A 115343-nucleotide genomic window follows, 5' to 3' on the forward strand; every position below is an offset into this window, starting at 1 on the left:
GGGTAATCAATTATAGATATGGCACGTATTGGTTTCCTATTTTTAATCGCTTTATGCATCTATTTGGCCTTTGATCAGCCGGTTTTTGCCCAACCTATAGACGTTGTTTTGCAGGATACCGTGAAAAAGAAAAACGGAAAAGATACACTTCGATTGGACACGGCTCAGATCATTCGTAAAAACCTTTTGGCCAAAGACATGCTGGACCAAAAAAAAGAAGAATATAAATCTATCTATTTTTGGGGCGATACCAAGAATATGGTCACATTGCCACATCAAGGAGGGATCGCGGTTAACCTTAACAAACTTTATAACAAATTTAGCCGAAAAGGCCGGCATGCGAGAAAGCTCCAACGCAAGTTCGAAAAAGAGTATCAGCAGGATTTAATTCGTGAGGAGTGGTACGTCTTGACTAAAGAATACAGTAAGTTGTCGGGAGATTCGTTGAATAAATTTAGGATATACTATGAGCCTTCTTTAACGTGGCTTTATGATCATGATCGATATGAAAAGATCGCTTATGTACATAAGTGCTTAAAATATTACCTGGATTCTGTAGACATTATCCATAGGCGACTTCAACTGCCTATGGGTAATGCTAAACTTTGATTACATCGGTACGTATACCAAATATTTTGTTTCAAAGAAATCTTCCTTAAAGTAGCCTGAAAGTGGATGTAATTCAGCCTTTAATTTCGACTCTTTAATTTCTTCACTTAAGTCACCGCCTTTCAGATAAAGGATTCCATTAGGAATTCCATTTTTGTCGTTTTTTGCGAATTTATTTCGGATCCAAGGGGCAAACTCTCCAAGTCTGGTGACTGCCCGTGAGATGACAAAATCATATTTGTCGTCCAATTGTTCGGCCCGAATATGATCAGCTTCCACGTTTTTAAGTCCTAACCCAGCTGCAACTTCACGTACGACCTTGATTTTTTTTCCAATAGAGTCCACTAAGTGAAACTTGACTTCTGGAAAGAGGATCGCCATGGGGATGCCCGGAAATCCACCGCCCGTACCGACATCTAAAATCTGTGTTCCCGGAGCGAGCTCCTGAACGAACTTGGCGATACCCAATGAATGTAGTACGTGATGAAGATATAGACTATCAATGTCCTTACGTGAAATTACATTGATCTGGCTATTCCAAAAAGTATAGAGGTCAGCAAGCTTGGCAAACTGTTCCTTTTGTATATCCGTTAATTTCGGAAAATAGGAGTAGATGATATCGACTGTAGGATTCAAAATGTCTTGTTTTAAGGGTGAATTATTTCCAGCTTATTTTTTTCTTTTTTCGGCTGAACAAACCATTGATGCAAATATAGAAATAGTAGATGAAGTCTACCAGAGGAAGCCACCAAATCAGTTCTTTCACTTCGAGTTTCTTATAGATAGCCATAAAAATTGCCCATTGTGAGCATAGTCTTAGTAAATAAGCGGCAAGAGGAACGTACCAAAATGCAGGAAAAGCAATAGCGACAGCAATCAGGGTAACATAAAATAATACTGCCGATACCAGTTGTGTCCCCAACATGCGTTGGTGATGTCTTTTATAGATGGTGGAGGCACCTGAGTGCCTTGCTTTTTGTTTATAATAGCTTTTCCAGGTTGCTTTGGGGGCGGAGTATACTATAGTAGCTGGAGCAAGGACAATATTGACGTTTGTAGGCGTTGCATTTTGATTGACAAAAAGATCATCATCGCCAGATTTGATGTGCATATGTGCCGCAAATCCTTTGTTGCGAAAGAAGAGCTCCTTCTTGTAGGCCATATTTCGGCCAACACCCATATAGGCATCCCCTTTGAGCGCATAGGATAGGTAACTCATAGCAGTGTGGCTCGTTTCGAAGCGGATCAGGATGTTTAATAAGCTTTTCTTCTTAAAATAAGGCGAATAGCCCAATACAATTTCGGTCTCTGGTTTGAAGGCTGAACCAACCCCTTTCAGCCATTGATCAGATTGAGGAGCACAATCCGCATCGGTAAATACCAAGGTCTGATATTTCGAAGCTTTGATTCCCATGCTTACGGCGAATTTTTTGCCATGCTTCAATCGGATATGCTCTTTGATATCCACAATTTTTAAATGGGCATATCGCTCGTCAAATTCTTGCAATATCCAAGGCGTTTCGTCGGTGGAAAAATCATTGACGACTATGACTTCGAAATTGGGATAATCTTGTTCAAGGATACTGGGTAAGAATTCGCGGAGATTATCCTGCTCATTGTGTGCACAGATAATGACAGATACTGGCGGAAGATCGGTCCCTTCTTGGTAAGAATCAATTTGATACCTGCTCAATTTGCTGTAAACAAATAAGATGTAATATAATTGTACCAATAGGAAAAGACCTAATATCCCAAATACGATATATGGAAGATTGGCCAAAAATACATGTAGGTCAAGCATAGCCAACAAAGATAAGCGCATTCATAATCTTTTTATAAAGGAAAATAATAATTTATTCCTGAAACATCCTGTTTGCAAATCTTTTTATAGTATTTTTGCAACATATTTTAGGAAAAGATGGCATAGACGGAAGCGGAACCTTATTTCCGTTTTGAAAATTAATTTTGCCATATTAATGGGAAAACAAAAAAAGAAGTCCATCTCCTAAAACGGAAATTAGTCTCAGAGGAAAATATTAATGAAATTTACGCTACAAGCACAAGATACACTATCAAAAGCACGTGCGGGTGTTGTCGAAACTGCACACGGTCCCATTCAAACTCCTATCTTTATGCCTGTAGGCACCGCTGGCACGGTGAAAGCCATTCATCAGCATGAGTTGAAAAATGATATTGAAGCACAGATTATTTTAGGTAATACGTATCATCTTTATTTGCGTCCAGGATTGGACGTATTAAATAAAGCTGGTGGATTGCATAAGTTTAACGGGTGGGATCGCCCTATTTTGACCGATTCTGGCGGTTATCAAGTATACTCATTGACGGAAGTGCGTAAGATTAAAGAGGAGGGTGTTACTTTTCGATCTCATATCGATGGATCAAAACATCTTTTTACGCCAGAGAATGTGATGGATACGCAGCGTATCATCGGTGCGGATATCATCATGGCGTTCGATGAGTGTACACCTTATCCATGTGATTATGGTTATGCACGCCGTTCGTTGGATATGACTCACCGTTGGTTGAAGCGATGTGTAGATCGTTTTGATAGCACAGATCCACGCTATGGATATGATCAGACCTTATTCCCTATTGTACAGGGCTCAGTTTATAAAGACTTAAGAATAAAATCAGCAGAAACAATAGCATCTTTTAATCGGGATGGAAATGCAATTGGCGGATTATCTGTAGGTGAACCGGCAGAGGAAATGTACGCGATGACTGAAGTTGTTTGTGATATTTTGCCGAAAGAAAAACCACGTTATCTGATGGGGGTAGGCACTCCCGTGAATATCTTGGAGAATATTGCGCTAGGTGTTGATATGTTTGATTGTGTTATGCCAACGCGAAATGCGCGAAATGGTATGCTTTTTACACAAAATGGGATCATTAACATCAAGAATGAAAAGTGGAAGGATGATTTTTCGCCTATCGAAGTGGAAAGTGACTTACATGCAGATCAATTCTATTCCAAAGCATATTTACGACATCTGATAAAATCACAAGAAATTTTAGGAGCACAAATTGCTTCATTACATAATTTACATTTTTATCTTTGGTTAGTCAATCAAGCAAGACAGAAAATTATAGACGGTACATTCTATGATTGGAAAAATAAAATGGTGAAAATTTTGGATCAACGTTTGTAATAGAATCACATAAAAAAATAAAATATAGATAAAGTATGTGCGCTTTGGGCTTGCAGAAGTAACGTCTCAAATCTCATATCTTAATACTCAAATCTAAAAATATGCTTTCGTTAATCGATCGTTACATCATCAAAAAATATCTGACAACATTTGTGTTCACCATGGCCATATTCACGGTTGTTATGGTGGTCTTTGATGTGTCTGAAAGATTGGATGACTTTCTGAAATATAAAGCACCTTTGAATAAGATTATCTTTGAGTATTATGCTGGATTTATCCCGTTTTATCTTAATTTCCTTTGTCCGCTGATTAATTTTATTGCAGTTATCTTTTTTACCTCGAAAATGGCAGATCAGACCGAGATTGTTCCGATATTAAGCGCGGGATACAGTTTCAATCGTCTACTACGCCCTTATATGATATCGGCAACATTAATTTTTGCCGTTTCCTTGGTATTCAATATATTCATTATCCCCCATACCAATAAGATGAAGGTGGATTTTGAAAACATCTACGTTAAGCCATTGAAAGACAATTCTCGCATATCGACACATATGCAGTTGGACAAAAATAGCTATGTGTATATTGATAACTTTGATAATAGTACCAAAACCGGCTATGGTTTTGTATTGGAAATTTTCAAGGGCGATACATTGAAGGAAAAAATGATGGCAGACCGTATTACCTGGGATTCGGTTGCGACGAAATGGAAAATTGAAGGGTACACCAATCGTATTATTAATGGTCTACATGAACGAATGGATAAGGGGACAGTCAAAGATACAACATTGGATATGAAACCCTCGGATTTCGAACTACGGGACAATATGTTTACTGCAATGGATACCCGTGAACTAAACATTCGGATCCATAAAGAGAAAACAAGAGGAACGGGTGTGATCAATGACCTGCTGCTTGAGAAATATAAACGCTATGTTTATCCGTTCTCCGCCTTTGTTTTGACGCTCATGGGAGTCGCGCTGTCATCGAAGAAGGTTAGAGGAGGGATCGGTTTAAGTCTGGGGATCGGAATCGGCTTAAGTTTTACCTATATTGTTTTTATTCAATTTGCTAATATGTTTTCGCTGAAAGGAGGATTGCCGCCAATAATTGCGGTATTGATTCCAAATGTAACCTTCTTTTTAGTTGCAATTTACTTAACGATAAAGGCCCCAAAATAATTTCTTTTATATCATCACTGGCTTAAGCATCACGAAGAAAGGGAAAAATAGTGCTGCTTATGATGATTTTCATCGCCATTACAAAATAAATTATATTCTATTGAATATGTCTAAAATTCATTTAAATCGGAATATTTTAATTCTGCATTTAACAATCCTTATTTGGGGATTTACGGGGATACTAGGTAGTCTAATCTCTGTTTCGGCCATTCATCTGGTTTGGTATCGCGTAGCCATTGCATCTGTTTCCTTGCTGGTTTATTTTCTGTTGACCAAACAAACAATATTGGTTTCTAAAAAGCAGTTTCTTCAGTTTTTTATGGTGGGAGCCGTTGTTGGATTACACTGGGTTTTATTTTTTTACTCCATAAAGGTATCTACTGTTTCAGTAACATTGGTCACATTGTCATCGGTTACACTGTTCACGGCAATCCTGGAGCCTATAATAAATAAAAAACGTATAGCACTATTGGATATTGTTGTTGGTCTGGTGATTATCATTGGGATTTATACTATATTTTCCTTTGAAACACATTATTTAGTCGGTCTATTGGCTGGTCTGGGCTGTGCTTTCTGCGCGAGTATATTTTCCATTGCCAATGCAAGAATGGTTAAAAAATCAAGTCCAACGTTGATTACATTTTATGAAATGTTGGGGGCATGTTTTTGGATCAGCATACTGATGCTGTTTACTGGGGATTTCAATGCGGAGATGAAATTGGGGCAAGAGGATCTAATTTATCTCTTATTGCTAGGGGTAGTCTGTACGGCAGTAGCCTATGTCATGGGCGTAGCGGTGATGAAGGAATTGTCTGCTTTTACTGTTGCGTTAACGACCAACTTGGAACCTGTCTATGGAATACTTTTGGCGATGTTGATCTTTGGACAGAAGGAAACCATGAGCGGTGGATTTTATCTCGGTGCATGTATCGTTCTCGGTGCAGTGTTTACCTATCCTTATGTAAAAACGAAATTGGAGAAAAGGCAGAAAGATCTGATCATCCGAAAATTACATTAAAGATTACTGGGCTGTCCGTCTTTTTGGACAGCCCAGTAATCTTTTGTCGTACACGCTCATGTTCCTGACAACGGCTGGCTTTTGATTGTTCAACATATCAAAAATCCAATTGTCGGGCAAATTAAAAGGCAAATTCACCTACCAGAACATTTCTTTCCTGATCCCTATTAAGGTAGATCGTCGTGAGTTTCCGTTCCTGTCTCCCCGTACTATAATAGGTGTAAATTTCTGCCAGAACAGCAGCGGGACCAGCCAGGGTCAAGGAACTATCGTTGTAGAAATCAACTTCTATTTTATATTTTCCTTTCAGCGCTTTCTTTAATAAAAACTGTTCTGGACCATAGCCTCCAGTAAAGTCGTTGCTAAGGCGACCTCCAATTGCTGTTTTAGGATTGCTGTAGAAGCATTTTTCTCCGTTTGGATCAGTTACCCAAAGATCAATATCTGTATTTTGGGAGTTCCAGTTGATGACTACACGCATATCAACCGGTAAATCGGCAATAAGCTTCTTCTCCACAGAAATTTGAGCAGTTTCTCTTTGTTGAAATGTGATTAGATTATTGAGTTCCATGACAAGGATTTCTTCAATACCATCATCCCGATCGGCTGCCTCAGGTGAATAGCTTTGTGTCAAAATACCATAGAGTTGCTCAATGGCTTCTTTGTACCGGCCTTCGTCCTGTAATACCAGGGCGTAATCGCGATGGCTCTGTGGATCCATCGGTCGCCATTGTAATATTTTAGCGGCTATATATAGGGCATGGTCGACATCTCCCCATTCCCTGAGTTTGTAAGAAATAGTTTTGTAAAGATCTGTATTTTCAATTTGTAGATCCGCCATTGCGCTCAGGATAAGTAGTGCTTTCTGTTTATCTCCTCTTTTGAAAAAGAAGTTGGCGACATCAAAATAGAAAGTCGGTGTGCCCAGGTATTGATCACGGAGCTGGAGATAACTTTTGTAAGGATCTTTGGATTGATTAAGCTCATGTAGATAGGACTGGTCTTCTTTAATTTCGGGAATATTGATTTTTCCAGTTGTACGCCTGTGCGTATTCGTCACTTGTATTCCTGCTACGTGTCCTTCCAGTGCCTGATAGGCACTTACTGTGACGGCTTCCATAAGTTCATCTTTACTAACCGCAGCCTCCTGAGCGCTGGCTTCTGCGTTAGCTGCTCTTGAATTGGCGGACGCAGACACGCTGTTATTGTTAGCACCCTCTGCTGATTTGGATTCCACAACCGGGAATGTGGCCACTGGGCTTGCCGAAGAACGAGAAGGCATTGGGGGAGCAACAATGGTTTCGGAGGGCTCGTCTGCCGTAGCCATGGAATCTATCGTCCGACGCGACCGCTCCCGTTGTGGATATTTTCCTTTTTGCTGAAAGTCGGTATTCCACCAGGATCGCAGCTCTTCGCTGATATTTTGGGCCTGAGATAATAGATCCGCCACACGTTCTTCTTTTTCTATACGTTCTTCTTTTTTGAGCCGGTTGAATTCGGGGAGTAATTCTGCCGGCGGCGTAATTGCATAGCGTATATAATCTTCCACATTTTCCAGTACAATTAAACTTGTGTTTCTTGTAACAACACCAAACTGCCTGCCGATTGCTTCAATCTCCTCACGATGGTCTTCGTATTGGGTATCCAATGCTGCTATTTTCTTCTGGACCCAGATTTGCTGCAGATCGATTTCCCCATCGTCTGACTTTAAAGGAACTTTGATTTCTTTAATTGCTCCTGTTCCATTACCTACTAAAAGTGTGATTTCTTGTGACAGCTTGTCTTTACCAATTCCTGAAATAGAAAAATAAGACTGAATAGTTGTCCCCTTTTCGGGATAGATTTCTGTAAAAGCATGCTGTTCTTTTATGCCCAAAAAGAGCAGCTCAATTGTATTTAATGTAGTATAGGCTTGATCGATGGTTGTATTGGTCAAATTGATCATTTTTCCAAAATGTGTTTGGGCAATTTGTTTGAGGTTGGCATAATCTGAACTGGCTGAGGATGTAATACAATAGGTGGGCTTATCAAGCGCAATTTTGCCTTGACCAAATGTTGAGAGTCCATCACTGAAAAAGAGATAATTCGCACCATGCAGTATTCCGCTTTTGACTTGGCTATAATCGGTTCCTCCATCATAGACTGTCTGTTTCAGCTGATTTTTTAACTCTTCCCAGTTTCCCTGATTGATTTGAAATGTACGGGCTTTGCTGAAATGGATATCTAAATAGCCCAGATCAACTGTTACATTTTGATTTGTGTTGAAAAATTGATCCAAGAGGCTGAGTTCTTTTTCTAAATCTCTATTTTTAGCACTTAGGGAACGGTCCCAAATAATAGAAATGCTGTTGCCCCATTTTTTTTGTGTCTGTTTAGGGATCTCCAATTTTGCATTGGCGAGAAAATAAAAGCTGCTATCGCGATTGACTTGCTTTAGGCCAGCAACCGAATTTTGATTTAGAGGGAGTTTAATAGCAAGATTCCGTTGGACTTTAAATTGTTGTTTATGGAGTGCAGCGGCATAGTTGTGATTTTGTTCGGAAAATGCCAATGAACCATCGGGCTGCTCCGTAAAAATAGGTTTTTTATTGCCTTGATAGACATTGATGTCCAATTCAAGGTTCTCTATAATGGTGTTATAGGCCAAAGGAAGATAATAATATAGCGTCTGATCAAATTCTGGGGTCAGGTTTTCGGAATAGCTAATCTGAACTGTACGCCGTCCTTTTGCAGGTAAGGAATAGATGCGGGTACGGAAATTGTTTCCCTCAACTTTTTCGAGTAAGCCGGGATCTACCCGTCGTGTTTCTATACTTTCAAAAACTTCGGTGCCTTTGTTTTTATCCACAGGGACCGCCTGGCGTAGCTTGCCGTTAATATCCAAGGCATAGCCACTAACGGAAACACCTTCAGCCATGGGGAAGGTAAGTTCGCCTTCGAGATCTCGATGTGTCGTGTTTTCGAAAATCATGGTCATTGTTGTCTTGGCAATATTTCCAAAAATGCTTACATCGACTTTTAGGTTGACGAGCTTCGCGGCGTCGGCGCGGTGCTCATTTTTTATTTTCAAGCTAGGCACTTCCCGGGTGGGCTTTATTTGAGACTTCGTATCTATATTGGAAAATACTAATAAGACGAAGAGGGCTAATACTATCTTTTTCATCGTTTTAAGTTTGTTTATTCAGTAGTCAATTGTTCCTTCCAGACTTCGATGCAGTTAGGTGGTTTCAACTGTGATGAAGGTATCAGCAACAATTTATCGGTCACTATTTTGTTTATTTTCCTAGTGATGCAATGAAAAAACAAATTCCATAAAGGCCGTCTATTTTTATTTTCGATTTGTCTTTGCCCAACATCACCAATTCGTGGGATGGTATGGAAACTGGAAGGTATTTTACTCCTAATACTTGCCAGATTGCAATAATAATATCACAAAAAACTGTGTTTATTCGTGCTAGGGGTACGTTTTTGGGCTGAGGTTTCGCTGGCCCAAATTTAAGGGAAAGGAAATTCCCTTAAGGAGTTCTTCAATTCCCTCGAGGGAAATAGCGTATCCAGTGCAGCAGAGTAAATTTTCTTTGGAAAATTTTGCGTCCCCGCAAAGGAAAAATTTTCGATGATGGGCGTGGATATAGGCTTTAATCCGACCTAAACGCAGGATATCCTCCTATAACAAAAGCACCTAAGGTGCTTTTGTTATAGGAGGATTATTATTTGTAATTATGCCTGGTGCGTAGCCAAGAAATCTTTACTTTCAAGTTCGGAATATCCCATAAGGTATTCGTCTACTTTTCGTGCGCACTCACGACCTTCTGAAATCGCCCACACGACCAATGATTGCCCCTTACGGCAGTCGCCTGCTGAAAAGATATTTTCCACTGAAGTTTGGTAATCTTTGTCGTTTGCCAAGATATTTCCTTTTTCATCCACACGCACACCTAGCTGCTCCAATAATCTTTGCTCGGTATGTTTGTACCCGATAGCCAATAAAACAAGGTCGGCAGGAATTTCCCGGATTTCGGATTCGCCCAGTCTTGTACGGCGACCAAATTCATCGACTTCGTATTGAACTTCTTTAATTTTTACCGCTTTGACATGGCCATTTTCGTCGTGAACAAACTCTTGTGTTTCCGTTGCCCAAAGACGTTCACAACCCTCTTCCTGCGAAGAGGAAGTTCCGAATGTCATTTTGTCCATCGGCCAGGGATTGTTTTTTAAACGTTCTTTTGCAGGAGTCGGTTTACGCGCAATCTGTGTTATACTCTTAGCCCGGTGACGGTTGGAAGTACCGATGCAATCTGAACCTGTATCACCGTCGCCGATAACGACCACATGTTTATCTGTAGCCAAAATGCGCTCCTCATCGATACTGATACCGTTTACTTCTTTGTTCTGCTGTTTCAAAAAGTCCATGGCAAAGTGTATCCCTTTGGCTTCGTGTCCTGGTAATTGCATATGCCATGGCACGGTAGATCCAGTAGCCAGTACAACAGCATCATAGGCTTTTAACTCGTAAAAACTTATGTCTTTTCCCACCTCGGTATCAACCCGGAACTCAATTCCTGATTCTTTCATTAAATTGATACGGCGATCGATAACAGACTTTTCCAGTTTGAAATCTGGAATACCATAACGGAGCAGGCCGCCAACCTGATCGTCGCGTTCAAAAACAGTGACATCATGACCCGCTTTATTCAATTGCGCTGCGGCAGCAAGTCCGGCAGGACCAGAACCGACGATAGCAATACGCTTACCTGTTTTTAAATAACTCTTATGGGCTTTAACATAGCCTTTTTTGAATGCAATCTCAATGATATGCTTCTCGATTTCTTCGATTGTGATCGGCGTACTATGGATACCCAGTACACAAGCAGATTCGCAAGGTGCAGGACATATCCTTCCTGTAAATTCCGGAAAGTTATTGGTTGAGGTGAGGATCTGATAAGCCTCTTCCCATTTTCCGTCGTATACGGCATCATTGAATTCAGGAATGACATTGCCCAGCGGGCAGCCTGAATGACAAAATGGAATACCGCAATCCATACAGCGTGCGGCCTGTTTGTTCAGCTCATTCTCAGAATATCCTTTATTAAATTCCTTGAAGTGCTGTACACGGCCTTCAACAGCTTCTTTTGTTGGAAGCACGCGCTCAAATTCTTTAAAACCTGTAATTTTTCCCATGATCTGTGCTTCCTATTTTATGCTTCAACTAATTTTTGACGAATGACATTTTTGTATTCTCTAGGGAATACTTTAATAAATTTATTTTTCTCCCGAGCCCAGTTTTGTAAGATGAAATCTGCTCTACGGCTATTGGTCAGTAAGACGTGACGTTTCAATAAGGCAATAATTGCCGTTTCATCTTCACTTTCCAATGGATCCAGATCCACCATCTCCTGGTTGCAGTTTTCGCGGAAGTCATCGTTGATGTCGTAAATCCAGGCGATACCACCGCTCATCCCAGCAGCAAAATTACGACCTGTTGCGCCAAGGATCAGCGCACGGCCACCGGTCATATATTCACAACCGTGGTCGCCTACTCCCTCGACTACAGCAGTAGCTCCAGAGTTACGGACAGCGAAACGCTCTCCTGCTTGTCCATTAACAAATAGGTGCCCAGATGTAGCTCCGAACAGCGCTACGTTGCCGATGATGATATTGTCTTCAGGTACCAGACCGCTTTCCGTTACCGGGTAAATGGCCAACTGCGCACCTGACAAGCCTTTACCAACATAATCATTGGCTTCGCCCTGCAATTCAAAAGATAGTCCTTTTGTCGAAAAGGCACCGAAGCTCTGACCTGCGGATCCCTCAAATTTGAAATTGATGGTGTTATCGGGCAAGCCCTCAGATCCATAAAGCTTAGAAATCTCATTGGAGAGCATGGTCCCGATGGTACGGTCTGTATTTTTTACTTTGAAGGTCCCAAATACCGGAGTCTTGCTTTCTAAAGCTAATTTGGACTGTTTCAATAGTCCCCAGTCCAAAATCATGCCCATACCATGATCCTGTTCCTCGGTATTGTATAATGATTGTCCTGGTTCATTGCGTTCAACATGAAGGATATCGGTAAAATCGATTTTCTTCGCTTTCCAATGGTCGATATTTTCACGTTTTTTCAAGAACTGCGCGCGACCTACCATCTCGTTGATGGTACGGAATCCAAGGTATGCCATGGTCTCGCGAACTTCCTCGGCAAGGAAGGTGAATAGATTGACAATATCTTCCGGTTTTCCCGAAAAGAGTTTACGCAACTCTGGATCCTGTGTTGCTACACCAACCGGACATGTATTTAAATGACACTTGCGCATCATAATGCAGCCGCCGGCAACGAGAGCAGCTGTGGAAACACCCCATTCTTCGGCGCCTAATAATGTAGCAATGACAATGTCCCTGCCTGTTTTTACCTGACCATCGGCCTGTAAGACCACACGGCTCCGTAACTTGTTTTTCACAAGCGTTTGATGTGCCTCGGCAAGACCGAGTTCCCAAGGTAAGCCAGCATGTTTGATTGAACTGATCGGTGAAGCACCTGTTCCGCCGTCAAAACCTGCGATGAGGATAACGTCAGCATGAGCTTTGGCTACACCTGCGGCGATTGTTCCTACGCCGGCTTTAGATACCAATTTTACGTTGATTCTTGCTTGGCGGTTGGCATTCTTTAAATCGAAGATCAACTGCGCCAAATCTTCAATGGAGTAAATATCGTGATGCGGTGGTGGTGAAATCAGACCGACACCAGGAGTGGAGTGTCTGGTTTTTGCGATCCAGGCATCCACTTTAGGGCCCGGTAATTGACCACCTTCACCCGGTTTGGCACCCTGAGCCATTTTGATCTGTAACTCATCGGCCTGCGTCAGGTAATTGGATGTCACACCAAAACGTGCGGAAGCGACTTGCTTGATCGCTGAACGCATGGAGTCTCCATTTGGAAGCGGTTGGTAACGCAATTCATCTTCGCCACCTTCACCGGTGTTTGATTTTGCGCCGATGCGGTTCATGGCAATGGCAAGGGTACTATGCGCTTCGTGAGAGATCGAACCAAAGGACATCGCCCCGGTAGCGAAGCGTTTTAAAATCTCACTTGCAGGCTCAACTTGCTCCAATGGAATGGAATTGCGGTGTTTGGCAAAATCCAATAGTCCACGAAGGGTAAACATATGTTCTTTCTGTGCGTTGATCTTGGTCGCATACTTTTTATACGTGGCATAATCTCCGGTCCGGCATGCTTGCTGCAATAAGTGAATGGTATCAGGATTCCACAAGTGACCTTCGCCACGGCGTTTCCATTGATAGATACCACCTTCCGGCAATAGGTTCTGTGGTGTACGACTTTTTTCAAATCCACGCCAGTGTTTAGATAAGGCCTCTTTAGCCAGATCATCCAGCGTCATACCACCGATACGGGATACTGCGCCACAGAAGAATTTATCAACAACAGACTTGTCGATACCAAGTACCTCAAAAATCTGTGCTCCGTGATAGGATTGCAACGTTGAAATCCCCATTTTGGAGAAAATTTTCAACAAACCATTGTTGACGGCTTTCACGTAGTTTTTGGAAAGTTCAGGCCAAGTAAGTTCAGTATCCAAGGTGTTTTGTTCCTTCATGGTACGGATACTTGCCAGCGCCATGTAAGGATTTATCGCTGTAGCACCAAAAGCTAATAGACATGCAAAGTGGTGTACCTCCCAAGCATCACCAGCTTCGACAACAAGGCCTACTGCACCACGGTTCCCTGTTTTGATCAGATGGTGGTGTACCGCTGATACGGAGAGCAGTGAGGGGATAGCCGCATGTTTGGAATCTATGGCCCGATCCGAAAGTATCAATACCTGGAAACCATCACGTACAGCGTCATCGGCATATCTGCATAGACGTTCTAAACCTGCTTCGAGTGAGCCCGGCTTTCCGTCCGAACGGAAATAGGACTGAATGGTTTTTGCCTGAAACAATCCGGTATCAATAGAACGCAACTTCTCAAGTTCTTTGGATGTTAAGATCGGATGTGGCAAGGTTACGCAGTGACAGAATTTTTTGTCCTCGATCAGGATATTTCCGGCATTACCGATAAAGGTTGCTAAACTCATGACCAAACGCTCTCGAATTGGATCGATTGGCGGGTTGGTTACTTGTGCAAAGAACTGTTTAAAGTAACTTGAGATATGTTGTGGCTGATCGGAAAGAATTGCTAATGGAACATCCGAACCCATAGAACCAGTTGGTTCGTACCCGGTCAATGCCATTGGTGTCAGGATTGTTTCGAGATCTTCCCGTGAAAAGCCGAATGTCTTTTGGTATTTGAAAACAGATTCTTTGGAAAGATAGGTATAGGTGACGCGAGGTTCTTCCAGTTCTTCTAACTTGATTTTATAGTTGTCCAACCAATCGCTATAAGGTTGTTGGTTGATCAATTGATCTTTTACCTCGTTGTCCGTCAAGATACGGCCTTGCTCCATATCGACGAGGAATATCTTGCCTGCTTGTTGGCGGCCTTTTTTAATAATGGTGGATTCTTCGATTGGAAGTGCTCCGGCTTCAGAAGCGACAACAACACGATCATCCGAAGTTACAGCATAGCGCAATGGCCGCAGACCATTGCGATCCAGTGTGGCACCGATATGTTTACCATCGGTAAAACAAAGTGCTGCCGGACCATCCCAAGGTTCCATTAAGGTTGCATGATATTCGTAGAATGCACGTTTCAGTGGATCCATTTGGGTGTTGCCATCCCAAGCTTCTGGTACCAACATTAACATGACGTGGGTCAGACTACGGCCACTGTGTAAAAGCAGTTCGGCGACATTATCGAGACAAGCTGAATCCGATTGGCCACGATCAACGACAGGAAGCAGAATTTCCATTTCCTCTTCGGTGAAATAAGGCGATGAAAGTGCGCGCATTCCGGCATAAAACCAATTGAGGTTACCCGTTAGGGTGTTGATCTCACCGTTGTGCGCCAACATGCGGAAAGGTTGTGCAAGTGACCACGACGGAAAAGTATTGGTTGAAAAACGCGAGTGAACTAATCCAAACGCTGATACAACACGAGGGTCGCGAAGATCCAGATAATATGTGCCGACTTGGTAAGTTGTTAATTGACCTTTGTAAATGATTGTTTTGCAAGAAAGCGATGCAAAGTAAAGTGGGAGAGGGTATTCTTGTTGTTGTTTAACTTTTTGAATGATCAGGCGACGTAGAACAAAAAGCTTGCGTTCAAATTCTTCAGTGTTTGAAACTCCGTCCGGTCTGCTAACAAAAAATTGGACAATTTCAGGTTCGGCACTGAGCGCTGTTGGTCCAATACCTTCACGATTGACTGGTACTGGACGGTAGCCAAGGAATTTCATACCCCTTTCGGCTGCCGCTTCCTCAATCAAATCTCGGCATATTTTGTTCATGGCTTCCTCTTTAGGAAGAAAAACCATTCCTGTTCCATAATAACCAGGTTCCTCCAACTGTATTCCTAAATTGATACATTCTTCCCATAAAAATTCATGTGGTAGCTGAATCATGATACCGGCTCCGTCTCCGCTTTCGGGGTCACAGCCGCAGGCGCCACGATGCTCCATGTTCTCCAACATGGTCAAAGCGTCCTTTACTTGTGCGTGTGATTTATTCCCTTTGATATGGGCGACAAAGCCTACTCCACAGGCGTCATGCTCAAAATTAGGGTCGTAAAGGCCCTCCGTTTTCGGTCTTTGTTGAATCATCTTTCCTTTTCAAATATTATACATTGCTAATATAGGAATAAAAATGATAAAAATTATAAATATTTTAATAAAAATGTATTTGTTTTGATTTTATCATTTCTTTTTATCTGTTTTATTATGGATATCGCATTTATTGTTTAAAGGTATTGTTATGCTTTTCTATACGCTAAAAATGCATCATTTGGCGATAAAATTTTGCTAGATATAGAAAAACGATCGTGGGATTACAATAATATATATAAATTAGGCAAGGTATTGCACAGCGTTGTGTTACATCTAAGACTTAACTGAAAACAAGATGAAAATTACTGAAATAGAAATCTACCGACTAAGTATACCGATGGAGCCATTTGTTATAGCAACTGGAACCATGGATTATGCTCAAAATACGTTTATCCGCATCCATACGGATGCTGCGATCTATGGCGTGGGGGAATGCTCTGCATTCCCCATGATCGTTGGGGAAACACAGGATACTTGTTTGGTATTAGCACGTGATTTTGCCAAGATCTGGAAGGAAAAAGATCCTTTGGCAATGGAAGAACGCCTAGCAGAACTGGATCTATATATCGCTGGTAATAAGACGATCAAATCTGCCTTTGATATGGCTCTGCATGATTTGGCCGCGAAACATGCTGGTTTACCTCTTTATCAATTTTTAAAAGGAACCAAAAGAGAGATAACCACGGATATAACACTAGGGATCGCTTCTCCGGAAGAGATGGTGTTGAAGGCAAAACGTTTGCAGGATGAGGGGGCAGTTATGTTGAAGGTCAAACTGGGAAAGGATCCAAAAACCGATGTGGCACGTATTCGAGCGATTCGTAAAACTGTGGGATTTGAGATGCCTATCCGAATCGATGCGAATCAAGGGTGGTCGTATGAAGAGGCTGTAATTGCTTTGCAGGGTCTAGAGCCTTTTAAAATCCAATTTTGTGAACAGCCTATGCGGACATGGCACGATGAATTGTTGCCCCAACTACGTACAGAAACGATCGTACCCATTATGGCGGATGAGTCAGTTTATTCTCATCATGATGCCGAAAGACTTTGCAAAGCGGATGCCTGTGATTATATCAATATTAAGTTTTCGAAATCGGGCGGTATTCAGGAAGCCTTGAAAATCAATAAGGTCGCAGCTGAGTACGGCATTAACTGTATGATTGGTGGAATGCTGGAATCTCGCTTGGCGCTGGCCGCTAAAGTCCATTTTGCTTATGCAGCCCCAAATGTCAAATTTTTTGATCTAGATACCTGTATGGTTGGCCACTTGCAAGATCCTGTTGTTGGAGGAATTCAATATGACGGATATAAAATTAATATTTCGGACGAACCAGGTATCGGTGCAGATATCGACCAGGCATTTTTAAATGACTGTGAAAAGTGGGTTATTTAACCTTAGTGCAAGCGTATGAATAGTATGAACTGGGGCATCGGTGGTCAGGAGATTGCCGTCCTTATTGTTATTGTGATTTTTTTGGTAGCTGCCTATTTCTTCTTCTCCAAGCTTTTGAAGAAGTAAATTGCCTATTTTTTTACATTTGTTAAAAAATAAGCAGTCAATGGCTGTTTTGGTGGGAGAGGAAGCCTAAAATAGATAATATTCAGTACCTTTGCGATACTTATTATTTTATAAAAGTTAGAAAATATCATGAGTACTCAAAAAGGACCTATTTCTCAATTTATTGAGCATAATTACCGTCACTTTAACGCAGCGGCATTAGTAGATGCTGCAAAAGGTTACGAGGAACATCTTTTGGATGGTGGAAAAATGTTGATCTCCCTTGGAGGTGCAATGTCAACTGCCGAATTGGGTGTTTCTTTGGCAGAAATGATCCGTCAAGATAAAGTACACTTTATTTCTTGTACTGGGGCTAATTTGGAAGAAGATGTGATGAACCTCGTTGCTCACTCCCATTACAAAAGAATCCCGAATTATAGAGATTTGACAGCGGAACAAGAAAGAGAATTATTGGATAACCACTATAACCGTGTAACAGATACTTGTATTCCAGAAGAAGAAGCTTTCCGTCGTTTGCAGAAACATCTTGAAGATGTATGGCATGCCGCTGAAGCGAAAGGTGAGCGTTACTTGCCACATGAATTCCTATATCAGGTCGTTAATTCTGGTGTATTGGAGCAATACTATGAAATAGATCCAAAAGATTCATGGATTGTTGCTGCTGCTGAGAAAAATTTGCCTATTGTATGTCCGGGATGGGAAGATTCGACTACAGGTAATATCTTCGCTTCGAATGTGATTAAAGGTAAGTTAAAAGCGAGCACTGTTAAATCAGGTATTGAATACATGATTTATTTGACTGAATGGTACCGAAATAATTCGGCTGGTAAAGGTGTGGGTTTCTTCCAGATTGCTGGTGGTATTTCAGGTGATTTCCCAATCTGTGTCGTTCCGATGATGTATCAGGATTTAGAATGGGAAGAAGTACCTTTCTGGGCTTATTTCTGTCAAATTTCTGATTCAACGACTTCTTATGGTTCTTACTCTGGAGCGGTTCCAAATGAAAAAATCACTTGGGGTAAATTGGATATTGACACGCCTAAATTTATCGTAGAATCTGACGCGACAATCGTAGCGCCTTTGATTTTCTCTTATATCTTAGGACATTAATCTTTTCGACATAAAGCGGAGTGAGGAACAAAGAATTTGGCTCAGGCAAGTTCTTTATTCCTCACTCCTTTTCTTTTACTTTTTTCTTGTTTATCTTTATTTCCTACTATTCCTTTTTGAACGATGAGCAATTTAACAACAGACAATCCGGTAGCCCTTCAAGCCTTGATGAATGAAACGATTTTTACCAATGGATTTGACTTTCAGGGCGAGCTGGAGGTTGTATCCAAAGCGAGGGATACGGAATATATCGCTGTTGGAATTCCTTCAGATGATCTTTCTGCTAAACCCGCTGTTACAAACAAAAGCAATGAATCGAGCCCCATTGGCAGTGAAGAAAGGAATAATGGTCTTATCAATGAACTTGAAGTATTAGGCGGAGAATTTATTTATCAGGGTAATAAAGATCAAGGAGTACTTTTTATCTTGCGCTATGAACAATATCCTTATTTTTCTCCAGCAGCAGGTGAAGCATTTGAAAAAACGATTGGTGCTTTAAAGTTAACGAAGGAAACTGTGGCGGTGGTTAATTTAGCCAATGCACATAATCCAAACGATTTTAAGCGGATTATGGCTTTTTTTCAACCTACAAAGATTATCTTATTGGGTGTGGAGCCTGCCTCGTTAATGCTTCCTTCAATCGAACATAATTCGTATATGAAAGGGCGTATTGCAACGGTATTCAATACCTTCAGCTTTGAAGAGATGTTTGCGGATACCAATAAAAAGAAGCTCTTTTGGAACGAATTTAAAACATTTATAGCTTCTTAATTTCAAAAAAGCTATAGAGCCAATCAGTATGCTTGCCATCTTTCTAAATAAGATTTTTTACTTTTGGCCAAATAAAATTTGAAGACGATGTTAGAACTTGTATTTGCAACGAATAATGCCCATAAATTGAACGAAGTCCAAGCAATCGTAGGGGACGCTTTTATTATCAAAAGTTTGAACGATATTGATTGCCAAGATGATATTCCTGAAACAGGTATTACATTTGAAGAAAACGCCCAGCAAAAAACAGACTATTTGGTCAACAAATATGGCCTTTATTGTTTTGGTGATGATTCAGGATTGGAGATAGATGCTTTAAATGGTGAACCGGGCGTTTATTCGGCACGTTATTCGGGTTCTAGGGATATGGAAAAGAATATTGATCTTGTGCTGGAAAAATTAGGCGATAATCCAAACCGTACGGCTAGATTCAAAACCGTTATTTCTTTATACCTGAATGAACAACAGCATTTTTTTGAAGGAAGTATCGAAGGCCAAATCATTAAAGAGCGTAGGGGAGCGGATGGATTTGGTTATGACCCGATTTTTATCCCTGATGGCTACAACACAACTTTTGCTGAGATGAGCGCCCAAGAAAAAAACGCGATCAGTCATCGTGCGATTGCTGTCGGCAAACTTGCGGCTTATCTAAAAACAAAATAATGCTTAGATGCGGTTATAGTTGATAGACTGGACTATTTTGCCTCTTTCTTTTTGGACGTTTGGGTACTATCTGGTGCTGCTACTGCCGACGGTTTTAAATTCGTTGAATCCCGTTTTTCAGCTGTTTTATCGGTTGTTGGCCCAATGTCTTTTTTTACTTGCGGCTTAACCGTTGTTGCTTCGGAGGCTGTTGCTTTAGGCGTACTGCTTGTTTTATCCAAAACAGCTTTAGCTCCGGCTTTCGTGTTATCTCCTTTCTTTTCCTGGCCCTGCATATCCCCTTTAGGTTTGGATTTCATTTTTCCATTTTCCTCCGTTTCCTTTTCTGTCGGAGTGGTAAAAGATGACTTAGAAAGGTCACGTTTTCTATTTAATAGATCCTCTTTTGATTTAGGCCGGTCTTCGGGGCGCCATGTAAAGTTCGGCAGAAACTCTTTATCTGCGGTAACTTCTGCAATAGGATAGACCTTACCATCGACTTTTCGGATGGAAACGTATTCTTTGAGTTTATTGTCCTCCATTAGAATTTTAAAACGGCTGCTCCGGTCATGTACCAATTCTGTCGTTACATTTGTTTTCTCATCAATATTATAGAAGATGTTTTCAGCATTACCATCCACAAAGAGGCGTTCCATCCGGTTATTGGTAAAGAAACTGGTAATTTTTCGGCCTTTGATCTGATTGAATTTTAATGAATCACTGGTAGCGTTGACCATAAATGCATTTCCGACTAAAAGGGAATTGTCCAGTTTTTGATTTTTGACCTGCAAGAAGATCGTATCGCCGGATATCTGCGAATTCTCAGCCCACATCATCGGTTTTCCCATCAACCTAAACATCGAGTCCTGCATCCCATAATACATGGAATCGGCAACCGCCTGCAGGTCGGATTTGAATAATCGGGCATTATAGTAGGCTTTTAGAATTCTTGTTTTTGCCGTATCTCGGGGCAAAGAATCGCTTTTTCCTTCCTGTGCATTTTTTAATGCAGCGCCCATAATCTGATCTGATTCCCCGCCTTTCGGGATGATTGCTTTTTTGCGTAACACGCTATCGGCTTTCAGGTTTTTTTCAATCTCAATCCGATTTTGATCACCTACGATCACCGGTTGTTTCTTCACAATATTCTGCCTCTTAGTGATGGCGGTATCTGCTGATTTTTTGATTTCATTGCCAAGGGCGGGTTGCTTGATTTCCTTCTTATGCAGGCTGTCTAAACCTTTTTTTAAGCTATCAGCTGCTTGAGGTAAATTATTGGTTGAATCTATATCGGTGGACGTAGAATCTGTATCACCATAATCGACCTCATTGTCTTCTTCAATGGCTCCCCCTTCTCGGTCTAATTTAAAATCCCGTGCGATATAATCTCGCCGGAAGATCATCTGTGAGAATAGGGTATCGGCAGTCATAAAAACAGAGTCCATCTCGGAATTTTCTTTTAATTTCTCATCCTTGCCGATGACATTTTTATTTTCCGCTACGGTCTTCTTAGGATCCTTATCGGTAACAACCTCTGCATTGTTATTTTTTTCCTTGTCTTTCTGTTCTTCTTTTTCAGCTTTCTTTAATTCCTTTGCTTCTTTTTTTAGTTCCTTCTCAGACTTTTTCTGTACGGGTGAGAACGAGGAGACCGAATCTTTTTTGGTTGAATCCTTTTTTACCACTGAAACTACCAAGGGTTTGTCTGTCATCGTGATGGATTCATTTTTTCCATTATAGAGTCCATATCCACCATATGCATAAAATTTATCAAGGGTGTCCACGAAGACAACATTTTTGACGGCTTTACCGATGCCGACCTGTCTGTCATAAAAAAGACTGTCTCCTTTTAGGAATTTGGTGCCTTCTGTATAAAGATTGTTCTTTGAAAAATAGGCTTGGCCGGTGGCCATATGATATCGGCCTTTTTCCGTATACAGATTTTCGCCCTTATTTCCCTTCATATTTGTAGGGCCGTAAAAATCAGTTATTCGGGTGTTGCCATTGTATTTCATTGAGTCTGTATAGACTTTGACGTTGGTTGACCGAACGACAACTTTTTGGTTAAAATAAGATTCGCCGGTATTTTCGAAATAGGTTGCGCGCTGGCTGGTGATCGTGTCGCTCCCCGAGAGGATACGTCCGCCGCTATAGTAATTCCCAATTTTACTGCGCATATTATAAACAAGATGGTCGGTGGTCAATATTGACCCACTGGTACTGACCATACGCACTGCTCCGGTTAATGTCGCTAATTGCATCGCTGCTTCATAATGCAGCTTATTGGAAAATATCTGTGTGCCATCGGGTTGGGTGATGATTACATTTCCATAGGCTTCAAAAAATTGTCGACCCAATTTATCATTATGTAAATATCCACTGTCAGACGATAAAGTCGAGCCAACGTGCTCATAGACCGGACGGTAAAAAACAACGTTACCGTTCTTTCCAGTAATAATATGCGACGAAGAAAGTAACTTTAATTCGTCCTGTTTCTGCGCTTGGACCGTCAAGCCAGTTAAAATAAATACAATCAGGGTAAAAATGTATTGTCTCACAAGGGCAAAAATATGGATTTTAATTGCTACTTTATTGGATTTCACAAATTTTAAGATGTGAATTTATCATTCAGACAAATATACCGTAACTTTGTTTATATGAATGTGCTGGAAAGATTAAAGGGATATATTGAAAAGGAGCATTTGATGATGCCTCATGATAAAATATTGCTTACAGTGAGTGGGGGAAAAGATTCGATGCTGATGGCACATTTATTTGCGAAAGCCGGCTTTAGGATCGCCATTGCGCATTGTAACTTTCAGTTGCGTGGTGAGGACTCCGAACTGGACGAAGCTTTGGTCCGAAAATTTGCTGCTGATAATGGGATTCCAATATTTGTCAACCAGTTTGATACCAAGACCTATGCGAAGGAAAATCAAATTTCCATTCAGATGGCCGCACGCGAACTTCGTTATCGTTGGTTCGAACAACTTCGTGCGGAACTTCAGTTTGACCGAATTGCTGTCGCTCAACACCTAAATGATCACATCGAAACCGTGCTGTTAAATCTTTCACGTGGAACTGGTCTGCAAGGGCTTCAAGGTATCTTGCCTGTAAGAGATCGCATCATTCGGCCGCTTTTATTTCTTAAAGCGAGTGAAATTGAATATTATGTCCAGGAATATGCCATTGCTTATCGGGATGATCAATCTAACTTTTCGACAAAGTATGCGCGGAATAAGATAAGAATAGATATAATTCCGCATTTTAAAAAGCTACAACCGGATTTTGAACAGATTTTTGAACAGAATATTACACACTTTAAGGAATCTTATCAATTGCTACAACAATTTGTTGAACCGATCCGGAATAAACTTTTCCGGTCAACGGGCGAGGGTTGGGTAGTGCGCAAAGAGGATTTGGAAGAACATTTGAACAATTTGCCTTTATTGTACGAGCTGTTTTCCGGTTTTAATTTTTCTAAAGCTGTGCTAAGTGATTTACAGCAAGCTTGGGGACGGGAATCAGGGCGTATCTTCCAATCGGATTGCTATCATATGCTTTTGGATAGAAATGAACTTTTTATCAAAGAAAAGGAATTTATATCATCGGACGAGGCGATCATTACCTCTGAAACATCGACGGTGGAGTGGAAACAATATTGTTTCCATGCAGGAGTTTCTACAGAACTTACGATTACCAATAGCAGGGAGATTGCAAAATTCGATTATCATCTCCTCATCTTTCCATTGACGATTCGCTCATGGAAGATCGGAGATAGCTTCTACCCATTGGGTATGGATGGGCGGAAAAAGCTAAGCGATTTTTTTATCAATAAAAAAATCAGTTTGTTCGAAAAGGAAAATATTCCTATCGTGGTGAATGGAAATGGTGATATTCTTTGGTTAGCCAATTATCGCATGGATAATCGCTATAAGATTACCGGCAATACAAAAAAAGTCCTTACTTTAGTCTGTAAAAGTGATTAAGGCGGAAGTCTACTATCTTAATACTAGAAAAGAAATGAAAGAAGGTGTATTCTATTCAGAAAATCAATATTTAGGACGTGATCGTGTTTGGATAAGCGTGCGGTTGGTACTTGTGCTATTCTGCTTTACAGCATTTTATCTTAATTTGGATCATTTGATTTCCAGTCAATTGTTTTTCATTGTCGGAGTAGGGATTATTATAACATCAATTGTAATGATGTATATGGTCTTATTTCGTATTGAAGTATTTCAAGACCATATACTGATCAGCGGTCTTTGGTCTACCCGAGTTGTAAAAATAGATTTAGCTTCCATTTCGAAGGTTGAAAAAGCACCTTATAGTACATTCTTTTTTAATAATCCGGTCTATAACTTACATACCAAAGGAAAGATCAAGTTTTTTGCAGGAGGTAAAAATGCTGTATTTCTAACAGACAAAGATGGATTGACTTATGTGCTGGGAACACAGCGGCAAGAAGAACTATACCGTACAATCATGGAGACAAAGGCTAAATTGGGAAAGTCTTAAAATTTGTTAATAATTTCTTATCTGACAATTTAAAGACAACAGTTTATGGAGTTATTGGTTAAATTTGAGATAATAGCAACGAATTAACTATGGCATTTTTAAAATTTATACTTATTACATTTGCTGTTTATTTTGTAGTAAGGTTCTTATTCAAATTACTTTTACCGTTTGCGATGCGCAAAGCAGCTGAAAAGCTGATGAAAAAAGCGCAAGAACAAGGGGGAACATATAGCAGCCAAGGACAAGGTAATACCTTTTATTACGAATTTACCGGTAAAGGGCAACAAGAAAATAAAAGAGCTCAACCAGAAGGTAAAATCCAGGTCGATTATATTCCACCGAAGGAAACCCCAGACCGTAAAGGGGCACAAACAGCGGGTGAGTTTGTCGATTTTGAGGAAATAAAATAACTTTTTGGCAGTCAAATAGCGTATCTTTGTGCTATGTGGCTTAAGCAACTTTCTGTTTTAAATTTTAAGAATTACTCGGAATCTTCTTTGGAATTTCTTCCTGACGTAAATGCTTTTACAGGGAATAATGGTGTTGGCAAAACCAATCTTTTGGATGCGATCCACTACTTATCGCTTTGTAAGAGCTATTTTAATCCTATTGATTCACAACATATCAAATCAGGTAATGATTGGTTCATGGTACAGGGGGAGTTTGATAAAGAATCGAATAGTGATGTTATTTCCTGTAGCCTAAAAAAAAATCAGAAAAAGCAGTTTAAAAAGAACAAAAAGGATTATCCGCGATTGGCCGATCATATTGGACTTTTCCCTTTGGTGATGATTTCACCTAATGACAGCATAATCGTCACGGATGGTAGTGAAGAACGTCGAAAGTTTGTGGATAATGTTATTTCACAAACGGATAATAAGTATCTAGATACCCTAATTATCTATAACAAGTTCCTGACCCAACGGAACAGTCTGCTAAAACAGGCTCGCCAAACCAGTGTATTGGATCTGGGCCTAATTGAAATTCTTAACTTTCAACTCGAGGAAGTCGGTAACATAATCTTCGCCAAAAGAAGATCATTTATGGAAGAGTTTCAGCCCGAATTTGATCGACATTATCAATTTTTGACCGAAGATGCGGAGTCTGTGCAGTTACAGTATGAATCTCCCTTAATGTCGGATTCATTCTTGAATATTCTGGAGAAGAACCTCGAGCGCGACCGTATCTTGGAACGCACGAGTCAGGGAATCCATAAAGATGATCTGATATTTACCATTCATGGTGGAATGCCACTGAAGAAGTTTGGTTCTCAGGGGCAGCAGAAATCTTTTCTTATTGCGCTGAAACTTGCTCAATATTCCTATTTGCAGCAAAAAAAAGGATTTAAACCCTTACTTCTACTGGATGATATCTTCGATAAACTGGACGATCGTCGTACGCATAAATTAATGCAGATGGTCTCTGATGATGATTTTGGACAGATTTTTCTAACGGATACGGACTCAAAAAGAATTCAGCGAATCTTTGACGAAATCAATCGCCCTGTTCGTATATTTGGTATCGAAGGAGGACAAGTGAATGTATAAGAAGCAACCAACGAAAAAGAGCCTGGAATTTATTCGGTCAAGTGATGATATGACCATTAAGCAGGGGGTAGAACGTCTCCTCGAAGCGTATAAGCTACGTCGAAAATTTGATGAGACCTCGATCGCTTCGGTATGGCCCCAATTGATTGGCAAGGCAATTGCCAACCGAACACAACAGCTTTATGTGCGTGACAAAAAATTGTTTGTACGTGTAGAATCTGCAGTCATTAAAAATGAACTGGCATTAATGCGTCGACAGATCCTTGGAAGGGTAAATGAATATGTTGGACACGTCATCATTGAAGAAGTCGTGATCTTGTAACGCGCTTTCCTAAGTATGTTTAACCAATTGCTTGAAAACCTATTTCCTCTTCCCGAAACTTCTCTGGCAAAAACTGTTTGCAAGTTTCGAACAAGTTGAATTCAAGCGGGGTAACTATCTCATCAAAGCCGGAGATTACTCGTCCAATTTATTTGTTATTGAGTCTGGTTTAATCCGTCAATACGGCTGGAGTAGAAAAGGTGAATTTACACAATGGATTGGTACGGCTAATCATTTCGTAACAGACCTCGCTTCTTTTATTTCGACATTCCTTCTACATGGAGTTTTCAATGTATCAGTAATTGTTATATGTACCGATTATCCAAATCAGATTACAAAAAGATGGAAGATGAGGTCGTTGAGTGGAACAAATTTAAATACCACTCCAATATATTGCTTCGGCCTTGGGGATGAGTCCCGAAACGCTCAGTCGTATCCGCGCTAAAATAAGTTCTTGATAAAAGTCAAGAGCAATCTCTCACTTATCCTAGTTTTGTTTTATATCCATTAGCAAGTCACGTCGGAATGGTTGTGTAGTGTGCCTGCGCTTGTATCATACGGCATTCAACACAAGAAGGAGGGATTACTAGTGGAATCGCCAATCTGTTGGATGTAAATATCCGGGCTATTAAATGGCAGAATAGAGCCCGATCGCGGAATGTGGCAATAAAAAAACGTGTAGAAATTGGACATAACTTTCAACATTAAGATGTGAATTTGGAAGGGTTATACACATCGATTTTTAATCTATTGATATGTTTGGAGGTGTTATAAACATTTTTATGTTGATAACACCGTAGTTTTACACATTTTAGGTTGATTTTTAGATTTGTCTTATTATGTTATTCACATTTTAATGTTAGTAAACGTTATGTTGTTCACATTTATAGTGTACTGGTAGGTAAAGGTATTCCACTTATTAACATTTTTGATGTTAATAAGTGGCTGTTATTGTTAATAAATTGAAATTGTGGTTCCGAAAAGTCAATCTTATGCACAGTTTATCAACAATCAATTGGGGCTGATATTTGTTAATAAAATGTTTGTTGATGGATTAGGTCGTCATTTGGGACGTAGGACTATTATAGGTATTGCGCTAGATCCCCTTTTCCTTCACGAATGACCTCAAAAGTTCCCTCTGTCAGATCTACTACAGTCGAAGCAACATTATCTCCGTAACCGCCGTCAATAACTGCATCGACTAGATCCTGATATTTTTCATAGATCAATTCGGGATCAGTTGAGTATTCGATAATTTCGTCTTCATCGTGAATGGAAGTTGTCACAATTGGATTACCCAATTGTTTGACAATTTCCCGAACAATGTTATTGTCCGGCACGCGGATACCCACAGTTTTTTTCTTCGAGCTTAGTAATTTAGGAACTTTGGTGGTGGCATTAAAGATGAAAGTAAATGGTCCTGGCAATGCTTTCTTAAGGACACGAAACACGGCGGTGTCAAAAGATTTTGTGTACTGGGAAATGTCAGTCAGGTCATAGCAGATAAAGGATAGATTGGCTTTATCCGGTTTTAAACCTCTTATTTCACAGACTCGTTCAATTGCTTTTTGCTGTGTTATATCACAACCAATACCATAGACGGTATCTGTAGGGTAAATGATTACGCCGCCACGTCGAAGGACGTCCACGGCCTGTGCGATGGCTTTTGGATTGGGATTATCGTTATATATCTTGATAAGCATATTGAGTAGTATATTTATTATTGCATATGAAAATCATAGCTTTTAACCTAGGAACCCCCGAACGGGGCACTTACCATCTTTAGGGTTCAAAACTATTATTCAGATACGTATCTTTCTAAAAGAACAACAGCCAAAATATTTTGTTTTGGCTGTTGTTCTTTATATTAAAATTCTGCGTTTTTCGGAGTGCGGGGGAACGGTATTACATCGCGGATATTGGTCATTCCGGTAGTGAACAAGACCAAGCGCTCAAAACCTACACCAAATCCCGAATGTGGTACAGTACCAAAACGGCGGGTATCCAAGAACCATTCCATTTCTTCAGCTGGTATGCCTACTTCTGCCATGCGCGCCAATAGGCGATCCAGATTCTCCTCACGTTGTGAGCCGCCGACCATCTCGCCAATACCCGGGAAAAGTATATCCATGGCACGTACCGTATTACGCCCCTGAGCATCAGGCTCGTTCTGTTTCATGTAGAAAGACTTGATCTCTCTTGGGTAATCGGTTAAGATAACAGGTTTCTTGAAGTGTTTCTCGACCAAATAACGTTCGTGCTCAGATTGTAAATCAGCTCCCCAATCATCAATTAAATACTTAAATTGTTTCTTTTGATTTGGCTTACTGCGTTTTAGTATTTCAACAGCGTCTGTATAAGTTACACGCTCGAAATTATTCGCTAAGACGAAGTTTAACTTTTCAACCAAATTTAACTCAGAACGTTCTGCTGCAGGTTTTGATTTCTCTTCTTCCAACAGACGGTTTTTCAAAAACTCGATTTCCTCAGGACAAGTTTCCAAAGCGTATTTTATCACGTATTTCAACAAGGCTTCAGCGAGGTCCATATTGTCTTCTAGCTCATAGAAAGCCATTTCTGGTTCAATCATCCAGAATTCAGCTAAGTGACGAGTTGTATTTGAGTTTTCAGCCCTAAATGTTGGTCCAAAAGTGTAGATGTTTCCAAAGGCCATTGCGCCTAGTTCGCCTTCTAATTGGCCAGATACAGTAAGATTTGTCGATTTTCCAAAGAAATCCTCTTTAAAATCAATTTCCCCGTTTTCTTTACGCGGTGGATTGTTTAGATCCAGCGTAGTCACCTGAAACATTTCGCCGGCACCTTCTGCATCGGAACCTGTGATAATCGGTGTATGCATGTACACGAAATCATTTTCCTGGAAAAATTTATGTACGGCAAACGATAAGGCATTACGTACTTTGAATACGGCATTGAATGTCCCGGTACGGAAACGCAAGTGTGCAATTTCACGTAAAAATTCTAAGCTGTGCTTCTTTGGTTGTAAAGGATATTTTTCGGGATCTGAATCCCCTATAATATTTACCTCAGTTGCTTTAACTTCTACTTTTTGTCCCTTACCCAATGATTCTATCAATTGACCTTTTACACGTACTGCTGCTCCGGTAGTGATACGCTTTAGGATGTCTTCAGGTGTATTTTCAAAATCGACTACTGCTTGAATATTATTGATTGACGAACCGTCATTAATTGCTATAAATTGATTGTTACGGAAAGTTCTTACCCAACCTTTAACAACGACCTCTTTGCCAAATTCTGTGGCATTCAATAGTTCCTTTATTCTTGTGTGTTCCATCTTAATTTTTGGAGAATGACTTGTAAAAGATGCTTTGTTAAAAAAGCAATACAAAAATAAGCTATTCTGTTGGTTTATTGGGTATAAATGTTGATTTAATTCGCTGAATGAAGGATCAATCAGCTTTTAAACTTAATTTTTCAGCACTCATATTTAGGTCAGATCCAAGAAGAGCCAACTGTCTTTAGGGCAAAAAAAAGCGGATCAACTCAGTTGATCCGCTTTTAAGCTTTATGAGGATTGAAGGAATTATCCTTTCAATACTTTGGTTACTAATTCAGCAGCTTCTTTCAATAAGATCGCAGAATAAACTTGCAGACCTGACTCATCGATTAATTTTTTCGCTTCTTCGGCATTTGTACCTTGAAGACGTACGATGATAGGAACAGGAATATTACCAATTTCACTGTAAGCATCAATTACACCTTGTGCTACACGGTCACAACGAACAATACCACCAAAGATATTGATCAAAATAGCTTTTACATTCGGATCTTTCAAAATGATATTGAAACCAGCTTTTACTGTTTCAGCATTTGCGGTACCACCAACATCTAAGAAGTTTGCAGGCTCTCCACCAGCTAATTTAATGATATCCATTGTCGCCATTGCTAGACCGGCACCATTCACCATACAACCTACGTTACCATCAAGTTTAACATAGTTAAGGTTTGATTCGCCAGCTTCAACTTCCGTAGGATCTTCTTCGGTTACATCGCGCATAGCAGCGTAATCTGGATGACGGTATAAAGCGTTCTCATCAAGATTTACTTTAGCGTCAACGGCTAAAATCTTGTCGTCAGAAGTTTTTAATACTGGATTGATCTCGAACATAGAAGAATCAGTAGAATCATATGCTTTGTAAAGTGCAGCAACAAATTTTACCATTTCTTTGTGTGCAGCACCAGAAAGACCTAGATTGAAAGCAATTTTACGTGCTTGGAATCCTTGTATACCTACTTTTGGATCGATTTCTTCTTTGAAAATCAAGTGCGGTGTTTTTTCTGCAACTTCTTCAATGTCCATACCACCTTCTGTAGAGTACATCACGATGTTACGTCCTGTAGCACGGTCCAATAAGACAGACATGTAGAATTCTTTTGTTTCGCTTTCACCTGGATAGTAAACGTCTTGAGCGACCAAAACTTTGTTTACTTTTTTACCTTCAGGTCCAGTTTGAGGCGTTACTAATTGCATACCAATGATGTCAGTTGCTCTTTGTTTGACTTCATCTAAGTTCTTAGCTAACTTGACACCACCACCTTTACCACGGCCACCAGCGTGAATTTGAGCTTTGACAACAACCCAGTCGGAATTGTAGTCTTCTTTCATTTTTTTAGCCGCTTCCACAGCTTGCTCTGGAGTATCTGCTACGATACCTTCCTGTACGCGCACACCAAAGCTCTTTAGTATTTGTTTTCCTTGATATTCGTGAATGTTCATTTGCAAAAATATTTGGCGTAAAAATATGTTTTTTTAAGGGATAAGACAAGGGATAAATTGCTCTTTTGTCTATTTTTTGACATTTGTGAAAAATAAAATGGCTGAAATAGAGAAATAACTGCTTATTTATTCAAAGGTGTGATATCGTAAATTTATTTATCTTTGCCCTATGATGTTACAAGCCAAAGGAATTCACAAAGCTTATGGGACGTTGCCCATCTTAAAAGGCGTTGACATAACTGTGGAAAAAGGTGAAATTGTGAGTATTGTCGGCGCCTCGGGCGCCGGTAAAAGTACACTTTTACATATCATTGGAACATTGGACAAACCCGATCAAGGTTCGATATTTATTGATGGTGTTGATATCCACAAGCTGAGCGCTAAAAAGTTGAGTGCTTTTCGAAATGAACATATTGGTTTCGTTTTCCAGTTCCATCACTTGTTGCCTGAATTTACGGCATTGGAAAACGTATGTATCCCTGCATTTATCCATGGGCAGGGGCGGGCTGAAGCGGAGACGAAAGCAAAGGAATTATTGGAATTACTTGGAGTCTCTCATCGTATTGACCACAAACCTGCTGAGATGTCAGGGGGGGAGCAACAACGTGTTTCTGTTGCCCGAGCCCTAATGAATGATCCTTCTATCATTTTGGCAGATGAGCCTTCTGGAAATTTGGATTCAGAAAATGCGGCAGCCTTACATCAGCTGTTTTTTGATCTTAGAACTAAATTTCAACAAACATTTATCATTGTAACTCATAATGAAGAATTGGCCCGTATTTCGGACCGGACAATTCATATGCGGGATGGATTGGTTGTATAATCATGATCGAAGTCAACAAAGTTCATTGAGCGGGCGAATCATTAAGGGCTCTTTGCCTATGAATAACATATTATTTTGATGAAGAAAATATTAATAACCTTCGGAACTAGACCACTAGCGATGCGTATTGCTAAAAAACTTGCAGGTAATTTTGAGGTTTTGTACGCTAGTTCGGAAGAGATTCCGGAGTTACTTTTAAAATCGGGGAATTATGTATCTATCCCCAATGGATTGCTACCTACCTTTGCACACGAGGTACTCAAATTGAGCTTGGACCAACAAGTGGACTATGTGCTGCCTTTGGGTGGCTTTGAACTGGAAGCGTTGGCCGAAGCGAAAGTGTTATTTGATGAGTATCAGATAGCTGTGCTTGTTCCGGATAAAGATATTCTTGACTCTTTTCCTGTCATTGAAAATCCTCCTGCTGACCTTCCCTATGTTTTGCTTTCAAAAGGCAATGATTTATTAGGAGATGATGTACATGAGCGTACATTGGACGGACTCATGATCAAGTCGGATTCTGAAGAGGATTTTGCTTTGGTCTGTGTGTCGAAATAAAATAAGCCTACGCACTTTGCAGCGCGTTGGGCATAGCCTGTGCAATGTATTTTTAATTTAAAAGATCTATTGTGATGATGTTTCCAGAAGAAAAAAAAGTGTATGTCTTTGAATTGGATGATGTTCTTTTTCCAAAAAAAGACTACTTGCTCCAAGTTTATTATCTCTTTGCCAACTTTATTGAATTTACAGAGACATTTCCGCCGCAAAGCGATTTGGTCAACTTCATGAAAAACCATTTGGAAAATCAGGGGGAGGAGTCTTTATTTGAACATGCACAAGCAGTGTTTGGATTTGATATGAAGTATAAAGAGCATTTTGAGCGATTGCATGTGAATGCTGTATTGCCCCTGAAGTTGCATCTTTTTGACCATATCGAGAAACTATTTTCGCAATTAGATACAGCAAATAAATACATCTGTGTCCTGACAAAGGGGAATCCGCTGGAACAATTGAACAAAGTAAAGTTTATGGAGTGGGGAGAGTTTAGCAATCGCATAAAAATTTATTTTCATGACGAACTAGCTTTTCGACAAATCGATCCTATTTCGTTTCTAGCCGAGGAATTTGCGGTAGAGACCACAGCGATTCAATTTGTGGACTAAATTTACAGTGACTATCTTTGTACGATCTACCAACAAGGTTTTGTGAATCTGAATATATAGTGAACAAACATTGTTGAAAAAAAATTATGATTGGGGATATAAAAGCCCTATTTTTATATAAAGCCCTTGGATTTATGAATAAAGTGAACAAGCCTGCCACGATTAAGGAAATTGCCAAGAAGCTGAAAATCAGCCCTTCCACGGTGTCAAGAGCATTGAATGATCATCCAAGTATTGGATTGGTAACAACGATGCGTGTCAAAAAAATGGCCGAAGAATTAAATTACGAACCCAACCAAACAGCGATTTTTTTTAAACAACGCAAGACATTTACCATTGCTGTTATCCTACCCAGTCTATCGGAACCATTCTTTTCCTTCGCGATCAGTGAGATAGAAAATGTCGCTTCGGCACAGCAATACACTGTTTTAATGGGGCAGTCATTGGATGATCCAGATCGGGAAGAACGGATTTTGAAAACATTTAAAAACCATCGCGTAGATGGCATCTTGATGTCAATCGGGAAGAAGACTACAAATTTAGAGTTTATAGAAAAATTGGAGTCGTCGGGAATACCGGTTGTCTTTTTTGATTGTGTTCCTAGTTTGCCTAATATCAATAAAGTCCAAAGCGATTTATCGACAGGAATGAATGAGGCTGTCGATGCTTTTGTCGCCCGTGGGCACAAGGTAATTGCTTTAGTCAATGGACCAAGGACTTTGCCTGCAAGTGAGGACAGAAAAATAGCCTATTTGTCTGCGATGAAAAGAAATGGCATGGATATTCTAGATAAAAATATTATTGAAACCGATCTGAGCACAGAAGGAAATGAAAGAGCGATGGAAAGTATTTTTGCTATGTCCGAACGTCCTTCAGCTATTATTTCTTTTAATGACTTTGTTACGCTGGATTTGATGAAAGCGGCGCGGAATAAGGGACTGGTTTTAAATCAGGATATCTTTTTCATTAGTTATGCGAATTATCCTCTTTGGCAGTATATGGAAAATCCACCGATGGGACGTATAGAACAGTTTCCGGGTATGCAGGCGCGTAAGGCAGCCGAAATTTTATTTGAACGGATTGAGAATTCGGAAATAGCAGATCAACAAATTGTCTTTAAATCTAGATTGGTGATGTAGTTTATTCGAAATAAAAAAAGAAGGGCAAATCATTTGATTTGCCCTTCTTTTTTATGGTTGCTAAGCAATTTTATAAGTGAATGACTTCACCATACGCATCAGCACATGCTTCCATGATTGCCTCACTCATCGTTGGGTGCGGATGGATTGTTTTGATCATCTCATGTCCTGTTGTTTCCAATTTACGGGCAACAACAACTTCAGCAATCATTTCAGTAACATTCGCTCCAATCAGATGAGCCCCTAGGAATTCACCATATTTCGCATCGAAGATCACTTTTACAAAGCCATCTTTTGCGCCAGCAGCAGAAGCTTTTCCTGAAGCTGAGAATGGGAATTTACCTACTTTAACTTCATAGCCAGCCTCTTTTGCTGCTTTTTCAGTATAACCTACCGAAGCAATCTCTGGAGAACAATAAGTACATCCCGGGATATTGTTGTAATCAATAGGTTCTACGTGAAGACCTTTGATTTTTTCGACACAGGTAATACCCTCTGCTGAAGCAACGTGAGCCAAAGCTTGGCCCTTTACGATATCACCGATAGCATAAACACCTTCAATATTTGTTTTGTAGAAATCGTCAACTACAACACGGCCACGGTCAGTTTTTACACCAACTTCTTCCAAACCGATATTTTCGATGTTAGGAGCAATACCTACAGCAGACAATACAACCTCTGCTTCGATTACTTCAATACCTTTTTCAGTTTTGATGGAAACCTTGCTCAATTCTCCAGCAGTGTCAACGGATTGAACCTCTGATTTGGTAAGAATATTGATTCCTTGTTTCTTTAAGCTTTTTTCCAGTTGTTTTGAAATTTCTTCATCTTCAACAGGAACAATTCTATCCATAAATTCAACGATAGTCACTTTTGTTCCAATTGCGTTATAGAAATAGGCAAATTCAACACCGATAGCTCCCGAACCGACAACAACTAATGATTTTGGTTGCTTAGGTAATGTCATCGCTTGGCGGTAGCCAATGATCTTTTTGCCATCTTGCGGCAAGTTAGGTAATTCACGTGAACGTGCACCCGTTGCAAGGATGGTGTGTTTAGCGGCATATTCTTTGGTAGAACCGTCAGCACCTTTCACATCAATCTTGCCACCTTTTTTAATTTTTGCAGTTCCATTGATGACATCAATTTTATTCTTTTTCATCAAGAACTGGATACCTTTACTCATGCCATCAGCTACGCCGCGACTTCTTTTGACGATAGCTTCGAAATCAGCCTCACCACCTTGAACATTGATGCCGTAATCCGTGGCATGATTTAAATATTCAAATACTTGAGCACTTTTTAATAATGCTTTTGTAGGGATACAGCCCCAGTTTAGACAAATTCCGCCTAATGATTCGCGTTCAATAATCGCTGTTTTGAACCCTAACTGAGCGGCTCTAATGGCAGCAACATACCCGCCTGGACCACTACCGATTACAATGATGTCGTAATTCATATAAATAAATATTCTGTAGTTGAGTGTTATAGCTTCAAATACCAAGGTATTGAACCTTATATTCATTCAAAAGTACGTATTTTTTCTGATGAATATGAACTATTTATTGTAAAATTGGCGGTTTTTGATAAAACAATGTCATTGTATATAGCCTAATGTCACGTGTCGGTAAAAGGACGAAAAATAATGGGGCAACCGTGTTTAGAGTGTTATTTTTGATGTTCACAATACACAGTTTATCATTATGTTAAGAATATTTAGACAAATTGCGCTGTGGGAGGCTATTTCCACAATCTGCTTGTTTTTTATTGCAATGCCCCTGAAATATTTTGCCGGAATACCCGAGGCAGTGAAGATTGCTGGATCCATTCATGGCTTTTTTGTCGTTATATTTGTCGTGATGCTCATCATGTCTACTGTCGAATATAAATGGCCTATTCTGAAAGCGATAAAGTATTTTTTAGCGTCCTTGATTCCCATCCTTGGATTTTGGGTAGAATTAGATTTAAAGAAGGAAATCGAAGGAAAAAGACAGAAATCTTAATCATTTGGATTTGAGATATTAATATTGAGATCTTAAAATCGTTAGGCTTAGGGGGGTACGAAGTTAGAATACAGCAAAAGTGCCCGATAATTTGTGTGCGTAAATTTCCGGGTAGCGGTTTATAAAAATATGCTTCAATAAAACTAGGAACAGGTGAGATGGTTAATCATCTCTTCCTGTTTTCTCGATTCCCATGTAAGCATAGGTTATGCTATCTTTTCCATGTGGGACGGGGTTTCCATCCTCATCTAAATTGACAAATACCAGTTTGTCGATGGATAGGATTGTTTTCTTTGAGATTTTATTTCGGACCTCACAACGCATTGTCAATGATGTTCTTCCAAAATTAGTTGCCTCTATACCTAATTCTAAAATATCTCCCTGTTTGGCAGAATTTACAAAATTAATTTCAGATATAAACTTGGTAACGACCTTTGGGTTGCCCAATTGTACAATCGCATAAATGACAGCTTCTTCATCTATCCAACGCAAAAGTGTCCCGCCGAATAATGTTCCGTTCGGATTAAGATCTTCGGGTTTGACCCATTTTCTTGTGTAAAAATTCATTTTATATAGGTAGTTATGACAAAGGGGAAAAGTTTCCTTTTCCCCTTTGGTGTATGCTATTTAACGCTTAAGCGTGTATTGCTCTATTTGCAGTTGCTGCTAATGCAGCTTCTCTAATAGCTTCAGTATAGGTTGGGTGAGCATGGCAAATACGTGCGATATCTTCTGCAGAAGCACGGTATTCCATAGCGACTGTAGCTTCGCCGATCATGTCTGCTGCACGCGGACCGATCATATGCACGCCTAATACTTCATCTGTTGTTGCGTCAGCCAATACTTTTACGAAACCATCTGTATCACCTGAGGCTTTCGCACGGCCAGAAGCTTTAAATGAGAATGATCCAGCTTTATATTTTACGCCAGCCTCTTTAAGTTGCTCTTCTGTTTTTCCAACGGAAGCCACTTCAGGCCACGTGTACACAACACCAGGAATTAAATTGTAGTCGATGTGCGGTTTCTGCCCAGCAATATATTCAGCGACATACACTCCTTCATCTTCGGCTTTGTGTGCTAACATTGCACCAGTGATCACATCACCAATCGCAAATACACCTTGAACCGGAGTTTCTAAGTGAGCGTTTACTGGTATTTTTTTTCCTCTTTCTTCTAACGTGATACCGATATTCTCCAAGCCTAAACCTTCAGAATAAGCTGTGCGCCCTACAGCAACGATACAATAATCGCCGTCCAATGTAATTTCTTGCCCCTTTGGATCTTCTGCTGTAACTTTTACGGTTTTGCCTTTTGAGGTTGCCCCCGTTACTTTATGGCCTAAATAGAACTCCATGCCCAGTGATTTTTTCAAAACACGTTGCAGTTCTTTTCCTAAGCCACCATCCATCGTTCCAATGATAGATTTTGCAAACTCAACAACAGAAACTTTTGAGCCTAAACGGGCATATACCGAGCCTAGTTCTAGGCCAATGACACCACCACCGATAACAATAAGGTGTTTAGGGATCTCTTTTAAGTTAAGGGCTTCAGTGGAAGTGATGATTCTTTTTTTGTCAACAGGTAAGAATGGTAAAGAAGTCGGTTTTGACCCTGTTGCAATAATTACATTTTTAGCAGTAATTTGTTCTGTTGAACCATCTGCTTTTGTTATTTTGATCGTGTTTTTGTCTACGAATGAACCAACACCTTGGAAACTGTCTATTTTATTTTTCTTAAATAAGAAAGTAATACCGGCAGTATTTTGAGCAATGACATCGTCTTTACGAGCAATCATCTTTGCCATATCTACCTTTAGATCCTTTAAACTAATGCCAAAGGCATCAAAATTATGAGCAGCATTATGGTAATGCTCCGATGAATCTAAAAGCGCTTTTGAAGGAATACATCCAACGTTAAGACAAGTACCACCAAATGTGCTATATTTTTCAATAACAGCTGTTTTTAATCCTAATTGGGCGCAACGGATAGCTCCAACATATCCGCCTGGACCACTTCCGATTACAATTACGTCGTATTGCATTGATTACGTTTTAATTTTTAGTAGTACAAATTTAGTGATTATTAATGGGATAGGAAATCAAAACTTACGATTTATACCCGAATAGGTTTACTTTACATTTTTTTGATAAATGGAGCAGACCTTACTACTTAAAAATCCAATTTCGATAATTTATATGAGCAAACCTCGGTTTGGAAAGATGGCATCTGCGAAAACAAATGCTATAACGGTTTAAACTATGGAGAATTAGTCGAAGAGTTAAAGGGGCGCAGCACGGAGCCTTGAAGGTATATTCTTTAAGTCGAGATGAGAGTAATATTAAAGCAAAAAGGATATCCAAATCTATCGATATCCTTTTGCTTTAATATTATTATTCTGCAACGATTTTCCCTTGCATTACACCATAGTGTCCAGGAAAACTACAGATGAAAGGGTATACTCCTTTTTCAAGTGTAAATGTAATTTTATCTGTTTCACCAGGACCTAATAATTTTGTATGGGAAACGATAGAAGACAATGCTGATTTTGGAATGTACTCGTCAGCTGCCGCTGCTGCTGCCTCAGCTCCGAAAGTTGGAAGATCTACACCCGGCTTAAGGATAACAACATTATGTCCCATAGATTCTTTCGGCATGGTACCCGCATTTTTGAAAGATAATTCCACAGGTTCGCCAGCTTTAACACGGAATAAGTCCTTGTCAAATTTCATCTGATCATTACCCTCTAAAGATAAGCTGTTGGAAATAGCTACATTTTCAATTCCAGGTACTGTTTCTGTTGCTTGGTTTTCTGTTGAAGCTGTCGATTCGGTACTAGCTGATTTGCCAGACTTATCGCTGTTTCCGCCACAAGATGCAATTGACAAGGCAACTGCAACTGCTGGTATCATAAAAAGTTTTTTCATTATTACGTTTTTGTTAATTCTTTAAAATTAATGATTTCATTGGTAAATAGAAACAATCATTTCAATTTTGACAATAAAGCTTCAATTGTTTTATATAATTTGATAGGATCAAATGGTTTTCCGACAACTTCGTTGGCGCCTGCATCCAGCGCCTCTTGTTGCTCCGCTTTTAATACCGAAGCGGAGATGGAGATGATGGGCATATTCGCAATGGTCGCATTAGGATGGCGGCGTATTTCTTTAATTGCTTCAAAACCACTCATGAGTGGCATATGTGCGTCCATAAATACCAAATCTATTTTTTTTCTATTTATCTCTTCCAAGGCGAGCTGCCCATTTGTTGCCAGAGTAATCTCACAGTTCCAACTTTTGAGAATATTAGCGAGCATAAAACTGTTTAGTTCGTTATCTTCAGCAATAAGGATCATTGGCGAATTAAATTTCGGTAACTCGGTATAAAGCACTTGTGTTTCTTTTTGTACGGGTTTATCTTCTATTTTGTCAAAGACGCATTCAAAAGAAAATGTACTTCCTTTACCATATTGGCTTGACGCGAAAACTTTTCCATTAAGAAGGGCAGCAATACGTTTTACAATGGCTAAGCCCAGTCCAGTACCGCCAAATTTTTTTGTGATGCTGTCTTCCCCTTGCTCAAAGGCAATGAATATTTTTTCCAGGGCATCTTCTGCTACGCCAATGCCCGTGTCAATGACTTGAAATCGTAAACCAATATGCTGATCACTTTCTGTCAAAAGCTGAATTTTTAGAACGACCGAACCTGCCGCAGTAAACTTGAAACTGTTCGAAATAAAGTTGGTCAGAATCTGTTTTAAGCGAAGTGGATCAGTCAGAAAATAACTGTTTATCCGCTCATCCACATCAATATAAAAATTTAATCCTTTATAGTTCGCCTTATCAATAAACAAATTATTCAGATCATCGGTAATGTCATGTACCGAAGTGGATTCCATGATAAGTTTCATCATGCCAGAGTCGACCTTGGAGAGGTCTAATATGTCATTGATAATTGTAAGTAGGTTTTGAGAGGCCGAATCTAGTTTATTGATCCAGCTTTCCTGTTCAAGGGTAAGCTGTGAATTTTTTAGCATTTGGGTGATGCCCATAATACCATTGATAGGTGTTCGAATCTCGTGGCTCATATTGGCCAAGAATGTTTCTTTTGATTTTCTGGCCAGCTCAGCTTCTTCTTTTGCTTTAAGAATTGCTTGTTTCGATTCCTCCAATGCGATATTTTTCTCTTTAATTTCCTGCTGTATCAAAAGTTGCTGAACGAAAGATTTGACTTTTGCGATCGTCGCTTCCGGATTGAGAGGTTTATACAAATAATCTACTGCTCCACTGTTAAGTCCTTGGATAAGGTACTTATCTTCTTTTGATATTGCAGTGACCATAATTGGAATAATGTGATTCGTTTTTGGATTTTTTTTCAAAAAGGTGACAAATTCGAATCCGTTAATTTCGGGCATCTGTACATCAACTAAGGCAAGATCAATTTCTTCCTTCCAGCAGATTTTTAATGCTTCATTGGGATCTGTACTGCTAATTATATTTACATATTCGATATCCTCCAGCAATGCTGTGAGACTGATAATATTTTCAATTTTATCATCGACGATTAATATGTTAATCTTCTTCATTATCTCAAATCTAAATACAACCTTAGGTTAATTGTATGATGTAATCTTTTATTTCGGCTATGCTTAGGATCTTATCTTGTGCATTGAGGTCTATAGCGGACTGTGGCATAATCGGAACTTCAGCATCAAGTGGGTCTTGCACGTAGGTTTTTCCGCCGTATTTTTTGATCATTAACAATCCCTGCGCACCGTCATGATTGGCTCCCGAAAACAAAATAGCGGCGCAGTTTTCTTTATAGACTTCGGCAGCAGATTCAAAAGTCACATCAATAGATGGCCTTGAATATTGGACTGGCTCCGAGATATCCAATGAAAAACTATAATCAGGCTCAATAAGTAAATGATAGCCTGCTGGAGCAAAATAGATTGTCCCATCTTCTATCGTTTCTTTGTCGTCAGCTGTTTTAACTTTTTGAAGTAACGCTTTTGATAATGTATCTTCTATACTTGATGCATACTTTGGATTTCTGTGTACGATGACGATAATCGGTCGTTGAATCGGACGCTCCAATGCCTTTATGATATTTAAAATAACACTGAAGCCGCCAGCGGACCCACCTAATAAAAGAATTTTCCGTTCCATCTTAACCTAACCGATTTTTTGATAAATGTTGTGTTTTTTGTTTACAACTTTAAATTTTCCTGCGTTTTTATAGTTCACTAAAGACTCTTTTGAACCCAAACATAAAAAACCAAGGTGGCAAAGCGAATCGTAAAATAAGTCCAAGACTTTCTCCTGAAGGTTTGTATCAAAATAAATCAATACATTACGGCATGTGATCATTTGAAATTCATTAAATGCCTGATCCGAAACCAAGCTGTGCTGCGTAAAAAGAATATTTTGCTTGAGACTATTATTTATCGTAGCAGCATTGTACATGGCTGTATAATACTCGGACAAAGAACTTTTGGGATCTGTTTTAATAAAGTTCTCGGAGTATTCCTTCACCTTTATTAACGAGTAGATTCCCCTTTTGGCTTTTTCCAATACTTTTGTATTGATATCAGTTCCGTATATAAACGCACGCTGATATAGACCAGCCTCTTTTAGTAGAATTGCCAGGGAATAAACTTCTTCTCCGGTGGAGCATCCAGCGCTCCATAACTTAATATGGGGATAGGTGGCCAGATAGGGAAACACATCTGTTTTTACCGCTTTGTAAAATTCTGGATCTCTAAACATTTCAGTCACATTGACTGTTATTTCCTGTAAAAAATAAGTGATGAAACCCGGTTGATTAATCAATTTGGATTTTAATTCCACCAGGTCCAACTTGTTGAGTTCCATAATTCTCGTGACACGTCGCTTTAGTGAGGATCTTGTATATCCGGATACATCGTAGCCATGGAGATTTTTGACAACATCAATAATTCCTTCCAACTCTTCAAAAGTGATCATTACTGCTACTTTAGTACTTAACTCAACCATACACGCATTAAGGATATCAATTTATCCACATCAACTGGTTTACTAATATAATCATTTGCGCCTACGGCGATTGTCTTTTCACGATCGCCTTTCATTGCCTTTGCTGTAACAGCGATAATGGGTAGATTCGCGAATTTTTTATTCTCCCTTATTTTTTCGATGGCTTCATAGCCATCCATTACAGGCATCATAATGTCCATTAAAACAAGATCAATATGCTCATTACGTGCTAAGATATCCAATGCCTCCTGACCGTTATTGGCAATCTCAATCTTCATATCATAGCTTTCGAATGCAGTACTTAAAGCAAATATATTGCGCATATCATCGTCTGCAAGCAATACAGTCTTGGCTGCCAAATTGTTCTCGGCAAGCACAGATGAATTGTTATTATAAGAATGATATTCTACCTTGTTACTTCGGATTTTATTTAAGAATAAATTGACTTCGTCAATTAATCTATTGTTGGATTTGGCTGATTTTAATACCATGGCTTGACTGTGGTGCAAAATTTCTGAAGTCTGCTCAGGGCTTAGCTCCATGGCGGTGTTAATGATAATCGGCAGATCTTTAAATTGACCATTTGATTTGATCTCGTTGAGGAGTTCTATACCGGATTTATCTGGTAAATTAAGATCCATAATAATGCAATCAAATATTTGTTCCTGAAACAAAAGGTCGAGCGCTTGTTGTGCATTGAATGCCTGAAATATTTGAATATCCTGTTCTTCAAGAGATTGCTTGATAAAATCACTTTGAATTTCCTGGTCTTCAACCAATAGAATTTTCTTGATTGGATGGCTTGTTGAAGCTTTAATTTTTAGAAAAGTTTCAGCTAAGGATTCTTCAGAGACCGGTTTTGAGATAAAACCGATGGCACCAGCGGATATCGGCTCATCGTGGAGAAATGTTCCTGCTGACATCATGTGTACAGGTATATCTTTTGTCGAATCGCCTTTTTTGAGGTTGCGAAGAACTTCCCAGCCATCCATTTTAGGCAACATAATATCTAATATAATAGCAACTGGTAGCAAATTTTGTGCTTTATCCAGGCCATCTTGACCATCGTAGCTTATATGGACATCGTATCCGTTTTGGATTGCATAATCTTTTAGGATACCAGCAAAAATGAAATCGTCTTCGATGATTAATAACTTATTGTTTTTACTCTTTTTAGCTGTATGATCCTTTTCGATTGTTATATTTTCTAATTGTGGATCGGATGTTACACTATTATTTTCGATGATGGGTAATTCTGAGATTTTACCTTCAGCTTCCTCTTCTAATGGTAAATTGAAAATAAACGTGCTGCCTTCGTTGACTTTACTGGTTAGTGTTATTCTTCCCTTCAAGAGACTTGCTATTTCACGGCATATGGATAGACCAAGTCCTGTACCACCATATTTGCGGCTTGTCGATCCATCTTCTTGCTTAAATGCATCAAAGATAAGTTCCTGTTTTTCCGGAGCGATTCCTATCCCATTGTCCTTAACCGTAAAGTATAAATGCTTATTCTCGACATTGATCATGAGCGATACTGTACCATCTTCGCCTGTAAATTTAAAAGCATTCGACAATAGGTTTTTCAGAACCTGTTGAATGCGATGCTCGTCACCAATAAATTCCTTTGGAGTATCGCTACCGATTTCCACATTAAATCTGATGCTTTTTGATGCAGCAGTATCATGGAAAAAATCACTGATGTAATCCACCAGATCATTTGTGTTGATGTGTTCTTTTAAAACTTCGACTTTTCCAGATTCTATTTTTGCCAAATCCAGCAATTCGTTGATCAAATAGAGCAAATCTGACCCTGCACTATGGATGACGGAGGCATATTTTATCTGATCCTCATTTAGATTTTTCTTTTTGTTGTCCTGTAATAATTTGGCAAGTATAAGAATGCTGTTAAGTGGAGTCCGCAATTCATGACTCATATTTGCCATGAATTCAGATTTGTACCTGCTTGATAATTCAACTTCCTCTATTTTCTGGGCGATCGCCAGCTTTGCTTTCTCTAAATCTTCATTTTGAGCAAAGAGTAATTGTGCTTTTTCATCCAGTTCATTATTTGTTTGGATGAGTTCTTCCTGTTGTACGCGTAATTCTTCCTCTGAAGCTTCCAGTAGATGAGTTTTATGGATTAATTCCTCGTTGGTGGTTCTTAGTTCCTCTTGTTGCGCCTCCAACTCTTCGGTTTGTTGTTGAAGTTCTTCATAGAGATCGGTAAGCTTGCCATGGGTTTGTGCAACTTTGAGAATGATGGCGATATTGTCTTTTACTTTATCCAAGAAATTGAATCGTAGCTGATCCTCTTTTTCATTCACGATCGGGCAGCAGATTTCCATTAGACCAACGCAATGATTTTCATAAGTAAATGGAATGATATAGATCTCTGTTTTGATCCTATTGGATAGCGAAGTCTCTAAAATAAGATGGGAGTGATCGATATCCCTGATTTTGACTACTGCATGTTTGTTTGCTACTTCTCCTAAAATACCCTCTTTTTCCTTAAAGTTCTTTTTTATCTGTTGGGCAGGGGCAATGCCTAGCTTATGGCATAATTGATATTCCTGGTAATTATCGTCAAAAATATAGATTGTTCCCCCCAGAGCTTTCGTCATTTTGGTGATCGCATTTAAACTGATTTCCGCTATCTTTTTGTCATTGTAATCGCCACGTAACTGTTCATCAATTTGATTGATGGCATTTAGGATCCAGTTATCATTATTAGTTTGATCCTGTAAGAGTTGAAGGCGGTTATTTGATTCTCTTTGGCCTTTAACGGTTGCTCTTAGCACTTTGGAAATACTGGAGAATTTTGCTAGGATATAGAAAAAACCGCTTAAGCCAATCGCAATGAAAAGGTAAGTGATATTTTGTGCCAGTTGAAGATTGTTCCTTGATTTTTCTAGTAAGCTAGCTCTTTGGTCGAGCAGCGCTCTGGATAAGATATCGATCTGATTTAAGATGGATGTTTTCTGTTCCTGGATGTATGGTGGTAGTGTGCCAATGTTAACCTTCGCATAGGCGATATCTTTTGCAAAATCATAGAAAAGCGCGATTTCTTTACGAAGCTTTTCAATGGCATTTGACGAAACGATGTAGTGATCATCCGTTCTACGAATGGATCTCAGTAACTCATCTGTTTGCTTTAGTTCGCGTTGATAGGGAATAAATTGGGTAGGATCTTTTTTTATGAAATAATGAAGTTTAACATCATTGACTGCATCGATGTTTGATCTAATTTCATTAATCACATTAAATCTATTTTCAGCTACCTGAACGATATTACGCTCATTATCTAGGATATGGTGTAAAGAGATAAAGAAGTATAGGGCGGAAATAAAAATAAGCGAAAAAGAAATTATCACTCCTATGGTAATTTGTTTTCTATAGTTTTTTTGTTCCATGTAAGAATGAGTTTAATAAATTTTGGTCGCCCAACTATCGTTCATTTTTCTGTCGCTAGTTTCCTGATGTTATCTGGAGAAAAAAGATAGATGTAAAATAACAAAAAAACTTGCTATTCTTAAAATAGTCAAAAATTCAAAAAAAACAAAACCCTGATGATGGGCACCAGGGTTTGTTACTAACCAATTATAAACCTAAATTATGAAAAGACTTTTTAAAGGCGACCAACCTAATTTAGTTGCCGTGTTTTTTGCTTTGAAAAACTATATTGATTGTTTTTGTAATCTTGCGTTGCTTTCAATGAATTGTCATTTTGAATAGCGCTGTTAGTGTTTTTCATAGCGAGATAACCTTTAATTATCTTCTACAAAGATACAGTAAATAACAGGTTCCGTCCAAATGTTTTTTATATTAAGTTGCCGATACAACTATGTTGTGACAAATAAATGATATTTTGGCTTATTTGAATAATTTCATGGCGAAATTAGTGCTAAGATAAGGTGCAACAATGTAATCGTATATTCAGTGGAAATGCCTTATTTTTACAAAAATATATATCGATGGTACTGACTGAATTTAAAACGATAAAAGGATTTGTGTTGGATGTGGATGGCGTATTGACAGATGGAACTGTTCAAGTGAATGAAGCTGGAGAACAGCTGCGAACTTTTAATATCAAGGATGGGTACGCCATGCAATTGGCGATAAAAAAAGGTTATCTGATTTTTGTCATAACTGGGGGGGCATCCCTAGGAGTGGAGCGCCGTCTGCAGGGGTTAGGCATCAAAGAAATTCACTCGCGTGTCGTAGATAAACTTTCAAAACTGACAGCTTTGGCTAAAGACTATAATTTAGGACTTAATCAATTAATGTATATTGGTGATGATATTCCTGATTTTAGTTGTATGCGCGCTGTAGGTTTGGCTGTGTCTCCGGCGGATGCGGTGGAGGAAATCAAGAAGATATCGCACTACGTATCGGGTTTTGATGGTGGAAAAGGGGTTGTACGGGAACTGATTGAAAAAGTACTCAAAGTGCAAGGTAATTGGTATGTGGATGAATCAATAAAGAGTATGTAATGATGTTAGAAAATTTAAAGGACAAAACAATTATTTTAGGTTCTCAATCTCCTAGACGGAAACAGCTTTTATCAGGACTGGGTATCGAGTTTGAAGTGGAAGTACGGGAAACTGAGGAGTATGTTGATCCGAGTCTTTCAGCGAGTGAAGCAGTACGGCAGATTGCACTGCAAAAAGTGAAGGCTTTTGCAGATAAAGTAGATGGCTTGGTGATCTGCGCTGATACCGTTGTTGTGTCCGCCGCGGGTGAAATTTTAGGGAAACCGAAGACTGCGGCAGAAGCCACGCAAACATTGGCAGCCTTATCTGGAAACAAACATGTGGTCATTACCGCGGTAGCGATACGTTGGGAAGGTGTCGTGCATTCCTTTGTCGAAACGACAACAGTGTATTTTCATGTATTGGAGCAAGAAGAAATCGACTATTACGTTTCGAAGTTTTCACCGCTCGACAAAGCTGGATCCTATGGCATCCAAGAATGGATTGGCTTAATTGGTATCGAGAAGATCGAAGGAGATTACAATAATGTCGTGGGACTTCCGACGGCGCGGTTATACCAAGCATTGAAAAGCTTAACATAAAACAGCGGCTATGCCGCTGTTTTATGTTAAGCTCATACTATTTTATGAAATAACGAACGCCCGTATAAAACATACGTCCTGTTAAAGGGCCCCATAACATGGAAGTATCAAAGTAATTTCCGAAAGGCTGATCTGCTGCAAGGATGGGTGTTTTCTGAAAATAATTGGACAGGTTTTCACCACCGACATAAACGGTAAAGTTTTTGTCTTTTCCAAAAGTTTTGCTGATCTGTGCGTTCATCGTTGCATATGTTTTTGATTCGGTCGGCATCTGATATTCAACAGGATTATCTATTGTCGAAGGGATGCGTTTTGGTCCGACTACATTCAAGGTATAATCTAAGCTCCATCCACCGTGATGGTTATACGCTAGATTGACGAAACCGCGATGTTTTGCCAACAAAGGCTTGGTTTTTCTACCACTTTCAAAGTCAGTCTGAACATCCAATAGGCGGTAGGCCAATCGTGTTTCAAAGTGTGGTGCCGGCATAAAGCGAAATTCCGTCTGCAAACTATTGGAAAATGATTTTCCCGTTAGGTTGTAAAAACTGATTTCCCTTGGGTTTTCGTAGTCGACCACCACCTGGTTGGAAAAGTTATTATGAAAAAATTCAACGGAAGCGGAGGCTTCTCTTCCAAAGATACGCATCGTTTGATCTACTGCAACTCCTGTGTTCCAGGATATCTCTGGTTGCAGACCATATGCTTTAGCGTAAATATCCTGGGACTGAATGATCAGCCTTCTGCTACTAGCCAGAACTGCTGTATTTTCGGCAAAGATATTGGCTGTGCGCTGGCCCCTGCCTGAACTTGCACGGAACGTTGTGCCGGCGATAGGCGCATAGCGTAAATTCAGCCGCGGCGTTGTAAACCATCCATACAATGAATTATAGTCTTGACGTAGCCCTAAGACAGCATCAAATTTTTCGGATGGGCTGAACGTGTATTCAGCAAATGCACCGGAAACAACCTCTTTACGTTTGAAGTTCTGATCTGTTAAGTACCACTCATCGTAATTATCGTAATTGATGGAGGCACCTACACGATATTTATGTGCGACAGTACCTATAATGTCCTGAAACAATAGATTCGCATAACCATTTTGTTGCTCGGAATTGTAGTTTTTTAGACCAAAATAACTTTTTTGATTATAGTTGGATCCAGCGAGCTGTAGACCGATGCTTCGGTGTTTATTTTCTGGAAATACATAGCCGATTTTAGCAAAACCTTCAACACGCTCGATGTCGAATCCAAGGCCATAACGATTTGTGGTCCCTTTATCTGTCTTCTTATCAAAATCTATCTGTCCGCCCGTGCGGTCATCATTTAGATACTTGATGCCAAATTGCACCATTAAGCCTTTACCATTCTCATATAACCAACGGTTTACACCTGAAAAAAGATTACCAACAGGGACATCCCTAAATCCATTGTGACTAAAGTTCATGGATTTATTGTACATAAAATTGTCATGTAATAACAGGGATGTTGACCAATGTTGACCTATTTTTTGTGAAAGATTTAGATTTACGTCGGTACGTCCCATGTTATTGGCATAGGCATTGAAAAATAATCTTTCAGAATTTTGTGGTTTTTTCAGTTCGACATTGATCTGACCAGCCATACTTTCATATCCATTAGCTACAGAACCTACTCCTTTAGCAATTTGGATAGATTCGATCCAGGTGCCAGCAATGGAATTTAATCCTAAGGGGGATGCTAAGCCACGTGGGCCCGGTAAGTTTTCGACCGTTAATTGGGTATATATACCACTTAGCCCCAGCATTTGAATCTGTTTGCTACCAGTCACGGCATCAGCGCTGATCACATCCACTGAAGCATTGGTTTCAAAGCTTTCACTGAGGTCACAACAGGCAGCTTTAAATAATTCCTTTCCTGTAAGAACTTCCAGTCGAGCAGGAGTCATACGATCAATATAGGTGGATTGACGTGTTCCTTTGACTTCGACTTCCATCAGTACATTTCCCTTTGCCGTAATCATAACGACTTCATGTAGGTCTTTAATCGTGATCGTATCGGATTTCATGCCGACATAACTGACAACCAATTTGTCAAAACCTTCTTTGTGTTCCAACTTAAACACACCATTCTCATTACTTCTGGCATTTCTGCTGGGTAAGTTAGCCCAATGTAAATTAGCACCAACGATAGGTTTTAGATCTCCTTTTTCATTCTCTTCGACAACGACACCTGTGATAGTATGGGAATGACCATCGTGTCCAGCCTCAATAGGGGCTACTTTCTTTTCGGGCGCTTTTCCGTTTTCCAATCGCGGGTACATACAGCATTCATGGAGTTTTGCATAGGATTCTTCACTCGCGATTAAGTTCTCAACATCATGCCCAACTTGGGCAATACTCTTTTTGATGGTCTCCAATTCAACTTTTTGAGTATTGTATTTAAGATGTAGTAAATTATCGCTTGCATTCCATACAGCGCTTTCTACACCCGGTAATTTCGCAGCGGTCTCAATCCGCTTTTTACACATTGCACAATTACCGGCAACAGTCAGTGTTCGGGTGCTATCACTTTGTGCTTGCACAATGGCGAGGGAAAATAACAATAAAAGGGTTGTTGTATATATTTTTTTTAAAATTTGATTCATAGTTTTTTTGATTATGTACGGCCTGAAAAAAACGCGCATAGCATGTAAAGTCGAAGAGAAATCATCGACAATTATTTTGATTAAAAATCAAAAAAGAAAAGAATCAAATTCTGAAACTCTGATTTAGAATAAATACAGCGGGACTGTACCTTTTTATTACGGTGTTCTGATTAGCACTTAATTTCGATAGGTTGTCCTCATCGGTAGGAAATTGATAATAATTATATATCCAATGCAGTGTAACAATTGCCGGAGAGAAACTATTGAAATTAAGGGTTTGTGATAATCGATTAAATTCATCTACTTTTTGAGCGGCAATAACGACATCTTTACAACTGCCTTCTTGATGACAGTGATTTTGCTGCTTTTTATCCGACTTAGCACATAGTGGACAATGAGCCGTTTGATTTTGGCTCAATGAAATACTTTGCGCCTCACCTTGGCAAAAATGAAAATGTAAAGTTGCACCACTTGCCGTAAGCAAATAAAAAAATAAGCCGATAAACAATGCAATTTTCCTCATCACAACAAAAGTAGAGAAAATTTGTAATTTTTTCTTGTAATATTTTGGATAAATGTTATAACTTGTACATCAGAAAGAATAACCAAAAATTACCGTTATGATGTGTCTATTATTTATTAACTCCATTAGTTTATATTTATTAGCTGTTTTTTTAATAGTTGGTGCAGTTTTACTGTATAAAGTTTTTTACCATGTTATCCGTCGCATAGAGGAATAATACAGATAGTATAAGCGTTCTTTAATTATCGGCTCAATAGTGGATCACTTTTTCCACTATTTCCGGTTTCTATACGGCCCGCATACTGTTCCTCAAATATGTTGTAATCTTTACAGCTCACACGGAAATCGTACCAAAAGCTTTGTTTGGAAAGATCGAATTGAATTATCGCTGACGCTCCGGGTTCGAGTTGGATTTCCTTCCTATCTCTGCCATAGCTGATGTCCTCAAGTAGGAGACGATGGCTTTTACTATCGTTATTTGTACATGTGAAAGTGAGGCGTCCTGTAAATGACTGTTGATCGTTACTTTTTTCGTAAGTGCAGTGGATTTTAATTTTGGGGTGTTGTGCATCACCTTTAAACATACGATAGAATCCATTGGGGCCATATACCTCAAGTTGAAACTGCCCCTTGTCAAATGCATCGATCGACCAATTGTCAAAGATTCGGTCCCCTGAAGATACCGCGTAGTTACGGGAAGTGCCGACCTCCCCCTTATAAGGCGTGCCATGGTACACCGTAAAAGGTGAGCCTGCAGAACGTGTGCCGAACATTTTATTCCCCGCTTCAAATGTCAGTTGATATGTTCCATTTGATCCGTATTCTCCATGCACATAAAGCTCGTAGGGAAGAATGCAGGAGTCACGAAGCCCTTGTTCTTGTTTCGGGAAATAAGGCGAACGGCTAGGGTTCTTTTCAATCTGCTCAATCTCCTCAGCTGTCAATGCTTTGAATCCCATTGGAAGTCCTTTAAATTGTGCTTGATGGATCTCTTTAATAAAAGACTGACGGTTCAACACCAACGGGTTGTTGATCAACTCCCCACGATAAGGCCTAAAAGTTGAAGTGAGATCCCCGCAGACTGTACGTCGCCAGCTACTTATATTGGTTTCTTTAACTTCCTTTTTGATTTTATGGCTAATGAATTTCTCTAAAAACTGTAAGCTCGATGTATGGTCAAATACCTGTGAATTTACCCATCCGCCCCTTGTCCAAGGTGAGGCTATGATCAAAGGAACACGATAGCCTAGGCCGATATTGCTTTCTCTTCCACTTTCCGGGTAATACTGTTCGTCGCGACGCACAAATTCCAATTTAGGGTCTATATCTGAAGATACTTTTCCGCTATTTGATTCGTAAGGATTGGGCGCTGTAAAAGGAGCGAAGTGATCGAAATAACCATCATTCTCATCATAAGTAAGTATAAAGATTGTTTTTTTCCAGATTTCTGGATTTTGAGTTAAGATATCCATAATCTCACTTACATACCAAGCGCCGAACCAAGGGGAATCGGGATGATCGGAGAAAAGTTGAGGTGGTGCAAGCCAAGATACTGTGGGAAGTTTACCTTCGGCAACATCTTTTCTGAATTGATACAGGACATCGCCTTTAGGGATCTGTAGCTCGCGTTGATTATCCCCCTCCTGGTATTGCATGGTCTCGAGTTTCATGTAATCGGGCTGAGCACTGTTATTGACAAAAGCACGGCGATGGATATCTTTTGTCAGTTCATCGAGTTTCTCGAAGTTCTCAGCGGTATAGTGTTGCAGCTCCTCGCGTACATGTGCATAGTCCTTACGCAACTTTTCAAGCGTATCTTTAGCAGGTGTAGCGGCTATTTTTTGTTCGAGTTCTTCTTTTTTACTTGTGAGAAGCTCCCTATATCGTGGACTGTATTTGACCTGATATTGCGGAAAGTATTCCATGGGATTGCACCCAAAGTTTGCTAACCAGCTATTGGCTTCACCACTGTAGCCAGCACTGCTCGAAGAAATCTCATTTTGGTATATTTTCCAATCTACGCCCAGCTCTGAAAGACGTTCGGGGAAGGTTTTCCAGTTCGCTTTGCCGCTAAATTCTGAATCACCATTCCATACTAAAGCTTTTCCGTTTAAGTTTTCCCGAATATTAGCTGTCCAAAAATAGAGTCTGTTGGGATTGGTGCCGGTGATACTTGAACAAAAATGTTGATCACAGATGGTAAAAGAATCCGCGAACGAATAGTAGAAAGGAATATCTTCACGTGTGTAATGTCCCATGGTCAGTGGAAGGTCTGCAAACTCTTTAAATCCGGAGTGCTTGACATCTAACCATCTATTCATCTTTCCGTTATTTCGGGCATCGGTCTGATCAGTCCAATTATGGGGGAGACAGCCCATCCATGTAATTCTCGAATCTTTGATATCTAATCGGAAAGGAGCGTATGTTGCTCCGTTTTTTTGCGTCTGCAACCATACTTTGTGTTTGTTCGGTTGACGGATCGCTCTCGGATCGTTGAACCCCCGTACACCACGTAGCGTACCAAAAGCGTGATCAAAAGACCTGTTTTCCTGCATCAGTAAAACTATATGTTCGGCATCGTAAAAGGTGCTGCCCATAGCAGGGTTGATAGCCATTGCTTTTGCAATCGCGGATGACATAACCTGAGAAAGTGATGCTCCACCAGCAAGCATGGCTGCTTTTTTCAAAAAATCTCTTCTTGTATCCATACGTTAGTTTATTCGGTTAGTGCTATGTCGAAATGTATGTTTTTTCAAATATTGGTTTTTACGGCCTAATTATAAAATAGCAAGCGCTCAGTGAAAGAATTGTTACCTTCGACTGAACGCTTGTTTACTTCATTACATAGACGCTTACCCTTTTATTGATTGTATAAAATCAGGGATTTCATCCATATAATCTTTTTCTCCTAGTCTTCTTACGAATGCACTGCCGATGATTGCGCCTGCAGTATATTGACTTGCTTTTTGGAAGGCTTCTTTATTTGATATTCCAAACCCGACGATCAACGGGTTTTTCAATTGGAGATCATGAATCCGTTTAAAATACGCATTCGTATCTTCGCCTACATCCAGTGTTTTGCCCGTTGTGGCATTGGAGGATAATAAGTAGATAAAGCTATTGGAAAGACTATCAATTTTTCTGATTCGTTCAGTGGAAGTCTGTGGTGTAACGATAAAGATATTCGCGATACCATTCTTTTCAAAAGTTTCCTGATAGAGGTCCTCATATTCATACATGGGTAGGTCAGGAATAATGACTCCGTCCACACCTACATTTTTACATTCTTCACAAAATTTCTCAACCCCGAATTGGATCACTGGGTTGACATAGCCCATCAGGAAGACCGGGATCCGAACATGCTGACGCAGTTCGCGCAACTGTTCAAATAATTTTTTGACAGTCATACCGTTGGCCAGGGCAACTTCCGAACTGTGTTGGATAACAGGTCCGTCCGCGACAGGATCAGAGTACGGAAAACCAATCTCCAGAAAGTCTGCACCGGCTTCCTCCAACTTTTTAGCGATGCGGATTGTACTATCCAGTTCGGGATATCCCGCTGTAAAATATATCGATAGAAGGGGATTCCCTCCTTTTTTTTCAATGGTATTCATGCTTTAAAAATCAAAGTATTTCATATAGTTATCGAGATCCTTATCACCGCGTCCTGATAAACAAACCACCACGGTTTCATCACCTTTGAAAGGAATTTTGCCCAAATAAGCGAGTGCATGTGAACTTTCGATCGCAGGAATAATACCTTCCAGTCTAGTGAGTTCCAATCCTGCCTGCATAGCTTCATCATCTGTTATACTGACGTATTTTCCTCTTCCAGATTTAAACAGCCAAGCATGCTGCGGTCCGATGCCCGGATAATCAAGTCCGGCAGAGATTGAATAAGGTTCAATCACCTGACCATCTTCAGTTTGCATCAATATGGACCGGCTTCCGTGCAATACGCCTTCTTTTCCCAAGGCAGTGGTTGCTGCAGATTCACCCGAATCAACACCATGTCCAGCTGCCTCTACAGCATATAACTGAACATTTTCATCTTCGAGGAAATGATAGAACATCCCTGCAGCATTGGATCCGCCACCAACGCAGGCGAGTACAATATCGGGGTGTTCGCTACCAGTTTTTGCGAATAACTGTTTTTTCGTCTCTTCGGAAATAATTGACTGAAAACGGGCAACCATATCGGGATAAGGATGTGGACCGACGACGGATCCAATGATATAATGCGTATCTACCGGATTATTGATCCAATCCCGCAACGCTTCATTTGTTGCATCTTTGAGTGTCTTCGAACCAGATGTCGCTGCAATAACCTCGGCGCCCATCATTTTCATTCTTGCGACATTGGGTGCCTGGCGCTGAATATCAATCTCGCCCATGTAGACAGCGCATTGTATCCCTTTTAAGGCACAGACGGTTGCAGTAGCAACCCCGTGTTGTCCAGCACCTGTTTCTGCAATGATGCGTTTTTTTCCGAGACGCTCAGCCAAAAGGATCTGACCGATGGTATTGTTGATCTTATGTGCGCCTGTATGATTGAGATCCTCACGCTTGAGATAGATCGTTGTACCATATTTTTCTGAAAGCCGCTTGGCATGATACAAAGGAGAAGGGCGCCCGACGTAATCGCTTAACAGCTGGTTAAATTCCTCCTGAAAGCTTTTCTCTTCAATTATTTTGAGATATTCTTCACGTAGCTCTTTTACATTGGGATAGAGCATTTCTGGGATATAGGCACCACCAAATGGACCATAATATCCTTTTTCATTGACTTGATATATACTCATTTTTTAATACTATTTATACTGTGGCTCAAAAGATTGATATCTTTTAACCCTGGTTCTATTTCAAATTTTGAATTGAGATCCAAGGCATATAACCTGGGATCATCAGCTTGTAATGCTGCGCTAATATTATTCTCATCTAAACCGCCGCTTAGAAAATAAGGGTATTCAAGCTTATATTGGTGGAGTAAGGACCAGTCAAATTGTGTACCGGTACCACCGTAGGAATTACTTTTGGTGTCAAATAAAAAATAGTCAACTGCTCCTCCATAAGCATTCAATACGGTCCAGTCAAAATGTTGGTCTATACCGAAAGCTTTGATCAAGATCACTTGTCCGCGTAGCTTCAGTTCTTCACAAAATTGAGGGCTTTCATCTCCATGTAGTTGCACTGCATTTAAGTTGAACTTGTCTATTTTGTCACAGATTTCGGCAAGGTCTGCATTGACAAAAACACCAACTTTTATGAGACCTTTGAGCCCCTTAATATATTCCTGATTGGCATCGCCGACAAAGCGTTTAGATTTTTTATAAAATATAAAGCCAATATAGTCAACAGCAAGTGAGGTCAGCCCAACGATATTGTCGGGATGTTTCATGCCGCAAACTTTTATCTTGATCACCATCTTATTATTTTATTATTTTTTTGAAACTTTCGAGCGCCTTACCAGTCATCAGTGATTCTTCGGCTTCATAGAAACAATCGCCAAAAGATTTTTCGGGATGAAAAGTTTTAATAGCAAATGCAGCATTAGTCAGGACAACGTTGTTCTGTATATCTGTACCTGTATTATTCAAAATGGATAAGAATGTCTGCGCTGCTTCGGCAACGCTGTCACCACCAGCTAATTCCTGTGGAAGGACAGGAGTGAAGCCTAACTCCTCCATATTATAATAGTTTTCCCCCTGATTGTTGATAACCTTGAAATCTCCGGTCATGGATATTTCGTCATAACCATCCAGTGCATGGATAATAGAATATTGTTTGTTTGTATTTTGGTATAAATAGCCGTAGAGCCGTGCAAGTTCCAAGCTGAATACACCGACAGATTGAAACCTCGGATTGGCCGGATTTGTTAATGGTCCCAACATATTAAAGAATGTCTTTACCCCCAATGCGCGACGTATGGGAGCAACAGTTTTCATGGCTGGGTGAAATAATGGTGCATGAAGAAAGCAGATATTGGCCTGGTCTAGCTGGCGCTGTAATTCGGTTTTGTCATTACTAAATTGATAACCCAAATACTCCATAACATTTGAGGAACCACAGCTCGATGACACCCCTATATTGCCATGCTTGGCCACCTGATAACCTGCGCCAGCTGTCACGAAAGAAGCAATTGTAGAGATGTTAAACGTGTTTTTGCCATCACCGCCAGTGCCACATAAGTCGATTAAGTCATAACCATCAAAATCCAGCTTGAGGCATAGATCGTACATAGCATCCCGAAACCCGCCAAGTTCTTCTACCCGTATACTTCGCATGCCATAAGCTGTCATAAAAGCAGCGATTTGATGACTGTCATATTTACCTTTGGCAATGTTCATCAAAATCTCATAAGCCTCTTGCCGCGAAAAAGTCTTGTATTCAAATAAATGAGCTAAAATTTCTTTCATAATATTTTTAAATAAAAAAGGCTTACCTTATTCAGGCAAGCCCATCATATCTTGATGTATATATCAAATAATGCAATAGGAGTTTGCCACAACGTTATTCGTTGTGCCACCACCAAGCTTTATTTAATATAGTTGTTATCATTTCCATTTTTATTAATACAAATATGGTTGATAGAATTTTAAAATGCAAGTCTTTTTGTTGAAAAATTTTTAAAAAATCTTCTAGTACGTCATACAGCTTACAAGCAGATCCACAAGACAGTCATAAATAATCCAAATTTATTGCACTTTGTCTATAGCTCAATCGACTGAACGTTTCCAGGTTGGCCTGAATATCTTGGTTACTAGTCGGATAAACAAAGAATAAAGACGAAAACAACTAATAGAACACAAAATGTGCTTTATTATTCCCTTTAGAAACCAGGGTAAAGGAAGCTATTTTTTTATCCCGAATAACCGCAGCAAATACAAACCGTTTGAGATACCTTACGAAATACACCTGTTGCGGATCAATTCCCTCCAGGTCGATATCGTAGGTTTCCTTCCGGCCGGCTTCAACGAAGTTGATGTATTCTAATTTGTTGATATCCTTGCTTTGTACATTGATACGGATTTCGTCTATGCTGGCCAAAAGGTACTCCTGTTGGTCTTCATCGAGGTTTTTAGCTGTTACGATATCCTGACTTAAAATAATGTCGGTCGCTAAATCGGCATCATTAAGACGCTGTACGAATTTTTTTAATACAGCAACAGGTTCTTTCGCAGCTAAGCTTTCCTGAGCAGACAGGGAAGTGGCTAGCATACAGCTTATGAACGTTAATAACAATACCTTTACTTTTATCTTCATAAGCTTAAGACTGAACTTCATAACGATAGATTAATTTCATGAAATAAAAAACGCCTTTCATCAAAAGGCGTTTTTTATCTGCTAATATTCATCTTCATTGAAGAAGAAATCATCTTTTGTCGGATAATCGGGCCAAATTTCTTCAATATTTTCATATGGCTCACCATCATCCTCAAGAGATTGTAAGTTTTCAATCACCTCAACTGGTGCACCCGAACGAATAGCATAATCGATTAATTCATCTTTTGTTGCTGGCCACGGTGCATCTTCTAGATGCGAAGCTAATTCTAATGTCCAATACATATAAAAACAATTTAAGTTCTCTATTTTCGCAAAACTATCATTTAATTTAACTTAAACAAGTAAATCAATTGTTATTTTTGTGTCAATAATATAAGTGTCTGATTTATAATGAAATAATATTTTTAAATATTCTCAAAGTCACTCCCTTTTTCATTTAGGGCACTTAGCCGTGGCGACACGGATTTGATATCAGCATTCGGATAATCGTTTTCAATCAGGCCATCGCGCATGCGTACAATACGATGGGCATGGAGTGCGATATCTTCTTCGTGTGTGACCAAAATGATGGTGTTTCCCTTGGAGTGAATCTCTTCGAGTAGACCCATGATTTCAATGGAGGTTTTTGTATCCAGATTTCCCGTTGGCTCATCGGCCAATATAATGGACGGATCATTGATTAATGCCCTGGCAACAGCCACCCGTTGCCGTTGTCCACCTGACAGTTCATTGGGTCTGTGATCCATGCGGTGTCCCAGTCCAACACTTTCTAATGCACTGGTCGCTTTTTCCTCGCGTTTAGCCTTATTATATCCGGCATAGATCAGCGGTAAGGCCACGTTCTCCAATGCCGTACTTTTAGGGAGTAAATTGAAAGTTTGAAATACAAAGCCGATCTCTTTATTTCTCACTTCAGCAAGCTCATCCTCAGACATGTCACTTACATTAATCCCATTAAGGATGTATTCACCCCTACTGGGGGTATCCAGGCAACCCAAAATGTTCATTAATGTGGATTTACCGGATCCCGAAGGTCCCATAAGCGCTACAAATTCTCCTTTGTGAATATTGAGTGTAACCGAACTGAGGGCATGGATTGTCTCCGAGCCTATTTGGTATTCGCGTGCAATATCCTTGATTTCGATTAATATCTTTCCTGACATATTTTTTGGACGTTCTCTGGATGATGAAAATACGATTTATTCTTCATAATCCAATAGGAATGCATTTTGTCGTAGACGATTTTCTCTAACTCTTCCGCATTGGTGTTATCAAAGTTTTTTGTTTCAATGGGTGCAAAAACATGAACTTTGACAATTCCTGGATGAGATCCTCTTTTTGCACCATCATCGAAAAAGATATCCCATGCGTTCTCAATAATAATAGGAACTACAGGTACATCATTTTGGACAGCAATACGGAAAGCTCCAGACTTAAAGCTGTGTATCTGAGGAGGAAATCCGTCATCGATTTTTCCTTCCGGAAAAATGACGACACTGCGACCATTTTGGACAAGCTCGTTGGCCCGTTGAAAAGCCTTAAATGAAGACACTTTACTTCTCCGTGTGACAGGAATGTCTATGGTCTTGAAAAATATACGGGTTACGGGGTTTTTAAGAAGAGAGGCCTTCCCTATAAATGAAAACGGGACAGGACATAGGTAGGTTAGCGCCGTGATATCAAGCACTGAAGTATGATTGGGACAGAGTACCATCGGTTTGTTCCAATTCATTTTCGATTCATACGTGACCTTAAAAAATACACCCGCCAGCGCTGATCCACCAATCGATACCCAACGCCTCATACGTGCGATTCGAGCATAGTTTTTTTCTGGATGCAAAGCCAAGAAATAGATATAGGGGAATAATACAAGGAAAACAAGTAGAACGCTAATAAAATACCAATAACGATGGAGTTTTTTGAGCAATGGAACCATACAATTCAACTAATTTTGACCTAAAGTAAAAAAAGAAAATGGATAATTAATTATCCATTTTCTTTTTTAGTCTATTGTAAATCCATATTTCTGGTAAATCTGTTTGGCTTTCGGAGAGTCCATAAATTTCAGGAAATCATCTGCGGCCTGGGAATGTGGGGCATTTTTTAGTTTTGCGGCTACGTAAGTTGCAGTAGTATTTTGTACGTCAGGAATGGCAATACTTTCTACCGGATGACCAATGAGTTTCTGATAAACGACCTCAGATGTCCATACCGGAGCTACGTCAGCTTGACGATAAAGGATACGCATTGGACTTTCGCGGTGATGTATTTTTGTTAAATAGGTACTTCCATCCTTTACCTTGTCTACCATAATTTTTTCGACTAGTTGATCGCCGCCTGCTTTTTTATAAGAAGCCTTAATCTGCTCTCCTATTCCTTCCCATTGTGGGTTGGGCATGCTAATACGCACATTGGCTTTTCCTAGGTCATTCAAGGTTTTAATATTTGCTGGGTTTCCCTGGGGTATCATTAAACAGATATTGTTGTAACAATAGGTTTGGGTATGGCTGAAATAATCGGCCATTTCATTGATGGCCCGCTTGCTGGCTGTGTAGATGTCTGGTTTATGTGTTATGCGTAAATTACCGATCGTAATGGAACCGCCTTTAATCTGTTTTGCCAGAATTCCCGGCGGTAATGTTTCTACAAAAATACGTTCATATTGGGGATATTCCTTTTTAAAAGAAGCCAGTAAATCATCTACGACCATAAACTGATTGCCAGCAAAGAAAACGGTTAGCTGCGGATTTTCAATATCGCCATAAAGATCTGGAATATTGTCTATCCCCGGAACTGTAAAATTCAATGCTGACGCCGGTGGATTGTTCCAAGGGGGATCAAAACGATGATCCTGTGCTTTAGTTTTGGGGCCTGCAAAGCATGTCATAATCAGACTCAGGGTTATTAATTTTCTCATCATGTTATGGTTTAACAATGACCCAACCTTCGTTTGCCCTTAAGATCAATTCGCCATTTCCGCTGGGAACATAGCCGATAAAATCAAATAATTCTTCTTTTGCAATATGCTTCTCTTCTAATGTATTTAAGCATTGGGCAACAATAACCCCTTTTTCGATGAGACCCTGCAATGGTTTTTCATACTGGCTGTTCTTCTTTAGATATGCTTCGGTACCACCTGAAAAAGCGACCAGTTCAATTTGAAGATGCCCCTTCAACCGCGGATCTTTCAGAACATTGTTGATATTGCGAATGGCTTTCTCAATAATTTTTGGCTCATTGCTATCCAATTGGTAGATTGCTTTATACACTTTTTTCTTAGCAACAGCTCCTGTATATTGTTGATTGTAGCGTAGTAATTTGCTGCTTTGAGCTTTCGCTTGAATCGTTATCATCGCGAATAGCATACAAGCAATTGTCAATTGTTTTTTCATCATATTAAAAATTATAGGGTCCATGTTTATGTTGTTCCGTACTAACGTTGTCTGCATATGGGGGATAGGGACTATCCTTTGGCTTCTTTGCTAAATTTGGGTAATCAAGTTCTTTATTTGCTTTTTTTGGACGGTCGAAAGAGTTGATGTAGGCGGCAACATCATAGGCTTCATCGTCACTGAGTTGTGGCGCTTCATAACTTGCACCCAAGGGCATATTTGCTTTGATAAAACGTGTGGCGGTAAGCAACCGGGCCATGCCGGCTCCATCGTTGTAGCTATCTTTTCCCCAAAGTGGAGGATATAAATATCCCCTGCCGGCAAGCTGTAGCATACCCTGTCCATCTTTTCCATGGCAGTTGGTGCATTTGCCTTCAAATACCAACTTACCGTGTTTCAGGTCTGCTGCACGATTTGGTATGTCCATTTTGACAAAACCCTGTCCGGCTAACCGTCCTTTATTAAGTGTATTGATACTGATGTTTTTTATATAAGTTACAATCGCACGCATTTCTTTACTGTTTTCGGGTATAGCGCGACCGTTCATACTTCGTTCAAAACAGCCATTAATACGTTCTTCCAGCGATTCCACTTTGTTTTCCCTTCCGATATATATCGGGAAAACATTGGTGAGCCCAACATATGGGGCAGCAAAAGCCTTTGTCCCACCATTGAGATGACAACTGGTACAGGCTAATTTATTTCCAATTTTTAGTTCTCCATCGTAAAAATAGTCATACGTATTTTTGATCAGTTTCTCGCCATAACCAGCCATTTCACCTTCAGGATTGTCTTCGAAAGAAACTGCTTTGAACTGTGATACATGTGTTATCAGTGAATCATTGGTTACAGCGGACGAATCTTTCCATTTATCATTGTTTTCGTGCTTAAGTGGGAATACGCAGAGTGTCGTACAAGTGATAAACAATGCGATAATGATCCAACTGAGCGCCTTTAGATAATTTGTTAGTTTTTTGTATTCCATGACTCTAATTCGTTTGGACAAATCTACCAGCCTATTGACTGGGATTAAAACGAAGATTCTTTATGAGATATAACTAAATGTTATATCTTGAAATTTTGTCTTAGGCAGAACTGTAGGAATTGGTTGGGCGTGCCGGTAAGGCCTCCATAAAGATGAGTGAAATAAAAATAGCGCTCAATGCATAAATGTGGGATATCGACGATAGATAATTGATTCTGTAATACCTCCCGCTGTATCGTATGAATGGAAAGGAAGGCGAAGCTATGACGACGGGCCAGATAGCCCTTAATACTCTCGGTCGATGGCAGTATCATTTCGATCTGGATTTCAGATAAACTAACACCTCGGTCTTTTAACGCGTTTTCAATAATGGTACGCGTACCCGATCCCTGCTCACGAAGCACTAGGGGTAAACGCGTTATATCCGAAAGGATAGGTGATTTTAATTGCTTAAGTAAGGGGTTATCGCTATTGGTGACCAAGACAAGTTCGTCTTTCATAAAAGGGATATATTTTAAAGCCCGGTTGTCCGTTGAGCCTTCCGTGATCCCGAGATCTAATGTTTTGTCAATAAGCTGTTCTTCAATGCTTCGGCTATTGGATTGAAAAGACTGGATGCGGTTATTGGGGTATTGAGTTAGAAAATCTGCCAAAAGCGTCGGAAGTACATATTGCGATATGGTCGTACTGGCACCCAAAATAAGATTTCCCTTTCGTCCTGCTTGAAGTTGCTGTATTTCCTGCCCTGCTTGATTATAGAGATTGATAATCTGTTGGGCATATTTATAAAGAATTTGTCCTGATTCCGTTAGTTCAAGGTTATTACCTTTTCTCTCAAAAAGAGGAACCCCGAGTTTTTTTTCGAGTTCCTGGATATTTTTACTGACCGCGGGCTGTGAGATAAACAGTGCCGAAGCAGTCTTGGTAAAATTAAGATGCTGAGCTGCAGTATAAAATACGATAAGACGAAAATCGAAATCCATAAAAAGATAAAGGGTTATTTCTAAAATTTAAAAATAACCCTTTATCTAATGAAAAACTAAATTATTTACTTAGTTCTGCGTAATATTTATGAAATAAAGGAATTGTTGAGATACCCATCAGATAATTCGCGATGCCATATTTTTCGTTTGGAGAGTGCAGGTTGTCGCTGTCTAATCCAAATCCCAGCAGCACTGTCTTAAGCCCTAAGACTTCTTCAAATAAAGCAACAATTGGAATAGATCCTCCGCCACGGGTAGGGATTGGTTTAACACCGAATGCATCGTGTAATGCTTTCTCAGCAGCTTTATAGGCAACGCTATCTGTTGGTGTAACTACAGGCTCACCGCCGTGATGTGGTTTTACTTGAACCTTAACATAATCGGGTGCAATACCTTCAAAATGTTTTTTGAATAGCTCCGTTATACGTTCTGAATTTTGGTTAGGTACAAGACGCATCGAAATTTTTGCATGTGCTTTAGAAGGTAGCACAGTTTTGGCACCTTCACCGATATATCCACCCCAGATACCGTTAACCTCTAGGGTAGGACGGATTCCAGTACGTTCTAATGTTGTATATCCCTTTTCTCCCCATATGTTTTGAATACCTAGATCTGCTTTGTATTCTTCAATGTCAAAAGGAGCTTCATTCAACGCCTTACGTTCTTCAGCCGACAATTCAATGACATCGTCATAAAATCCAGGGATTGCGATATGATTATTTTCATCGTGCAGGGAAGCGATGAGTTTCGCAAGAATCGTAGCTGGGTTTGCAACAGCTCCACCATATACACCTGAGTGCAGATCCCGGTTTGGTCCAGTAACTTCAACCTCCACATAAGAAAGTCCACGAAGGCCTGTCTCCAAAGAAGGTTGTGCCATACTGATCATAGAAGTATCTGAAATCACGATCACATCGGCTTTAAGTCTTGCCGTATTTTCCTTGACAAAAGTACCTAAGTTGACAGAGCCAACTTCCTCTTCACCCTCGATCATGAATTTGATGTTACATGCCAAAGCATTGTTTTGCATCATATATTCGAAAGCTTTCACATGCATATAGAACTGTCCCTTGTCATCAGCAGAGCCGCGGGCATATATTTTACCATCGCGGATAGTCGGTTCAAAAGGAGGGGTTTCCCATAATTCATAGGGATCAGCTGGCTGGACGTCGTAGTGACCATAAGTCAATACAGTAGGCAATGAAGGGTCAATGATTTTTTCACCATAAACAATTGGATTACCAGCAGTGGCACAAACTTCTACGTTGTCGGCCCCTGCATCACGCAGTTTTTGAGCGACAAATTCAGCTGTCTTCTGTACGTCGCCCTTAAATTTAGGATCAGCACTAACCGAAGGTAAACGCAATAAATCAAACAACTCATCTAAAAAACGTTGCTTGTTTGCTTCTACATATTCTTTAATGTTTTGCATATTGTTTGTATTTGAAACAAATTTACACAAATCGGTACATTTAACTCAATTTGTTGTAACCTTTTCAGAACTGACAGTGACTAATGTTAAAATTAAATCAAATATTATGGAAAAAGAGTCAATGGCAGCAATTATGGGTGTGGGATTATTCACCTGTATCACCCTTTGTGTTTATTTTATCATGCGTTACCGCAGTACCGCAATCAATATCCCTGTAGAGGATCGAAAGAAGCAGCCTTCAGATTGGCAGAAACCAGGTATTTTAGTGTTAGGAATAGGTCTTGGACTTCTTATTGTTGGCCTGATACAAAATTATGTAAATGCCGATCTGCCTGATTCATTAGCTGTTGCGATTTTGATCATAGCTGCCGGTGTGTCAATGATTATAGCCAATAAACTCGATAAAAAATACGACATTTAGCCCTTCAATGGATGAAATTTATATTCGAAAAGTACTGTCCGGAGATGTTGAGTCGTATCGGTATTTTATAAAAACGTATCAGGATATGGCTTTTTCTGTTGCGCTTTCTATCGTTAAGCAGGAGCATTTGGCCGAAGATGTTGTTCAAGAGGCTTTTATTAAATGCTATCAATCCTTAACCTCTTTCAAAGGCAAATCAAAATTTAGTACCTGGTTTTATCGTATCGTTGTTCATGTTGCTTTTAATAGCATCCGATACAAGAAATTAGCCCTGATCGATTTTGATTTGGCAGATCATGACCAGGCCTATGATGAGTCCATTCTCGATGAAATTATTAACAACGAGCGAAAAGAAATGATCAATGATGCCCTTGCTATTTTATCGCCTAAGGAATCTGTCGCCCTACGCCTATTTTATCTGGAGGAACAAGCTATGGAAGAAATTCAGGAAATAATGGGCTGGACACTTGCTAATACAAAAGTGATTCTACATCGGGCACGAAAAAATATGCAACAGGTTTTGAATCAATTGATAAAAAAATCAGAATATCATGGATAACGAACACAAGAAAATGAAACAGATTATACAAATGAGCAAAGTAAGCATGCCATTTGATGATTTAGAACAACGCATTATGGGACGGATTGAAGAGTTGGAAAAAGCAAAAATTAAAGCGCTTTCAGATAAAAAATATGCCATTGTATTTTTTCTTTTGGGATCGATCTGCGGTATTGTACTCAATAGCTATTATATGAATAAAATTCAAATGAGTGAGATGGCGGTCGCTTACCGTAATTATATCTCGATATTTTTCCAACTTATTTTTGTAATACTAATCTGCTTTTTTTGCCTGCAATTATGGAAATTGATCAAGATCGAACAACATAAAAGCTATCAATAATTTCGAATCTTTTATGGAATATATGTACTTTATATATCCTAGTATTAAAACCCTTTATTTCGTTTCAATTAGCGACTGATTTCTAAAAGACGCTTTCCGGGAAATAAAATTAAATTTATTGTAACAAAACATTGGTTTTATATACTAATGTTATATTGATATTAATATACTATCCAACAATTTTATGAAAAGAGTTTTGCAAATTCTCTTATTTTTCGTTTTTGGTATTCATGGAATAGCTATGGGGCAGTCCAAAATTACCGGAAAGATAAGTGATGTAAAAGATCAGGTTAAATTATCCGATGCTACAGTCATGTTATTAACCGCTAAAGATTCTATTTTGACAGGTTTTACGAGATCAGATGAAAATGGTGATTTTTCCTTATCCAGGCCAGATACGGGTTCCTATCTTTTGATTGTGAGTTATCCTAAATATGGTGATTATTATACACAAATTGCCCAAGGTAAGGACTATTCCAAATTAACTGTGGGATTGACCAAAACAGCTACTTTATTGGAAGAAGTTATCGTGACGGGTCGAATCCCTATCACCATAAAGGGAGACACCACAGAGTATGACGCTGGTAGTTTTAAAGTGGAAAAAAATGCGAAGGTGGAGGATCTGCTGAAAGTTTTACCCGGGATCACCGTGGACGCATCGGGCAAGATTACCGCGCAGGGTAAGACTGTCAAAAAAGTACTCGTGGATGGTGAGGAATTTTTCGGAGATGATCCAACACTGGTCACCCGGAATATCCGATCGGATATGGTCGATAAAGTGCAGGTGTACGAAAAAAAATCCGAGCAGGCTGAGCGAACTGGTGTTGATGATGGGCAACGTGAGCAGACCATCAACGTCAAGCTTAAAGACGGAGCCAAAAATGGTATGTTTGGAAAAGCGTTAGTCGGGGGTGGTACCAGTGATTATTACATGGGGCAACTGATGTTGAATAAATTCAAAGGATCTCAAAAGATCTCCGTATATGGTCTCTTTGGAAATAATGGTACAACAAGTATGAATTGGCAAGATGCGCAGAAATATGGCGGCGACTCGGGCGTTTCATACGGGGATGACGGATCCATGTCCTGGTCTAATTTTACGGATCCTTTTTCAGGGCAGGGTGTAATCGGTATTCCACGTGCCATCAATTCGGGTGTTAATTTTTCGGACAAATTCAACAAAGATAAACATAACGTCAATATCAACTATAAATATGGAAGGTTAAGCAGTGACGGGGATGATGAGACAATCAGCACAGGGCTGATCAATAATAAATCAACCAAATCTGTAGATACTGAGAATGATCAGCATCGTGCCAATTTAAAATATGATCTGAATTTTGATTCATTAAATACCTTGACCATCCGTGGTGGAGTTTCCCGAAAAAATCTTTGGTCGGACAACAAACGTGAAGCCTATCAGTTTACCCAGAATATGGATACAACTGTCGCTGAAAACACCCGTGAAACCATCAAGAATACTGTCAACGAGTTTAATTTTAGTACTTATTTCACGCATAAATTTAAGAAAAAAGGACGCTCATTTACATTTGATGGTCAATTCAGGCGAAATGAAATGATAGGAGATGGTTATCTATTCTCAACGGTTAAAAATTCCGTTAAAAAGGATACCACAGAATATAATCCAATAGAATCCACAGATCAACGCAAAGACCGTAATAGTAAAAATGACGTGCTGAGTGCTTCGGTTTCGTACACAGAACCTTTATCTAAAGTCTGGAATCTCGTTATAGGAACCGGAATAGAAAGTAGTAACAGTTCCTCCCGTGTCGGATCGTTCAATAAAGATGCTGACGGGGAGTATAATGAGCTGGACAGTCGTTTCAGTAATGATTATAATTTTGATAGGCGGAGCAGTAGGTATAAATTGGCCATAGTGCATACCACCGAAAAGCTAAAGTTTACCGTTGCCAATAATTTTAATAACGATAAACTGGAGCAATATAACAACAATAGTAAGCAGGGCCTGTCCAGAAGTTATTTTACCTATAATCCCAATGTGAGTGCTGGCTATTCCTTTACAAAGACCAAGGGGTTATGGATGAATTATACCGGAAAGAATCAATTGCCTTCCATGAGCCAGATTCAGCCCATTTTGGATAATTCTGACCAGATCAACCGTTATTTAGGAAATGAAAATCTAAAACCTTCGTTTAGAAACTCCTTAAATATCAATTATAACTCTTTTCGGATTCTTACCGGAAGTTATATCTATGCAGGGGGAAATATTACTTTGGATAAAAACCCGATCACACAAAACATTGATACTGCGCAAGGCCTCAATATCTATACCTGGAACAATGTTGGGGGTAAAACAAATACCTCAGTTAATATCTGGTCCGGATATCATTTTAAATTGAGTAAGAAATTGGGATTATCTAATTCGCCACAATTCTATGTGAATATGAGCGACAATTATAATCTATTCAACCAGCAATTAAACAAGGTCAATACGACGAACTTCAATTTTACGTATAATTTTAAACGAGATACCAAGACCGGATTAAATTTCGATTTAAACTTCAGCCCACAATACCGCTTAATGAAATCGAGCTTGGAACGTAATACGAATAGCAATGGTTTTGTATTCGGATCGAATGGTAGTGTAGAATATTTTGTAAGCAAAACCCTTAAAGTATATACAAACTATAGTTATACCTACGAAGCGGCAACAAAAGCATTTGATGAAAAATTTGAACAATTTCTATTGCATCCCGGTGTAAGTAAAAAGTTCCTGAAGAATGAATCCCTGATGTTGGATTTCACGATCAATGATGTCCTTAATCAGAATAAAGGTTTTAGCCGTTCGGCATCAACATCCATTTTTACACAACGCCGTTATGATACAATCCGGAGATACTATATGCTTAAGCTATCCTGGGACTTCACAAAAATGTTTTTATAAAATTTAAGTTAAATATCATGTTAAAATATATTGTTTTTCTCTTTTTGTGCTGTGGGGTCCTAAGCCTGAAGGCGCAATACACCCTATTCGGAAGGTCTGGCAGCATTTCCTACGATAAGACCATGTACATAAAAAATATTGTGGGTAAGAAATTCTTAGCGAAGGCTGATGATAACTCAAAACAGTTTTTTGAACGTATTCTTCCTAAGTTACCGGAGAGTGCCGTGCTGAAGAAAACCATGAAATTCAATACTACTGAAACTTTATTTGAATCGGTAAAGGATGAGAATCCAGATGCAGAGATTAAACAGTACATTATGATGCTTGCACTGGATTTTGAAGCAACTACCTTGTCCAATATGACCACTCGTTCTTTTCTAAGGTATAATGATATTGTAGGTGAAAAGATCATTGTTGAGGATACCATGAAACGGATCAAATGGAAGGTAACCGACGAATATCGCGAAGTCGCCGGATACAATTGTCGAAGAGCCAATGGGCTAACAGCAGATTCAATTTATGTGATAGGTTATTATTGCAATGAGATTCCTATCAGCGGCGGCCCTGAATCTATCAATGGCCTTCCCGGAATGATCCTGGGATTAGTCGTGCCAAGTCAACATGTTTCTTATTTTGCGACTAAAGTTGAATTAAGTAATGACCTGGTCATGGATAAAAAAAAGTTTGAAAAAAGTAAGGTAAAGCGGATGACGAGAAAGACCATGACCGATCAGATTTCGGGTGTGTTGTCACAACACATGAATAAAGAGACCGTTCAGTTTATTATGGAACTGGGAAATTTATAAGTTTTCGTGGATACACTTGAATAGAATCAAGTGTTTTACTAACCGTTTAGATAATAAAAGCCCTTCATAAAAAGGGCTTTTATTATGTTTTAAGTTTTTATGTATTTGTATATCAATTAATTGTGATTAATATTTGTATTTTTTTAATGATGTATTTTTTTTGAGATAAATTAAAATTAACTAAAACAAAATATTAGTTTTGTGTACGAATTTTATTTTTATAACTATACTATCCAAGCTATTTTATGAAAAGAGTGGGGCAACTACTTTTACTTATTTTATTCTGTTTCTACGGAATAGTTAATGCACAATCCCGAATTCAGGGTAAAATCAGTGATGTGAAGGATCATCTTAAGTTGCACAATGCAACAATTATGTTGTTGACAGCTAAAGATTCCATCTTGACTAATTTTACTCGGTCTGACGAAAACGGTAAGTTCTCATTGGAACAACCCGCATCTGGTGAATATTTTATTGTTGTCACTTATCCAAAATACGGTGAATATTATGCCGAGATTTTGCCTGGACAGAATTACAGCAACATGTCTATTGGTATGACCAGCAGTACAACACTGTTGGAAGAAGTGATCGTCATGGGACGTGTGCCGATTAGCATCAAAGGCGATACGACTGAGTACGATGCTGGAAGTTTTAAAGTTGAAAAAAATGCGAAGGTTGAAGATCTGTTGAAAGTGCTGCCTGGGATTACGGTAGATGCTTCGGGTAAGATTACGGCACAGGGAAAAACAGTGAAGAAGATGCTTGTTGATGGTGAGGAATTCTTTGGTGACGATCCCATTTTGGTCAGCCGGAATATCCGCTCGGATATGGTCGACAAGATTCAGGTCTACGAGAAAAAATCCGATAAAGCTGAGAAAACGGGTATTGATGATGGTGAACGTACCCAGACCATCAATGTGAAGTTGAAGGAGGAAGCTCGACGCGGAATATTCGGAAAAACAGACGTTGGTGGAGGTAGCGATAAGTTCTACTCCGGGCAAGGCTTTTTGAACTATTTTAATCAGTCTTTTAAGGTTTCAGCCTATTTTATCGCAAGTAACACGGGGAAGAGTGGACTCAGTTACGAAGAATCATCAAGTATGGGTGGGGACTATGATCGAGGAGATAATTTTGATGGTGAAGGTATTCCAAAGTCGCTGAATACCGGATTTCTATATTCAGATAAAACGGCTAATAAAAAACACGCTTGGCGAATCGACTATAAATATATTCGCTCCAATGTGGATCTGGTCCGAAATGTATTCACACGCAATGCAGCTCGCGATACAATATTGACCAGCAATAGTAATACGCTTGCCTCCAATGAAAATAAAAAACATAATGTTGGCTTGAAATACGAATTTAAAGTAGACTCGATGTCGGATTTAACGGTATGGGCAGGTGCTAACAAAAGACATGATAAAAGTTCTTCGGAGACACAATCAACTACCATTAATCAATTTGAACAGAGGGTAAACGATAACATCCGAAAATTTAAGAATGACACCAAATCAGAACAGTACAATGCATCGGCACTCTACGTACGAAGATTTAAAAAGAAGGGTCGTTCGCTGTCATTCAATTATTCTACATCGGGTTATAAACAGGATGGTGAGCAGGAATTATATTCCAAGTTGACATTTTATAAAGAAGGGAAAGCTGAAAGGGATTCAACCCTCGATCAGAAAAAATTTGTAAACAATAGCTCTTTTTCTATGGGTGGGGAATTTGCTTATTCCGAACCGATCTCAAAGAAGGTTATTTTATCATTTGAATACGGGCTCAATTTCAATAGAAACAACAACGCAGTTGAATCATTCGATAAAAATCGGAACACAGGAGCTTTTGATACACTAGATAGCTTGTATAGCAATGATTTCCTGTATAAAACGACAAAGAATAGCTATAACCTTGCGGTGAATTACAAACCACTAGAAAAGCTGGTAGTCAATGTGTCTAATAGGCTTGAAAATAGTAAGTTGTCTCAATTAAATCGAATGGAAAATTCAAATCTTTCACGTTCATTTTTTGTGTATAACCCTGTGGTCGATGTCAACTATGAGGTTCAAAAAAATAAATCACTTAATTTAGAATATCGTGGCACAAATGGTTTACCTTCTTTAAATCAGATTCAGCCACTACGATCGAATTTGGATCCCCTGAATGAATATCTAGGTAACGAGAATCTGAAACCATCTTACACCAATAATCTGAACCTGAGCTTTAGATCCTATTCTGTATTGGAAGACAAGTTTATTGGTATCTATTTAAGTGCTTCGCGTACAAACAATGCTTTGGTGCAAAATACAACAATCGATTCTTTGGGGAAAACCACCTTTGTCTGGGGCAATTTGAACCATCATAGTAATAATCAACTTAGTATCAGACCGATGTATTACGGTAAACTTTGGAAAAAATTTCAATTGAGACATGGCGGAGGCCCCTCGGCCTCATTCAGCAACAACTACAATTATGTCAATAGTGTTTTGGCGAATGCCAAAGTACAGAGCTATTCCCTATATTATGGGGTACAACGATCGACAACCAAAGGTCTGGATTTTGACATCAATGTATCTCCAGGATATCTTATCCAGGATAATTCCATCGGTGCAATGGAGGATAGCAAGGGCTTCACGTTTTCATCTGAGGGAAACCTGAAATACTTTCTACCGGCTAAATTTATTGTGCGAGCGAATTTCAGCTATAGTTATCAGGCTCCCACAGCAGTATATAGTAAAAAATTTGAACGGTTTGTATTGAGTCCTGCACTGTCAAAAAAATTCAGGAAAGATGAAAAACTGGAATTGACATTTATGGTCAATGACCTTCTAAAGCAGAATGTTGGTTTTGACCGAAGTCAAAACGGAACCCTGCTGACCGAACGTAGATTCAACACAATTAGTAGATATTACATGGTGAAATTCACTTGGGAAATCAATAAAATGCTCGTAAAATCAAAATAACATGAAAGATATCAAAAAGTTAATCGTCCTATTTTTAGGTTTATTCTTGGCAATCACTGCTGTTGGGCAATACGCTTATTTCCCCACCCAGGGGACTATTACCTATGACAAGACTATCTTTCTGAAAAATTTGCTCAAACGCTATGCAACCTATGCAAAAGATGAGGATATGCGCAGTTCCATTAAGGAAATGGTAGAGCAGGTTCCAAATAATCAGGTCTTAAAAAAGAAATTGACATTTTCTGCCGATGAGGTGCTTTATGAGCACCTTCCTGAAGAATATCCGGATGTTGTCAGTGGACTGATGCGATCGGGGATATTTGAGTCGGGGATCAGTGGCTATCAGAATTTGAAAAGCAAAGTGTTTAATTCGGTTTTCGAATTGGGAGGGGAACGTGTAGTCGTGGCTGATTCGACTTTGAAGATCAAGTGGAAAATTACTAACGAGTACCGTGAAATTGCGGGATATCCATGCCGCAGAGCCAACGGACTGGTACTGGATTCAATCTATGCTGTTGCCTTTTATACAGATCAAATTCCCGTTACCGGCGGACCCTCAGCTTTTAATGGTCTACCCGGAATGATTCTCGGTCTGGCTGTGCCTGAATTGCATTACAATATGTTTGCAACTAAGGTTGAACTTGGCCCTGTTACGGCTTCATCGGCGACATTATTGAAGAAAAAAGACAAGCCCCTATCCAGGCAGCAGGTTTATGATAAGCTGAAAGCCTCTTTTGGTGACTATCTGGGTATTAAAATTTATAATTTGGTGATGGCTTGTACGTTCCTCTAAAAGGGCAAAAAAAGGCCTTTCGTTTGAAAGGCCTTTTTTATGTGAACTCAGGAAAGATTATTTTCCGTCGTTTTTCTTAGCAGTAACTTCATTACGAATTTCTTGTGCTAAGGTTTTGATGTCTTGTAATCCTTTACGTACACGTGTACCAGCAGCAGAATTACCATTGTTGAAGAACTTGTCTGCATCAGCTTCGATAGAAGCTACTAACTCTTTTAATTTTACGTAGTTTTCCATTTTTTTATAATTATAATTTTAGTTTTTATGGTTTTTCCTAAACACTCCTTAAATATACAAAAACGAATCAAATAGAAAATAAATTTCGTTTTTTTTTATCGAAAAAGCTTAAAAAAAACTATTCAACAATCTTAAGTTCGTCAATAATGTTCGTTGCACCTGCAAATTTATCAATGATAAATAATACATAACGAATGTCAACTGAAATAGTACGCTGTAGCTTATGGTCGAAGATTACATCACCAGCCATTGCTTCAATATTACCATCAAAAGCTAGGCCAATTAATTCTCCATTTCCATTTATTACCGGAGAACCAGAGTTTCCACCTGTTATGTCATTGTCACTTAGGAAGTTTACTGGTAAATACCCTTTTTTGTCAGCATAACGTCCATAGTCCTTATTTTTGTACAGATCCATCAAACGTTGCGGTAAATCGAACTCTTCATCACCTTTTTTGTACTTCGCGATAGTACCTTTTAAAGTGGTGTAGAAATTCTTGTCAGCATCATTACGCGGGTCTTCTGGTAAACCTTTTATCGAACCATAAGAAAGTCGCAAGGTGCTGTTTGCATCCGGATAGAATTTACCTTTTGGATTAGATGCCAATACGCCAGCGACATATTTGCGGTAGGCTCCATCAAATTTATCTTGTTCTGCTTTTAAGCTAGGATCTTCCTGACGGTATTTGCTGATCAACGCTGAAGATAACTTGTACAAAGGATCATTTGCCAAAATTTCAGTATTGGGGTTTTGTAAGTAATTGTTCAAACGCTCAGCAGAAGCAAAAATGCTGTTCTTTACAGCTTCTTTGATGTAAGCTGTAAAATCAGTATTGTTCTTAGCCGCTAATTCAGCAACGTAAGGCGCGATATTTCCAGCTTTTTTTGCATATAGATTCAGTTCGTCAATTAACACCTGTTCTTCCAAAGGCATATACATTTTTTCGTAGCCAGCATCAATCGCCGATTTTAGACGTGGAAGGATATCTTTTCTTCTGGCTTCATCGCCAGCAGCGTAAACCTCTAATCCAGATCCGATCGTGTAAGGTAGGGTTGCGATTGCACTAGACCGAATCATTCCCATCAGGTAATTGTCATGTCTGGCTTTCTCATTGGTGGCGGTATAGAATGCATTGATTGTTTTGATCACGTCTCCATATTCCGCTTTGTTGGCTGCCTTGTTTGCCCATTTATCAAATTTGACCTCATCTTTAGCTTTTGACTCGGCCGTTTTATGTAAAGTCAACGCGTCTATCATACCTTGACGGTTTTTCCAATAATTGGCTACTTGCGAGTATTTTGAAGCATAGTTTAATTTAACAGCCTGATCTTGATCCATGAATTTTTTCATGGCGTCCATACCAGTTTTAGAAGCCTCAACCCAAGCAGGGTAGGCAAATTTTACATTTTGATTGATTCCTCCGGAAGGCATCCAACGATTCGTACGACCAGGATAACCCAAGATCATGGCAAAATCCCCTTCCTGAACACCTTTTAAGCTAACAGGTAAGAAATGTTTTGGTTTCAATGGGACATTGTCCTGCGCATACTCCGCCGGATTTCCGTTTTTGTCTGCATAGACGCGGAAAATAGAAAAGTCACCTGTATGACGGGGCCATTCCCAGTTGTCCGTGTCCCCACCAAATTTGCCGATACTATTTGGTGGCGTTCCCACTAAACGTACGTCAGTATAATCTTGGTATACAAAATAATAGTACTCATTTCCTTGATAAAAAGATTTTACTTCAACAACGTACTTGCCATTATCGCTGTTCTCTTTTTGGATTTTAGCGATCTCAGCAGCAATAATCTTGTTGCGCTCATCTTCACTCATTTTATTGTCAACCAGGCCTAAAATGCGTTTTGAAACATCATCCATTCGGACAAAAAAGCGTACAGATAGTGATTTGGGTTTCAATTCCTCGCTTTTTATTTTTGCCCAAAAACCATTTGTTAAGTGGTCATTTTCTGGTGTAGACAATTCAGCAATTGCGCCATATCCACAATGGTGATTGGTAAATACCAAGCCCTGGTCAGAGACAATTTCTGCGGTACAACCACCGTTGAATTGTACGATCGCATCTTTTAAGCTAGAGTGGTTAATGCTGTAGATTTCTTCGGCACTCAGACGAAGACCCTTTTTTTGCATATCTGCCTCATTTAGACGCTTTAGATACATTAAAAACCACATTCCCTCATCGGCAAATGCAGTAAAGCTTGTTGTTATCAGCAACAAACACATCCATAATTTTTTCATATCAACCTGATAAAAAGTTTGTTTATACCCTACAAAAATGCTTTAATTCTGTCAAAAACCAAAATATTAGACTTTATATTGTGCTTTTTCCCAATTTTTATGTCAATTAAAAGTAAATGTGTAAGGGAATGACCTTCAAAGAAAGGCAAATGGACTCTTTTCCTTATCTTTGTAGGATGCAGCAATCATTTGAAAATTTTAAATTCAATAAACAGATCTTAAATGCGATCACGGAAGCGGGCTATCAGCAACCGACTGAGATCCAGGAAAAGGCAATTACACCGATATTGGCAGGGCAAGATGTGATGGGGATAGCCCAAACCGGAACCGGCAAAACAGCTGCATTTGTATTGCCCATGTTGATGAAATTGAAGTATGCACAGGGAACTGACGCACGTGCCTTGATCTTGACGCCAACCCGAGAGCTGGCGATGCAGATTGAGGAGAATATTAAAATATTTTCGACTTACCTTGATCTACGTTCTGTTGTTTTATATGGTGGACTAGGACCTAAGACACAAATAGAAACGCTTGAAAAAGGAGTTGATATCATCGTCGCTACACCGGGTAGATTCTTAGATTTATATTTAGAAGGACATATTGTCGTTAAATCACTCAAATTTTTGGTTTTGGATGAAGCGGACAAGATGATGGATATGGGTTTTATCAGCAAAATTCATCGCGTATTGGAAATTGTTCCGCGTAAACGCCAGAATTTATTGTTTTCCGCGACAATGAGCGAACTGGTCCGAAAGATTGCAGGTGATTTTTTGGCCTTTCCTACAATTATTGAAGTTTCAGAGCAAGCGACACCTGCTAAAACGGTCAGTCAGGCTTTATATGTTGTTCCTAACCAAAAAACGAAGCTGAATTTACTACAGCATCTATTGAAAGACGATCAAGCTTTTAGTAGATTGATTGTTTTTTGTAAAACAAAACAAGTTGCAGATAATGTTTTTCATTTTTTGGAACGTAAATACGGCAAAGATGAGGTGCGTGTCATTCATGCAAACAAAGGGCAAAATACGCGTATTAATTCAATCAATGCATTTAAGGAAGGGAATATCCGTATCCTAGTCGCAACGGATGTTGCCGCACGGGGACTCGACGTTTCCAATGTAAGTCATGTGATCAACTTCGAGGTTCCTATTGTTATAGAAGATTATGTCCATCGTATCGGAAGGACGGGACGCGCTTTTAATGAAGGTGACGCAATCACTTTTTGCAATGAAGCCGAGAAATATTATGTTCGAAAAATTGAGAAATTGATTAAACAAAGTATTCCGGTTTATCCGATTCCGGACGAAGTATTTGTGGAGAAAACACCTTTTCAGGAGAAGCAGGATATTGCACGTGATATTGATAATCAAAAGAAAAAAGACAATCCAGATTATCAGGGCGCTTTCCATGAGAAGAAATATGTCATTAAACAAAAAGAAGTACGCGAAGCCCAGCGTGCCTCAGGGTATAAGCCAAAGGCCAAAAGCAAAGGGAAGTCTGGTGGTAGTAAATCCACAGGATCAAGCCGTAATTTCAAGAAACGATAACCAACATGCGTTTTACCCCATTAAATATTGCTAGTGCATGCTTGGTCGCCTGGTTTGTCATGGAAAATCCCAATGATGAAAAGGCGCTCTTTACATGGGGAGCATTTATCGCGTTGATGCTACTATTGACAATCGTTGATATCCTTTTCAGGGTGCTGCTCAAAGACAATAAAAGAATGTGGATGTTGCAGCTCGTATTTTTGGTCGTGGTCTGTGTCGTCAGTCTGATCGTTAAAGTGACATTTGCGTAGAGAAAAATAAAAAAATAAGATGAGATACGATGTTGCCATGGGCTTACAAAACTGAAATCTCACTACTAAATACTCATATCTCAATACTAAAATGAAAAAAGCAGAAATAAAATTACAAGTAGAGCTTGATGAAAACAATGTTCCTGAAAACATTATGTGGTCATCTACGGACGGAAATAATGCGGAGGAATTGCCTGCTAAAGCGATGTTTTTAGCCTTATGGGATTCACATTACAAAAATTCAATGCGTATCGACCTTTGGACAAAAGATATGCCTTATGATGAAATGAAGCGTTTTTTCTACGAAACTTTACAAACGTTGGGCGATTCTTTTATCCGTTCTTCGGGTGGCGATCCCATGGCCGAGAAGGTTATTGGCGATTTGCGCGATTACTGCGCACATTTTGCCGATAAAATGGAAGTATTAATGCCACAACAATAGTATCTAACGCTTAATAATTATTCGATTATGCAATATTTCTTAGTGAAATCTGAACCATTTAAATATAGTTGGGAACAATTTAATAAAGATGGACGGACGTTTTGGGATGGTGTTCGCAATTATCAGGCTAGAAATAATATGAAAGCGATGAAAGAAGGGGACTTGGTTCTTTTTTATCATAGCAACGAGGGGAAGGAGGTCGTTGGTGTGGCGAAGGTGGTGAAAGAGTTCTATCAAGATCCAACAACTGACGATGAGCGCTGGGTTGTAGTGGATTTAGCTCCGGTTGAAACATTGAAGAAGCCTGTGACATTGGAAACAATCAAAGCGGATGAACAATTGCAGGATATCGCATTAGTAAGACAGGGCCGTTTATCAGTGATGCCGCTAAAACTAGAGGAATTTGATCGCATCTTAGCCTTAGGCAACGAAGAGTAACGGTTCTAAAAGCAAGGCGGTGGAATCCAGTTATTTTACGGCTTATAAAGATGCCTACAACCCATAAAAGAAAGCGGTGATATATGTCTATATCACCGCTTTCTTCTCATACGTCAATGCCAGATTAGTTTTTCTGGCTGAACAGACTGACCAGTGCTTTTAATTTTTTTGCATTTTCGGGCTTTAATTTACCCGCAAGAATAAGACGAAGTTCCCTGCGTTGCAGTGCATCCTCGTAAGCTTTGTGTTCTGATTCTGTTTCGGGAATCAATACCGGCACAGCTTTGGGATTATTGTCGGCATCAACAGCAACGAAAGTATAATATGCTTCATTGGTTTTTACGCGTGTGCCCTCGGGCAAATTTGAGGCGAAAATTTCCATGCGCACTTCTAAAGAACTGTTAAATGCACGGGTAACTTGCGCTTGTATAGTGACGACTTCACCCAATTTAATCGAACGCTTAAAAGATACATTATCCACGGACACCGTAACAACCACATTGCTACAATGCTTCTGTGCTGCAATAGCCGAACAGATATCCATCCAATATAACAAACGGCCACCCATTAGGTTTCCAAACGTATTGGTATCATTTGGCAGAACCAGTTCGTTCATTTCGGTGTACGACTCGCGGGCAAATTTCTCTATCATATTATTTTTATTATTATCTTTTAAATTCTCTGAACTGTTTTTCGATTATTTCCAAAGATTTTATAAATGAAGTCGGTATATAACCGAGTTCATTTTTGGATTTACTGAGATCAAAACCTGTCTGACGAGGCCTGTTGTCCGCTTGTCCTATGCTTGCCGCACTGATCTCCGAAATCAATGTTTTGTCCAGTTTCCAATATTCTGCAATTTTATAAACCGCTTCGTTAATAGCCATCAACTCTGCCCCAGAGATATGGAATATCCCCTGAGCTTGTCGCTCAATGGCCAATTGACAGGCATGCGCTAAATCATCTACAAATGTAGGCATTCTCCATTGGTCATTAACCACTTTTATAGCTTCTTTCTGAGATAGCTTTGCCTTTGCCCAAAGGACTAGGTTGGAACGATTCGGATCCCCGTTGATACCGTAGACCAAAATTGTACGTAAGATTGCATAATGACAGGAGGACTGTTCGAGCACTTGCTCTGAGGCATATTTGCTTTTCCCATATTCACTTTGGGGATTTGGCATATCAAGCTCGTGATAAGGACTTCTCTTTTTACCATCAAAGACAAAATCAGTCGAGATATGAATTAATTGCGTCTGATTTTGTTTACAGTAACTAGCCAATATCTGTACAAGTTCAACATTAAGTAGTTGACAGGTCGCTTTATCGGCCTCACATGCTTCGACGCTGGTCATTGCTGCTGTATGGATAATCGTATCAAAAGTATGACCGGATAAGAAATCCATTAATATTGACTGATCCAATAAGTCAACCTGGCAGAATACATATCCGGCTTGATTGGGATTTCTGTTCGGCCCTTTTGAAATGGCTGTAACTTCATAAAGATCATTTCCAGAAAGCAGGTCTATGACCTTCTGACCCAAAAAACCATTGGAACCTGTGACAAGAATTTTTTTCATCCGTATAATTGTTTTTTTTATACCTATTTTGATTTAAAGGCTGCTTAAAGTAACATCATCCGTCCTTCCGTGGAGTTCACTCGCGTACACAAGGATCGAGAAATGAAGCAGGGTATTTTTAAGCGTTTAGTTTGTCCAGATAAAGTCCATTTTATTAGACTGTTTCATTACATTCTCGATGACGGACTTCTCCAGATCGAGAATAGATTTCAATGCATCATAATCGATCTTTTCTGCATCATCCGTAGGCATGTGATAGTCTGGGTGTCCACCAGTATGGAAAAACAATACTGGAATATTCTTTTTATAAAACGAAGTCTGATCGGATCCACCATTCCCATCTTTGCTTAAGTTGAATTTTATAGGGGCTTGGATATCCTTGAAAATCGTTGGCCATTGACTACTTGTTCCATATCCGATGACAGCAAGTCCATTATCGGGATTGTAGCGTCCGATCATATCCATATTGAGCATTGCTGTGATCTTTTCAAGTGGAAGAGTGGGGTGCTCCGTAAAATATTTCGAACCTACCAAACCCAGTTCTTCTGCGCCGAAAGCGATAAATAATAAATTATAAGGTTCTTTTTCCTTATTAGTACTGAAATAACGGGCAAGTTCCAATAAGCCTGCAGTACCTGATGCATTATCATCTGCGCCATTGTGGATTTTGCCAACACCTAAGGAATCTTTCGAACTACCTTGGTGGCCTGTGCCCAAATGATCGTAATGTGCTCCTATAACAACTGTTAATGCAGCTCCGTTATCAATGAAACCTATAATATTATCTGCATTGCGGATACTGTCAGCCACTTTTACTTTCCAAACCTTTGCTTTAAAAGATTGACGATAGCCTTTTTCGCCTCTGGGTTGCAATTTATATTTTTTGAATTCCTTTTCGATATAATCCGCAGCTTTGAATACTTCTTTGCTACCAGTTCCTCTACCTTGCATTTTATCATCGGCCAGGTAATAAATATGTTTCTTTAAATTCGGAATTTCAATTTGTTGTGCCTGCGCCAATTTTGTCACAAAAAGTAAACAGATAATTGGGAATAAGCTTATGTTTTTCATTTTTTAGTGTTTTGAAGTGAGATGGGAGTAAAAGAAAAGCCCTGCGATTAACAAGGCTTTGTAAGATATTTCGTTAATCTTCAACGATTTCGCTATGGATACTCGATTTCTCTTCTTTTTCCGTTTTGAAATATCGTTTTTGAAACAATAAGATCAGTACAACCCCCACTGAGATCGCGGAATCGGCGATGTTGAATACAGGGCGGAAGAATAAAAACTCTTCACCTCCCCAAAAGGGGACCCAAGTAGGGAAAGTTCCCTCAATGAGAGGGAAATAAAGCATGTCAACCACTTTTCCATGCAAAAAGGATGAATACCCTCCACCAGTTGGAAATAAAGCGGCTTTTTCGTAATAGGTGCTTTCACTAAAGATCACGCCATAGAACGCCGAATCAATGATATTTCCAAGCGCACCAGCAAGAATCAAGGCAACATTTAATATAAAGCCGCGATTGTATTTATTTTTGATCATGTAATGTAGACCATACCCGATACCGGCTACGGCCAGTATCCGAAACACGGTCAGGAATAATTTTCCATAATCACCACCAAATTCCATTCCATAAGCCATACCATTATTTTCAATAAAATGGATTTGGAAGAATTTTCCTAAAATGTGATGACTTTGTCCAATTGTCATGGAGAGCTTAACCCATATCTTTGACAATTGGTCTATTAAAAGAATCGCGACAATTAGTGCGACTGGTTTCGTATACCCCTTCATTGTGCTATAAAAATGGTCTTTGCCGGAGCAAAGACCATATATTTTGCCTAAATTAATATTGTTTGTTTTTTGCTTCGATGCTCAACGTCGTATGTGGAACAGCTTTCAAACGCTCTTTTTGGATCAGTTTTCCAGTTTCCCTACAGATACCATACGTTTTGTTCTCGATGCGCACCAACGCTGCTTCCAGGTTGTCGATAAACTTCTTTTGACGTGCAGCCAATTGGTTGGTTTGTTCCTTTTCTAGTGTTGCAGAACCATCTTCTAAGGTCTTGTACGTACCTGCAGTATCGTCTGTACCATTCGCATTGCTATTATTAAGCGTTGCTGTCAACGAGGAAAGCTCTTCTTTTGCTATTCTAAGCTTGTCCAAGATAATATCTTTAAATTCTTGTAATTCTGAATCGCTATAGCGTGTTTTCTCGTTGTTGTTTGCCATAATTTAATTTTTTTGGATTAATGCCTTAAGTTCTTTGCCATCGATCTCGATGGTCTCTCCTTCAGTTAGTGAATCTTCAAATACCAATGAATCGGCGAGAATTTCGGTGCAAATATAAGATAAATTTTCTTTCGCTGCATTGATCACTTCAGGGGTAGCTGTTAACTTTACGTTAATTCTATCCGTCACTTCAAGCCCTTTTTCTTTCCGTAAATTTTGTAAGCGGTTGATCAATTCTCTCGATAAACCTTCTTTTTTCAATTCTTCGGTGATATGGACATCCAATGCCACAGTCAATTTACCTAGATTAGCAACCTGCCATCCTTCCACATCCTCTGCTATAATTTCTACATCGCTCAATAGAATAGTATATGGTGTCCCTGCTAAAGCTATTTCACCTGTTGATTCCAATGTGCTTATTTGATCTATAGTCAACAATTGGATAGCCGAAGAGACTAACTTCATATCCTTACCAACTTTCGCGCCAAGAGCTTTAAAGTTTGGTTTTATTTTTTTCTTGATAATACCTGTTGTATCCGTAATGAACTCTATATCTTTGATATTTGTTTCAGAAAGTATCAAATCTTTTACTTTCTCCACCTTCTCTTGGAAAGCACTGTCCAGTACAGGGACGAGAATTTTGTTTAGCGGTTGACGCACGTTGATCGATGTCTTCTTGCGTAATGAAAGGGTCAATGAGGAAATGTCTTGCGCTAGGGCCATACGTTCTTCAAGGGCTTTATCCACTAAACTTTCATTGTACACAGGGAAATTTGCTAAGTGAACGGATTCAACTTGCTCTTTATTCGTTGCTGTATTCAAATCCAGGAACAGTCTATCTGAGAAGAAGGGTGATATCGGCGACATTAATTTCGCAATCGTATCCAGACAGGTATACAGGGTTTGATAGGCAGAAATTTTATCTTCCGTATAATCTCCTTTCCAGAAACGACGACGACACAAGCGAACGTACCAATTACTTAGGTGTTCATCCACAAAATTTTGGATCGCACGGGCGGCTTTAGTTGGTTCGTAATCTGCTAAATATTCATCAACTTCTTTCGTCAGTGAATTCAATAAGGAGATAATCCAACGATCAATTTCGGGACGTTTTTCCAAAGCGATATCTGGCTCTGCATAGGAGAACTTATCGATATTGGCATAAAGCGCAAAAAATGCGTAGGTATTGTATAAGGTTCCGAAGAATTTACGACGGACTTCATCCAATCCCTCCATGTTGAACTTTAAGTTGTCCCAAGGAGCAGCATTACTGATCATATACCAGCGTGTTGCATCGGCACTATACTGATCGATCGTCGAGAAAGGATCAACACCATTGCCTAAGCGTTTGGACATCTTATTTCCGTTTTTATCCAATACCAATCCGTTGGACACAACGTTTTTAAAAGAGACCGATTTGTACATCATTGTCGAGATCGCATGTAGCGTAAAGAACCATCCACGGGTCTGATCTACACCTTCGGCGATAAAATCAGCCGGATAAGCGTGGTTGAAACCTGCCTTAAATGGAAACTCTTCACCTCGGGCTAATTTCTCGTGATCCAACCCCCATTGTGCATAAGGCATTGCGCCAGAATCGAACCATACGTCAATTAAGTCCGGCTCGCGGAATAATTTTTGACCGGCATCCGAAACAAGTACGATGTCATCAACATAAGGGCGGTGTAGATCCAGCTGTTCTGTATCAAATTTATCCAAGTAAGCCTGATTCTTTGCTTTCTCCTCTGCGGATAAAACATCTGAAGTCAGGGAAGCTTCCAGTAAAGACTTTAGTTCTGGTAAAGAACCGATGCAAACTTCTTCATTCTCATCTTCCGAACGCCAGATTGGAAGTGGTGTACCCCAATAACGAGAACGCGAAAGGTTCCAGTCCACTAGGTTTTCCAACCAGTTTCCAAAGCGTCCTGTTCCAGTTGCTTCCGGTTTCCAATTGATTGTTTTATTTAAAGCGACTAGATCCTCTTTTACCGCAGTAGTACGGATAAACCAGCTATCCAATGGATAGTATAAAACCGGTTTGTCGGTACGCCAGCAATGAGGATAGGTGTGCTCGTATTTCTTAACATCAAATGCTTTGTTATCCTCTTTCAGTTTGATCGAAATCAATACATCGGTAGGTTTGAAGTCTTCTTTCGCACGCTCTTCAGCACTGTAGTATTCCTCTTTTACAAATCGTCCTGCGAAATCGGTGATTTCATTCACGAAACGACCTGTACGATCTACGGTTGGAACATCTTTTCCATTTTCATCTTTCACCAGGATGCCCGGTACACCGTGTTCTTTCGCTACTCGGAAGTCATCAGCACCATAAGTAGGCGCAGCGTGTACAATACCTGTACCATCTTCAGTCGTCACGAAGTCACCAGGGATTACGCGGAAGGCATTTTCCTGTAAGTCTTCGTTGGTGATATAGGGCAACAATTGCTCGTAACGTAAGCCTACGAGTTCCTCGCCGACAAATTCTGCTGCAAGTTCCCAAGGAATTACTTTATCACCCAATTTGTAGTCTTGAAAAGATGCATTTTCACCTTCAGCTTTAAAATGTTTGCTGATCAGATCTTTGGCCAATACAACAGATACAGGTGCTCCCGTATACTTGTTGAATGTACGGATTTTTACATAGTTTATTTTCTTGCCGACCACCAATGCCGTATTGGAAGGTAATGTCCAAGGTGTGGTCGTCCATGCGATGAACGCCACATCTTCGGCTTCATCATCAACCAATTTTTCGATTGCTGGGTGAAGCTGGCTTTTGATTAATCGGAATTCTGCAACGATGGTTGTGTCTTTCACGTCCTTATATGTGCCCGGTTGATTAAGTTCATGGGAACTCAATCCCGTGCCTGCAGCAGGAGAATAAGGCTGAATGGTGTAGCCTTTGTATAATAATCCCTTTTTGTATAGTTCTTTTAACAAATACCATAGCGTTTCGATGTATTCGTTTTTATAAGTGATGTAAGGATGTTCAAGGTCTACCCAATACCCCATTTTGTTGGTTAGATCATTCCAGACATCCGTATATTTCATCACTTCCTTGCGGCAGGCTTCATTATATTCTTCTACGGTAATCTTTTTGCCGATATCTTCTTTGGTAATACCCAGCGCTTTTTCGACAGCGAGTTCAATCGGAAGACCATGGGTGTCCCAGCCTCCCTTGCGTTTAACCTGGTAGCCTTTCAATGTCTTGTAACGACAGAAGATATCTTTAATCGTGCGGGCCATCACGTGATGGATCCCCGGCATGCCATTCGCAGAGGGCGGACCTTCAAAAAATGTATATGACTTGCTTTCAGGGCGATTATTGATACTTTTTTCGAATATTTTTTCCTGTTCCCAACGGGTCAAAATCTCTTTACCAATTTCCGGTAAATTTAACTGCTTATATTCTTTGTACATCAGACTGTTGTATGCTTCTTTTCTAAAGGTCGCTAATTTAGTGAATTATGATGGAAAAAGAAAGAGGGCTTTGTAGCTGTAATATCATTAAATGAAGCGCTAAATTTTTGAAAACAACTAAATCGCTTAAATTTGGAAAATTGTATGATTAAGGCGCCAGGGAAGGTTAATGCGTTGAGAAACGGTGATGGAATATAAGTTCGTATAGGCAGTATCGATTTTTTGGGAATCGGGTCTAACATACAAAAAGGGATTACTGATAGTAATCCCTTTTTGTATTGAATATGTATAAATTTCAGTTTATGCTGAAAAGCTGCTTCCACAGCCACAGGTGCTTGTTGCATTAGGGTTATTGAAGGTAAAACCTCTGGCATCGAGCCCCGATTTGAAATCAATTTCCATGCCTGCCAAATATAGACCATGTGCTTTGTTCATAAAAACGCGAATGCCTTCAATTTCGTATTCGTTATCTCCATCCTTTTTCTGGTCAAAACCTAAGATATAACTCATACCTGAACAACCACCACCTTCCACACCGACACGTAAACCGAAATCATCAGAGATTTCTTGCTGATCCTTCAATTTATTGAGTTCCTTTATTGCCCCTTGGGTTAAGGTAACGGGAGCAATTGCTGTATGTTCTGTGCTCATTTTGATATAGTTTTAGCCAATTCTTAAAGCAAAAATACATATTTTTAATCGCAAATCGTCCGCAATGGATTTTTTGACATTTACAAAACATTCAATATTTTATTGCATTGGATTATACTAAATGTGATTTAACAGATATTAGCTAATTCGCATAAATAAGCTTCTTTTTCTAAGAACATTTAATAAAATATGGCTTTTTGTCGATATTCTTTATGGAATATGCTATCTTTGAGGCATTAAAATAAAATACAAAATTTACTTTACAATATTTAAAAACAATGGAAAGAGATCAAGCCATTTTTAATTTAATAGCTGATGAGCTGAAACGCCAAGAAGAAGGTATTGAATTAATTGCTTCGGAAAACTTTGTGTCAAAACAAGTGATGGAAGCTGCTGGTTCAGTGTTGACAAATAAATATGCAGAAGGCCTCCCAGGAAAACGTTATTATGGAGGTTGTGAAGTGGTGGACGAGATCGAAAGCATTGCTATTGATCGTGCGAAACAATTATTTGGTGCAGAATGGGTCAATGTTCAACCTCACTCTGGAGCGCAAGCAAATGCAGCTGTTTTTTTGGCGACTATCAAGCCTGGCGACAAAATTTTAGGTCTTGATTTATCGCATGGTGGACACTTGACTCACGGATCTCCAGCGAATCTTTCTGGTAAGATCTATCAACCATTATTTTATGGCGTAAAAGAAGATACAGGTCTGATTGATTACGAACAATTGGAGGAAACTGCACTTCGTGAAAAACCAAAAATGATCATCTGTGGTGCGTCGGCCTATTCTCGTGATTGGGATTATGCTCGTATCCGTAAAGTTGCTGATGAAATCGGTGCAATAGTTTTGGCTGATATCTCACACCCAGCAGGGTTAATCGCTCGTGGTTTATTAAATGATCCACTTCCACATTGTCATATCGTTACAACAACTACACACAAGACGCTACGTGGTCCACGTGGTGGAATGATTATGGTTGGTAAGGACTTTGAAAACACTTGGGGTATCAAAACACCTAAAGGTGAAACTCGTACAATCACACAGTTATTGGATTTAGCTGTTTTCCCAGGAACACAAGGTGGTCCTTTGGAACATACAATTGCTGCCAAAGCAATTGCTTACGGCGAAGCTTTATCTGACGAATACATGGAGTACATTGTTCAAGTAAAGAAAAATGCAGCAGCATTGGCGAAGTTCTTCGTTGAGAAAGATTATAAGATCATCTCTGGCGGTACGGATAACCACTTGATGTTAGTGGACCTACGTAACAAAGACATTTCTGGTAAAGAAGCTGAAGCTGTATTGGGTAAAGCAGGTATCACGACCAATAAAAACATGGTTCCTTTTGATACACGTTCTCCTTTTGTGACTTCGGGTGTACGTTTTGGTACAGCTGCGATTACTACGCGTGGTATCAAGGAAAACGAAATTATCCAAATCGGAGAGCTTATTGATGAAGCATTACAAAATGCATCAAACGATGCTGGACTGGATAAAATCCATAGCAAAGTGAAAGCAATGATGGCCGAATTTCCATTGTATAAATAAGACATATTCACATAGGGAAAAGCGGAATTACTTTAGGGTGATTCCGCTTTTTCTTTTGGAGCGTGTGTGACCTTCACAAAGACGCGGTCTATTTCGAATATCTGCATCAAAACATCTCCGTGCCATTTCGTTAACAGCTGGGTGTTAACGAGAGAAATAGGAATCTTTTAGCAGCTTTATTCATATAGTTTTGAAAGGAAGGAAATATCGGTAAGTTTTTAAATGTTAAAAAATCTTAAAATAGAATGTAAAAATTTGATTACTCAATAATTTTACGGTACTTTGAAATAAGTATTAATTGATTGTTTTACAATAAGAAAGGAACGCTATACGCTAAACATTTACATTTTACAACAGAACTGATAATTTAATTGCGAACTGCTAAAAAAGTAAGTGACGTATGAGACTTTTGAAAAGTAAGAGTGATCAAGAATTGATCCAAATGTATGTCGGGGGCCAAGAGTCCGGCCTAGAGGCATTGTTGAATCGATATAAATCGAAAATTTACACCTCTATATATATGAAAGTAAAAGACGAATATCTTGCTGAAGATATTTTCCAAGAGACTTTCATTAAAATCATCAACACGTTAAAATCTGGCAAATACAATGAAGAGGGGAAATTTTTGCCTTGGGCTATCCGAATTGCCCACAATATGATCGTTGACTTTTTTAGGAAAGCAAAACGTGCCCCAAATATTGTTAATGCAGACGGTTTTGATATTTTTGAGGTGTTAGAATTCAGTGATGAGAGCGCTGAGTCTAAGATGCTGAAACAGCAGGTTGACCTAGACCTAAAGAAAATGATCCAGAAACTACCGGATGATCAAAAAGAGGTTTTAATTATGCGTCATTTTTGTGATATGAGCTTTAAGGATATTGCTGAGATAACAGAGGTGAGTATTAACACCGCCTTGGGAAGAATGCGTTACGCCCTGAGTAATTTACGCAAGATGATAGAGGGGTCAGATTTGGTTTTTCAAATGGGATAATGGAATAAGTAGTAATTTAGAAAATAACAATAAAGCGGGAGTGAGTTTTCACTCCCTTTTTTATGCTACTATGTCATGTTGGGATCAGAAGAATTTGTTCTTTTTGTCAGTTATACACTTTTTATTATCTTAGAAGTTCACGCCTTAATCAGTTTATGGGAATTGGAATAGGGTTTGATAGTCATATTGAAACTATTAAATAAAGATAATAACGTTAAAAATATAAAAGCTATGTACTTGATTTTATTTATTGGAATAATGGTGGTAAGCCTAATTGTCCAGACACGATTTAAAAACAAATTTAAGAAGTATTCGGAAATGCCATTGGGGAATGGGATGTCAGGTGCTGAGATCGCACTGAAAATGCTAAACGATAACGGTATTTATGATGTAAAAGTAATATCTATTCCTGATCGCTTAGGAGATCATTACAATCCATCCGATAAAACAGTCAACCTGAGTCCTGAAGTGTATAGTGGTCGTAGTGTGGCTGCTGCGGCAATCGCAGCCCATGAGTGTGGTCACGCTGTTCAGCATGCAAAAGCCTACAAATGGTTAGGTTTCCGTTCGGCAATGGTACCTATGGTCAATGCGGCTTCCAAACTGACCTCATGGGTATTAATGCTGGGTGTGATGTTATTTGCCTTTTCCAAAGGCGGTAATCCTTGGCTGTTGGCCGTAGGTGTAGGAGCATTGGCTATCACAACAATTTTCTCGTTTATCACACTTCCGGTAGAATTTGATGCGTCAAATAGGGCGTTAGCCTGGTTAAATCATGCCGGTGTAACCTATAACGGTGAGGAACACGATGGAGCGAAGGATGCGCTAAAATGGGCTGCCATGACCTATGTAGTGGCTGCTTTGAGTGCCTTGGTAACACTTTTATACTATGCGTCCATGTTATTTGGCGGGCGTAGGGGTGAGTAAAGAGAGATTTAGTAACTTAGGATATAACGAAATGCGATTATTTTTAATAGTCGCATTTTTTATAGGGTGTTAATGAGGTTACTACAGACAATTTTTTTAACTTTGCTGTTTATATAGAATAAGACTCAGATTTTATGTTTTCAAATCTTCAAGATAAGCTAGATAGGGCCTTTAAGGTATTAAAAGGGCAAGGCAGTATTACCGAAATCAACGTTGCTGAAACGATGAAAGAAATTCGCAAAGCGTTGTTGGATGCCGACGTGAATTATAAGACTGCTAAAACTTTTACAGATGATGTTAGACAAAAAGCTTTAGGGCAAAACGTTTTGACAAGTATTTCTCCAGGTCAACTGTTGACTAAAATCATGAATGATGAGTTGACAGAATTGATGGGTGGATCTGTTACCGAGTTGGAGACTGGTAAAAATCCTACTGTCATTTTAATCGCGGGTCTGAACGGTGCCGGTAAAACAACTTTTTCCGGTAAGTTAGCCCTATACCTCAAAGATAAAAAGAATAAAAAACCATTATTGGTCGCTGGTGACGTTTATCGTCCGGCAGCGATTGACCAGTTGGAAGTCCTCGCTGAGCAAGTTGGTGTACCTGTTTACGTCGATAGAGAATCAACCGATCCAATTGCTATAGCGAAAGCAGGGGTCGAAGAGGCAAAACGCAATGGCCATAATGTGGTCATTATTGATACCGCGGGCCGTTTAGCGATAGATGAGCCTTTGATGGTGGAGATCACCGCAGTGAAAGAAGCGACAAAACCAGATGAGATCTTATTTGTCGTTGACTCTATGACAGGGCAAGATGCTGTCAATACGGCAAAGACCTTCAATGATCGCCTTGATTTTACAGGTGTTGTATTAACCAAATTAGATGGTGATACACGTGGGGGCGCCGCATTATCGATTAAATCTGTGGTCAATAAACCGATTAAGTTTATCGGTACGGGTGAGAAGATGGATGCACTGGATGTTTTCTATCCAGATCGTATGGCTTCTCGTATTTTAGGCATGGGTGACGTCGTATCTTTGGTAGAGCGTGCGCAACAACAGTTTGACGAAAAGCAAGCTGCTGAGCTCCAAAAGAAAATTCGTAAGAATAAATTCGATTTCAATGATTTCAAATCACAGATCCAACAAATCAAAAAAATGGGTAACATGAAAGATTTGATGGGTATGATCCCCGGAGTAGGAAAAGCGATGAAAGATATTGAGGTCGACGATAATGCCTTCAAACCTATTGAAGCGATCATTGATTCAATGACGCCTTTTGAGCGTGAAAACCCGGATGTAATTGACCAAAAACGTCGCTTACGTATTGCTAAAGGTTCGGGAACTGACATTAACGAAGTAAACAAATTGTTGAAGCAGTTTGGCGACATGCGTAAGGTAATGAAGCAAATGTCTAATCCAGCGATGGCCGCTAAGTTGATGCGTAATATGCCTAAAATGCCTGGAAAAATGTAATTTAAGTGTATTGTTAATATATTATAGGGCATTGTATCTGTACAATGCCCTATTTTTTTAATAAATAATTTGTAATTTCAAGTTCCTCGCTAGAGTAAACGAAATAATTATTAAATTTGTAATCATTATGGATGACCCCGCACAATTATCGGAATACGGCAAAATCCTTATCATTCTGCTGATAGGGGCACTGTTAGTCTGTGCGACCATTTTTCTGGCACGTTTAATTTCTCCCAAAAAGAGTAATCCCGTTAAATCTGGTACCTACGAATGTGGCGAAGATCCTATCGGCTCCTCCTGGGTACAATTCAATCCTCGATTTTACGTCATCGCTTTAATATTCCTACTTTTCGATGTAGAGCTCATTTTTATTTTTCCTTGGGCTACGGTATTTGGGCAATCGGAATATATTGCTGCGGATGGCAGATGGGGCTGGTTTACCCTGATTGAAATGGCCATGTTTATTGGTATTTTAATTTTGGGATTGGTTTTTGTCTGGAAAAAGGGCGATTTGGAATGGGTCAAGCCCAATGTATCTCTTCCCAAGGTTCCGGTAAATATCCCACAAAGTGCTTATTCAACACTGAACAATAGTACTTATCAAGTTCGGGATTATAGACCGTCAGCAGATGACAGCCTGGAGAATGCGATGGTGAAAGAGGTGACGGCTGCTCCAAAGATTGCTTTTAAGCCTCGATTTAAAAAACCTGAGTAAGCATGAGTTTAGATAGTCAATTGCAAAATAATGGTGTTGTCGTTGCCAAATTGGATGATTTGCTAAACTGGGCAAGGCTTTCGTCCATGTGGCCCATGAGTTTTGGTATTGCTTGTTGCGCAATCGAAATGATGGGAGCAATGGCTTCGACCTATGATTTGGACCGGATGGGGGTTTTTCCTAGGCCTTCCCCAAGGCAGTCAGATGTTATTATTATTGCCGGTACAGTCACTTTTAAAATGGCTGACCGTATAAAAAAGCTCTATGAGCAGATGCCCGATCCAAAATATGTTATCTCAATGGGGTCGTGTTCCAACTGTGGTGGACCATATTGGCAACATGGTTATCATGTCGTTAAGGGAGTCGATCGGATTATTCCAGTGGATATATATGTTCAGGGCTGTCCTCCTCGCCCGGAAGCATTAATCGGTGCTTTTATTGAACTACAAAAAAAGATAGATAAAGAAAGCTTATTAGGCGAACAGCTGTTCAAAGAAAAAGCTTAGAAGATAAATTTTATAAGATTTTAAAATCAATTATGGCAAAAGATTTTTATGGCGAACTGCAATTAGGTATTCTTGGTGGTGGTCAACTCGGAAGAATGCTAATCCAGGAAGCCATTAATTACAATGTAAACGTTCATGTGCTGGATCCCGATAAGAATGCTCCTTGTCGCAAGCTATGCAATAAATTTGAATGTGGTTCATTGAGTGATTTTGAGACAGTATATAATTTTGGGAAGGACCTGGATTTGATTACTATCGAGATTGAAAAAGTGAATGTTGATGCATTGGAGAAATTGGAAGAGGAAGGGGTCATTGTTTATCCACAGTCGCGTATTATTCGTCTGATTCAGGATAAAGGATTACAAAAACAGTTTTTTAAACAAAATGATATTCCTACTTCAACCTTTCAACTCATATCAACCAAGGATAACTTGACAAACGCTTCATTGAACTTACCTTATATCCAAAAACTACGTAAGGATGGCTATGACGGAAAAGGGGTGAAGAAGATTCTTACCGAAGCGGATATTCAGGATGCTTTTGAAGAACCAAGTTTGATTGAAGAATGGGTAGATTTTGAAAAGGAAATCGCTGTTATCGTTGCCCGTAATGATCGTGGCGATGTCTCTACTTTTCCAATGGTAGAAATGGAATTCAATCCACAAGCGAATTTGGTGGAATTTCTTATTGCGCCATCATTATATGGTGTGGAGGTTCAGCAACGTGCAGAGGCAATCGCCAAGAAAATTGCCGATGATCTACAGATTGTGGGCTTACTTGCTGTTGAAATGTTCCTAACGAAAAATGGCGATATTCTGGTGAATGAATTGGCACCGCGCCCACACAACAGTGGACATCAAACGATTGAAGGAAATTATGTTTCTCAATTTGGCCAGCATTTAAGGGCGATATTCAATTTGCCATTGGGTGATACCAGATGCCGGACAAATGCTGTGATGATCAACCTATTGGGTGAGGAGGGCTATGAAGGCTTGGCAAAATACGACGGCGTAGAGGAGGTGTTGGCTATGGAAGGTGTCTATTTGCATCTGTATGGCAAGAAATACACAAAACCATTCCGCAAGATGGGCCATGTATGTATCATCAATGACGATCGGGAGAAGGCGATCGCAAATGCAAGAAAAGTACAGGAAATATTAAAAGTTAAAGCTTAATAATACTATGTCAGTCAATAATAAGGCCCAGGTAGGCATTATCATGGGAAGCAAATCCGATCTTCCTGTTATGCAGGATGCCATCGATGTCCTGAAAGTCCTTGGAGTAGAATTTGAAGTTACGATTGTTTCGGCACACCGTACACCACAACGTATGTTTGATTATGCGAAAAATGCGGCATCACGCGGCTTAAAAGTAATTATTGCGGGAGCTGGTGGAGCTGCGCATTTACCAGGAATGGTCGCTTCAATTACACATTTACCTGTGATCGGAGTGCCGGTAAAATCTTCGAATTCTATCGATGGATGGGATTCGGTATTATCTATCCTTCAGATGCCTAATGGAATACCTGTAGCGACAGTTGCTTTAAATGCTGCCAAAAATGCTGGCATTTTAGCTGCTCAAATCTTGGGGACTCACGATGAGACGATAAGTAAAAATATTATTGATTTCAAAGAGGAGTTGGCGCGTAAAGTGATTGAGACAGCCGTTGAAGTAGAGGATACACAATTCTAAAGGGAATTTATCAAATAAAAAAGGGAAGCATTTGCTTCCCTTTTTTATTTGATAAGATTTGCCTGAACATAGTCATAGCTTTTTTTAAGACTCTCCATCTTATTAGGCATGTAGATATCATCTTGCTCCACAAATGCATATTTCAGACCAGCTTTAGCCTTTTCTTTAATAATTTCGGTGAAATTTATACTTCCGGTACCAACTTCGGTATATTTGATATCTTTAAAAATTTGTTCTACAGGTAGTTTTCCATCCTTAGGCCATTCGATCGGATTCGATTTTGAACGGTCCATATCCTTCACGTGCCATAGTTTGAAACGGTTCGGAAATTTTTCAAATATGGATATCGGGTTTTTTCCAGCTTTTTCGGCCCAGAAAAGATCAAGTTCAAAATCGACAAGATCAGGTTCCGTAAAAGCCAGCATAACTTCCTCTCCCATGGTATTGTTTCCTAAATCTCTAAATTCCCAAAAGTGGTTGTGATATGCGACTTTTAATCCGAATTTCTTCGCCTGCTCGCCTGCTTTATTGAGCTGCTCGGCAGCGTACAGATAGTCGTCTTTTTTTAGTGCATTAATATCGAACATCGGCGTTACAGGTGCAATAACATATTCCTGACCAAGTTCTTGTGCAGCATCAAAGTAAATAGACAAATCCTCTTTATCAGTATGTGACTTACTTAGATATTTTGACATGTCATAGTGACCCGAGTGGGTTTTTAGCCCATTGTCATCCAGAATTTTTTTCAGCTCCTTATAAGGTAATTTCCAAAATTGTTTGGCTGTCGGGTCGATGCCATAAAGCTCGACATGTTTGTAGCCGATTTTTGCGATCTGTTCCAAAGAACCTTTGGGGTCTTTATCCATTAAATCACGAATGGAATACAGTTGCACCCCTATATTTTGCAGCGGATTGTCACTGACAGCGCCCGTTTTGTTTTGACAAGATATCATGTTGGGCATCAGATAAGCTGCCGAAAGACCTATTCCAGCTTGCTTTAAAAATTGACGGCGAGAATTGTTCATACTATAACTGATTATTGTTAGTGTACAATGTACAATTATTTTGCTCAAAAATCAATAGCAGTTGCCCGAATATTTTTTTGGAGGGGGATATAGAATGCTCAAAAAATAAAAAAGGTCTGAACTAATTTCAGACCTTTTGGTTTGTTTAAGAATGGAACCTTAAACAGTCATGATATCTTTTTCTTTCAGTTCCGCCAATTTATCAACTTTCACAATGTACGCATCAGTCAATTTTTGGACTTCACCTTCAGCAGTTTTGATCTCATCTTCTGAGGCACCATCATTTTTTAATTTTTTGATGGATTCATTGGCATCTTTACGAATATTACGGATAGCTACACGGCCTCTTTCAGTCTCTTCCTTTGCCTTTTTTACCAAGTCACGTCTTCTTTCTTCGGTCAATGGAGGGACATTCAAGCGGATTACGATACCATCGTTCTGCGGGTTAATGCCTAGATTAGCATCCGTAATTGCTTTTTCAATTGCGTTTATGAGCGATTTTTCCCAAGGTTGTACGACAATTGTCCGTGCATCAGTTGTGTTGATGTTAGCAACTTGCGAAAGCGGAGTCGCGCTACCATAATAATCGACTGAAATGCCATCTAACATAGATGGTGAAGCTTTACCGGCGCGAATTTTTGTTAATTCAGACTCGGTGTGAGCAACTGCTTTGGACATCTTGTCTTTACAATCGTCCAATTCAATTGAAATTAGTTCGTTCATATAAGATTACGTTTTTTACAGATATTAATTATTTTACCACGGTTCCAACATGTTCGCCGTTGGCAAGTTTCAATAAATTGCCTGGTTTGTTCATGTCAAATACAATGATTGGTAATTTGTTTTCTTGACAAAGGGTAAAGGCAGTCATATCCATGACGTTTAACCCTTTCTCGTAAACCTCCGTGAATGAGATTTCTTCGAATTTTGTTGCACTAGGATCTTTCTCTGGATCTGCCGTATAAATACCATCAACACGTGTTCCTTTTAATACAGCATCAGCATTGATTTCAATCGCACGTAAAGATGCCGCTGTATCTGTTGTGAAATATGGGTTTCCGGTACCGGCTCCGAAAATAACAATACGTCCTTTTTCCAGGTGGCGTACTGCTCTTCTGCGAATAAATGGTTCACAGATCTGCTCCATCTTGATAGCCGTTAGCAAACGTGTCTTTTTACCTACTTTTTCAAGAGCATCTTGAAGTGCCATACTATTGATTACTGTGGCAAGCATTCCCATATAGTCTGCCTGAACACGGTCCATCCCTGATTTTTCAGCACTTAAACCGCGGTAAATGTTACCACCGCCGATAACAATTGCAATTTCTAAACCTTGATCGTGAATTTCTTTGATATCATTAGCGTATTGTGATACACGGTTAATATCGATACCGTAGCTTTGGTCACCCATTAAGGATTCACCGCTAAGTTTTAATAAGATACGTTTGTATTTCATAATTGTTTTTTTGGAAATTTTCCAAAGGTCAAAGATAAAATATTTTTTTTATCCCTTAAGGCCAAAAATGATATTTATTGCGCTTTTGTTGTCCGATCAATTACTTGCTGGTAATATTGTTCGTATAGCGGCATGATATTAGACAACTGGAATTTTTTAGCGTGATTTAATGCAGCTTCTTTAAATTTTTCCAATCGTTCAACATCTTCGAGAATGTAAATGGCATTCTTGGCCATATCATCGACATCGCCCACATTGCTCAGGAATCCTGTCACGCCGTTTTCATTGAGTTCGGGCAATCCACCTGTGTTGGATGACACAACTGGAACTTGGCAGGCCATTGCCTCTAGTGCGGCCAATCCAAAGCTTTCTGAACTGGAAGGCATTAAGAAAAGATCTGAAACAGATAAAATCTCTTCGACAGCATCCTGTTTACCCAAAAAGCGGACATCTCCACATACATCCAATTCTCGTGATAGCTCCTCCGCATTTCGACGCTCGGGGCCGTCGCCTACCATAAGCAATTTGGAAGGGATGACATCATGAACTTTCTTAAATATACGAATTACGTCCTCTGTATTTTTTACTTTTCTGAAATTAGAGGTGTGCACCAAGATACGCTCATTGCCCGGAGCAATTGCCTTTTTGAAATGAGAGCGATCTTTATTACTGAACCTGTCGAGATCGATAAAGTTCGGAATAACGATAATATCTCTGGAGATATCAAAATACCGCAGCGTCTCATCTTTCAGATTTTGTGAGACGGCTGTTACACCATCCGATTGATTGATTGAGAAGGTGACAACTGGACTAAAGCTCTTATCTTTTCCAACCAAGGTAATATCCGTACCATGAAGTGTGGTTACCACGGGAATATTGATGCCATAGGTTGTCAGTAAGATTTGCTTGGCCATAAACGCTGCCGAAGCATGGGGAATGGCGTAATGCACATGAATTAGATCCAGCTTCTCAAAACGCACCACGTCGACCAATTTACTGGCCAGAGCAGATTCGTAAGGTAAAAAGTCAAAAAGTGGATATTGGGATACAGCTACTTCATGGTAATATAGGTTTTCCGAAAAGAAATCTAGGCGTGCAGGCTGTCGGTAGGTTATAAAATGGATTTCATGTCCATTGGCTGCCAATGCCTTTCCTAATTCCGTCGCCACAACACCACTGCCACCAAACGTGGGATAACAAACAATGCCTATTTTCATTTGTATAATTTAATTTTTTAAAGGTGATGAAGCTGTCAGATTTATTTAGTACCCGAGGGTCTGAATAAATCATGACGATTTTCATATCTAATGTTTTGTGCTGCAAATTTCGACTATTTATGCCTAAAATAACAAAAACCAATTGCCATAGTTTTGTGAATTTTTTGATTACTTAAAAAGCATTATCTTTAAGTAGACATTTGAGCGGTATATGGACAATTTCATCAGTGACATTTCAGGGCAACAATTTCCTTTGGAACAACGTATTTTGGGCGCTTCCATTCGACAGCCTATTTTTAAATTGATACGGAAGGAATATCCCAATTTTGCGAAAGATAAATATATTGCTGCCACCGAACTGACCAGGTTTAAAGAAGCCTATATTACGGAATTTTTGAAAGATGAATCTGGACAGCTGAGCCAACTGGATCTACAAGTGCTACAGAGCTTTAAAGACAACAAGGTCATTAGTGCAAGTATGGATAGCGGGGCATCTGTAGCGGCCTCTGTAGGTGAGCGGATAGCGGATAAAGTTGCTGAGTTTGGTGGGAGCTGGGCGTTTATTATTTCGTTCGTTGTATTTTTGCTGATCTGGATTGCGGCCAATGCATATTGGTTCAACAATAAAGGTTTTGACCCCTACCCATTTATTTTGCTTAATCTCATTTTGTCTTGTGTGGCCGCTTTTCAGGCTCCAGTCATTATGATGAGCCAAAATAGGGAGGAGGCCAAGGATCGTGAACGAGCCCGGAATGATTATTTGATTAACCTGAAGGCTGAGCTTGAAATCAGGGAATTACATGAGAAAATCGACCATCTTATTATTCGCAAAGAACAGGAACTTGTAGATGTACAGCGTGATCAAGTAGAAAAGCTGGGTTTTCTGCTGAAAAAAATGGAAAAAATAGAAGAAGTTTTTAAAAGCAAATGAATATAACAGGATTAATAGGGGAGCTGACGTTTAAATTTTCACGGTCCGGCGGGGCGGGCGGGCAGCATGTCAATAAAGTGTCGTCCAAGGTTACCCTGCAATGGGATGTGGCTAGTTCTGCAGTTTTTTCTGCGGAAGAAAAAGCTGTGGTGGCTGAAAAGCTCTCAAATCGTATCAACAAAGAAGGCATCTTGCAGCTGGAATCTGATGTAGACCGCTCTCAGGCGCGCAATAAGGAAATCGCCATTGATCGTTTTCTCCGTCTGATAAAAGATGCACTTGTCCCTACTAAGCCAAGAAAAAAAACCAAAATACCCTATTCTAGTGTATTGAAAAGATTAGACCGAAAAAAGCAGCAATCACAGTTGAAAGCTTCCCGCAGACCGAATTTGGACGACTAATCTGTGATAAAATAGTAATTAGAATAATTTTATTAATCTGATTGTCAGTTAATTGTGTATATAACTAAAGAAATAGTTGTAAAACTATTTATTTAGTTATATACTTGTATTGTAATCGATTACAACAGTACTGTTAATATAAGGAGTTATGGAAGATTTTAAGGAATTGACTAAAGCAGAAGAACAAATCATGCAGGAGCTTTGGGATATGGAACGTGGTTTTGTCAAAGATATCATTGACAGACTACCGGAGCCAAAACCTGCTTACAATACAGTTTCAACGATAGTGCGTATTCTCGAAACCAAGGGTTTTGTGTCGCATGAGTCTTTTGGTAAAAGTCATCAGTATTTACCAAAGATTTCAAAAGAGGAATATAAAAAAGGAATCACTGGTAAGTTGTTGAATAATTATTTTGATAATTCTCCCAAAAGTATGCTTTCTTATTTTTTGGAAGAAAATAAATTGGATGTGAAAGAATTAGATGATATTCTTTCAATCATCCGACAAAATAAATAACAGCAACCACCTCTTATAAACTTTTGATTATGATTTACTTATTGATTGTCAATGTTTCATTGATTATCAGCTTTGCGCTCTATAGGCTGATTTTTCGCAAACTCACTTTTTTCCAATGGAACCGGTTCTATTTGACCGGGATGATTCTATTCTCGCTGTTGGCTCCAATTGGAATTTTTATCGAATTACCGAAAGCAACAATGATTCCCTATTCGATACCGGTGGTAGATTTGAGTGGCTATATGGATATCGCTATCAGTACTCCGAAGGAGCAGCCTATTTACCTAATCGACATCCTGACGTATGTGTATTGGACGGGTGTGGCAATAGCTTGTGCTTTTTTACTATTTCGGGTGGTAGAGCTGATCCGTGCTTTACGAAATGAACATAATTATCTAAGTTTTTCATTTTTCAATAAAATTATCATTGGAGGAGCGATTAAAGACAGAAGCAGTATCGAATTGCACGAGCGTGTTCACGTCGATCAGCGACATTCTTATGATTTGCTTTTAATGGAGCTGTTGAAAATTTTCAACTGGTTTAACCCGATTTTATATTTCTTTCAAAAGGAGTTAAAGTTCCAGCACGAATGTATAGCCGACGAAATCTGTTCGACAGACAAAGTGGCCTATGCAGAGATGCTGGTCGCTCATGCGCTGCAGGTGGATCACCTGCCATTGACGCATGAGTTTTCTAATCATTCGTTTTTAAAGAAAAGAATTATGATGTTATTTAAGAATAAATCAGCGCGGAAACACAAGTTTTTATATGTAACTATTTTACCGATGCTGTTGGTCGTAGCGGGTTCGACGCTTGTTTTTAATACCAGCAGGGCGAAGAATCTTGTTGCTGATATGGAAGGTTCAATTAGCCAGCTGGAGATCCCAGGATCAAAAGAATCGGCTACACCTGCGGAAGAGTTAGAAAAGGTACATCAGGTACCTGAATCGCAATGGATTTCAAAGACGGAGCCTGTACAATTCGAATTAGCAGGCAGTACGATGATGGGCGAAGCGGCAGGTAAACTGATCCGGCGTGATACAACGAATCCCAATGCGAATGCTATTTTTAAAGAGGTCGAAGTTGTTCCCGAACCAATTGGTGGAATGCGGAAATTTATGCTGTGGGTGGGCAGCAATTACGACTATCCGAAAGCCGCATTGGAAAATGGTGTGAATGGTATCATTGAAATTTCTTTTATTGTAGAACAGAATGGGAACTTGTCGAGTTTTGAAATCAAGAAAGATTTGGGCTACGGTACCGGTGAAGCCGCATTGAAGTTAATGAAAAGTGCAGCAAAATGGAATCCCGGCGTACAAAACGGTCGAAAAGTACGTGTGGCCTATACCTTACCTATCCTTTTAAATTTAAGGAAGGATGACAGCTCTCCAGCCAAAGCGAAAAAAGCGGTTGCTACACCAAAGCTTGGCATCGATGGCTTGAGCAGCTGGTTTGCCAAAAATTTTAAAATGCCCCGGAAAATATCCAGTAAAGATCTCGATCCCGTGATAGAAAGTTTTTTCACTATTAATCCCGATGGTACCATAAAGTCTCTTATTGTTAGGTCTGATCTTGGTCAGCAGTTTATTGATCAAGCGACCAAATTATTGTCTCGGTCTAAATGGGAGCCTACCTTGGTGAATGGCAATCCTGTGGCGTCTAAGGCTGCCTTTTATTTCAAATTTAACGAAGGTGGTGGTTATGTGAAAAATTATACGCGGGTGGATGTGACATCGGAGCCGATAGGAGGGATGATTGCATTACGCGATTATGTGATGAAGAATTATAATCCAAATTCGACAGGTGAAGACGGCAATGTCATTGTACAGTTTGTTGTCGAAAAAAATGGCCAACTGAATAATTTTAAAGTAATTAATACGCCGAACACTAAGGCTGGTCAGGAACTTGTAAAACTATTACAGCGCGGAGCGAAATGGAAACCAGGTATTCTTGATGGTAGTCCTGTTAAAAATCAATTTGAGCTAACGTTAAAAATAATGAAGGTGAATGGAAATCTTTATGATGTTTACCGTTGGGAAGGATTAAAGATGCAAAACTTAAAATCGTAGGAGGTAGGATGTTGAGAAAGGAAAGCATATTATTGTTGTTTCTTGCACTAACAGTATGTTTGGCATTGTTTTCCTGCAGATCCTATCGGGTGGTGCCTAATGGATATAGTGTCGAAGGGGATGAATATTTCATTAATATTGATAAAGAACTTGCTGTATTTTTGGGTGACGATATTTTAAAGGAGGAAAATTGGAATGCGGGTATCGGACCGATCAATGTCAGTAAAGTCGATGCTAAATACACAAAAGTGCTCAAGCATCTAAATTATCTGGACACAGCTTATAAGGTGCTATTTACAGGACATTTGAAGGGTAAATTTAGCTATGATCTGCTAGCGGTAATGAACAATTATCCCAATGTCAAAGGTAAGAAAAATCATTTATTGGACTTGACTGCATTTCAACGAGAGGAAAACAAGGAAGGACGTTATTTCTATCGCATAGATGAATTTAAAGGACAAAAGTTATTGCATTTTGTCATTCCGTTCAATGACAGGCTATGGCAAGAAAGGATGGTCAGCATGATATTTCTGCTTCCGGCTGATTTTAATGATATCGGCTGGGCGAAGGATATTGTGTTATCTAATGCCTCCATGTACCGCAATCGCTATCTTTTTACACCGAGCAGGACAACGATATTATGTCAGGATGATGGAAGCCGTTCACACCTTGATTATAAAATTCCTGAAGAAAAGATTAACAAATCTGGATATATGTTAATGAAAGCGTATGGAGATGTCGAAGGGAAGCGAACTTTGGTCGTCTATCGGTTAATGAAACCAAGAGATTTTTATGGATCCTTTGTCGTTTGTAAAGGAGATTATGAAATTCTCTATACAACGTTGCAAGGCAAAGTTGTCTGGCATACGAAAATCGATACAGAGAAAGATATTGTATTCTAGCTGCCTATTTACAGATGATCTTGAAAGCCTTGGATTAATAGTCCAAGGCTTTTAATTTATTTTTGAGTTGTAGAATCTCATTTTGAAGTTGCTCGACCTTATCCAATAAATGGTTAGCGACTTGAATTCCCTGTGGATTTACTTCCAAGTCGTAATACAAATTGGAGAAGCGTTCCAACTTTTTGAGTTCTTCCTCGTCGATATATTGCTCTTCCTGTTGTATGACAATATGAATGAGTCCATATTCTTCCATGGTCTGCAGAAAAGTTGTTTCAACTTTTCTGGATTGGCAGAAGTCTATAACTTTTATGAGTGTCGTTTCCATGTGATTATTGCTTTAGATCCTTCAATTGTTGAAACAATGCTTTTTCCTCAGCGGATAGGTTGCTGGGCATTTTGATATTTAGGCTTACATAAAGATCTCCAAATTCACCTTCTTTGCGATAGATTGGAAAACCTTTACCCTTGAGCCGCATTTTGGTACCATTTTGACTTTCGGGTTTGACCTTTAATTTGATCTTACCCCCAAAGGTGTCAAATGTTGCCTCGCCGCCTAAAATTGCTGTATAGAGATCCACATCCAGTGATGTATACAGGTCATTTCCCTGACGTTTGAAAGTTGTATCGGGGGTAATATTGATGGTTATATATAGGTCGCCCTTCGGACCTCCATTGATTCCTTCGCTGCCATAGCCCTTTAATTTGATCTTCTGTCCATCTTCAACGCCTGCATGAATCGTAATACGAATACTCTTGCCATTAATATTAAAAGTTTGTTGATGGGTAGTATAGGCCTGTTGGAGACTTAAACTCAGTTCGGCATTAAAATCCTGTCCGCGGAAAGTACTCTGCCTACCGCCACCACGGCGGCTACCAAACATCTGTTCGAAAAAATCAGAAAATTGGCCATCGTCAAAATTTCCGGTATACTCATAAGAACCAGCACCGCCACCAAATGGGCTACCTCCCCCTCCAAACGGATTCCCCCCACCGGATTGAGATTGCCGGTACTGCTGCGCTTTTTCATATTCTTCCCCGTGCTGCCAATGTTCGCCATATTGATCGTACTTTTTACGTTTCTCGGGATCGGATAAAACCTCGTTTGCTTCATTGACCTCCTGAAACCGTTGTTTAGCCTCATTATCATTGGGGTTGACATCAGGATGGTATTTACGCGCTAGTTTTCGATATGCTTTTTTGATATCATCTGCTGAGGCAGTCTTATCAATACCGAGCACTTTATAATAGTCTACAAATGCCATATCTCTTTTGCTGTGTTATAATAAATATAACAAATTTTTAGGAGCTTTGTTCTGCATTTTGTCAAAAACAAAAGGCCTAGGAATTTTATACCTAGACCTCTTTTAGTGTGTTAAAAAGTGATGTACTTATTCTTTGTGATTATCTATCACCAGACGATTTTCTCTATTGGCGATCTGCCATGCGGTAAAGAAAACCAATTTTTCACGCTTGACCATAAGGGGAAAATCGATTTTATCATATGTGTCTGCTGGTGTATGATAATCCGGATGAAGGCCTGAGAAATAAAAGATGGAAGGGATTCCTTTTTTTGCAAAATTATAATGGTCTGATCGATAATAAAGACGCATCGGATCCTTTGGATTGTCATACATATAATCTATTTCCAACTTGGTGTTTTTATCATTTTCATCCTTATTGATGTGGTAGAGTTCAGAACTTAGTTTGTCCGAACCAATGGCATGAATGTAATCATGGTTTCCTTTGAGATGTTTGTCATCTACGCGGCCGATCATATCGATGTTAATACAGGCGACAGTATTTGCCAGTGGAAAGATTGGATTTTCGGTGTAAAATTTTGAACCTAGTAAGCCTTTTTCTTCTGCCGCATAGGTGATAAATAAAATGCTGCGTCTTGGGCCATTACCTGCAGCCTTTGCACGGGAAAAGCTACGCGCGAGCTCTAAGACTGCTGTCGTTCCGGAAGCATTGTCATCCGCACCAAAGAAGATATTTCCTTTGGAATCTTTTCCATCGTGATCATAATGTCCGCCGATCACGACAATTTCATCTTTCTTGTCAGTCCCCTCCAGGTATCCCAGTATATTCGGGTCAGATAAAGGTTTTGCATTTGTGCCAAATTCAGCTTTAAAACTGGTTGTGATTGCGAAAGAATTAGCTTGTCCAGAACGGTTAATTTTGCCGACAACAGCGGCTAGATTCGTGCGCGCAATATTAAAAATATAATTTGCGGCATGATCGGTAATGTTGACCACTGGGATCATAGGGGATTTTTCAGGGGCTGGTTGGTCTATAGCCAGGTTATAACGGCCTTCGGTAGCACGGTCTCCGGCATCTTCAAGCAATTGTGATAGCTGACTGTTAACAGCGAGTACCAATTTGGGTTTCTTCTTGAGAATTTCTTTGATTTTTTTATTTCTGCTTGTCGACCAGTCGGACGATGTTTTTTTTCCGGTGATCCATGAGGTTCCCTTGTCGTCCGTAGGTTCACCCTCATTCAATAGTAAGACAACTTTATTGGTCAGGTCTAAACCGCTGATGTCGGAATACTTTGGATCATCGATGCCATAACCAATGAAGATGATCTCATTGCTTTCAAAGAGCTTATTCTCGTTGTTACCAATAACGAAGATATCCTTACCATTTAAGAATGGTCGTTCATTGATGCTAAAGTGCTTGACTTTAAAACTGTTGTGTATGAGCTGTAGAGGTTGTAAGTAGGATCCATTTACTGGGGCTGAAAGGCCGTATTTCTTGAACTCGTTGGCGATATAATCTGCAGCCAACTGCCCGCCTTTCTGTCCTGTTCCTCTTCCTTCAAAGTCCACGGAAGCAAGTGTTCTTAAATGCTTTTGTGTGGATTCTACTGTGATTTCATTTGCATACTTGGTGCTGACATCCTGTGCCTGAGCACAACTCACCACAGAAAACGCTACCCAAATTAGGTTATATATTTTCTTCATTGTTTATTTTAGTATTTCGTATTGTAGCTTCACCTTGCAGCTAGGCCATACATTTTATTAAATAATATTGATACCAACTTTTATTCATTCAATCGATGAGCTATTCAGTCATATCCGCATTTACATACTACTACTGATGCCACATTGCGGGGGGCCCTCTTTCCTAACCGATCTTGTTTATATAAGTATACAATATAACTAAAAAAGCGGATGAAAAGTATAGTTTACCTTTCATCCGCTTCTTAAAATATGTTAATTTATTAACAGCTGCAAGCTATTTTATTGACACGATTGGCATGACGACCACCTTCAAATTCGGTTGTCATAAAACTTGATACGATCTTTTTAGCTAAATCAAGGTCGATAAAACGGGCTGGGAGACATACGACATTAGCATCGTTATGTTGGCGTGCCAACGCGGCAATTTCCTCCAGCCAACAGATTGCAGCACGGATATTCTGATGTTTATTTGCTGTGATCGCAACACCGTTTGCGCTGCCGCAAATTAATACACCAGCATCGGCTTCTTTGTTTTCCACTGCGGATGCGACGGGATGTGCAAAATCTGGGTAATCCACTGAATCTGGCGAGTTTGTCCCAAAGTCCTGAACTTCATAGCCCAGTTCATTCAAAAAACCAACTAATGCCATTTTGTACTCAAAACCTGCATGGTCACTTCCAATCGCAATTTTCTTTACGCTGCTCATTCTATTGTTATTTTATTTTTCTAATGCTAATTTTTTTCTTTTGACATCTGCTGAGACCATGATACTTACTTCATATAATAAGAACATTGGTGCTGCAACGGTCAACATCGTGATAATATCCGCAGAAGGCGTAATAACTGCAGCTATGACCAATATAATTACGGTGGCATAGCGACGGCTTGCACGCATAAATTCAGGTGTCATAATGCCTATCTTGGACAGAATAAATACCAGGATCGGAAGCAGGAAAACAATCCCACAACCTAATGTCAATGTAGCGATCGTAGATAGATAATTGTCAATGGTAATCTGATTCACGATCTCATCACTTAAGGACACGTTCGCCAAAAAGTTAATGGATAATGGTACAACAATATAGTATCCGAAAAGTGCACCTAAAAGAAACAACATGGAAGAGTAAAACACAAATCCACGTGCAGAACGTCTTTCAACATCTGTCAATGCTGGTTTTACAAATAGCCAAATTTCGAATAAAAGATAGGGAAAACCCATCATCAAAGCCATCAGAAGACAGGAGTTGATCTGGAGCATAAATTGCCCTGCTAATTCCGTATTGATAATGTTAAAAGGTATTTTCTTGACACAGAAGTCGGCTAGATTGAATGCATCTGCGGCTTTGCACATCATGCGGTAAGTCCAAAAATCGAGATTCTTTGGACCCATGATAATATCGTTGAATACGAAGTCGTAGAATGTAAACGCAATACCCGCAAAGATACAGATTGCTATAGCTGAACGAACCAAATGCCATCTTAGGACCTCAAGATGGTCAAAGAAAGACATTTCTGCTTCTATATTCTTCCCCTTATTTTTGATAGCTTGTATTAAATCTTTCGAATTTGGTGTACTCATAAAAATTGTTTGGAAACAAAAATACCATTCTTATTGTAAAGAATGGTATTTTTTATGTATGTAAAGATAATTTTATTTAATCTTCTACAGGATATTCAGTTAGGTCAAATGTTTCCATAAACTTTGTCGTGAAATTGCCCGCTCTAAAGTTAGGGTCGCGCATTAATCTCAGGTGCAAAGGAATAGTGGTTTTGATACCTTCGATTACGAATTCGCTCAATGCACGCTCCATGGTACAGATTGCTTCTTCACGTGTTTGTGCAACACAGATCAACTTGGCAATCATGGAATCATAGTTGGGGGGAATTGTATAACCGGAATAAACGTGTGTATCTACGCGTACGCCATGGCCTCCCGGAGAGTGAAAATTCGTGATTCTACCCGGTGAAGGACGGAAATTGTTGAATGGATCTTCCGCATTGATACGACATTCGATCGCGTGCATTTCTGGCTCATAATTTTTTCCGGAGATCGGAATTCCCGCCGCCACTTTGATCTGCTCTTTGATCAGATCGAAGTTGATAACTTCTTCGGTTACAGGGTGCTCTACCTGAATACGTGTATTCATTTCCATAAAGTAGAAGTTGCGGTGTTTGTCAACCAAGAACTCGATTGTACCGGCACCTTCATAGTTTACAGCTTTTGCACCTTTTACAGCTGCTTCACCCATTTCAGCTCTTAATTCAGGCGTCATAAATGGGGAAGGAGATTCTTCGATCAATTTTTGATGACGACGTTGGATGGAACAGTCACGCTCGGATAGGTGACATACCGTGCCAAACTGGTCCCCTACGATCTGGAATTCAATATGGCGGGGTTCCTCAACATATTTTTCAAGGTAGATACCATCGTTACCAAAAGCAGCTGCAGATTCTACACGGGCAGAATCCCAAGCTGGTTCGAACTCTTCATCTTTCCAGATGATACGCATACCACGGCCACCACCGCCAGCAGTAGCTTTAATAATAACAGGATAACCTATTTCATTGGCTAGTTTGATACCTTCTTTTACGTTTGAGATCAAACCATCTGATCCGGGCACAGTAGGTACGCCAGCTTGTTTCATGGTATCCTTCGCACGAGACTTGTCGCCCATTTTTTCTATCTGTTCTGCAGTAGCACCAATAAATTTGATACCATACTCTGCACAGATCGCCGAAAAACGTGCGTTCTCAGACAAGAAGCCATATCCTGGGTGAATTGCATCTGCATTTGTCAATTCAGCTGCAGAAATAATATTCGGAATGTTTAAGTAAGAATCTTTACTTGGTGGAGGGCCGATACAAACCGCTTCGTCAGCAAAACGTACATGTAAGCTATCTCTGTCTGCGGTTGAATATACTGCAACACTTTTGATACCCATCTCACGGCAGGTACGGATAATGCGCAGGGCAATTTCTCCTCTATTTGCAATTAATATTTTTTTAAACATTGTCTTGAATTATGAAGTTTACAAAAATGTAGCCCTTTGGGGGCTACATAGGTATTCATTTACGTGTGTAAATTACTTAGGCTCAACTAAGAATAATGGTTGATCGTACTCAACAGGTTGAGCATCTTCTACCAAAATCTTAACGATTTTACCAGAAACTTCAGATTCGATTTCGTTGAACAATTTCATAGCTTCAACAATACACAATACAGAACCTGTATTGATATCATCACCAATATTAACGAAAGATGGTTTGCCCGGTCCGGCTGAACGGTAAAATGTACCGATCATTGGTGATTTGATGGTAATCAAGTTAGCATCATTGTTAGCAGCTGGTGCAGCAGGAGTAGCTACAGGCGCTGGAGCTGCTGCTTGAGCAACTGGAGCTGCGGCCACAGGTGCTACAGCCGGAACAGTAGCTGTTACATACGTAGGCTCTTGATTTGTCTTTATTGTAATTTTAAAATCTTGCTCTTCAATCGAGACTTCATTCACACCTGATTTTGAAACGAATTTAATCAAGTCCTGAATTTGTTTGATATCCATACCCATAGTATTCTAGGTTTTGTTTGTTTCTTAAAAAATTCTAACTGTCAAAAGTAATAAAATATACCATAAAATGGACAATTAATACGCCCATTTTAAATAGATAGATCCCCAAGTGAAACCACCACCGAAAGCAGCAAGGATCAGGTTGTCTCCTTTTTTCAATTGAGATTCCCATTCCCATAAGCATAGTGGGATTGTTCCACTGGTCGTATTACCATATTTTTGGATGTTCACCATTACCTTTTCTTCGGGAAGGCCCACGCGTTCTGCTGTCGCATCAATGATACGTTTATTGGCTTGATGAGGTACCAACCAGGCAATATCTTCTGATTTCAAGTTGTTTTTTTCCATCACTTCATGTGCTACATCGGCCATATTGGTGACGGCAAATTTAAATACTGTGCGTCCTTCTTGGTAAGCATAATGTAGACCAGCGTCAACCGTTGCATGGCTGGCCGGATTTAATGAACCTCCTCCTTTAATATTAAGATATTGGCCACCTGAACCATCCGTCTTTAGAATAGCATCCTGTATACCCAGACCTTCTTCATTTGGTTCCAATAACACACAACCACAACCATCGCCAAAAAGGATACAGGTATTGCGGTCCTGATAATTGATCACCGATGACATTTTATCTGCGCCTACAACAAGTACTTTTTTGTGTGTACCCGCAGTGATAAACTGTGTTCCGGTATTTAGACCGAACAAGAAGCCTGAACAAGCTGCCTGTAGATCGAATCCCCAGGCGTTGGTCGCTCCGATTTTATCAGCTAAAATATTCGCGGTAGCGGGAAACAACATATCTGGTGTACTGGTACAGAAGATAATTAGGTCGATATCCGTCGCTTCTATTCCTCTCTTTTTCAATAAACCTTGAACGGCAGGTACGGCAAGATCTGATGTAGCCAGCCCTTCGCCCTTTAAGATGCGTCTCTCTTTGATTCCTGTTCGTGATACAATCCACTCATCGTTGGTATCGACCATTGTTTCCAATTCTTTGTTGGTGAGGATGTAATCCGGAACGTAACCATTTACAGCCGTAATTGCGGCATGAATCTTTGACATAAATACTTAATTGAAAATAGATCTGATGCTGTCAATGAATTTAGACTCGATCATATCTCTTGAAAATAAAACCATATTTTTAATGGCCTCAGGTGTTGAAATCCCATGACCAATAATAACAGGAGCGTTGACTCCCAAGATTGGACTACCGCCGTACTGCTCGTAGTTGAATCGGTCGAAGAAATCATCTTTAAAACCTTTTTTCAGGGTCACTACATAAAATGATTCTGCAAGTTTCAAGACGACATTGCCGGTAAATCCATCACAGACGTATACGTCAGCATGGTCACTGAACAGGTCGCGGCCTTCTGCATTTCCGATAAAGTTAATCTTGTCGTTGGCTTTAAGTAGAGGGTAGGTAGAGGTTGTCAGGATGTTTCCTTTTTCTTCTTCTTCTCCAATGTTCAATAACCCCACTTTAGGGTTGTTTACATTGAATACATGTTCGGCAAAGAGGCTGCCCAACATTGCAAATTGATTCAGCATCTCCGGTTTGCAGTCTGCATTTGCGCCGACATCCAGTAAGATTCCGAACCCTGATTTCAATTTTGGAACAATTGATGCTATGGCTGGGCGCAATACGCCCGGGATAGCTTTAACACTGAACATCGAACCCACGAGCATAGCTCCGGTGTTACCAGCGGATGCGAATGAGTCGATTTCTTTGTTTTTTAAATATTCAAATCCCTTCGCAATACTTGAGTTGGGTTTTTGAGTTATCGCTTTGGTTGGATGTTCACCCATTGCAATGACTTCTGGAGCTTCCACATATTCAAAGTCAGATGAATTTCCTCCGGCTTGATCGATTAATTGCTTCGTCTCTTCGGTGTTACCAAAAAGGACTATCTTTTGGTCTCCAGTAAGCTGCTTTTGTGCTTCAATAGCACCTGTTATCGTTGCTTTAGGAGCATAATCTCCTCCTAAAATATCTAAACCAATCTTCATCCGTTATTATTTAGTAAATCAATAATACGCAAAAAACATCCCAAAATAAAGCAAATTTCTAAAATATTGCTTGTTTGGGATGTTTTGGTGTTATGAAAGGTTTACCTTAGACAACAGCTGTATTTTCAATGATCAATTTACCGTTGTAGTACAAGTTTCCGTCTACAGTGTATGCACGGTGAGGTAAATGAACTGCGCCAGTTTCTTTACATACTGTCAAGCTAGGAGCTTCAGCTTTATAATGTGTTCTTCTTTTGTCTCTTCTTGATTTAGAAGTTTTACGTTTTGGATGTGCCATCTCGTATTTTTGTTTTAGTTATTTTTAATATTTCTCAATGCTTCCCAACGTGGGTCGATAATTTCTTCTTCTTTTTGCTCCTCTGAATCTGGTTCGCTTGTAAATAAGGCCAGCATTTCAGGATCACATTGTATGCCTTCTCCCTGCTCTTCACATTTTACGATATAAGGGACAGCTAAATTGATGTATTCGTACAATAATTCAGCGATATCCAGCTCATGGTCGCTTTTTGATAAGATCAACACCTCTTCGGTATTGTCTGTCCAATCTTCATCCGTGAATTTAACCAATATTCGTTCTTGAATTGAAATCGGTGACATAAATTCCTTTAGGCAGGTATCGCAAGTCAATTGAATCTCTCCTTGGATATCAAAATGCAAAATCAACAGGTTTTCCTGTTTCTGCAATTCAACTTCCGCCTTTAGATTGCCATCTTTTACAATCGAATGTTCGTAGCAGTCAAAGAACTTTTTATTAATGTCAAATTCAAAATTGTGCTTTCCAGCGTTGAGTCCCGAAAAGGGAATTCTGTATTGTTTTAGATGTTTCACAATCTTGCATTTGAGCCTGCAAAGGTATGTATAAAATCATTAGGATCGAAATATTTTTTTAAATATTCCAGCCAAATGCTTTATAGATACGCATAGCATGACTTATTCATAATAATTTTTACCTAACTCTATCTTTTCGCGTCCATTTGCCATGCGCCATTTATTGGTGTCACGTAGTGAATAAGCACAGCCGCAATATTCCTGCATATAGAATTTCTCTTTTTTGGAGACTTCTAACATCCTTGCCGAACCGCCCTTTTTGCGCCAGTTAAATGTCCAGTATTCCATCCCTTGATGACGGGAAGCTGCGCGTAGACCACAGTCATTGATCTGTTCCATGTTTTTCCAACGGGAGATTCCCAATGAGCTCGAGATCACATCAAAACCATTTGCAGCCGCATATTCAGCTGTTTTTTCGAAGCGCATATCAAAGCACATGGTACAACGGACTCCTCGCTCAGGCTCCTGCTCCATGCCTTTGGCCAAATCAAACCAATGGTCTACATCGTAATCCGCATCTATAAAAGGGATATTGTGTTTTTCCGCAAATCGTATATTCTCATCTTTGCGCAGATCGTACTCCTTGCGCGGATGGATATTGGGATTGTAAAAATAAATCGTAAAATCGATATCTGAAGCAATCAATGCTTCCATGACTTCTCCGGAACAAGGTGCACAGCAGGAATGCAAAAGTAATTTCTTGCCTTCTCCCGGTAATGCCAACTTCTCCCGTACAAATTCCTTCTTTTCCATAATCGTATGTGATATCAAAAACAAAGGCAATTTTAATCAAAAAGTAGCGGAATGACAAATATTTCCGTTTGAGTTGTCGTGATATTTGTCCAAAAGAATCATATAAATTCATTGATATTCTGCATATATTAGTAGATTTGTATGTTTGACGCAACAAGCTATTTATACTAAAAAAATATGAAATTTTCATTTCAAACCTGTGTTATTGTATTATTCGCCAGTTTAATAGGCGTTGCTTCCTGTAAAAAATTGGATGATGAACCTGAGCGGGGAGAGGCAGCTCTTATTTCCAGATTGTATATTTCTTTCCAGGATTATCAGCCCAATAATTCTTCGATTAAGAATCTCTTTATCGTGGATCCTGCTGATACCAATAGCCTGGATAATATCTATCAATATCTTTCGCCCGCAAAAGGTGGGGGGCCGGTCATCTTTGACCCCAATGCAAAATCAATTTTTCAGGCGAGTTCAGGGACCGTCGCTCAGGATACCTTTATCCAGCGTATTGCGCTGGACGACATTTATGGAATCCCCGGGGGAGCCAGCGGTCTCGGTTATAGAGGGTTTACAAATGTCAGGGGATTGGCTTATTACTCTTATGCCCAACAAAATGGTACTTCGGGCTCAGCGGTGACAAATTTTTTACTTGCGGTAACAGGTGGTAATATGTTGTATGCGGTAAGTCGTCCGGAAGGAAAAGGTGGATCAACGGGTGGTTCCAAAATCATTGATAAACAGATTAGCCTAGGGAATATTAACCCAAGCTCATTAACCTTATTGAAAGGAAATCCAGATGATAAAAATGAAAAATGGTTATTGGTCGGATTTAATGAAGAGGGTACGAATAAAAGAAGTGGTTTTGCTGTGTATAAGGGGTTGAAACAAGAACTAATAGACAAAGTACGGGATACAATTGTTAATTCGACTGCTTTTCCACCAGCCGTAAAAGTCTATGTTAAAGGAAAAACGGGGCTAGGAGCGGTGTCTTATGCGCCAAATAAAAAGTTATTAGCCGTTACAGCAGGTGCAGAAATTTTGTTTTTTAATAATCCGGATGGATTATTTAATGGATCTGGAGAAAAGGAAATCGATGCTGATTATGCGGTCGGTGGTTCAAATACAGGACTAGAACAGATTGGTGGGGTTGCCATTGATGATCGTATAGAAAATGGTAAATTCTTTTATGCCTCGGATTCCAAATACGGAAAAGTTGTACGTTTTAAATTAACGGATCAAGGGGATGCAACGCCAGATTTAACAAAAAATTATGGGACTTTGCTTCCAAATTATATCTTTTTGGACGCTCGGGAAAAGCCAGATTTCTAGTAAATCTTATCAAGCAAGCAATTCGAACAGTTCTCTGATTTCCTGTTGCTTGCCTACACTTTCATTCGCTTCATAAGCCGAGAGCAGATTTCGTAAGGCACGCTTCATGATTGTCACATTGTCACATGGATAAGTAAATTCCCGGCCCGGAGCAAGATTTAACTGTTTCAAGAATGAATTGACATCAGTTCTTTGCATGATTTGTCCCCGATTGAATGCATTGATGTAAAACAAGACATGCTCATTCCCATGCTCATCGGTATCCATGTAAGCCAAGATAAAATGCTTAGGTAAATTGATCCCATAGATCGGGATATCCAGCTTTTGTGCAATAATGCTATAGATACAGGATAAGGTCAATGGATTACCCTGCTTGGTGTCCAAAACCTGACCGATATAAGAGTTTTGCGGATGGTGATAGTCCTTTGTATTGCCCGATAAACCAAAGGAGCCAAATAGCACGTGATTCAGCAAGTTCACCTTTTCCAAAGGACTCATATCGTATTGTAATCCGCGCCAAACCTCTGTTTTCAGATCTTCGATCTTCAACACGATCTTATGGTCTTCGTAAGAAGGGTATTGATAATTATTGAGAATGATAAGTCCTTCGAGCAGATTAAAGGAATTGCTCAGATTCCAGATCTGTAGTTCATTTTTAGTCTGGTCGAACTGAATTTCATGAATAATGTTTTCCAATCGACCTTGTATCCTTGGATCAAAACTTGACTCCCAGAATTTCTCCAAATAGGGAACAATTTCAGGACCTTGGCTTTTCAATTGATGCTCCACTTCCTGAATAATCTGTTGATCGGTGTCGTCCAACAGAAATATTAACGATTTCAGCTCTCTCTCATTCATCATAACGAAGTTAAAAAAATGAATTGAGAAATGGATACAAAAAAAATCCCTACAGTAATTCATGTACCAAGTAGGGATTATTCAGGTTAAATTGGTATACAATTATTTGAGCTGGCCATCCAGCATATTGACAATTCTTTTGCCGTACTCCGCATTTTTTTCGGAGTGGGTAACTTGTATGATCGTGACACCGTCATCATTCAATTGTTTGAACAGCTCCATGATTTCTTCCCCTTGTTTGGAATTGAGGTTACCCGTAGGTTCATCTGCCAACAAGAGTTTCGGGGAGCCGGCCAGTGCACGTGCGATGCCGACTATCTGTTGCTGTCCACCCGAAAGTTGCGCTGGAAACAGATCTTTCTTTCCCACAATGCCAAAACGGTCAAGCATATCGGCTACAATGGCTTTTCGTTCCTTGCTGGAAATGTCTTTATAGATCAGCGGTGTTTCTATATTTTCATATA

General features: G+C 39.6%; 106 protein-coding genes (1 of these 106 running past the window's edge). 46 read left to right on the forward strand and 60 right to left on the reverse strand.

What is annotated here, in order from left to right; all coding sequences use genetic code 11:
- Window positions 1–18: 18 nt before the first annotated feature.
- Entirely contained in the window at window positions 19–609 is a 591-nt protein-coding gene (locus tag HPC41_RS09085) for a hypothetical protein (RefSeq protein ID WP_172393711.1), read from the forward strand.
- Here HPC41_RS09085 and rsmG read toward each other — a convergent pair whose 3' ends face one another.
- Window positions 610–1245 carry a 16S rRNA (guanine(527)-N(7))-methyltransferase RsmG gene (gene rsmG / locus HPC41_RS09090; RefSeq protein WP_172393712.1) on the reverse strand — a complete coding sequence of 212 codons (636 nt, stop codon included), beginning with the start codon at window positions 1243–1245 and terminating at the stop codon, window positions 610–612.
- 22 nt (window positions 1246–1267) lie between these two features.
- A complete protein-coding gene (locus HPC41_RS09095) occupies window positions 1268–2431 on the reverse strand; it encodes a glycosyltransferase (protein ID WP_246250515.1) in 1164 nt (387 codons plus the stop codon).
- A 217-nt stretch (window positions 2432–2648) separates the two neighbouring features.
- Here HPC41_RS09095 and tgt point away from each other — a divergent pair, with 217 nt between their 5' ends.
- The 3 genes from tgt to HPC41_RS09110 all read left to right on the forward strand — a co-directional run bounded on the left by tgt (window position 2649) and on the right by HPC41_RS09110 (window position 5978).
- Complete coding sequence (gene tgt, locus HPC41_RS09100; protein ID WP_172393713.1) at window positions 2649–3779, forward strand: tRNA guanosine(34) transglycosylase Tgt; 1131 nt, start codon at window positions 2649–2651, stop codon at window positions 3777–3779.
- 101 nt (window positions 3780–3880) lie between these two features.
- Window positions 3881–4960, forward strand: coding sequence for an LptF/LptG family permease (locus HPC41_RS09105; protein WP_172393714.1), 1080 nt, complete (start codon window positions 3881–3883; stop codon window positions 4958–4960).
- 106 nt (window positions 4961–5066) lie between these two features.
- Window positions 5067–5978, forward strand: a complete 912-nt coding sequence (locus HPC41_RS09110; RefSeq protein WP_172393715.1) for a DMT family transporter — start codon at window positions 5067–5069, stop codon at window positions 5976–5978.
- Between the two features lie 121 nt (window positions 5979–6099).
- Here the strand turns inward: HPC41_RS09110 and HPC41_RS09115 are convergent, their stop codons facing one another.
- The 3 genes from HPC41_RS09115 to gltB all read right to left on the reverse strand — a co-directional run bounded on the left by HPC41_RS09115 (window position 6100) and on the right by gltB (window position 15691).
- Window positions 6100–9141: a VIT domain-containing protein gene (locus HPC41_RS09115; protein WP_172393716.1), complete on the reverse strand. Its 3042-nt coding sequence runs from the start codon at window positions 9139–9141 to the stop codon at window positions 6100–6102.
- A 557-nt stretch (window positions 9142–9698) separates the two neighbouring features.
- Window positions 9699–11159: a glutamate synthase subunit beta gene (locus tag HPC41_RS09120; RefSeq protein ID WP_172393717.1), complete on the reverse strand. Its 1461-nt coding sequence runs from the start codon at window positions 11157–11159 to the stop codon at window positions 9699–9701.
- A gap of 17 nt (window positions 11160–11176) precedes the next feature.
- Entirely contained in the window at window positions 11177–15691 is a 4515-nt protein-coding gene (gltB, locus tag HPC41_RS09125) for a glutamate synthase large subunit (protein WP_172393718.1), read from the reverse strand.
- A gap of 298 nt (window positions 15692–15989) precedes the next feature.
- Here gltB and HPC41_RS09130 point away from each other — a divergent pair, with 298 nt between their 5' ends.
- The 4 genes from HPC41_RS09130 to HPC41_RS09145 all read left to right on the forward strand — a co-directional run bounded on the left by HPC41_RS09130 (window position 15990) and on the right by HPC41_RS09145 (window position 19757).
- The gene (locus HPC41_RS09130; protein ID WP_172393719.1) at window positions 15990–17087 is read left to right on the forward strand and encodes a mandelate racemase/muconate lactonizing enzyme family protein; all 1098 of its coding nucleotides are present in this window, start codon (window positions 15990–15992) and stop codon (window positions 17085–17087) included.
- A 255-nt stretch (window positions 17088–17342) separates the two neighbouring features.
- The gene (locus HPC41_RS09135) at window positions 17343–18323 is read left to right on the forward strand and encodes a deoxyhypusine synthase family protein (protein ID WP_046674101.1); all 981 of its coding nucleotides are present in this window, start codon (window positions 17343–17345) and stop codon (window positions 18321–18323) included.
- Window positions 18324–18446: 123 nt separating this feature from the next.
- Window positions 18447–19094 (forward strand): hypothetical protein, encoded by a 648-nt coding sequence (locus HPC41_RS25340; RefSeq protein ID WP_246250518.1) that lies wholly within the window; start codon window positions 18447–18449, stop codon window positions 19092–19094.
- An 87-nt stretch (window positions 19095–19181) separates the two neighbouring features.
- Entirely contained in the window at window positions 19182–19757 is a 576-nt protein-coding gene (locus tag HPC41_RS09145; RefSeq protein ID WP_172393720.1) for a non-canonical purine NTP diphosphatase, read from the forward strand.
- Between the two features lie 32 nt (window positions 19758–19789).
- On the opposite strand, the gene HPC41_RS09150 is transcribed toward HPC41_RS09145, so the two are convergent.
- A complete protein-coding gene (locus HPC41_RS09150; RefSeq protein ID WP_343043804.1) occupies window positions 19790–22294 on the reverse strand; it encodes an OstA-like protein in 2505 nt (834 codons plus the stop codon).
- A gap of 57 nt (window positions 22295–22351) precedes the next feature.
- Between HPC41_RS09150 and tilS the strand changes: the two genes are divergently transcribed.
- The 6 genes from tilS to HPC41_RS09180 all read left to right on the forward strand — a co-directional run bounded on the left by tilS (window position 22352) and on the right by HPC41_RS09180 (window position 26568).
- Window positions 22352–23725, forward strand: a complete 1374-nt coding sequence (gene tilS / locus HPC41_RS09155) for a tRNA lysidine(34) synthetase TilS (RefSeq protein ID WP_343043805.1) — start codon at window positions 22352–22354, stop codon at window positions 23723–23725.
- A gap of 34 nt (window positions 23726–23759) precedes the next feature.
- The gene (locus HPC41_RS09160) at window positions 23760–24254 is read left to right on the forward strand and encodes a hypothetical protein (RefSeq protein WP_172393721.1); all 495 of its coding nucleotides are present in this window, start codon (window positions 23760–23762) and stop codon (window positions 24252–24254) included.
- Window positions 24255–24343: 89 nt separating this feature from the next.
- Window positions 24344–24664 (forward strand): DUF4834 family protein, encoded by a 321-nt coding sequence (locus tag HPC41_RS09165; protein ID WP_172393722.1) that lies wholly within the window; start codon window positions 24344–24346, stop codon window positions 24662–24664.
- Window positions 24665–24697: 33 nt separating this feature from the next.
- The gene (recF, locus tag HPC41_RS09170; RefSeq protein ID WP_172393723.1) at window positions 24698–25801 is read left to right on the forward strand and encodes a DNA replication/repair protein RecF; all 1104 of its coding nucleotides are present in this window, start codon (window positions 24698–24700) and stop codon (window positions 25799–25801) included.
- Window positions 25794–26123, forward strand: coding sequence for a DciA family protein (locus tag HPC41_RS09175; protein WP_077437878.1), 330 nt, complete (start codon window positions 25794–25796; stop codon window positions 26121–26123). The genes recF and HPC41_RS09175 overlap by 8 nt, the downstream gene beginning before the upstream one ends.
- Before the next feature lie 31 nt (window positions 26124–26154).
- The gene (locus HPC41_RS09180) at window positions 26155–26568 is read left to right on the forward strand and encodes a cyclic nucleotide-binding domain-containing protein (RefSeq protein WP_172393724.1); all 414 of its coding nucleotides are present in this window, start codon (window positions 26155–26157) and stop codon (window positions 26566–26568) included.
- Between the two features lie 637 nt (window positions 26569–27205).
- On the opposite strand, the gene HPC41_RS09185 is transcribed toward HPC41_RS09180, so the two are convergent.
- The 3 genes from HPC41_RS09185 to sucC form a co-directional block, all read right to left on the reverse strand.
- Window positions 27206–27826, reverse strand: a complete 621-nt coding sequence (locus HPC41_RS09185; protein WP_172393725.1) for an L-threonylcarbamoyladenylate synthase — start codon at window positions 27824–27826, stop codon at window positions 27206–27208.
- 164 nt (window positions 27827–27990) lie between these two features.
- The gene (asnS, locus tag HPC41_RS09190) at window positions 27991–29436 is read right to left on the reverse strand and encodes an asparagine--tRNA ligase (protein ID WP_172393726.1); all 1446 of its coding nucleotides are present in this window, start codon (window positions 29434–29436) and stop codon (window positions 27991–27993) included.
- 249 nt (window positions 29437–29685) lie between these two features.
- Complete coding sequence (gene sucC / locus HPC41_RS09195) at window positions 29686–30879, reverse strand: ADP-forming succinate--CoA ligase subunit beta (RefSeq protein WP_172393727.1); 1194 nt, start codon at window positions 30877–30879, stop codon at window positions 29686–29688.
- A 172-nt stretch (window positions 30880–31051) separates the two neighbouring features.
- Between sucC and HPC41_RS09200 the strand changes: the two genes are divergently transcribed.
- The 4 genes from HPC41_RS09200 to HPC41_RS09215 all read left to right on the forward strand — a co-directional run bounded on the left by HPC41_RS09200 (window position 31052) and on the right by HPC41_RS09215 (window position 34004).
- On the forward strand, window positions 31052–31702 hold the full coding sequence (locus HPC41_RS09200) for an ABC transporter ATP-binding protein (RefSeq protein WP_172393812.1): 651 nt from the start codon (window positions 31052–31054) through the stop codon (window positions 31700–31702).
- Between the two features lie 78 nt (window positions 31703–31780).
- A complete protein-coding gene (locus HPC41_RS09205; RefSeq protein WP_172393728.1) occupies window positions 31781–32260 on the forward strand; it encodes a hypothetical protein in 480 nt (159 codons plus the stop codon).
- A gap of 74 nt (window positions 32261–32334) precedes the next feature.
- Window positions 32335–32865 carry an HAD family hydrolase gene (locus tag HPC41_RS09210; RefSeq protein ID WP_172393729.1) on the forward strand — a complete coding sequence of 177 codons (531 nt, stop codon included), beginning with the start codon at window positions 32335–32337 and terminating at the stop codon, window positions 32863–32865.
- Window positions 32866–32999: 134 nt separating this feature from the next.
- Complete coding sequence (locus HPC41_RS09215; RefSeq protein WP_172393730.1) at window positions 33000–34004, forward strand: LacI family DNA-binding transcriptional regulator; 1005 nt, start codon at window positions 33000–33002, stop codon at window positions 34002–34004.
- Between the two features lie 70 nt (window positions 34005–34074).
- On the opposite strand, the gene lpdA (HPC41_RS09220) is transcribed toward HPC41_RS09215, so the two are convergent.
- Window positions 34075–35463: a dihydrolipoyl dehydrogenase gene (gene lpdA, locus HPC41_RS09220; RefSeq protein ID WP_172393813.1), complete on the reverse strand. Its 1389-nt coding sequence runs from the start codon at window positions 35461–35463 to the stop codon at window positions 34075–34077.
- Window positions 35464–35707: 244 nt separating this feature from the next.
- Between lpdA (HPC41_RS09220) and HPC41_RS09225 the strand changes: the two genes are divergently transcribed.
- The gene (locus tag HPC41_RS09225; RefSeq protein ID WP_246250524.1) at window positions 35708–36007 is read left to right on the forward strand and encodes a DUF3817 domain-containing protein; all 300 of its coding nucleotides are present in this window, start codon (window positions 35708–35710) and stop codon (window positions 36005–36007) included.
- A 162-nt stretch (window positions 36008–36169) separates the two neighbouring features.
- On the opposite strand, the gene HPC41_RS09230 is transcribed toward HPC41_RS09225, so the two are convergent.
- The 7 genes from HPC41_RS09230 to HPC41_RS09260 all read right to left on the reverse strand — a co-directional run bounded on the left by HPC41_RS09230 (window position 36170) and on the right by HPC41_RS09260 (window position 45431).
- Window positions 36170–36574: an acyl-CoA thioesterase gene (locus HPC41_RS09230; protein WP_108635943.1), complete on the reverse strand. Its 405-nt coding sequence runs from the start codon at window positions 36572–36574 to the stop codon at window positions 36170–36172.
- 67 nt (window positions 36575–36641) lie between these two features.
- Entirely contained in the window at window positions 36642–38048 is a 1407-nt protein-coding gene (gene lpdA / locus HPC41_RS09235) for a dihydrolipoyl dehydrogenase (RefSeq protein ID WP_172393731.1), read from the reverse strand.
- Between the two features lie 349 nt (window positions 38049–38397).
- Complete coding sequence (locus HPC41_RS09240; RefSeq protein ID WP_172393732.1) at window positions 38398–38931, reverse strand: plastocyanin/azurin family copper-binding protein; 534 nt, start codon at window positions 38929–38931, stop codon at window positions 38398–38400.
- A 56-nt stretch (window positions 38932–38987) separates the two neighbouring features.
- On the reverse strand, window positions 38988–40589 hold the full coding sequence (locus HPC41_RS09245) for a response regulator (RefSeq protein ID WP_172393733.1): 1602 nt from the start codon (window positions 40587–40589) through the stop codon (window positions 38988–38990).
- 22 nt (window positions 40590–40611) lie between these two features.
- Window positions 40612–41172 carry a chemotaxis protein CheB gene (locus tag HPC41_RS09250; RefSeq protein WP_172393734.1) on the reverse strand — a complete coding sequence of 187 codons (561 nt, stop codon included), beginning with the start codon at window positions 41170–41172 and terminating at the stop codon, window positions 40612–40614.
- A gap of 6 nt (window positions 41173–41178) precedes the next feature.
- Window positions 41179–42018 (reverse strand): CheR family methyltransferase, encoded by an 840-nt coding sequence (locus HPC41_RS09255; RefSeq protein ID WP_246250527.1) that lies wholly within the window; start codon window positions 42016–42018, stop codon window positions 41179–41181.
- Window positions 42006–45431: a response regulator gene (locus tag HPC41_RS09260; RefSeq protein WP_172393735.1), complete on the reverse strand. Its 3426-nt coding sequence runs from the start codon at window positions 45429–45431 to the stop codon at window positions 42006–42008. Before HPC41_RS09260 ends, HPC41_RS09255 begins: the two co-directional genes overlap by 13 nt.
- A 561-nt stretch (window positions 45432–45992) precedes the next feature.
- Between HPC41_RS09260 and HPC41_RS09265 the strand changes: the two genes are divergently transcribed.
- Together HPC41_RS09265 and HPC41_RS09270 are read left to right on the forward strand one after the other, a co-directional pair.
- Complete coding sequence (locus tag HPC41_RS09265) at window positions 45993–46511, forward strand: KdsC family phosphatase (protein ID WP_172393736.1); 519 nt, start codon at window positions 45993–45995, stop codon at window positions 46509–46511.
- A complete protein-coding gene (locus tag HPC41_RS09270; protein WP_246250530.1) occupies window positions 46511–47092 on the forward strand; it encodes a Maf family protein in 582 nt (193 codons plus the stop codon). Before HPC41_RS09265 ends, HPC41_RS09270 begins: the two co-directional genes overlap by 1 nt.
- 37 nt (window positions 47093–47129) lie before the next feature.
- Here the strand turns inward: HPC41_RS09270 and HPC41_RS09275 are convergent, their stop codons facing one another.
- The 16 genes from HPC41_RS09275 to HPC41_RS09350 form a co-directional block, all read right to left on the reverse strand.
- Window positions 47130–49718, reverse strand: a complete 2589-nt coding sequence (locus tag HPC41_RS09275) for a TonB-dependent receptor domain-containing protein (RefSeq protein ID WP_246250534.1) — start codon at window positions 49716–49718, stop codon at window positions 47130–47132.
- Between the two features lie 103 nt (window positions 49719–49821).
- On the reverse strand, window positions 49822–50241 hold the full coding sequence (locus HPC41_RS09280; RefSeq protein WP_172393738.1) for an HYC_CC_PP family protein: 420 nt from the start codon (window positions 50239–50241) through the stop codon (window positions 49822–49824).
- A gap of 242 nt (window positions 50242–50483) precedes the next feature.
- Window positions 50484–52949, reverse strand: coding sequence for a phosphocholine-specific phospholipase C (locus tag HPC41_RS09285; RefSeq protein WP_172393739.1), 2466 nt, complete (start codon window positions 52947–52949; stop codon window positions 50484–50486).
- A gap of 144 nt (window positions 52950–53093) precedes the next feature.
- Window positions 53094–53855 carry a tryptophan synthase subunit alpha gene (trpA, locus tag HPC41_RS09290; RefSeq protein WP_172393740.1) on the reverse strand — a complete coding sequence of 254 codons (762 nt, stop codon included), beginning with the start codon at window positions 53853–53855 and terminating at the stop codon, window positions 53094–53096.
- A gap of 3 nt (window positions 53856–53858) precedes the next feature.
- Window positions 53859–55043: a tryptophan synthase subunit beta gene (gene trpB / locus HPC41_RS09295; protein WP_172393741.1), complete on the reverse strand. Its 1185-nt coding sequence runs from the start codon at window positions 55041–55043 to the stop codon at window positions 53859–53861.
- The gene (locus HPC41_RS09300; RefSeq protein WP_246250538.1) at window positions 55040–55639 is read right to left on the reverse strand and encodes a phosphoribosylanthranilate isomerase; all 600 of its coding nucleotides are present in this window, start codon (window positions 55637–55639) and stop codon (window positions 55040–55042) included. Before HPC41_RS09300 ends, trpB begins: the two co-directional genes overlap by 4 nt.
- 31 nt (window positions 55640–55670) lie before the next feature.
- Window positions 55671–56657, reverse strand: coding sequence for an anthranilate phosphoribosyltransferase (gene trpD / locus HPC41_RS09305; protein ID WP_172393743.1), 987 nt, complete (start codon window positions 56655–56657; stop codon window positions 55671–55673).
- A 379-nt stretch (window positions 56658–57036) separates the two neighbouring features.
- Window positions 57037–57504: a hypothetical protein gene (locus HPC41_RS09310; protein ID WP_172393744.1), complete on the reverse strand. Its 468-nt coding sequence runs from the start codon at window positions 57502–57504 to the stop codon at window positions 57037–57039.
- A gap of 81 nt (window positions 57505–57585) precedes the next feature.
- Window positions 57586–57807, reverse strand: a complete 222-nt coding sequence (locus tag HPC41_RS09315) for a DUF2795 domain-containing protein (protein ID WP_028072584.1) — start codon at window positions 57805–57807, stop codon at window positions 57586–57588.
- A gap of 122 nt (window positions 57808–57929) precedes the next feature.
- Entirely contained in the window at window positions 57930–58688 is a 759-nt protein-coding gene (locus HPC41_RS09320) for an ABC transporter ATP-binding protein (RefSeq protein WP_172393745.1), read from the reverse strand.
- Complete coding sequence (locus HPC41_RS09325; RefSeq protein WP_246250541.1) at window positions 58670–59329, reverse strand: lysophospholipid acyltransferase family protein; 660 nt, start codon at window positions 59327–59329, stop codon at window positions 58670–58672. The genes HPC41_RS09320 and HPC41_RS09325 overlap by 19 nt, the downstream gene beginning before the upstream one ends.
- 198 nt (window positions 59330–59527) lie before the next feature.
- Window positions 59528–60445 carry a substrate-binding domain-containing protein gene (locus HPC41_RS09330; RefSeq protein WP_246250544.1) on the reverse strand — a complete coding sequence of 306 codons (918 nt, stop codon included), beginning with the start codon at window positions 60443–60445 and terminating at the stop codon, window positions 59528–59530.
- A 1-nt stretch (window position 60446) separates the two neighbouring features.
- Window positions 60447–60920: a DsrE family protein gene (locus HPC41_RS09335; RefSeq protein WP_246250547.1), complete on the reverse strand. Its 474-nt coding sequence runs from the start codon at window positions 60918–60920 to the stop codon at window positions 60447–60449.
- Between the two features lies 1 nt (window position 60921).
- Window positions 60922–61902 (reverse strand): c-type cytochrome, encoded by a 981-nt coding sequence (locus HPC41_RS09340; RefSeq protein ID WP_172393748.1) that lies wholly within the window; start codon window positions 61900–61902, stop codon window positions 60922–60924.
- Window positions 61903–61982: 80 nt separating this feature from the next.
- Complete coding sequence (locus HPC41_RS09345) at window positions 61983–62885, reverse strand: LysR family transcriptional regulator (protein WP_172393749.1); 903 nt, start codon at window positions 62883–62885, stop codon at window positions 61983–61985.
- A gap of 61 nt (window positions 62886–62946) precedes the next feature.
- Entirely contained in the window at window positions 62947–64317 is a 1371-nt protein-coding gene (locus tag HPC41_RS09350) for a dipeptidase (RefSeq protein ID WP_172393750.1), read from the reverse strand.
- Between the two features lie 106 nt (window positions 64318–64423).
- Here HPC41_RS09350 and HPC41_RS09355 point away from each other — a divergent pair, with 106 nt between their 5' ends.
- The 7 genes from HPC41_RS09355 to HPC41_RS09385 all read left to right on the forward strand — a co-directional run bounded on the left by HPC41_RS09355 (window position 64424) and on the right by HPC41_RS09385 (window position 73128).
- The gene (locus tag HPC41_RS09355) at window positions 64424–64738 is read left to right on the forward strand and encodes a hypothetical protein (protein WP_172393751.1); all 315 of its coding nucleotides are present in this window, start codon (window positions 64424–64426) and stop codon (window positions 64736–64738) included.
- Between the two features lie 7 nt (window positions 64739–64745).
- The gene (locus HPC41_RS09360) at window positions 64746–65297 is read left to right on the forward strand and encodes an RNA polymerase sigma factor (RefSeq protein WP_172393752.1); all 552 of its coding nucleotides are present in this window, start codon (window positions 64746–64748) and stop codon (window positions 65295–65297) included.
- Window positions 65290–65640: a hypothetical protein gene (locus HPC41_RS09365; protein WP_172393753.1), complete on the forward strand. Its 351-nt coding sequence runs from the start codon at window positions 65290–65292 to the stop codon at window positions 65638–65640. Before HPC41_RS09360 ends, HPC41_RS09365 begins: the two co-directional genes overlap by 8 nt.
- A 184-nt stretch (window positions 65641–65824) precedes the next feature.
- Window positions 65825–68566, forward strand: coding sequence for an outer membrane beta-barrel protein (locus tag HPC41_RS09370; protein ID WP_172393754.1), 2742 nt, complete (start codon window positions 65825–65827; stop codon window positions 68564–68566).
- A 17-nt stretch (window positions 68567–68583) separates the two neighbouring features.
- Complete coding sequence (locus HPC41_RS09375) at window positions 68584–69372, forward strand: GLPGLI family protein (RefSeq protein WP_172393755.1); 789 nt, start codon at window positions 68584–68586, stop codon at window positions 69370–69372.
- Between the two features lie 245 nt (window positions 69373–69617).
- Complete coding sequence (locus HPC41_RS09380) at window positions 69618–72335, forward strand: outer membrane beta-barrel protein (protein WP_172393756.1); 2718 nt, start codon at window positions 69618–69620, stop codon at window positions 72333–72335.
- A gap of 1 nt (window position 72336) precedes the next feature.
- Window positions 72337–73128: a GLPGLI family protein gene (locus HPC41_RS09385; RefSeq protein WP_172393757.1), complete on the forward strand. Its 792-nt coding sequence runs from the start codon at window positions 72337–72339 to the stop codon at window positions 73126–73128.
- Between the two features lie 57 nt (window positions 73129–73185).
- On the opposite strand, the gene HPC41_RS09390 is transcribed toward HPC41_RS09385, so the two are convergent.
- Window positions 73186–73365: a hypothetical protein gene (locus HPC41_RS09390; protein WP_045753606.1), complete on the reverse strand. Its 180-nt coding sequence runs from the start codon at window positions 73363–73365 to the stop codon at window positions 73186–73188.
- A 118-nt stretch (window positions 73366–73483) separates the two neighbouring features.
- Window positions 73484–75622: a S46 family peptidase gene (locus HPC41_RS09395; RefSeq protein ID WP_172393758.1), complete on the reverse strand. Its 2139-nt coding sequence runs from the start codon at window positions 75620–75622 to the stop codon at window positions 73484–73486.
- Window positions 75623–75798: 176 nt separating this feature from the next.
- Between HPC41_RS09395 and HPC41_RS09400 the strand changes: the two genes are divergently transcribed.
- The 4 genes from HPC41_RS09400 to HPC41_RS09415 all read left to right on the forward strand — a co-directional run bounded on the left by HPC41_RS09400 (window position 75799) and on the right by HPC41_RS09415 (window position 78300).
- Complete coding sequence (locus tag HPC41_RS09400) at window positions 75799–77169, forward strand: DEAD/DEAH box helicase (protein WP_172393759.1); 1371 nt, start codon at window positions 75799–75801, stop codon at window positions 77167–77169.
- Between the two features lie 5 nt (window positions 77170–77174).
- The gene (locus tag HPC41_RS09405) at window positions 77175–77420 is read left to right on the forward strand and encodes a hypothetical protein (RefSeq protein ID WP_172393760.1); all 246 of its coding nucleotides are present in this window, start codon (window positions 77175–77177) and stop codon (window positions 77418–77420) included.
- Between the two features lie 91 nt (window positions 77421–77511).
- Complete coding sequence (gene gldC / locus HPC41_RS09410) at window positions 77512–77862, forward strand: gliding motility protein GldC (protein WP_088160288.1); 351 nt, start codon at window positions 77512–77514, stop codon at window positions 77860–77862.
- A gap of 27 nt (window positions 77863–77889) precedes the next feature.
- A complete protein-coding gene (locus HPC41_RS09415) occupies window positions 77890–78300 on the forward strand; it encodes an EVE domain-containing protein (RefSeq protein WP_172393761.1) in 411 nt (136 codons plus the stop codon).
- Window positions 78301–78424: 124 nt separating this feature from the next.
- On the opposite strand, the gene HPC41_RS09420 is transcribed toward HPC41_RS09415, so the two are convergent.
- The 7 genes from HPC41_RS09420 to HPC41_RS09450 all read right to left on the reverse strand — a co-directional run bounded on the left by HPC41_RS09420 (window position 78425) and on the right by HPC41_RS09450 (window position 86182).
- The gene (locus tag HPC41_RS09420) at window positions 78425–78952 is read right to left on the reverse strand and encodes an acyl-CoA thioesterase (RefSeq protein WP_120261652.1); all 528 of its coding nucleotides are present in this window, start codon (window positions 78950–78952) and stop codon (window positions 78425–78427) included.
- A 13-nt stretch (window positions 78953–78965) separates the two neighbouring features.
- Window positions 78966–79880: an SDR family oxidoreductase gene (locus tag HPC41_RS09425; protein ID WP_172393762.1), complete on the reverse strand. Its 915-nt coding sequence runs from the start codon at window positions 79878–79880 to the stop codon at window positions 78966–78968.
- A gap of 126 nt (window positions 79881–80006) precedes the next feature.
- On the reverse strand, window positions 80007–80951 hold the full coding sequence (locus HPC41_RS09430) for a M20/M25/M40 family metallo-hydrolase (RefSeq protein ID WP_172393763.1): 945 nt from the start codon (window positions 80949–80951) through the stop codon (window positions 80007–80009).
- Between the two features lie 73 nt (window positions 80952–81024).
- Window positions 81025–81675 carry a lipoprotein signal peptidase gene (locus HPC41_RS09435; RefSeq protein WP_172393764.1) on the reverse strand — a complete coding sequence of 217 codons (651 nt, stop codon included), beginning with the start codon at window positions 81673–81675 and terminating at the stop codon, window positions 81025–81027.
- A 52-nt stretch (window positions 81676–81727) separates the two neighbouring features.
- The gene (locus HPC41_RS09440) at window positions 81728–82114 is read right to left on the reverse strand and encodes a TraR/DksA family transcriptional regulator (protein WP_046674049.1); all 387 of its coding nucleotides are present in this window, start codon (window positions 82112–82114) and stop codon (window positions 81728–81730) included.
- Window positions 82115–82117: 3 nt separating this feature from the next.
- Window positions 82118–85531 (reverse strand): isoleucine--tRNA ligase, encoded by a 3414-nt coding sequence (gene ileS, locus HPC41_RS09445; protein ID WP_172393765.1) that lies wholly within the window; start codon window positions 85529–85531, stop codon window positions 82118–82120.
- 300 nt (window positions 85532–85831) lie between these two features.
- Window positions 85832–86182: a HesB/IscA family protein gene (locus HPC41_RS09450; RefSeq protein ID WP_172393766.1), complete on the reverse strand. Its 351-nt coding sequence runs from the start codon at window positions 86180–86182 to the stop codon at window positions 85832–85834.
- A 278-nt stretch (window positions 86183–86460) separates the two neighbouring features.
- On the opposite strand from HPC41_RS09450, the gene HPC41_RS09455 reads away from it, so the two are divergent.
- The 8 genes from HPC41_RS09455 (at window position 86461) to purE (ending at window position 94038) form a co-directional block, all read left to right on the forward strand.
- The gene (locus HPC41_RS09455; RefSeq protein WP_172393767.1) at window positions 86461–87732 is read left to right on the forward strand and encodes a serine hydroxymethyltransferase; all 1272 of its coding nucleotides are present in this window, start codon (window positions 86461–86463) and stop codon (window positions 87730–87732) included.
- Window positions 87733–88174: 442 nt separating this feature from the next.
- Window positions 88175–88723, forward strand: a complete 549-nt coding sequence (locus tag HPC41_RS09460; protein ID WP_425501178.1) for an RNA polymerase sigma factor — start codon at window positions 88175–88177, stop codon at window positions 88721–88723.
- A gap of 231 nt (window positions 88724–88954) precedes the next feature.
- On the forward strand, window positions 88955–89650 hold the full coding sequence (locus tag HPC41_RS09465; RefSeq protein WP_172393769.1) for a zinc metallopeptidase: 696 nt from the start codon (window positions 88955–88957) through the stop codon (window positions 89648–89650).
- A 134-nt stretch (window positions 89651–89784) separates the two neighbouring features.
- Window positions 89785–91125 (forward strand): signal recognition particle protein, encoded by a 1341-nt coding sequence (ffh, locus tag HPC41_RS09470; RefSeq protein WP_172393770.1) that lies wholly within the window; start codon window positions 89785–89787, stop codon window positions 91123–91125.
- A gap of 127 nt (window positions 91126–91252) precedes the next feature.
- Window positions 91253–91840 carry an NADH-quinone oxidoreductase subunit A gene (locus tag HPC41_RS09475; RefSeq protein WP_172393771.1) on the forward strand — a complete coding sequence of 196 codons (588 nt, stop codon included), beginning with the start codon at window positions 91253–91255 and terminating at the stop codon, window positions 91838–91840.
- 2 nt (window positions 91841–91842) lie between these two features.
- Window positions 91843–92346 carry an NADH-quinone oxidoreductase subunit B gene (locus tag HPC41_RS09480; RefSeq protein ID WP_172393772.1) on the forward strand — a complete coding sequence of 168 codons (504 nt, stop codon included), beginning with the start codon at window positions 91843–91845 and terminating at the stop codon, window positions 92344–92346.
- 32 nt (window positions 92347–92378) lie between these two features.
- The gene (locus tag HPC41_RS09485) at window positions 92379–93521 is read left to right on the forward strand and encodes a 5-(carboxyamino)imidazole ribonucleotide synthase (protein ID WP_172393773.1); all 1143 of its coding nucleotides are present in this window, start codon (window positions 92379–92381) and stop codon (window positions 93519–93521) included.
- Window positions 93522–93528: 7 nt separating this feature from the next.
- Complete coding sequence (purE, locus tag HPC41_RS09490) at window positions 93529–94038, forward strand: 5-(carboxyamino)imidazole ribonucleotide mutase (RefSeq protein ID WP_172393774.1); 510 nt, start codon at window positions 93529–93531, stop codon at window positions 94036–94038.
- 44 nt (window positions 94039–94082) lie between these two features.
- Here the strand turns inward: purE and HPC41_RS09495 are convergent, their stop codons facing one another.
- The 4 genes from HPC41_RS09495 to bshA all read right to left on the reverse strand — a co-directional run bounded on the left by HPC41_RS09495 (window position 94083) and on the right by bshA (window position 97736).
- A complete protein-coding gene (locus tag HPC41_RS09495) occupies window positions 94083–95063 on the reverse strand; it encodes a sugar phosphate isomerase/epimerase family protein (RefSeq protein ID WP_172393775.1) in 981 nt (326 codons plus the stop codon).
- Window positions 95064–95222: 159 nt separating this feature from the next.
- Window positions 95223–95786, reverse strand: coding sequence for a ribosome recycling factor (gene frr / locus HPC41_RS09500; protein ID WP_172393776.1), 564 nt, complete (start codon window positions 95784–95786; stop codon window positions 95223–95225).
- 28 nt (window positions 95787–95814) lie between these two features.
- On the reverse strand, window positions 95815–96519 hold the full coding sequence (gene pyrH, locus HPC41_RS09505; RefSeq protein ID WP_075991132.1) for a UMP kinase: 705 nt from the start codon (window positions 96517–96519) through the stop codon (window positions 95815–95817).
- 74 nt (window positions 96520–96593) lie between these two features.
- Window positions 96594–97736 carry an N-acetyl-alpha-D-glucosaminyl L-malate synthase BshA gene (gene bshA, locus HPC41_RS09510; protein WP_172393777.1) on the reverse strand — a complete coding sequence of 381 codons (1143 nt, stop codon included), beginning with the start codon at window positions 97734–97736 and terminating at the stop codon, window positions 96594–96596.
- 211 nt (window positions 97737–97947) lie between these two features.
- On the opposite strand from bshA, the gene HPC41_RS09515 reads away from it, so the two are divergent.
- The 5 genes from HPC41_RS09515 (at window position 97948) to HPC41_RS09535 (ending at window position 102556) form a co-directional block, all read left to right on the forward strand.
- Window positions 97948–98667, forward strand: a complete 720-nt coding sequence (locus HPC41_RS09515) for a DUF1003 domain-containing protein (protein WP_172393778.1) — start codon at window positions 97948–97950, stop codon at window positions 98665–98667.
- Window positions 98664–99068 carry an alternative ribosome rescue aminoacyl-tRNA hydrolase ArfB gene (gene arfB, locus HPC41_RS09520; protein ID WP_172393779.1) on the forward strand — a complete coding sequence of 135 codons (405 nt, stop codon included), beginning with the start codon at window positions 98664–98666 and terminating at the stop codon, window positions 99066–99068. The genes HPC41_RS09515 and arfB overlap by 4 nt, the downstream gene beginning before the upstream one ends.
- A gap of 148 nt (window positions 99069–99216) precedes the next feature.
- Complete coding sequence (locus tag HPC41_RS09525; protein ID WP_172393780.1) at window positions 99217–99585, forward strand: BlaI/MecI/CopY family transcriptional regulator; 369 nt, start codon at window positions 99217–99219, stop codon at window positions 99583–99585.
- Window positions 99586–99614: 29 nt separating this feature from the next.
- Window positions 99615–101654 (forward strand): energy transducer TonB, encoded by a 2040-nt coding sequence (locus HPC41_RS09530; RefSeq protein ID WP_172393781.1) that lies wholly within the window; start codon window positions 99615–99617, stop codon window positions 101652–101654.
- Window positions 101655–101662: 8 nt separating this feature from the next.
- Window positions 101663–102556, forward strand: a complete 894-nt coding sequence (locus HPC41_RS09535) for a hypothetical protein (RefSeq protein ID WP_172393782.1) — start codon at window positions 101663–101665, stop codon at window positions 102554–102556.
- Window positions 102557–102590: 34 nt separating this feature from the next.
- Here HPC41_RS09535 and HPC41_RS09540 read toward each other — a convergent pair whose 3' ends face one another.
- The 12 genes from HPC41_RS09540 to HPC41_RS09595 all read right to left on the reverse strand — a co-directional run bounded on the left by HPC41_RS09540 (window position 102591) and on the right by HPC41_RS09595 (window position 112695).
- Entirely contained in the window at window positions 102591–102881 is a 291-nt protein-coding gene (locus HPC41_RS09540; RefSeq protein ID WP_172393783.1) for a chaperone modulator CbpM, read from the reverse strand.
- 4 nt (window positions 102882–102885) lie between these two features.
- Window positions 102886–103818: a DnaJ C-terminal domain-containing protein gene (locus tag HPC41_RS09545; RefSeq protein WP_172393784.1), complete on the reverse strand. Its 933-nt coding sequence runs from the start codon at window positions 103816–103818 to the stop codon at window positions 102886–102888.
- A 126-nt stretch (window positions 103819–103944) separates the two neighbouring features.
- Window positions 103945–105519, reverse strand: coding sequence for a M28 family peptidase (locus tag HPC41_RS09550; RefSeq protein ID WP_172393785.1), 1575 nt, complete (start codon window positions 105517–105519; stop codon window positions 103945–103947).
- Between the two features lie 260 nt (window positions 105520–105779).
- Window positions 105780–106226, reverse strand: coding sequence for a ribose 5-phosphate isomerase B (gene rpiB / locus HPC41_RS09555; protein WP_172393786.1), 447 nt, complete (start codon window positions 106224–106226; stop codon window positions 105780–105782).
- Between the two features lie 12 nt (window positions 106227–106238).
- Window positions 106239–107099 (reverse strand): twin-arginine translocase subunit TatC, encoded by an 861-nt coding sequence (gene tatC / locus HPC41_RS09560; protein WP_108635890.1) that lies wholly within the window; start codon window positions 107097–107099, stop codon window positions 106239–106241.
- A gap of 76 nt (window positions 107100–107175) precedes the next feature.
- Complete coding sequence (accC, locus tag HPC41_RS09565; protein WP_172393787.1) at window positions 107176–108531, reverse strand: acetyl-CoA carboxylase biotin carboxylase subunit; 1356 nt, start codon at window positions 108529–108531, stop codon at window positions 107176–107178.
- Window positions 108532–108603: 72 nt separating this feature from the next.
- Window positions 108604–109083: an acetyl-CoA carboxylase biotin carboxyl carrier protein gene (gene accB, locus HPC41_RS09570; protein ID WP_172393788.1), complete on the reverse strand. Its 480-nt coding sequence runs from the start codon at window positions 109081–109083 to the stop codon at window positions 108604–108606.
- A 75-nt stretch (window positions 109084–109158) separates the two neighbouring features.
- A complete protein-coding gene (locus HPC41_RS09575; RefSeq protein WP_172393789.1) occupies window positions 109159–110148 on the reverse strand; it encodes a beta-ketoacyl-ACP synthase III in 990 nt (329 codons plus the stop codon).
- 6 nt (window positions 110149–110154) lie between these two features.
- Window positions 110155–111093, reverse strand: coding sequence for a phosphate acyltransferase PlsX (plsX, locus tag HPC41_RS09580; RefSeq protein ID WP_172393790.1), 939 nt, complete (start codon window positions 111091–111093; stop codon window positions 110155–110157).
- Window positions 111094–111199: 106 nt separating this feature from the next.
- Complete coding sequence (gene rpmF, locus HPC41_RS09585) at window positions 111200–111391, reverse strand: 50S ribosomal protein L32 (protein WP_046672269.1); 192 nt, start codon at window positions 111389–111391, stop codon at window positions 111200–111202.
- Between the two features lie 14 nt (window positions 111392–111405).
- Window positions 111406–111942 (reverse strand): YceD family protein, encoded by a 537-nt coding sequence (locus tag HPC41_RS25345; RefSeq protein ID WP_120261598.1) that lies wholly within the window; start codon window positions 111940–111942, stop codon window positions 111406–111408.
- A 102-nt stretch (window positions 111943–112044) separates the two neighbouring features.
- The gene (locus HPC41_RS09595; protein ID WP_172393791.1) at window positions 112045–112695 is read right to left on the reverse strand and encodes an epoxyqueuosine reductase QueH; all 651 of its coding nucleotides are present in this window, start codon (window positions 112693–112695) and stop codon (window positions 112045–112047) included.
- 177 nt (window positions 112696–112872) lie between these two features.
- Here HPC41_RS09595 and HPC41_RS09600 point away from each other — a divergent pair, with 177 nt between their 5' ends.
- Complete coding sequence (locus HPC41_RS09600) at window positions 112873–114021, forward strand: hypothetical protein (protein WP_172393792.1); 1149 nt, start codon at window positions 112873–112875, stop codon at window positions 114019–114021.
- A 9-nt stretch (window positions 114022–114030) separates the two neighbouring features.
- On the opposite strand, the gene HPC41_RS09605 is transcribed toward HPC41_RS09600, so the two are convergent.
- Window positions 114031–114882: a transglutaminase-like domain-containing protein gene (locus HPC41_RS09605; RefSeq protein ID WP_343043808.1), complete on the reverse strand. Its 852-nt coding sequence runs from the start codon at window positions 114880–114882 to the stop codon at window positions 114031–114033.
- Window positions 114883–114981: 99 nt separating this feature from the next.
- A protein-coding gene (locus tag HPC41_RS09610) for an ABC transporter ATP-binding protein (RefSeq protein WP_077437800.1) crosses the window boundary here: on the reverse strand, window positions 114982–115343 show its 3' portion. The gene runs 298 nt beyond the window's last position; the window shows 362 of its 660 coding nt (coding positions 299–660); its start codon lies off the right edge, out of view; it ends in the stop codon at window positions 114982–114984.

It is taken from the genome of Sphingobacterium prati, from assembly GCF_013167215.1.
Classification (GTDB): Bacteria; Bacteroidota; Bacteroidia; order Sphingobacteriales; family Sphingobacteriaceae; genus Sphingobacterium; species Sphingobacterium prati.

Excerpts from the sequence above, each read along its gene's own strand:
- HPC41_RS09085 (WP_172393711.1), top strand. The coding sequence starts at position 19 with ATGGCACGTATTGGTTTCCTATTTTTAATCGCTTTATGCATCTATTTG.
- HPC41_RS09095 (WP_246250515.1), bottom strand. The coding sequence starts at position 2,431 with ATGCGCTTATCTTTGTTGGCTATGCTTGACCTACATGTATTTTTGGCC.
- tgt (WP_172393713.1), top strand. The coding sequence starts at position 2,649 with ATGAAATTTACGCTACAAGCACAAGATACACTATCAAAAGCACGTGCG.
- HPC41_RS09105 (WP_172393714.1), top strand. The coding sequence starts at position 3,881 with ATGCTTTCGTTAATCGATCGTTACATCATCAAAAAATATCTGACAACA.
- HPC41_RS09110 (WP_172393715.1), top strand. The coding sequence starts at position 5,067 with ATGTCTAAAATTCATTTAAATCGGAATATTTTAATTCTGCATTTAACA.
- HPC41_RS09115 (WP_172393716.1), bottom strand. The coding sequence starts at position 9,141 with ATGAAAAAGATAGTATTAGCCCTCTTCGTCTTATTAGTATTTTCCAAT.
- HPC41_RS09120 (WP_172393717.1), bottom strand. The coding sequence starts at position 11,159 with ATGGGAAAAATTACAGGTTTTAAAGAATTTGAGCGCGTGCTTCCAACA.
- gltB (WP_172393718.1), bottom strand. The coding sequence starts at position 15,691 with ATGATTCAACAAAGACCGAAAACGGAGGGCCTTTACGACCCTAATTTT.
- HPC41_RS09130 (WP_172393719.1), top strand. The coding sequence starts at position 15,990 with ATGAAAATTACTGAAATAGAAATCTACCGACTAAGTATACCGATGGAG.
- HPC41_RS09135 (WP_046674101.1), top strand. The coding sequence starts at position 17,343 with ATGAGTACTCAAAAAGGACCTATTTCTCAATTTATTGAGCATAATTAC.
- HPC41_RS25340 (WP_246250518.1), top strand. The coding sequence starts at position 18,447 with ATGAGCAATTTAACAACAGACAATCCGGTAGCCCTTCAAGCCTTGATG.
- HPC41_RS09145 (WP_172393720.1), top strand. The coding sequence starts at position 19,182 with ATGTTAGAACTTGTATTTGCAACGAATAATGCCCATAAATTGAACGAA.
- HPC41_RS09160 (WP_172393721.1), top strand. The coding sequence starts at position 23,760 with ATGAAAGAAGGTGTATTCTATTCAGAAAATCAATATTTAGGACGTGAT.
- HPC41_RS09165 (WP_172393722.1), top strand. The coding sequence starts at position 24,344 with ATGGCATTTTTAAAATTTATACTTATTACATTTGCTGTTTATTTTGTA.
- recF (WP_172393723.1), top strand. The coding sequence starts at position 24,698 with ATGTGGCTTAAGCAACTTTCTGTTTTAAATTTTAAGAATTACTCGGAA.
- HPC41_RS09175 (WP_077437878.1), top strand. The coding sequence starts at position 25,794 with ATGTATAAGAAGCAACCAACGAAAAAGAGCCTGGAATTTATTCGGTCA.
- HPC41_RS09185 (WP_172393725.1), bottom strand. The coding sequence starts at position 27,826 with ATGCTTATCAAGATATATAACGATAATCCCAATCCAAAAGCCATCGCA.
- asnS (WP_172393726.1), bottom strand. The coding sequence starts at position 29,436 with ATGGAACACACAAGAATAAAGGAACTATTGAATGCCACAGAATTTGGC.
- sucC (WP_172393727.1), bottom strand. The coding sequence starts at position 30,879 with ATGAACATTCACGAATATCAAGGAAAACAAATACTAAAGAGCTTTGGT.
- HPC41_RS09200 (WP_172393812.1), top strand. The coding sequence starts at position 31,052 with ATGTTACAAGCCAAAGGAATTCACAAAGCTTATGGGACGTTGCCCATC.
- HPC41_RS09205 (WP_172393728.1), top strand. The coding sequence starts at position 31,781 with ATGAAGAAAATATTAATAACCTTCGGAACTAGACCACTAGCGATGCGT.
- HPC41_RS09210 (WP_172393729.1), top strand. The coding sequence starts at position 32,335 with ATGATGTTTCCAGAAGAAAAAAAAGTGTATGTCTTTGAATTGGATGAT.
- HPC41_RS09215 (WP_172393730.1), top strand. The coding sequence starts at position 33,000 with ATGAATAAAGTGAACAAGCCTGCCACGATTAAGGAAATTGCCAAGAAG.
- lpdA (WP_172393813.1), bottom strand. The coding sequence starts at position 35,463 with ATGAATTACGACATCATTGTAATCGGTAGTGGTCCAGGCGGGTATGTT.
- HPC41_RS09225 (WP_246250524.1), top strand. The coding sequence starts at position 35,708 with ATGTTAAGAATATTTAGACAAATTGCGCTGTGGGAGGCTATTTCCACA.
- HPC41_RS09230 (WP_108635943.1), bottom strand. The coding sequence starts at position 36,574 with ATGAATTTTTACACAAGAAAATGGGTCAAACCCGAAGATCTTAATCCG.
- lpdA (WP_172393731.1), bottom strand. The coding sequence starts at position 38,048 with ATGCAATACGACGTAATTGTAATCGGAAGTGGTCCAGGCGGATATGTT.
- HPC41_RS09240 (WP_172393732.1), bottom strand. The coding sequence starts at position 38,931 with ATGAAAAAACTTTTTATGATACCAGCAGTTGCAGTTGCCTTGTCAATT.
- HPC41_RS09245 (WP_172393733.1), bottom strand. The coding sequence starts at position 40,589 with ATGAAGAAGATTAACATATTAATCGTCGATGATAAAATTGAAAATATT.
- HPC41_RS09250 (WP_172393734.1), bottom strand. The coding sequence starts at position 41,172 with ATGGAACGGAAAATTCTTTTATTAGGTGGGTCCGCTGGCGGCTTCAGT.
- HPC41_RS09255 (WP_246250527.1), bottom strand. The coding sequence starts at position 42,018 with ATGGTTGAGTTAAGTACTAAAGTAGCAGTAATGATCACTTTTGAAGAG.
- HPC41_RS09260 (WP_172393735.1), bottom strand. The coding sequence starts at position 45,431 with ATGGAACAAAAAAACTATAGAAAACAAATTACCATAGGAGTGATAATT.
- HPC41_RS09265 (WP_172393736.1), top strand. The coding sequence starts at position 45,993 with ATGGTACTGACTGAATTTAAAACGATAAAAGGATTTGTGTTGGATGTG.
- HPC41_RS09270 (WP_246250530.1), top strand. The coding sequence starts at position 46,511 with ATGATGTTAGAAAATTTAAAGGACAAAACAATTATTTTAGGTTCTCAA.
- HPC41_RS09275 (WP_246250534.1), bottom strand. The coding sequence starts at position 49,718 with ATGAATCAAATTTTAAAAAAAATATATACAACAACCCTTTTATTGTTA.
- HPC41_RS09280 (WP_172393738.1), bottom strand. The coding sequence starts at position 50,241 with ATGAGGAAAATTGCATTGTTTATCGGCTTATTTTTTTATTTGCTTACG.
- HPC41_RS09285 (WP_172393739.1), bottom strand. The coding sequence starts at position 52,949 with ATGGATACAAGAAGAGATTTTTTGAAAAAAGCAGCCATGCTTGCTGGT.
- trpA (WP_172393740.1), bottom strand. The coding sequence starts at position 53,855 with ATGAATACCATTGAAAAAAAAGGAGGGAATCCCCTTCTATCGATATAT.
- trpB (WP_172393741.1), bottom strand. The coding sequence starts at position 55,043 with ATGAGTATATATCAAGTCAATGAAAAAGGATATTATGGTCCATTTGGT.
- HPC41_RS09300 (WP_246250538.1), bottom strand. The coding sequence starts at position 55,639 with ATGAAACATCCCGACAATATCGTTGGGCTGACCTCACTTGCTGTTGAC.
- trpD (WP_172393743.1), bottom strand. The coding sequence starts at position 56,657 with ATGAAAGAAATTTTAGCTCATTTATTTGAATACAAGACTTTTTCGCGG.
- HPC41_RS09310 (WP_172393744.1), bottom strand. The coding sequence starts at position 57,504 with ATGAAGATAAAAGTAAAGGTATTGTTATTAACGTTCATAAGCTGTATG.
- HPC41_RS09315 (WP_028072584.1), bottom strand. The coding sequence starts at position 57,807 with ATGTATTGGACATTAGAATTAGCTTCGCATCTAGAAGATGCACCGTGG.
- HPC41_RS09320 (WP_172393745.1), bottom strand. The coding sequence starts at position 58,688 with ATGTCAGGAAAGATATTAATCGAAATCAAGGATATTGCACGCGAATAC.
- HPC41_RS09325 (WP_246250541.1), bottom strand. The coding sequence starts at position 59,329 with ATGAGGCGTTGGGTATCGATTGGTGGATCAGCGCTGGCGGGTGTATTT.
- HPC41_RS09330 (WP_246250544.1), bottom strand. The coding sequence starts at position 60,445 with ATGATGAGAAAATTAATAACCCTGAGTCTGATTATGACATGCTTTGCA.
- HPC41_RS09335 (WP_246250547.1), bottom strand. The coding sequence starts at position 60,920 with ATGATGAAAAAACAATTGACAATTGCTTGTATGCTATTCGCGATGATA.
- HPC41_RS09340 (WP_172393748.1), bottom strand. The coding sequence starts at position 61,902 with ATGGAATACAAAAAACTAACAAATTATCTAAAGGCGCTCAGTTGGATC.
- HPC41_RS09345 (WP_172393749.1), bottom strand. The coding sequence starts at position 62,885 with ATGGATTTCGATTTTCGTCTTATCGTATTTTATACTGCAGCTCAGCAT.
- HPC41_RS09350 (WP_172393750.1), bottom strand. The coding sequence starts at position 64,317 with ATGCAAAACATTAAAGAATATGTAGAAGCAAACAAGCAACGTTTTTTA.
- HPC41_RS09355 (WP_172393751.1), top strand. The coding sequence starts at position 64,424 with ATGGAAAAAGAGTCAATGGCAGCAATTATGGGTGTGGGATTATTCACC.
- HPC41_RS09360 (WP_172393752.1), top strand. The coding sequence starts at position 64,746 with ATGGATGAAATTTATATTCGAAAAGTACTGTCCGGAGATGTTGAGTCG.
- HPC41_RS09365 (WP_172393753.1), top strand. The coding sequence starts at position 65,290 with ATGGATAACGAACACAAGAAAATGAAACAGATTATACAAATGAGCAAA.
- HPC41_RS09370 (WP_172393754.1), top strand. The coding sequence starts at position 65,825 with ATGAAAAGAGTTTTGCAAATTCTCTTATTTTTCGTTTTTGGTATTCAT.
- HPC41_RS09375 (WP_172393755.1), top strand. The coding sequence starts at position 68,584 with ATGTTAAAATATATTGTTTTTCTCTTTTTGTGCTGTGGGGTCCTAAGC.
- HPC41_RS09380 (WP_172393756.1), top strand. The coding sequence starts at position 69,618 with ATGAAAAGAGTGGGGCAACTACTTTTACTTATTTTATTCTGTTTCTAC.
- HPC41_RS09385 (WP_172393757.1), top strand. The coding sequence starts at position 72,337 with ATGAAAGATATCAAAAAGTTAATCGTCCTATTTTTAGGTTTATTCTTG.
- HPC41_RS09390 (WP_045753606.1), bottom strand. The coding sequence starts at position 73,365 with ATGGAAAACTACGTAAAATTAAAAGAGTTAGTAGCTTCTATCGAAGCT.
- HPC41_RS09395 (WP_172393758.1), bottom strand. The coding sequence starts at position 75,622 with ATGAAAAAATTATGGATGTGTTTGTTGCTGATAACAACAAGCTTTACT.
- HPC41_RS09400 (WP_172393759.1), top strand. The coding sequence starts at position 75,799 with ATGCAGCAATCATTTGAAAATTTTAAATTCAATAAACAGATCTTAAAT.
- HPC41_RS09405 (WP_172393760.1), top strand. The coding sequence starts at position 77,175 with ATGCGTTTTACCCCATTAAATATTGCTAGTGCATGCTTGGTCGCCTGG.
- gldC (WP_088160288.1), top strand. The coding sequence starts at position 77,512 with ATGAAAAAAGCAGAAATAAAATTACAAGTAGAGCTTGATGAAAACAAT.
- HPC41_RS09415 (WP_172393761.1), top strand. The coding sequence starts at position 77,890 with ATGCAATATTTCTTAGTGAAATCTGAACCATTTAAATATAGTTGGGAA.
- HPC41_RS09420 (WP_120261652.1), bottom strand. The coding sequence starts at position 78,952 with ATGATAGAGAAATTTGCCCGCGAGTCGTACACCGAAATGAACGAACTG.
- HPC41_RS09425 (WP_172393762.1), bottom strand. The coding sequence starts at position 79,880 with ATGAAAAAAATTCTTGTCACAGGTTCCAATGGTTTTTTGGGTCAGAAG.
- HPC41_RS09430 (WP_172393763.1), bottom strand. The coding sequence starts at position 80,951 with ATGAAAAACATAAGCTTATTCCCAATTATCTGTTTACTTTTTGTGACA.
- HPC41_RS09435 (WP_172393764.1), bottom strand. The coding sequence starts at position 81,675 with ATGAAGGGGTATACGAAACCAGTCGCACTAATTGTCGCGATTCTTTTA.
- HPC41_RS09440 (WP_046674049.1), bottom strand. The coding sequence starts at position 82,114 with ATGGCAAACAACAACGAGAAAACACGCTATAGCGATTCAGAATTACAA.
- ileS (WP_172393765.1), bottom strand. The coding sequence starts at position 85,531 with ATGTACAAAGAATATAAGCAGTTAAATTTACCGGAAATTGGTAAAGAG.
- HPC41_RS09450 (WP_172393766.1), bottom strand. The coding sequence starts at position 86,182 with ATGAGCACAGAACATACAGCAATTGCTCCCGTTACCTTAACCCAAGGG.
- HPC41_RS09455 (WP_172393767.1), top strand. The coding sequence starts at position 86,461 with ATGGAAAGAGATCAAGCCATTTTTAATTTAATAGCTGATGAGCTGAAA.
- HPC41_RS09460 (WP_425501178.1), top strand. The coding sequence starts at position 88,175 with ATGTATGTCGGGGGCCAAGAGTCCGGCCTAGAGGCATTGTTGAATCGA.
- HPC41_RS09465 (WP_172393769.1), top strand. The coding sequence starts at position 88,955 with ATGTACTTGATTTTATTTATTGGAATAATGGTGGTAAGCCTAATTGTC.
- ffh (WP_172393770.1), top strand. The coding sequence starts at position 89,785 with ATGTTTTCAAATCTTCAAGATAAGCTAGATAGGGCCTTTAAGGTATTA.
- HPC41_RS09475 (WP_172393771.1), top strand. The coding sequence starts at position 91,253 with ATGGATGACCCCGCACAATTATCGGAATACGGCAAAATCCTTATCATT.
- HPC41_RS09480 (WP_172393772.1), top strand. The coding sequence starts at position 91,843 with ATGAGTTTAGATAGTCAATTGCAAAATAATGGTGTTGTCGTTGCCAAA.
- HPC41_RS09485 (WP_172393773.1), top strand. The coding sequence starts at position 92,379 with ATGGCAAAAGATTTTTATGGCGAACTGCAATTAGGTATTCTTGGTGGT.
- purE (WP_172393774.1), top strand. The coding sequence starts at position 93,529 with ATGTCAGTCAATAATAAGGCCCAGGTAGGCATTATCATGGGAAGCAAA.
- HPC41_RS09495 (WP_172393775.1), bottom strand. The coding sequence starts at position 95,063 with ATGAACAATTCTCGCCGTCAATTTTTAAAGCAAGCTGGAATAGGTCTT.
- frr (WP_172393776.1), bottom strand. The coding sequence starts at position 95,786 with ATGAACGAACTAATTTCAATTGAATTGGACGATTGTAAAGACAAGATG.
- pyrH (WP_075991132.1), bottom strand. The coding sequence starts at position 96,519 with ATGAAATACAAACGTATCTTATTAAAACTTAGCGGTGAATCCTTAATG.
- bshA (WP_172393777.1), bottom strand. The coding sequence starts at position 97,736 with ATGAAAATAGGCATTGTTTGTTATCCCACGTTTGGTGGCAGTGGTGTT.
- HPC41_RS09515 (WP_172393778.1), top strand. The coding sequence starts at position 97,948 with ATGGACAATTTCATCAGTGACATTTCAGGGCAACAATTTCCTTTGGAA.
- arfB (WP_172393779.1), top strand. The coding sequence starts at position 98,664 with ATGAATATAACAGGATTAATAGGGGAGCTGACGTTTAAATTTTCACGG.
- HPC41_RS09525 (WP_172393780.1), top strand. The coding sequence starts at position 99,217 with ATGGAAGATTTTAAGGAATTGACTAAAGCAGAAGAACAAATCATGCAG.
- HPC41_RS09530 (WP_172393781.1), top strand. The coding sequence starts at position 99,615 with ATGATTTACTTATTGATTGTCAATGTTTCATTGATTATCAGCTTTGCG.
- HPC41_RS09535 (WP_172393782.1), top strand. The coding sequence starts at position 101,663 with ATGTTGAGAAAGGAAAGCATATTATTGTTGTTTCTTGCACTAACAGTA.
- HPC41_RS09540 (WP_172393783.1), bottom strand. The coding sequence starts at position 102,881 with ATGGAAACGACACTCATAAAAGTTATAGACTTCTGCCAATCCAGAAAA.
- HPC41_RS09545 (WP_172393784.1), bottom strand. The coding sequence starts at position 103,818 with ATGGCATTTGTAGACTATTATAAAGTGCTCGGTATTGATAAGACTGCC.
- HPC41_RS09550 (WP_172393785.1), bottom strand. The coding sequence starts at position 105,519 with ATGAAGAAAATATATAACCTAATTTGGGTAGCGTTTTCTGTGGTGAGT.
- rpiB (WP_172393786.1), bottom strand. The coding sequence starts at position 106,226 with ATGAGCAGCGTAAAGAAAATTGCGATTGGAAGTGACCATGCAGGTTTT.
- tatC (WP_108635890.1), bottom strand. The coding sequence starts at position 107,099 with ATGAGTACACCAAATTCGAAAGATTTAATACAAGCTATCAAAAATAAG.
- accC (WP_172393787.1), bottom strand. The coding sequence starts at position 108,531 with ATGTTTAAAAAAATATTAATTGCAAATAGAGGAGAAATTGCCCTGCGC.
- accB (WP_172393788.1), bottom strand. The coding sequence starts at position 109,083 with ATGGGTATGGATATCAAACAAATTCAGGACTTGATTAAATTCGTTTCA.
- HPC41_RS09575 (WP_172393789.1), bottom strand. The coding sequence starts at position 110,148 with ATGTCAAAGATTCATGCCGCAATTACGGCTGTAAATGGTTACGTTCCG.
- plsX (WP_172393790.1), bottom strand. The coding sequence starts at position 111,093 with ATGAAGATTGGTTTAGATATTTTAGGAGGAGATTATGCTCCTAAAGCA.
- rpmF (WP_046672269.1), bottom strand. The coding sequence starts at position 111,391 with ATGGCACATCCAAAACGTAAAACTTCTAAATCAAGAAGAGACAAAAGA.
- HPC41_RS09595 (WP_172393791.1), bottom strand. The coding sequence starts at position 112,695 with ATGGAAAAGAAGGAATTTGTACGGGAGAAGTTGGCATTACCGGGAGAA.
- HPC41_RS09600 (WP_172393792.1), top strand. The coding sequence starts at position 112,873 with ATGAAATTTTCATTTCAAACCTGTGTTATTGTATTATTCGCCAGTTTA.
- HPC41_RS09605 (WP_343043808.1), bottom strand. The coding sequence starts at position 114,882 with ATGATGAATGAGAGAGAGCTGAAATCGTTAATATTTCTGTTGGACGAC.